The sequence below is a fragment of the Prosthecobacter sp. genome, from assembly GCF_034366625.1.
Classification (GTDB): Bacteria; Verrucomicrobiota; Verrucomicrobiia; order Verrucomicrobiales; family Verrucomicrobiaceae; genus Prosthecobacter.
In genome coordinates this window covers 1-111004 of the sequence record NZ_JAXMIH010000026.1, presented here as the reverse complement: position 1 = coordinate 111004, position 111004 = coordinate 1, and the positions used below count along the sequence as shown (strand labels likewise).

General features: G+C 60.3%; 90 protein-coding genes, 3 tRNA genes and 3 pseudogenes. 41 read left to right on the top strand and 55 right to left on the bottom strand.

Annotation, left to right across the window (positions count from 1 at the left end; translation table 11 throughout):
- Nucleotides 1–105: 105 nt before the first annotated feature.
- The 5 genes from U1A53_RS27130 to U1A53_RS25030 form a co-directional block, all read right to left on the bottom strand.
- Nucleotides 106–687: an FtsX-like permease family protein gene (locus U1A53_RS27130; protein ID WP_345786509.1), complete on the bottom strand. Its 582-nt coding sequence runs from the start codon at nucleotides 685–687 to the stop codon at nucleotides 106–108.
- Between the two features lie 370 nt (nucleotides 688–1057).
- Nucleotides 1058–1738, bottom strand: coding sequence for an ABC transporter ATP-binding protein (locus tag U1A53_RS25045; protein ID WP_322284626.1), 681 nt, complete (start codon nucleotides 1736–1738; stop codon nucleotides 1058–1060).
- A gap of 44 nt (nucleotides 1739–1782) precedes the next feature.
- Nucleotides 1783–2736, bottom strand: a complete 954-nt coding sequence (locus tag U1A53_RS25040) for a fatty acid desaturase (protein ID WP_322284625.1) — start codon at nucleotides 2734–2736, stop codon at nucleotides 1783–1785.
- Nucleotides 2737–2741: 5 nt separating this feature from the next.
- Nucleotides 2742–4097 (bottom strand): condensation domain-containing protein, encoded by a 1356-nt coding sequence (locus U1A53_RS25035; RefSeq protein WP_322284624.1) that lies wholly within the window; start codon nucleotides 4095–4097, stop codon nucleotides 2742–2744.
- Nucleotides 4070–11788, bottom strand: coding sequence for an SDR family NAD(P)-dependent oxidoreductase (locus U1A53_RS25030; RefSeq protein WP_322284623.1), 7719 nt, complete (start codon nucleotides 11786–11788; stop codon nucleotides 4070–4072). Before U1A53_RS25030 ends, U1A53_RS25035 begins: the two co-directional genes overlap by 28 nt.
- A 253-nt stretch (nucleotides 11789–12041) precedes the next feature.
- Between U1A53_RS25030 and asnB the strand changes: the two genes are divergently transcribed.
- The gene (asnB, locus tag U1A53_RS25025; protein WP_322284622.1) at nucleotides 12042–14024 is read left to right on the top strand and encodes an asparagine synthase (glutamine-hydrolyzing); all 1983 of its coding nucleotides are present in this window, start codon (nucleotides 12042–12044) and stop codon (nucleotides 14022–14024) included.
- 31 nt (nucleotides 14025–14055) lie between these two features.
- Here asnB and U1A53_RS25020 read toward each other — a convergent pair whose 3' ends face one another.
- From U1A53_RS25020 to U1A53_RS25005, 4 genes are all read right to left on the bottom strand, one after another.
- Nucleotides 14056–14874 (bottom strand): hypothetical protein, encoded by an 819-nt coding sequence (locus U1A53_RS25020; protein WP_322284621.1) that lies wholly within the window; start codon nucleotides 14872–14874, stop codon nucleotides 14056–14058.
- A gap of 4 nt (nucleotides 14875–14878) precedes the next feature.
- Nucleotides 14879–16396: an amidase gene (locus U1A53_RS25015; protein ID WP_322284620.1), complete on the bottom strand. Its 1518-nt coding sequence runs from the start codon at nucleotides 16394–16396 to the stop codon at nucleotides 14879–14881.
- A 526-nt stretch (nucleotides 16397–16922) separates the two neighbouring features.
- On the bottom strand, nucleotides 16923–17771 hold the full coding sequence (locus U1A53_RS25010) for a YihY/virulence factor BrkB family protein (RefSeq protein ID WP_322284619.1): 849 nt from the start codon (nucleotides 17769–17771) through the stop codon (nucleotides 16923–16925).
- A gap of 674 nt (nucleotides 17772–18445) precedes the next feature.
- Nucleotides 18446–18817, bottom strand: coding sequence for a response regulator transcription factor (locus U1A53_RS25005; protein ID WP_322284618.1), 372 nt, complete (start codon nucleotides 18815–18817; stop codon nucleotides 18446–18448).
- A gap of 126 nt (nucleotides 18818–18943) precedes the next feature.
- Between U1A53_RS25005 and U1A53_RS25000 the strand changes: the two genes are divergently transcribed.
- Nucleotides 18944–19195 (top strand): hypothetical protein, encoded by a 252-nt coding sequence (locus tag U1A53_RS25000; protein ID WP_322284617.1) that lies wholly within the window; start codon nucleotides 18944–18946, stop codon nucleotides 19193–19195.
- Between the two features lie 467 nt (nucleotides 19196–19662).
- Here the strand turns inward: U1A53_RS25000 and U1A53_RS24995 are convergent, their stop codons facing one another.
- The 16 genes from U1A53_RS24995 to U1A53_RS24920 all read right to left on the bottom strand — a co-directional run bounded on the left by U1A53_RS24995 (nucleotide 19663) and on the right by U1A53_RS24920 (nucleotide 33224).
- Nucleotides 19663–20439 (bottom strand): DUF932 domain-containing protein, encoded by a 777-nt coding sequence (locus tag U1A53_RS24995; protein ID WP_322284616.1) that lies wholly within the window; start codon nucleotides 20437–20439, stop codon nucleotides 19663–19665.
- Nucleotides 20440–20518: 79 nt separating this feature from the next.
- The gene (locus tag U1A53_RS24990) at nucleotides 20519–21952 is read right to left on the bottom strand and encodes a DNA polymerase III subunit beta (protein WP_322284615.1); all 1434 of its coding nucleotides are present in this window, start codon (nucleotides 21950–21952) and stop codon (nucleotides 20519–20521) included.
- Nucleotides 21953–22025: 73 nt separating this feature from the next.
- Nucleotides 22026–23093 carry a WGR domain-containing protein gene (locus U1A53_RS24985; protein WP_322284614.1) on the bottom strand — a complete coding sequence of 356 codons (1068 nt, stop codon included), beginning with the start codon at nucleotides 23091–23093 and terminating at the stop codon, nucleotides 22026–22028.
- Nucleotides 23094–23183: 90 nt separating this feature from the next.
- Nucleotides 23184–23699 carry a hypothetical protein gene (locus U1A53_RS24980; protein WP_322284612.1) on the bottom strand — a complete coding sequence of 172 codons (516 nt, stop codon included), beginning with the start codon at nucleotides 23697–23699 and terminating at the stop codon, nucleotides 23184–23186.
- A gap of 218 nt (nucleotides 23700–23917) precedes the next feature.
- Entirely contained in the window at nucleotides 23918–24736 is an 819-nt protein-coding gene (locus tag U1A53_RS24975; protein WP_322284611.1) for a PD-(D/E)XK nuclease family protein, read from the bottom strand.
- Nucleotides 24733–25251, bottom strand: coding sequence for a hypothetical protein (locus tag U1A53_RS24970; protein ID WP_322284610.1), 519 nt, complete (start codon nucleotides 25249–25251; stop codon nucleotides 24733–24735). The genes U1A53_RS24975 and U1A53_RS24970 overlap by 4 nt, the downstream gene beginning before the upstream one ends.
- Before the next feature lie 138 nt (nucleotides 25252–25389).
- Nucleotides 25390–25602 (bottom strand): hypothetical protein, encoded by a 213-nt coding sequence (locus tag U1A53_RS24965; RefSeq protein WP_322284609.1) that lies wholly within the window; start codon nucleotides 25600–25602, stop codon nucleotides 25390–25392.
- A gap of 226 nt (nucleotides 25603–25828) precedes the next feature.
- Nucleotides 25829–25914: transfer RNA gene (locus tag U1A53_RS24960), tRNA-Tyr, on the bottom strand.
- A 91-nt stretch (nucleotides 25915–26005) separates the two neighbouring features.
- A complete protein-coding gene (locus U1A53_RS24955; RefSeq protein WP_322284607.1) occupies nucleotides 26006–27070 on the bottom strand; it encodes a class I SAM-dependent methyltransferase in 1065 nt (354 codons plus the stop codon).
- Nucleotides 27071–27081: 11 nt separating this feature from the next.
- Nucleotides 27082–28248: an ABC transporter permease gene (locus U1A53_RS24950; protein ID WP_322284606.1), complete on the bottom strand. Its 1167-nt coding sequence runs from the start codon at nucleotides 28246–28248 to the stop codon at nucleotides 27082–27084.
- A complete protein-coding gene (locus U1A53_RS24945) occupies nucleotides 28245–28916 on the bottom strand; it encodes an ATP-binding cassette domain-containing protein (RefSeq protein ID WP_322284604.1) in 672 nt (223 codons plus the stop codon). The genes U1A53_RS24950 and U1A53_RS24945 overlap by 4 nt, the downstream gene beginning before the upstream one ends.
- 12 nt (nucleotides 28917–28928) lie before the next feature.
- The gene (locus U1A53_RS24940; protein WP_322284603.1) at nucleotides 28929–30170 is read right to left on the bottom strand and encodes a nucleoside transporter C-terminal domain-containing protein; all 1242 of its coding nucleotides are present in this window, start codon (nucleotides 30168–30170) and stop codon (nucleotides 28929–28931) included.
- 23 nt (nucleotides 30171–30193) lie between these two features.
- Nucleotides 30194–30622 carry a hypothetical protein gene (locus U1A53_RS24935; RefSeq protein WP_322284602.1) on the bottom strand — a complete coding sequence of 143 codons (429 nt, stop codon included), beginning with the start codon at nucleotides 30620–30622 and terminating at the stop codon, nucleotides 30194–30196.
- A 156-nt stretch (nucleotides 30623–30778) separates the two neighbouring features.
- Complete coding sequence (locus tag U1A53_RS24930) at nucleotides 30779–31234, bottom strand: hypothetical protein (RefSeq protein ID WP_322284601.1); 456 nt, start codon at nucleotides 31232–31234, stop codon at nucleotides 30779–30781.
- Nucleotides 31235–31415: 181 nt separating this feature from the next.
- Complete coding sequence (locus tag U1A53_RS24925) at nucleotides 31416–32555, bottom strand: alpha/beta hydrolase-fold protein (protein ID WP_322284600.1); 1140 nt, start codon at nucleotides 32553–32555, stop codon at nucleotides 31416–31418.
- A gap of 36 nt (nucleotides 32556–32591) precedes the next feature.
- Entirely contained in the window at nucleotides 32592–33224 is a 633-nt protein-coding gene (locus U1A53_RS24920) for a hypothetical protein (RefSeq protein WP_322284599.1), read from the bottom strand.
- Between the two features lie 188 nt (nucleotides 33225–33412).
- Between U1A53_RS24920 and U1A53_RS24915 the strand changes: the two genes are divergently transcribed.
- Genes U1A53_RS24915 through U1A53_RS24905 form a run of 3 tightly spaced genes read left to right on the top strand, consistent with a single transcriptional unit; the run spans nucleotide 33413 to nucleotide 34016 of the window.
- Nucleotides 33413–33667, top strand: a complete 255-nt coding sequence (locus tag U1A53_RS24915; RefSeq protein WP_322284598.1) for a DUF433 domain-containing protein — start codon at nucleotides 33413–33415, stop codon at nucleotides 33665–33667.
- Nucleotides 33664–33786, top strand: a complete 123-nt coding sequence (locus tag U1A53_RS24910; protein WP_322284597.1) for a hypothetical protein — start codon at nucleotides 33664–33666, stop codon at nucleotides 33784–33786. Before U1A53_RS24915 ends, U1A53_RS24910 begins: the two co-directional genes overlap by 4 nt.
- An 11-nt stretch (nucleotides 33787–33797) precedes the next feature.
- On the top strand, nucleotides 33798–34016 hold the full coding sequence (locus U1A53_RS24905) for a DUF5615 family PIN-like protein (RefSeq protein ID WP_322284596.1): 219 nt from the start codon (nucleotides 33798–33800) through the stop codon (nucleotides 34014–34016).
- 154 nt (nucleotides 34017–34170) lie between these two features.
- Here the strand turns inward: U1A53_RS24905 and U1A53_RS24900 are convergent, their stop codons facing one another.
- The 3 genes and pseudogenes from U1A53_RS24900 to U1A53_RS27120 form a co-directional block, all read right to left on the bottom strand.
- Nucleotides 34171–34623, bottom strand: a complete 453-nt coding sequence (locus tag U1A53_RS24900) for a response regulator (protein WP_322284595.1) — start codon at nucleotides 34621–34623, stop codon at nucleotides 34171–34173.
- Between the two features lie 6 nt (nucleotides 34624–34629).
- A pseudogene (locus U1A53_RS27125) lies at nucleotides 34630–35349 on the bottom strand (ATP-binding protein); the annotation flags it as partial.
- 36 nt (nucleotides 35350–35385) lie between these two features.
- Nucleotides 35386–35814: pseudogene (locus U1A53_RS27120) on the bottom strand (PAS domain S-box protein); the annotation flags it as partial.
- A gap of 852 nt (nucleotides 35815–36666) precedes the next feature.
- Between U1A53_RS27120 and U1A53_RS24890 the strand changes: the two are divergent.
- The 11 genes from U1A53_RS24890 (at nucleotide 36667) to U1A53_RS24840 (ending at nucleotide 47937) form a co-directional block, all read left to right on the top strand.
- Entirely contained in the window at nucleotides 36667–37584 is a 918-nt protein-coding gene (locus U1A53_RS24890; RefSeq protein WP_322284592.1) for a fibronectin type III domain-containing protein, read from the top strand.
- A 302-nt stretch (nucleotides 37585–37886) separates the two neighbouring features.
- Nucleotides 37887–38456 (top strand): elongation factor P, encoded by a 570-nt coding sequence (locus tag U1A53_RS24885; protein WP_322284591.1) that lies wholly within the window; start codon nucleotides 37887–37889, stop codon nucleotides 38454–38456.
- A gap of 160 nt (nucleotides 38457–38616) precedes the next feature.
- A complete protein-coding gene (locus U1A53_RS24880) occupies nucleotides 38617–43848 on the top strand; it encodes a right-handed parallel beta-helix repeat-containing protein (protein WP_322284590.1) in 5232 nt (1743 codons plus the stop codon).
- On the top strand, nucleotides 43845–43988 hold the full coding sequence (locus tag U1A53_RS24875; RefSeq protein WP_322284589.1) for a hypothetical protein: 144 nt from the start codon (nucleotides 43845–43847) through the stop codon (nucleotides 43986–43988). Before U1A53_RS24880 ends, U1A53_RS24875 begins: the two co-directional genes overlap by 4 nt.
- A 141-nt stretch (nucleotides 43989–44129) precedes the next feature.
- Nucleotides 44130–44588, top strand: a complete 459-nt coding sequence (locus tag U1A53_RS24870) for a hypothetical protein (RefSeq protein WP_322284588.1) — start codon at nucleotides 44130–44132, stop codon at nucleotides 44586–44588.
- A gap of 159 nt (nucleotides 44589–44747) precedes the next feature.
- Complete coding sequence (locus tag U1A53_RS24865; protein ID WP_322284587.1) at nucleotides 44748–45200, top strand: hypothetical protein; 453 nt, start codon at nucleotides 44748–44750, stop codon at nucleotides 45198–45200.
- A 38-nt stretch (nucleotides 45201–45238) separates the two neighbouring features.
- The gene (locus tag U1A53_RS24860) at nucleotides 45239–45652 is read left to right on the top strand and encodes a VOC family protein (RefSeq protein ID WP_345786510.1); all 414 of its coding nucleotides are present in this window, start codon (nucleotides 45239–45241) and stop codon (nucleotides 45650–45652) included.
- A 160-nt stretch (nucleotides 45653–45812) separates the two neighbouring features.
- Nucleotides 45813–46154, top strand: a complete 342-nt coding sequence (locus U1A53_RS24855; RefSeq protein ID WP_322284585.1) for a DUF2004 domain-containing protein — start codon at nucleotides 45813–45815, stop codon at nucleotides 46152–46154.
- An 87-nt stretch (nucleotides 46155–46241) separates the two neighbouring features.
- The gene (locus U1A53_RS24850) at nucleotides 46242–46928 is read left to right on the top strand and encodes an ankyrin repeat domain-containing protein (protein WP_322284584.1); all 687 of its coding nucleotides are present in this window, start codon (nucleotides 46242–46244) and stop codon (nucleotides 46926–46928) included.
- A 67-nt stretch (nucleotides 46929–46995) separates the two neighbouring features.
- Complete coding sequence (locus U1A53_RS24845) at nucleotides 46996–47316, top strand: hypothetical protein (RefSeq protein WP_322284583.1); 321 nt, start codon at nucleotides 46996–46998, stop codon at nucleotides 47314–47316.
- An 18-nt stretch (nucleotides 47317–47334) separates the two neighbouring features.
- Nucleotides 47335–47937, top strand: coding sequence for a hypothetical protein (locus U1A53_RS24840; protein ID WP_322284582.1), 603 nt, complete (start codon nucleotides 47335–47337; stop codon nucleotides 47935–47937).
- Between the two features lie 128 nt (nucleotides 47938–48065).
- Here the strand turns inward: U1A53_RS24840 and U1A53_RS24835 are convergent, their stop codons facing one another.
- The 4 genes from U1A53_RS24835 to U1A53_RS24820 form a co-directional block, all read right to left on the bottom strand.
- Complete coding sequence (locus tag U1A53_RS24835) at nucleotides 48066–49829, bottom strand: ABC transporter ATP-binding protein (protein WP_322284581.1); 1764 nt, start codon at nucleotides 49827–49829, stop codon at nucleotides 48066–48068.
- Between the two features lie 35 nt (nucleotides 49830–49864).
- Nucleotides 49865–51148, bottom strand: coding sequence for a class I SAM-dependent methyltransferase (locus U1A53_RS24830; protein WP_322284580.1), 1284 nt, complete (start codon nucleotides 51146–51148; stop codon nucleotides 49865–49867).
- A gap of 50 nt (nucleotides 51149–51198) precedes the next feature.
- The gene (locus U1A53_RS24825) at nucleotides 51199–52143 is read right to left on the bottom strand and encodes a GDP-L-fucose synthase (RefSeq protein ID WP_322284579.1); all 945 of its coding nucleotides are present in this window, start codon (nucleotides 52141–52143) and stop codon (nucleotides 51199–51201) included.
- Between the two features lie 73 nt (nucleotides 52144–52216).
- Nucleotides 52217–52291: transfer RNA gene (locus tag U1A53_RS24820), tRNA-Glu, on the bottom strand.
- A gap of 479 nt (nucleotides 52292–52770) precedes the next feature.
- Between U1A53_RS24820 and U1A53_RS24815 the strand changes: the two genes are divergently transcribed.
- The 4 genes from U1A53_RS24815 to U1A53_RS24800 all read left to right on the top strand — a co-directional run bounded on the left by U1A53_RS24815 (nucleotide 52771) and on the right by U1A53_RS24800 (nucleotide 57841).
- The gene (locus U1A53_RS24815) at nucleotides 52771–55629 is read left to right on the top strand and encodes a hypothetical protein (protein ID WP_322284578.1); all 2859 of its coding nucleotides are present in this window, start codon (nucleotides 52771–52773) and stop codon (nucleotides 55627–55629) included.
- A gap of 54 nt (nucleotides 55630–55683) precedes the next feature.
- Nucleotides 55684–56325, top strand: a complete 642-nt coding sequence (locus U1A53_RS24810) for a GTPase domain-containing protein (RefSeq protein ID WP_322284577.1) — start codon at nucleotides 55684–55686, stop codon at nucleotides 56323–56325.
- Between the two features lie 26 nt (nucleotides 56326–56351).
- Nucleotides 56352–56756, top strand: a complete 405-nt coding sequence (locus U1A53_RS24805; RefSeq protein WP_322284576.1) for a roadblock/LC7 domain-containing protein — start codon at nucleotides 56352–56354, stop codon at nucleotides 56754–56756.
- A gap of 134 nt (nucleotides 56757–56890) precedes the next feature.
- Nucleotides 56891–57841, top strand: coding sequence for an FAD:protein FMN transferase (locus U1A53_RS24800; protein WP_322284575.1), 951 nt, complete (start codon nucleotides 56891–56893; stop codon nucleotides 57839–57841).
- Nucleotides 57842–57925: 84 nt separating this feature from the next.
- On the opposite strand, the gene U1A53_RS24795 is transcribed toward U1A53_RS24800, so the two are convergent.
- The 5 genes from U1A53_RS24795 to U1A53_RS24775 form a co-directional block, all read right to left on the bottom strand.
- Nucleotides 57926–58546, bottom strand: a complete 621-nt coding sequence (locus tag U1A53_RS24795; protein WP_322284574.1) for an N-acetyltransferase — start codon at nucleotides 58544–58546, stop codon at nucleotides 57926–57928.
- The gene (locus tag U1A53_RS24790; protein WP_322284573.1) at nucleotides 58543–59418 is read right to left on the bottom strand and encodes a 3-keto-5-aminohexanoate cleavage protein; all 876 of its coding nucleotides are present in this window, start codon (nucleotides 59416–59418) and stop codon (nucleotides 58543–58545) included. Before U1A53_RS24790 ends, U1A53_RS24795 begins: the two co-directional genes overlap by 4 nt.
- A gap of 92 nt (nucleotides 59419–59510) precedes the next feature.
- A complete protein-coding gene (locus U1A53_RS24785) occupies nucleotides 59511–60707 on the bottom strand; it encodes a GNAT family N-acetyltransferase (RefSeq protein WP_322284572.1) in 1197 nt (398 codons plus the stop codon).
- A 38-nt stretch (nucleotides 60708–60745) separates the two neighbouring features.
- Nucleotides 60746–61912, bottom strand: coding sequence for a hypothetical protein (locus U1A53_RS24780; RefSeq protein WP_322284571.1), 1167 nt, complete (start codon nucleotides 61910–61912; stop codon nucleotides 60746–60748).
- Nucleotides 61913–61948: 36 nt separating this feature from the next.
- On the bottom strand, nucleotides 61949–62992 hold the full coding sequence (locus tag U1A53_RS24775) for a zinc-binding dehydrogenase (RefSeq protein WP_322284570.1): 1044 nt from the start codon (nucleotides 62990–62992) through the stop codon (nucleotides 61949–61951).
- A gap of 589 nt (nucleotides 62993–63581) precedes the next feature.
- Here U1A53_RS24775 and U1A53_RS24770 point away from each other — a divergent pair.
- The gene (locus tag U1A53_RS24770) at nucleotides 63582–64481 is read left to right on the top strand and encodes a sterol desaturase family protein (RefSeq protein WP_322284569.1); all 900 of its coding nucleotides are present in this window, start codon (nucleotides 63582–63584) and stop codon (nucleotides 64479–64481) included.
- A gap of 87 nt (nucleotides 64482–64568) precedes the next feature.
- Nucleotides 64569–64643 (top strand) — tRNA-Arg (locus U1A53_RS24765).
- Between the two features lie 154 nt (nucleotides 64644–64797).
- Here U1A53_RS24765 and U1A53_RS24760 read toward each other — a convergent pair.
- Entirely contained in the window at nucleotides 64798–66234 is a 1437-nt protein-coding gene (locus tag U1A53_RS24760; protein WP_322284568.1) for a UTP--glucose-1-phosphate uridylyltransferase, read from the bottom strand.
- A 226-nt stretch (nucleotides 66235–66460) separates the two neighbouring features.
- Between U1A53_RS24760 and U1A53_RS24755 the strand changes: the two genes are divergently transcribed.
- On the top strand, nucleotides 66461–67081 hold the full coding sequence (locus U1A53_RS24755; RefSeq protein ID WP_322284567.1) for an LON peptidase substrate-binding domain-containing protein: 621 nt from the start codon (nucleotides 66461–66463) through the stop codon (nucleotides 67079–67081).
- A 3-nt stretch (nucleotides 67082–67084) separates the two neighbouring features.
- On the opposite strand, the gene U1A53_RS24750 is transcribed toward U1A53_RS24755, so the two are convergent.
- Both U1A53_RS24750 and hisA read right to left on the bottom strand, forming a co-directional pair.
- On the bottom strand, nucleotides 67085–67888 hold the full coding sequence (locus tag U1A53_RS24750) for a fumarylacetoacetate hydrolase family protein (RefSeq protein ID WP_322284566.1): 804 nt from the start codon (nucleotides 67886–67888) through the stop codon (nucleotides 67085–67087).
- A gap of 3 nt (nucleotides 67889–67891) precedes the next feature.
- Entirely contained in the window at nucleotides 67892–68662 is a 771-nt protein-coding gene (gene hisA / locus U1A53_RS24745; protein WP_322284565.1) for a phosphoribosylformimino-5-aminoimidazole carboxamide ribotide isomerase, read from the bottom strand.
- 286 nt (nucleotides 68663–68948) lie between these two features.
- On the opposite strand from hisA, the gene leuA reads away from it, so the two are divergent.
- Nucleotides 68949–70616, top strand: a complete 1668-nt coding sequence (gene leuA / locus U1A53_RS24740) for a 2-isopropylmalate synthase (protein ID WP_322284564.1) — start codon at nucleotides 68949–68951, stop codon at nucleotides 70614–70616.
- An 18-nt stretch (nucleotides 70617–70634) separates the two neighbouring features.
- Nucleotides 70635–71228 carry an HAD family phosphatase gene (locus U1A53_RS24735; protein ID WP_322284563.1) on the top strand — a complete coding sequence of 198 codons (594 nt, stop codon included), beginning with the start codon at nucleotides 70635–70637 and terminating at the stop codon, nucleotides 71226–71228.
- 58 nt (nucleotides 71229–71286) lie between these two features.
- Here U1A53_RS24735 and rsmA read toward each other — a convergent pair whose 3' ends face one another.
- A complete protein-coding gene (gene rsmA / locus U1A53_RS24730; RefSeq protein WP_322284562.1) occupies nucleotides 71287–72633 on the bottom strand; it encodes a 16S rRNA (adenine(1518)-N(6)/adenine(1519)-N(6))-dimethyltransferase RsmA in 1347 nt (448 codons plus the stop codon).
- A 92-nt stretch (nucleotides 72634–72725) separates the two neighbouring features.
- On the opposite strand from rsmA, the gene panD reads away from it, so the two are divergent.
- The 8 genes from panD to U1A53_RS24690 all read left to right on the top strand — a co-directional run bounded on the left by panD (nucleotide 72726) and on the right by U1A53_RS24690 (nucleotide 83768).
- The gene (panD, locus tag U1A53_RS24725; protein ID WP_322284561.1) at nucleotides 72726–73076 is read left to right on the top strand and encodes an aspartate 1-decarboxylase; all 351 of its coding nucleotides are present in this window, start codon (nucleotides 72726–72728) and stop codon (nucleotides 73074–73076) included.
- A gap of 85 nt (nucleotides 73077–73161) precedes the next feature.
- Nucleotides 73162–76182: a PVC-type heme-binding CxxCH protein gene (locus U1A53_RS24720; RefSeq protein ID WP_322284560.1), complete on the top strand. Its 3021-nt coding sequence runs from the start codon at nucleotides 73162–73164 to the stop codon at nucleotides 76180–76182.
- 66 nt (nucleotides 76183–76248) lie between these two features.
- Entirely contained in the window at nucleotides 76249–77163 is a 915-nt protein-coding gene (locus U1A53_RS24715; protein ID WP_322284559.1) for a dihydrodipicolinate synthase family protein, read from the top strand.
- A gap of 84 nt (nucleotides 77164–77247) precedes the next feature.
- Entirely contained in the window at nucleotides 77248–78141 is an 894-nt protein-coding gene (locus tag U1A53_RS24710; RefSeq protein WP_322284558.1) for a sugar phosphate isomerase/epimerase family protein, read from the top strand.
- 44 nt (nucleotides 78142–78185) lie between these two features.
- Nucleotides 78186–78983, top strand: a complete 798-nt coding sequence (locus U1A53_RS24705; protein ID WP_322284557.1) for a PIG-L family deacetylase — start codon at nucleotides 78186–78188, stop codon at nucleotides 78981–78983.
- A gap of 34 nt (nucleotides 78984–79017) precedes the next feature.
- Nucleotides 79018–79452 carry an NYN domain-containing protein gene (locus tag U1A53_RS24700; RefSeq protein ID WP_322284556.1) on the top strand — a complete coding sequence of 145 codons (435 nt, stop codon included), beginning with the start codon at nucleotides 79018–79020 and terminating at the stop codon, nucleotides 79450–79452.
- A gap of 27 nt (nucleotides 79453–79479) precedes the next feature.
- Complete coding sequence (locus U1A53_RS24695; protein WP_322284555.1) at nucleotides 79480–80214, top strand: hypothetical protein; 735 nt, start codon at nucleotides 79480–79482, stop codon at nucleotides 80212–80214.
- Entirely contained in the window at nucleotides 80211–83768 is a 3558-nt protein-coding gene (locus U1A53_RS24690; RefSeq protein WP_322284554.1) for a hydantoinase B/oxoprolinase family protein, read from the top strand. The genes U1A53_RS24695 and U1A53_RS24690 overlap by 4 nt, the downstream gene beginning before the upstream one ends.
- Here the strand turns inward: U1A53_RS24690 and U1A53_RS24685 are convergent.
- From U1A53_RS24685 to U1A53_RS24665, 5 genes are all read right to left on the bottom strand, one after another.
- Nucleotides 83749–85200 (bottom strand): PPC domain-containing protein, encoded by a 1452-nt coding sequence (locus U1A53_RS24685; protein ID WP_322284553.1) that lies wholly within the window; start codon nucleotides 85198–85200, stop codon nucleotides 83749–83751. The genes U1A53_RS24690 and U1A53_RS24685 overlap by 20 nt on opposite strands.
- Nucleotides 85201–85232: 32 nt before the next feature.
- Complete coding sequence (locus tag U1A53_RS24680) at nucleotides 85233–86573, bottom strand: DUF1501 domain-containing protein (RefSeq protein ID WP_322284552.1); 1341 nt, start codon at nucleotides 86571–86573, stop codon at nucleotides 85233–85235.
- A 100-nt stretch (nucleotides 86574–86673) separates the two neighbouring features.
- Nucleotides 86674–87129 (bottom strand): SMI1/KNR4 family protein, encoded by a 456-nt coding sequence (locus tag U1A53_RS24675; protein ID WP_322284551.1) that lies wholly within the window; start codon nucleotides 87127–87129, stop codon nucleotides 86674–86676.
- Between the two features lie 11 nt (nucleotides 87130–87140).
- A complete protein-coding gene (locus tag U1A53_RS24670) occupies nucleotides 87141–90614 on the bottom strand; it encodes a DUF1553 domain-containing protein (protein ID WP_322284550.1) in 3474 nt (1157 codons plus the stop codon).
- A 69-nt stretch (nucleotides 90615–90683) separates the two neighbouring features.
- Nucleotides 90684–91652 carry a heparan-alpha-glucosaminide N-acetyltransferase domain-containing protein gene (locus tag U1A53_RS24665; protein WP_322284549.1) on the bottom strand — a complete coding sequence of 323 codons (969 nt, stop codon included), beginning with the start codon at nucleotides 91650–91652 and terminating at the stop codon, nucleotides 90684–90686.
- A gap of 79 nt (nucleotides 91653–91731) precedes the next feature.
- On the opposite strand from U1A53_RS24665, the gene U1A53_RS24660 reads away from it, so the two are divergent.
- The 7 genes from U1A53_RS24660 (at nucleotide 91732) to ruvB (ending at nucleotide 101871) form a co-directional block, all read left to right on the top strand.
- Nucleotides 91732–94293, top strand: coding sequence for a CehA/McbA family metallohydrolase (locus U1A53_RS24660; protein ID WP_322284548.1), 2562 nt, complete (start codon nucleotides 91732–91734; stop codon nucleotides 94291–94293).
- Between the two features lie 7 nt (nucleotides 94294–94300).
- Nucleotides 94301–94687, top strand: a complete 387-nt coding sequence (cdd, locus tag U1A53_RS24655) for a cytidine deaminase (RefSeq protein WP_322284547.1) — start codon at nucleotides 94301–94303, stop codon at nucleotides 94685–94687.
- A 10-nt stretch (nucleotides 94688–94697) separates the two neighbouring features.
- A complete protein-coding gene (locus U1A53_RS24650; RefSeq protein WP_322284546.1) occupies nucleotides 94698–95573 on the top strand; it encodes a D-hexose-6-phosphate mutarotase in 876 nt (291 codons plus the stop codon).
- Nucleotides 95574–95700: 127 nt separating this feature from the next.
- A complete protein-coding gene (locus tag U1A53_RS24645; RefSeq protein WP_322284545.1) occupies nucleotides 95701–96948 on the top strand; it encodes an AMP-binding protein in 1248 nt (415 codons plus the stop codon).
- Between the two features lie 9 nt (nucleotides 96949–96957).
- On the top strand, nucleotides 96958–97632 hold the full coding sequence (locus U1A53_RS24640; protein WP_322284544.1) for an ABC transporter ATP-binding protein: 675 nt from the start codon (nucleotides 96958–96960) through the stop codon (nucleotides 97630–97632).
- Complete coding sequence (locus U1A53_RS24635) at nucleotides 97629–100817, top strand: FtsX-like permease family protein (RefSeq protein WP_322284543.1); 3189 nt, start codon at nucleotides 97629–97631, stop codon at nucleotides 100815–100817. Before U1A53_RS24640 ends, U1A53_RS24635 begins: the two co-directional genes overlap by 4 nt.
- 49 nt (nucleotides 100818–100866) lie before the next feature.
- The gene (gene ruvB, locus U1A53_RS24630; protein ID WP_322284542.1) at nucleotides 100867–101871 is read left to right on the top strand and encodes a Holliday junction branch migration DNA helicase RuvB; all 1005 of its coding nucleotides are present in this window, start codon (nucleotides 100867–100869) and stop codon (nucleotides 101869–101871) included.
- 58 nt (nucleotides 101872–101929) lie between these two features.
- On the opposite strand, the gene U1A53_RS24625 is transcribed toward ruvB, so the two are convergent.
- Nucleotides 101930–102316 (bottom strand): hypothetical protein, encoded by a 387-nt coding sequence (locus U1A53_RS24625; RefSeq protein WP_322284541.1) that lies wholly within the window; start codon nucleotides 102314–102316, stop codon nucleotides 101930–101932.
- A gap of 121 nt (nucleotides 102317–102437) precedes the next feature.
- Between U1A53_RS24625 and U1A53_RS24620 the strand changes: the two genes are divergently transcribed.
- Nucleotides 102438–102926: a hypothetical protein gene (locus tag U1A53_RS24620; protein WP_322284540.1), complete on the top strand. Its 489-nt coding sequence runs from the start codon at nucleotides 102438–102440 to the stop codon at nucleotides 102924–102926.
- A gap of 42 nt (nucleotides 102927–102968) precedes the next feature.
- On the opposite strand, the gene U1A53_RS24615 is transcribed toward U1A53_RS24620, so the two are convergent.
- The 8 genes and pseudogenes from U1A53_RS24615 to livG all read right to left on the bottom strand — a co-directional run.
- The gene (locus tag U1A53_RS24615) at nucleotides 102969–103844 is read right to left on the bottom strand and encodes a hypothetical protein (RefSeq protein ID WP_322284539.1); all 876 of its coding nucleotides are present in this window, start codon (nucleotides 103842–103844) and stop codon (nucleotides 102969–102971) included.
- 14 nt (nucleotides 103845–103858) lie between these two features.
- Entirely contained in the window at nucleotides 103859–106774 is a 2916-nt protein-coding gene (locus U1A53_RS24610; protein WP_322284538.1) for a tetratricopeptide repeat protein, read from the bottom strand.
- A gap of 3 nt (nucleotides 106775–106777) precedes the next feature.
- A complete protein-coding gene (locus U1A53_RS24605) occupies nucleotides 106778–107215 on the bottom strand; it encodes a biopolymer transporter ExbD (RefSeq protein ID WP_322284537.1) in 438 nt (145 codons plus the stop codon).
- A gap of 21 nt (nucleotides 107216–107236) precedes the next feature.
- Entirely contained in the window at nucleotides 107237–107683 is a 447-nt protein-coding gene (locus U1A53_RS24600; protein ID WP_322284536.1) for a biopolymer transporter ExbD, read from the bottom strand.
- Between the two features lie 30 nt (nucleotides 107684–107713).
- Nucleotides 107714–108529: a MotA/TolQ/ExbB proton channel family protein gene (locus U1A53_RS24595; RefSeq protein ID WP_322284535.1), complete on the bottom strand. Its 816-nt coding sequence runs from the start codon at nucleotides 108527–108529 to the stop codon at nucleotides 107714–107716.
- Nucleotides 108530–108645: 116 nt separating this feature from the next.
- Nucleotides 108646–109995: an MFS transporter gene (locus U1A53_RS24590; RefSeq protein WP_322284534.1), complete on the bottom strand. Its 1350-nt coding sequence runs from the start codon at nucleotides 109993–109995 to the stop codon at nucleotides 108646–108648.
- A 74-nt stretch (nucleotides 109996–110069) separates the two neighbouring features.
- A complete protein-coding gene (locus tag U1A53_RS24585) occupies nucleotides 110070–110777 on the bottom strand; it encodes an ABC transporter ATP-binding protein (protein WP_322284533.1) in 708 nt (235 codons plus the stop codon).
- Nucleotides 110770–111004 (bottom strand): annotated as a pseudogene (gene livG, locus U1A53_RS24580) (high-affinity branched-chain amino acid ABC transporter ATP-binding protein LivG); the annotation flags it as partial. The pseudogene livG and the gene U1A53_RS24585, both read right to left, overlap by 8 nt.

The following is a 111004-nucleotide window of genomic DNA, read 5'->3' as shown; positions in this document are numbered from 1 at the left end:
TGGACGAAAGGAGCCGCGTGTGTGCAAAGACCGGCAGAACAAATACACTTTCATGACCAAACCTCGTCACCTCTACACCCTTCAAGATGACCTTGCCCATGCATCCTAAAATGTGCTTAATTCAGTGCCATTCAGGTCAGGTTCCAAAAGCCCACGAATGCCCGGCAGGGCGGATTCGCCCAGGATCATGAGCATGATGCGTGTGCGCTTCCAACCGATGGCGAGCAGGACACAGATCTCCTGCTTCCGTTCGAAGACCGTCATGAGCATGGTGTTCATGACGCCGAGAACGCCGACGATCACCGCCAGCAGCGAGGTGCTCCAGCTCATGGCGCGGACAAAACGATAAGCCTCACTGTTGGAGATGTGTTCACCCGCCGCCATCGCACGCGCTTCAGGAACGACATTGTTGATCTTCTCGCACAGGCGTTGCAGATCGTCCTGCTTGAGGCCGGGTGCCACGCGAACGTCGATGATGTTGATCTTGCCGGTGTTTCCCGTGATCTCCTGCATCAAGGGCAGGGAAAGAATCACCGAGCCGTTCTCCACCAGCGCTCCGCCATCGACGATGCCCACCACGGTCAGTTCCTTGACCTCGATTTGAATCGGGTCGCCCACTTTCTTCTTGAATGTTTCGGCGGCGGTGCGGCCCAGTACCACCGCAGGCTCCATCGCACCCTTTGGCAACCGGCCGGAAACGAGCTTGAGATGCTGCCATGAGAATCCGCCCCCACTCGCGGGCGGAGACCAGCATCATGGGTGAATCCTCGATGCTGGTGAAATCGACAAACAGGGAGCAGGTGGCTGTGACCTGCGGCAACGCGGTCGCGAACTGAAACATCGAACGGCTTGGGCGTGATGCCGCTGCCGAGAGTGCTGACCACGATGTCGATCTGGCGCGTTCTCATTCCCACGCCCCAGCTCGTTTCAAAACCCCGGGAAAGGCCCACGAGCGCCACAACAGCAGCGATGCCGATGGAGATGTCGAAGAGGGTCAAACCGCTGCGCACAGGACGCCGTAGCAGTCCACGCACGATGATGGTGGGAAAAGTCATGTTCAGACTGCGGTGAGTGGTGTTCCCTGATCATGCACAATCCGTCCGTTCTTCATCTGAATCATTCGTGATGCCTGCCGGGCTATGGTCAGGTCGTGAGTTACCAGCACCAAGGTCATGTTCTGTTCACGATGAATCCGGGTGATGAGTTCGAGGATGATCTCGGCGTTTTCACTGTCGAGGTTGCCGGTGGGTTCATCCGCGAGCAAAACAGAAGGACGATTGGCGAGGCTGCGGGCGATGGCGACGCGCTGACGCTCTCCTCCGGAGAGCTTGGCGGGGAAATGATCGAGGCGGTGCTCCAGACCGACGGATTTGAGCAAGCTAATGGCCCGGTCTTGACGCTCGGCAGCGGTCAAATTGGTTTCAAACATCGGCATCTGCACATTTTCCACGGCAGTAAATGTCGGCAGCAGATGAAAGGCTTGAAAAATAAAGCCGATCTCGCGGGCACGGTATGTCGATGGATCGGGCAGATCGGAAATCGAGTTTCCATGGTAGTGCAAAGTTCCCGCGCTGGGCCGATCGAGAGCGCCGAGCATCTGCAGCAGCGTCGTCTTGCCGCTGCCGCTCGCACCGATGACGGCTACGAATTCGCCTTTGGCGATGCAAAAATCCACACCGCGCAGGGCCTGTACGTGACCCTCATCGAACTCTTTGGTCAATCCTGTCGCCTCGAACACACAGTCATTCGCCACAGCAGGATCGACGGCAGAAAAAGGTGGCTTCATGGCGGGACTGGTGAGGCAAGCCATTGAGCACCGACACGTGGATCAGCAAGATTGCGCAGCAGATCCAGCAAGGCATGCCGGTAGCTCGGAAAGGGGCGTCGTTCCTCGGGCTTCACGGGCTGGAGTTCCGTAGTGAGCCTGGGCAGCTCCGCATGTGGCACCCCGGCATGCAGGTGGTGCAGACCATGATAAGGCTCATGCAGCAAAGTGAAGGACACCAGCCGTCCCAACCAGCCCTGCGCCACGATGCTGCGGGTGGAGCCGTTCACCGTGCTGCCGGTCAGCCCGACATGTTCGATGTATTTGCGCCAGCTTTGCAGGTTTCCGGCCAAAAAAGCAGGTGCCAGATACATCCACAGAAAATAGCGCCAGGCGTGCCAATGCGCGACTGCGGCGAGGATCACGGTCCACACAACAGCGATCAGCGCGAGTTCAGCCCATATTCGTCGGCGTACCTTTTTGCTCCGAATCGGCGACCCAGTGCGGAGGAAGATCCGCAAGAACAAGCACGGCAAAAACACCAGGCCAAAGGCAAGTTCGAGCACTGCGGCCAGAATTCTGGCCCAGCGTGACGTGTCAGGATGGATGAACGGCCAGAGTTCTTCGTCCCGCTCGGAGGCGAGGTGCATATGATGCAATTGATGCGCGGCACGGTAGAGGCTGAAACTCATGAAGCTGAAGACTCCAAGGAGGATGCCATCAATTTCATTGAGGCGACGGTTCCGTCGGAGCAGACCATGCGTGGCTTCATGAAAGCCAACCGCCGCCCCGTGCATGAGGTGACTGGCAAGCAACACCAGCGGCACCACCAGCCAAAGTGATGCGCCGTGGTTCAGTACCATCGCCAGCGCTGTTTCAATGACCAACAAGAGAACAACAACGATCTGGAAGGCCGATCGACTCACCCAATGAGGCTCGTGCGGCTCGATGAAGTTCGCGGTCGTTTGCATGGGATTCACAAAGTGGTCATGAGGGCGGCGGTCAAGATTTCGGGCGAGCGGCAAACGCCTGTCAGCACGGCCAGATACAGGCGGTTCAGGTTCTGAATATCGTCGAGAGGAAACAGATCACGCCGGAACAGCCATACCATCTCCAGTGAATCGCCCTCTTCGGTGATTTCGCATGCCAGATCGAAACGGCATGTGCCCGTCGAGCGCATGCGCAACTGAAGCGACACGCCATTGACCGAAATATCCGGCACAGGATGGTTTTGCAGGGCGAACCGCACCTGGAAAACAGGATTATGTCCCGGTGATGTAGCAATACCAAGCGCCCGCACGAGCTCGGCAAAGGGCATGGCATTGGCGAAGGATTCCACCGTTGCCTGCTGCACCTCCTGAAGACGCTCAGAGAACGAGCGCGTCCGGTCAATCTGACCGCGCAGCGGCACGATGCCGGCGCAATAGCCCATCGTTTCACGCACCGCCTGTTTGTTTCGGTTCGCCACCGGTGTGCCAACGAGGATGTCATCGGAGCCCGTCCACTTGGACAGGGTGATTTGAAACGCGGCCAGAAGCGTGCTGAAGAGTGTCGCGCCATTGCGTCGGGCCAGTTCCCGCACCGCGCGACCGACATCAGCTGGAATGTGCGCAACCCATCGTCTCCGCTCGCCCGATGCCACTTGTGGCCCGGTGGGCGGACTCCAGAGCGGCTTGGTTGCAGCCAGACGGGATTTCCAGAAGGTGGCACGCGGCTCCAATTCCGCAGGCTGCCAATAGGCGCGCTCGGTCGCGCCCCAGTCCGAGTAGGAGAGGGGCACAGGTGGCAGTGCGTCATGCAGCCCTCTAAGTCCCTGCACGTACGCGGCGAACAGATCCTGGACGAACACGCCCAAAGTCCAGCCGTCGGCAATGGCGTGATGAATCGCGACCACCAGCACATGGTCATCGGCGGCACGCCGGAGCACCTCAGCACGATAGAGCGGCCCGCCAACCAGATCGAAAGGCTTGCTGAAAATTTCCTGCGACAGTTCTTCCAGTGCTTCCGGTTGCTGTTGTGAAGGCGTGAGATCACGGAACGGCAGCAGCACCTTGCCGGTCTTCCGTATCAACTGCATAGGCTGGTCCTTGCCAGGAAGGAACGACAGGCGAAACACCTCCTGCCGGTCCACCACCTTCTGTAGCGCCGCCTCGCAACCCTGGGGTGTCAGCAGGCCCCGCACCTGAATAAAGGCGCAGATGTGGTTCGACACATCCCCTGCTGGCACGGGCGATGTCTCCCATAGCTCCCGCTGGGGCAATGTCAGCGGTTTGAGGCGGATTTCCCCGCTCTCAAGCCGTTGCTTCAGGCGTGTTCGGTTGTCTTGGGACATGCAGATGTTTCAGGCTCGTATTTCCAGCGTGGTTCCGCGTCATCCTGTGCTGCTACATCATCCAGTAAACGGTCAATTTCTGCGTCGGACAGCACTTCGAGGTCCACGTCTGTCGTGGCGGCTGACTCCTCGGGCAATACCACCGGTGCCGTAGGTTTGACGCTGGTTGCAGTAGTGCCGCCCATGTGTTCCGTGATCAATGTCACGATCTGGCCGATCGTGCGCGCCCGCATCAAGCTCGCTGGCGGCAAGGCCACGCCGATGGCACTCTCGATCGAGTTTTCGATCTCGACGGCCATCAGTGAATCAAGTCCCAGATCTGTGAGCGGTTGATCATCGCGCAGGCCCTCCGGTTTGACCCGCAGCACCGCCCCGACGACATCGCGCAGCGCTTGACCGACAATATCCGCACGCTCTTCCGGTGCCGCCGAGTCAATCTTGCGCCGCCAGTCGCTTTTAGTTCCGCTGGACTCCGATCCTTCGACGCCTGCGGCAAAAATACGTTCCAGCAGAGGACTGTCCTGGCTGCTACGGAAAGCCTGCCGCCATTTGGCCCAGTCCACCCGCAACGCCATCCCTTGAGTGACGCCAGCGGAGAGAAATACGTCCAGCAGGCCGGTCACTTCTCCCGGCGACAATGGCGTCGTGCCCTGACGCGCGAGGTATTCGGCAACCCGCTCATTGCGGGCCACGTAACCTTCGCCGCCAAGAGCACCCCAGTTGATGACGAGCGCCGGCAGGCCGACGGCCTGACGGTGATGCGCCAGAGCATCCATGAAGGCATTGGCGGCCGCATAGTTGGCCTGCGCCGGGTTGCCAAAGATGCTGGAGACTGACGAGAACATCACAAAGCAATCCAACTTCAGATGGCGTGTCCCTTCGTGCAGCAGCCAGGCGCCATAGGCCTTCGGTGCCATCACTCTGCGCATCCGCTCGCGCGTGAGGAGACCCATCGGTGCATCATCAATCACCATCGCCAGATGGAACACGCCTCGGAGTGCCTGCCCGGAAGATGAAATCTCAGTCAAGAGCCGTGTCACATCTGCAGGCGATCCGACATCCGCCCGCGATACCTGCACATCCACACCACGTCCGCTCAGCAGCGCCACAAACGCTTCGGCATCCGGTGTGGCGGCACCGCTACGGCTGGTGAGTACCAAGTGTCGCGCCCCAGCATCGACCAGCCATTCAGCCAGCACTTTGCCAAAGCCACCGAACGCTCCAGTGATCAGGTAACAGCCGTCTGCTGTAACTTCGAAGCCTGGCACCAGCGGCTCGGCACGGCGTGGGACGAAGGGATCGGCAAACGACACCACAACTTTGCCGGTGTGTTTGCCCTGGGCCATGAGCCGGAATGCAGCATCGATGCGGCACGCCGGGAACGAACGGAACGGCAGCGGTTGCAGGTCATCGTTGTCAACCAGCGTTGCTATCGTCTCCAATATCTGGTGTGTCTGCTCCTCATCGCCGCTGAAAATCGCATCCATCGCCACCACATGGAACGACGCGTTCTTTCGCAGCGGCCACAGCGGAATGCGCGAGTTTTGGTAGATGTCGCGTTTGCCGATCTCGATGAATCGGCCGAATTGCGCCAGACAGGCGAGTCCCATGGGAATGGCCTCAGCCGCAAGCGAGTTCAACACCACGTCCACGCCTTTGCCGTCCGTGATCTCCATCACAGCTTCCACAAAGTCGGCGCGGCGTGAATCAACGACATGCTTCACTCCCAGCGTCTTCAGCAACGCACGTTTGGCCGGGCTCCCAGCACTGGCGATGACCTCCGCTCCCAGGTAATGCGCGATCTGGATCGCCGCCATGCCCACACCGCCGGCGCCCGCATGGACGAGGATGCGCTCGTTCGCCTTGAGCTGCGCCACGGTTTTCAGCGCATGCCATGAAGTCATGAAGACCACCGGCAATGTCGCCGCCTCTTCAAACGACAGCCCTTCCGGAATGACGCGCACATCACCGCCGCGTGCGAGCGAATGAGTGGCGAGGCCGAACACGGCGAGACCAAACACCCGGTCTCCAGGAGCCACATGAGAGACCCCGCTCCCGACAGCCATGACCACGCCGGCGATCTCATCGCCAAAGATACGCGCGTCCGCCGTTTCCGCTGGATAGAGGGCCAGCGCCTTGAGCACATCACGAAAATTCATGCCCGCTGCCTTCACCTCAATCATCACTTCACCTGCACCGCAGGGCGGCAGCGCGAAGGGCGTGAGACGCAGCGCATCCAGCAGCCCGCGTTCACGGGATTCCAGCCGCAGCGGCACAGCATGATCGAGCAACTGCTCACGCGGTTCCAAACCACGACCGATGCGACGAACGTAGCGAGCATCCCCACGGAAGGCGATCTCGCGTTCGGCATCTTTTTGCTGCAGCTCGTTCCAAAGCAGCACGTCATCTGCGACCGATGCGGCGGGCGGCAGATCAATGCTGCGGCAGGTGAAGTTCGGATGCTCATTGGCAACGACGCGCATCAAGCCGATGGCAGCCCCTTGGGCCACCGCCACCACGTTCTGCCGTCCAACGGCCTGTGCGCCGCGCGTCACCAGATCAATGTGCCGTTTCGCCGCCGGGTTCAAAGCTTCGAGCGCCTGGGTCAGATGGAACAAACCATCCGTGCCCAGCAAGGCGGCGTCAGCGTTGGTTCCTGGCGCGGACTCGTTCAGATTCCACAGCAAGACGAACCTTTCCGGTGCTTCATCCACGCATGCCTCCAGGAGCTGCCGCCAGTCTTCGGGCGCTGCGGCACGCAACGTGTAAGTGTCCGCTCCCTCATCTACAAACCCGTTGCCACGCTTCGCCATGCGGCACCGCACGCCAGCGATACGAAGCTGCGCCACCAGCCGCTCACCGAGACCGGAGTCGTCGGCAAACACCATCCACGATTTTTCCGCGGACGTCTCTGTCACAGCAGGCGCGCTCGCAGCAGGTGCGGTCCACGCCTTCCGTGCGAGGAGGCCGATCAGACTTTCGCCGCCATTCGGACGGAGGAGGCCGGGGAGCGAGGCGGTCTCGCTGAAGCCGGCTTCCTGCAGCACTTTCTCCCACTGGTGCCGATGGAGCAAAGGATGGTCGGGCCGTAGATCGCGATCCGAAAAGCGCCACCAGCCGCTGGTCAGACCGAAGACCGCATTCAACCACAAATGGGGCGTGGCCACATCCACGAACAACAAAGTCCCGCCAGGTGCCAGGAGATCGTGGATGTTGTGCAAGGCGGCACGCACGTCGCTCACGGCATGCACGACATTGGCACCAAGAATGAGGTCGAACGTTCCGGCTTCGAACTCCTGCTCCGTGCCCGGCTTTTCGAGATCGAAGATCTTGTATTCGACTTCTGGAAAGGCCGCCAGTTTCTGTTTCGCGCCAGGAAAAAACGCCGCAGAGACGTCGGTGAAAACGTACATGTGCAATCCGCGCTCGATCAGCGGCAGCAACTGTGAAGCCAGACCGCCCGTGCCGGCGCCGATCTCGAGGATTCGAAGTCCGCGTCCCTCAGGAAGCTGGCGTGCGGCCGCCTCAACTGCGCTGGTGATGGCTGCAAGCCACGGGCTGGTGAAAAGACCGTCGCCGTAAAACTGATCCAGCAGTTCAGCGCCACCGCCGGTGAACAGCATTTTAACGGCATCTTTTTCGCCACGCAGAATGGGCCCGAGTTCTGCGCTCGCGACCTCACCAAGCAAAGCGTCCGGCAGATGTCCGGGATGCATGGCAACGGTGGCGCGAAACACTTCAGACACGGCATCCGCATCCAACATGAATAGCGGAGCCGGCCGAAAACCGTCCGCTTCCTTCACCAGCATGTTGCGTTGAACGAGGTCGGCTATCAATTGCGCAAACACCGGCCGCATCGGCCCTGCCACGCCGAGCGATTTTGCCGTGAAGAACCCAGTCGCTCCCATCTCACGCAAGGCGCGGGCCACCTGTGCCGCGGTCAGGTCATCTACAGCTGAGCTGGCGGCCTGGAGCGCATCACGTCCTCGCGCGTCCAACGCTTTATCCAGCGCATGCCGCGCTGCCTCATGCAGGCGTGCCAATGGCGGCGGAGCCTTCGGCACGGGCTTGGCGGCCGCCGGTGTTCGTTCCCAGGCGATGTGATAAACGAGGTCGCGACCTTTTCCGGTCCTGCCAGTCCGGCGTGCGCCCTCCACACTGATCGCCCGAAAGCCATCAATGCGGACACAGGGTTTGCCTGTCTCATCATACAAATCGATGTTTCCCTCGACCAGTTCGTCGTTGGCTTGTTTCACTCCGGCTCGTACGAGACTCGATGCACCGGGAGAACGCAGAAACAAGATCCTGGCGAAACGCACGGGCAGTCTCAGCCCCGCAGTTCGCCCCTCCACCGTCGCCGCACCGGCGGAAAAAATTTGGAGTGCTCCATCAAACAGCACGGGATGCAGCGGATATTCACCGGCACGATGCGCAATCGCGTCCGACAACGAGATGCTGCCCGCTGACTTGCCCGCTCCGGCTGACAATTCACGAATGGGACGAAACTCATCGCCGTAGCGCAGTCCCATGTCGCTCATGTGGCCATAGAAGTCGTCCACCGTCACGCTCTTCAAATCGGCAGACTGAGTGGTCTCCCACGATGAAACCGTGAAGGCCGATTCGGTGCGTTCACCGCGCATCGATCCCACCACATGCACGGACCACGACGAGGCGTTTTCGAGACGGCTCTGGATGCCAAAGGTACGCTCGTTAGGGTCATAGGACAGTTCCAGTAACAAGCCGGACGGCGGATCTGGCACGATGAGCGGCTTGCGGATTTCAAAATCTTCCACCACAAACGGCCGGCCTTCGAACAACTGCACGCCGGCTTCGAGCACCATCTCCACGAAGCCTGCCGCAGGGAAGACAATGAGGTTCTCAACACGATGATCCTTCAGGAAGGCCATGTGTCGGCCATCAAGCCGGGTGATCCACGTCGGCGTGGCCCGCGATGTCCGCACATCAAGCAAGCCACGCCCGCCTGGTGCCAGACGACCCTCGCGCAGTTCGGCGGACTCATGCCACCAGCGGCTCTTGTCCCAGGCATAGGCTGGCAGCGAGAGAATACGCCGAGAGGGCGTCATGGCGGCGAAATCGAGCACCACACCCGCCAGATGCAGGTCCATGGCCGTTTCCAGCAGCGACTCGTGTTCGCGTTCCCGGCGTGCCGAGGCCAGAATGGCGGCCTTGGTGCCATGCTCCGCATGGCATTCCTGAATCGAACGCACCAGTGCGGGATGAGCGCCGATTTCCAGCCACACATCCGCGCTCAAATCGGCCAAAGCCGTGATTGCGCACGCGAATTGCACCGGCTGTCGCACACCGAGCGACCAATGACCCGCATCGCATGCCTCGCCTTCCAACTGCTGACCTGTGACGGTGCTGAAAAACGGCACGGCTCCGACCTGCGGCTTGAGATCACCCAGCACATCTTTGAGTGCATCCGCGGCGGGCTGCATCATCGCATGATGGAAGGGATGGCTCACTTGCAGGAATCGCGCGAAGATTCCTTGCGACTCCAACTCAGCGGCGATGGCTTCCAGTGAAGTTTTCAAGCCTGACAGCGTCAGCGAACGCGGCCCATTGAATGCGGCGATGCTCACGGTGCGATCATGCCGGAGGATGGCCGCCTGCGCTTCTTCCGAGTTCAACCCAACCGCCAGCATGGTTCCGCCCGTCGGTGCGAAGTCATCCATGAACCGTCCGCGATGCACAATGACCTTCGCCGCCTCTTCCAGCGTGAGGATGCCCGCCACGCAGGCAGCGGCGATTTCGCCCACGCTGTGTCCCACGACAGCGGCGGGCTGCACGCCCCATGACTTCCACAGCGCCGCGAGCGCCATCTGCATGGCAAAGATAGCCGGCTGTGAGATCTCCGTGCGCTGCATTTGCGAGTCGGCTTCCGAACGCGCGAATTCTTCCAGGAGTGAAAACCGCGCCCAGGGCCGCATGGCGGCGTCACAGGCCTCGATCATCCGCCGGAACACCGGTTCATGCAGCATGAGTTCACGTCCCATGCCCCACCACTGCGGACCTTGGCCGCTCATGACGAAGACCACGCGTGCGGCTTGCTCGCGCCGTGGTGTGAAGGCCGTCCGCAGCTTTGGTCCCGGCTGTCCTGAGGAGAATGCATGGAGTTCCTGCACGGCCTCGGCCATCGAGTGCGTAGTTAACGCGAGACGATGCGAGTGGTGATTGCGCCGAGCTCCGAGCATGTAAGTGACGTCCGGCAGCAACGGCGAACTGCCATTCAACTTCGAATGATCATCCAGCCAGGTGCTCAACTGCCACGCGGCGGCCCGTAGCGCCTCCTCGGAACGCGCGGAGAGCACCAACGGCCATGCGCGGTCCATGGGCTCGGTCAGCAACGCCCGCTGCGGCGGCAGCGGTGGTTCTTTGAGGATGATATGTGCATTGGCACCGCCGAAACCAAAGGAATTGATGCCGACCAAGCGCCCCTCAGGCGTCTCGGAAAACGGTTCCAACGTGGTGGGAACCCGCAGTTTTAGCGCGTCGAAGTCAATGTGCGGATTGGGTGTCTCAAAATGAAGGCTGGCGGGAATCTGTTTGTGTTTGAGCACCAGGACAGCCTTCACCAAGCCGGCCACACCGGCGGCAGTTTCCAAATGACCGAGATTCGTCTTCGCTGAGCCAATGATGAGCGCTGTCTCCGTGGTGCGTTCGTTGCAGAGCGCGTCGGCCAGGGCATGGGCTTCAATCGGGTCACCCACCGCCGTGCCGGTGCCATGCGCCTCGACATAGCCGATTTGCAGCGGATCAATCCCGGCATTCACACACGCTTCGCGCACCAGCCGTGCCTGCGCTTCGCCACTGGGAAGCGAGATGCCGTTGGTGTGACCGTCCTGGTTCACGGCCGACCCCATGATCACCGCGTGGATCGGATCACCGTCAGCGATGGCATCGGAGAGTTTTTTCATGAGCACCATGCCTGCGCCTTCGCCGCGCACAAACCCATTGGCCGAAGCGTCGAACGCCTTACATTTGCCATCGGGCGACAACATCCCGGCTTGAGAGAATCCAATGAACCCATCCGGCGTGATCATCACCGTCACACCACCGGCCATCGCCGTTTTACAGTGCCCAGCCAGGATGTGCTCACAAGCCACATGCACCGCCGTCAGCGCGGATGAGCATGCGGTGTCCAGCGCGAGGCTCGGCCCCGTCAGATTGAGGCAGTAGGAAATGCGGTTGGCCGCGATGCTGTGTGCGCTGCCGGTGGGCGTGTGGGCGCTGATGCCCGCACGATCTGTGGCCGTGTGTTGCAGCCCTTGGTAATCATTGTGCGAGATGCCGACGAACACGCCGATGTCTGTCCCCTTGTCGAGATCCAAAACCAGGCCGGCATCCTCAATCGCCTCCCACGCTGTCTCGAGGAGCAGACGTTGCTGCGGATCAATGTAAGGTGCCTCGCGCGGCGAGATGCCAAAGAACTGCGGATCAAACTGGTCGATGTTGTCCAGAAAGCCACCGCGCTTGGCGATGGTCTTTCCAACCAGCCCCGGTTCCGTGTCGTAAAACCGCTCCACATTCCAGCGATCCGGCGGAACCTCCGACACCGCGTCACGACCCTCAACAAGCATTTTCCAAAATGCCTCCGCATCATTCACTCCTCCTGGAAAGCGGCAACCAATCCCAATGATCGCAATACCTTCGTTACGATTTGTGTCCATAATGTGTTTGTTTGCTACCGACGCTATTCGGAAATGCGGAGTGCCTTGGCCTTGACGGAGTGACAAACTCTCAAAATAAATGAGGTTCCCACCTCATTTAGGCATCGGGCGATGCTGAATTTCATAATGGAGTGGGGGTTTCCCTGATGCATTGCACGGCTGAGGTAAGGTTTGAACCGCGTCTTGGGATAAGGGACATGCTGTGGAGCAGTGATTCCTTGACGAGCCTGATCCGAATCCACAGTGTCGGCTCATGTGTGGCATCGCAGGCGTGATAGACTTGAGCGGTCGGCGCATGGTACCCGAAGGTATCATCCAGCGCATGGCCAGGGCCTTGGTTCATCGCGGCCCGGATGAAGAGGGATTTTTCAATCGCCCAGGCGTTGCCCTGGCATCACGGCGGCTCAGCATCGTCGGTCTCGCGGACGGCCAGCAGCCGATGACGAATGAAGATCAGAGCGCGTACGTGGTTTTCAATGGCGAGTTGTTTGATCACATTGAGAAACGCGCGGAACTGGCGGCACGCGGACATCGTCTGCACACTCACTGCGATACGGAAATCATTCCCCACCTGTGGGAAGATCATCAGGAAGGCATGTTCGCGCGCTTGCGCGGCCAGTTTGCCATCGCCTTGTATGACGTGCGCCGACAGCAATTGACGTTAGGGCGCGACCGCTTTGGCATCGCACCGCTGTACTGGACGCGACAAGGCGACTGGCTGCTCTTCGCCTCCGAAATCAAGGGCCTGCTCGCCTCCGGCATGGTCACGGCCAAAGCCGACCTGCATGGCCTGGATCAAATTTTTACCTTCGCCGCCATGCCGGGGCCGTTGACGTGTTTCGAAGACGTGCGCCTCCTGTCTCCCGGTCATTATCTGCAAATCACGCCTGGCGGAAACAGTACGGCACCGGTCATTGAGGATCACGCCTACTGGGAAATGGATTTCCCGGATCGTGGCGACGAAAACCTCGAAACAGATCCGCGCAAGCTGGTGGATGAGTTCGAGCAGTTGCTGCTCAACGCTGTGGACAAGCGTCTGCGTGCCGATGTGCCGGTGGGCGCCTATCTCTCTGGCGGTCTCGACTCCAGCATGATCGTGGCCATGGCCTGCAAGCTCAAAGGCCCGGCAATCAACACCTACACCATCCGCGTGGATGATCCCGCGCTCGATGAACTCAGCGCAGCCAATCTCTCCGCCAAGCACATCGGCACCAAGCCGCCCATCGTGCAGGAATTCCGCGCCAGCGACGCACTGGCGACTTACCCGGAGTTGATTCAGGCCGCCGAAGCACCGGTGATCGACACTTCCTGTGCTGCCTTGATGCAACTCGCCCGGCGCGTGCATGCCAACGGCCAGAAAGTGGTGCTCACCGGCGAAGGAGCCGACGAATGGCTGGCCGGCTATCCCTGGTATAAAATCGCCAAGATCCTCGGCATCCTCGACGTCATGCCCGGCATGCGGCTGAGTGACAAAGTGCGCCGGGCCTTTCTGCGTTTCAGCAAGGTGCCGCAATATCCGGCCGCATTCCGCCACAGCGTGGAAGAATGCGTCGGCGGTCCCAATGCGTGGATTGATTCCTACGGCGTGCTCGGCCTCGCCAAACTGCGCTTCTATGCCGAGCCGATGCGCGCGGTGCTGGCGCACGCACGTCCTTGGGCTGGACTCGGCATCAATCTCGAACGCGCCAGCCGCTGGCATCCGCTCAATCGCGGCCTCTGGGTCGGAGCAAGGGTCACGCTGGCCGGTCATCTGCTGCAAGCGAAGGGAGATCGTGTCGCCATGCACTCCTCCGTGGAGGTGCGCTATCCCTTCCTGGATGAAGACGTATTCGACTTCACCGCCAGACTCCATCCGCGCTGGAAACTGCGCGGCTTCCGCGACAAACACCTGCTGCGCCTCGTCGCCGAGCGCTGGCTGCCGCCGTCCATCGCCCGCCGTCACAAAGTCATCTTCCGCGCCCCGCTGGACAGTTTCCACATCGATCCCGAGCCGAAATATATCGGCGAGCTGTTGAGCGATGACTCCCTGCGCCGCACTGGCTACTTCGATGTCGCCGCCGTGCGCCATTGGCGCAAAGCCTACCGGCAAATGCGCCCCGGCTCCCTGCCTCGCCTCTCCGTGGAAATGGGCCTCGCCGCCATCGTCGCCACCCAGTTATGGCATCACACCTTCATCGATGGATCGCTGGCGGATATCCCCATGTCGAGCAGCATCGCCACCGCCGTAAAAGTGTGACACTCCCTCAAGCATTTTAGCTTCGGCTGGTTCAGCGAATCTTCGCCAGCGCCTCTTTGCCTTTCGCCTTCAATTCAGGGTCGTCATACTCCTTGTCCGGCATCGCCAGCCCTTTTTCGAGGAACAGGCGTGCCTCGACGTTTTTACCCATCTGTGCGTAGGTGCGCCCCAGTTCGATGTAATGGCGGAGCCGATGGGGATTGATCGCGATGGCACGCTCAAAACACACCACTGCTGCTTCATTGGTAGTGACTGGCAGCTTGCCGTAGATGAGTCCACCCAGCGCACGCTTGAGCGTGCCAATGCCGGCAAGCACCTGGTGCCAGCGGCCCAGCACATGCCAGGCGTTGTCATTGCGTGGATCGAGTTTGATCGCCTTGTCAGCAGCCTCCTTGATGTGTGGCGTGGCCTCCACCTGCGCCTTGCTGCCCTGATAGGGCAGCATCTTCCCGTACGTGATGGCGGGAGAAAGCTGCGCTTCGGAGCTGCGTGACGCGAGCGCCGCCGCACGCTGTCCATAGCCCAAGGCGGTGGCACCGAACTTGAGCCGGTCCTCAGTCGTCCTGGCCTCAGCCATCAGATAACGGTATTGCCGAGCGATGCGCAGCAGCAGGGGCACGTTCTTCGGCTCCAGTTGTGCCGCCCTTAGATAATAGTTGAGCGCACGATTGGCCTGAAATTTGAGATCGAAGACATCGCCCTTCTCCATGAGTTCCTCTGCGGGCGTCTTTGGCACAGCCTCCGCCGGTTTGATGATGGTTTCACCCCCAGACTGTGCCTGGCCGACAGTGGAGATGAGCAACATTATCAGGGCGATGCCCAAGGTGAGAGTGACAGAAGGAAAATTCATGATGTTAGTGCTTGGTTTCGAACAGACGGCCTGCATTTAACAGCTCCGCCTCGCTCAACGGTGGTCCGACCAATTGCAGGCTCGTCACGGGTACGGTCTTGCCTTGCGCCGGCAGCGGGACGGGCAGCGCTAGCGCGGGATTCCCCGCCAGATTGACGCCCACGGTGTTCTGCATGTTGAACACTCGCAGTTCAAACACGACAGTAGTGCCCCAGAAGGGAAACTTGGGCGGCAGATTCTGCAGCGTCGGCACGGCGATGAAATCCATCTTCTTGAAGGCTTCGAGCAGAGTTCGCTGCCACCCAGGCCGTCTCTTCAGCGCTTCTGTGTAATTGTTGGCCTTGTATTCAATTTCGCCCAGAGCGAACACCGCCTTGGTGATGAAGTTGACGCCTTTTTTGTCGCCGTATTGGCGGTCACTGATCCAGGCATCGGCGGCGGCCACGACTTTGCCGTCCTTCTGCGCCTGTTCCCATTGCGCTTTGAACGCCCGACTGAGCCGGTAAATCTTAAAGCCTTTGGCGACGAGGACCGCGTCTATGGCGGAGTCGATGGCGGGGTCGGTGCCGTCCAGATACAGCCGCCCAATTTTAATCTGCCGGGGCGAAGGTTTGGCCGCGGCGGCTCTTTCGTAACGAGCAGCGAATCCCCGCTGCAGCAAGTCCATGCCTTTCACCAGATGGGGGATGTCCTTGGCCATCGGTCCGACGGTGTCCAGATTTCTGGGTGAGATGGGAACCACGCCTTGGGTGGACACGAGACCATAGGTCGTCTTCAGGCCGTAAATGCCGCAGCACGCCGCCGGGACGCGGATCGAACCGGCGGTATCGGTACCAAGAGCCACATCCACCATACCGGTTTTAACCGCTACGGCCGAACCGCTGGACGAGCCTCCTGGAATCACTTCAGTCTTGCCGTTCCAACGATTTCTCGGCGTGCCAAAATGGCTGTTGTTGCCCGACACTGTCACCGCGAGTTCTGTGAGATTCGTTTTTCCCACAATCGGCACATGGCGCTCCCGCGCTAATGCCAGACACTTCGCATCGCGTGCCGCAGGCGGACTCGTGCTGGCGAGATAGGCGGAACCGGCAGTGGTGACCACGCCTTTTACATCGATGTTATCTTTGACTGCTAGACGCAATTGCCTGCTTTCTGTAGGCGGTGGCCAGTAAACGATGAAGGCATGAGCACGCGCCCGAGTCGCCAAGTGTTTTTCCCAGGAACAACTGTTCAGGAGAAGCAGCCACAATAGTCCTGACAGAACCCATTGGAAGGTGGCGCAGGATTGATTTTTCATGTCATTCATCAAGTGGCCCTCCATGTTTTGTCTCGAAACGGGGCGGTTTGCCCCGCTGGAAAGATTTTTTTTCTTTCTGCGCCAGCCATCAACTTTTGGGTGGATCTGCCGGATCACTTCTAGGCGGGCGAGGGTCTGCGCCACCATTGCAATAGAACATCTCCCCATTTTTGTCCGTCCAGTGATGGGCGCGATGCGGCTTGTCCAAAGCACAGCGTTTCTCACCCGGCTTTGGTGGTAAAGATGGGCCCGGGGCCGGGGGCGGTGGAACCGGCGGCGGGGCCGGACTTGGTGGCGGAATCGGCAGAATCGCCAAGGATGGTCTCGCCGACGGCATGGCGTCGAGGTAAATTCCACTGGTCAGAAAAAGTGAGGCAACAATGGCAGCGAGTAACGGTCTCATGGCATTTGCGGCTGATTTTTTGACATGTCTCGAATGGAACGGTGCGCAACGTCTGGCCCCACCGAATCTAGAAAATCATGGCTATGCCCTCACTTCGCGTGGGCGGCTGCCAACGGACGTATCAAGTTAGGCATCGCTGGCACCACATGCGTTTGATGGGCTGGCACCCATGCGATCACAAGTGATTCATGAACCGGCTGATTTGCGGGACGGACCATGTAATTAGGCGCATTTTGATGCACGCGTCTTGGCGGTTTCCGCCGAATCCGTCAGTCCAGTGATGCAACTAGCACCGTCTGCTGCAACACATGAGAGGGACCGGGTGGTCGGGAGCTGCCCGGTCCCAATCTACTTTGATCCCGGTGGATTTCTAGGAGGGGACAAGCGGTGGAAACCACGGCGAAGAGGTGGCTTCAGCCTGCCAAACTCCTCGGCCTGTGCAGCGCAAAGGCAGCCGCCATAAATGATAATGACGCCGGACAAATAGATCCACACCAGCAGCACGATCACCACTGCGACCGCGCCATAGACGGCGTTGTAATTGCTGAGTTCATACACATAACGCTCAAACAGATTGCGGCAAACCTGGAGGAGAATCGTCGTCAGAAGGGCGGCGAGAGCGACTTCGGAGAACTGCGTGCGGCGCCGGGGTGAAAATTTGAAAAACATGCTGAGGCCATAGAAGAGCACCATGGAAGGCACGAACAAAACGGCGATGTCAAACAGGCTGCTGAATGCCTCGGCTTGCAGAATGGCGGTGTGCCGGAGATGACTGATGCCCAGAGGTACCAGCACACCGATGAAGAGCGCGCTTGCCACCAGTCCCAGCATCATAAAACTATGCAGCGGGAGCCGCCACCACGGGTACTCAATGGTCCCCCAGGCTCGATTCACACCACGGACCATGGCGTGGAAGAAATGAGTAGAACTCCAGATGAGCCCTAACATTGCCAGGGCGCTGATGCCCCCACGGGCATCGACAATGCCATGAATCGCGACATCGACGACACCTCTGTCCGAAGTGTTGAGCGGCACATAATGCCCAAGGTTGTCGATGATATAACTGACCACGGTGGCATTATCCCAGAACTTGGAACCGAGGGTGACGAAGAGGAAGATAAGTGGGAACAGGGCAAAGAATGCATAATAGGCAAAGGCCGCCGCACGCTGCTCGCCGTCGATGTCGAAAAACTTCACTCCAGCCACCCAAAACATGTGCAAGACGCGTTTGACCCACTCGCCCAGGGGATGCCTCTCAAAGAAGGATATGGTCATGCAGTATTAGGGCAGACGGTTCTTAAAACGGAGGCTTGTCGGGAGTTGGCACACTCATAAATCATTTCACGGCGACTCGTCGATCCTCCAAGAGCGAAATCGCGATACCCGTCGCGAAAGCGGTCCAAAACACGGTCGTGGGATTCTGCATTTTCCGCCGCAGAGACTCCCAGCCTCCATGCGGTTGGTTCAAAAGAGTGAGCGCGGTTTCAGAGTCCTTCCCGGAGGGTTGTCGAATCGCGCCGCCTTCATTGATCATGGCATTGGCTGCCATATCTGTAGTTCCGCGATGGTGCGTAATGAAGTCTTGTCTCATGGCGTGATTGCACTTTTTGGTTATTCCAATGATTCGAATGGGATCAGCCTGGCGGTGGAACGAACATGTCTGGAGTGGGATCACGGTGATCATAGATCTCCGTCTCAATGCCATGCTCGTTCAAATGCTCACAGCAAAGCTCTACAGCTCTGCGACCATCAATGGACACGAGATCGAAAAGATCTGTGCGGTATATCAGAGTTCCAGTTGCCGCTTGCATCATCACAAGATCGCTGCCGGGCAGACAAACGGTCGTGTGATCAGGCGCAAAAGCGATGCTTCACTCGGCACGCATAAACCAATCGCCGTCTTGTTGAATGGTGCTCACCGCCTCAACGAGTTGTGCGAGCGAAGCTTCTTTCGCGATGAAGCCTTTGGCGCCGCAGGCGGCGGCTCGTTGGGGATAGCTGCTGTCCTCATGCGCAGACACCATCAGAACAGGCAGGCGCGGAAGGTGCTGAAGAACTTCGGCGATGAAGTCAAAGCCATTACCATCAGGCAGTCCTACGTCCATCACCAGAAAATCGGGAGCGTCCTGCTTGATTTTATCCCGAGCCTCGGCAAGAGAGGAGGCCATCCAGGCCATGGTGAGGTCAGGCGCGTCTTCCACCAGAGTCAAAAAAACGCCACGGATGATGGCGTGGTCGTCCACCACAGCGAGCCGCCGCGGCGCATTTTGAAGCGTTGAGGAAATGGAGGCCAACATGTTTAGGCAGCCTATCGGCGCACATTTGAAATTCCAGGCGGTTGAGGTGACATTCGCATTTTAGAGAGCCTCTTGAACACCTCTCTTTCCTTGATCGAGAATGTTCCGCTGATAGTTGCGGCAAGCTTTACTTCACAGTGTAGCGAGAAGCACCGAAAAAAAGGATTTCGCCACCAGCATAAAAAAGCGGGAGACCAGCCTCCTAGAGCGCGGCAAAAAATAAGCCATTTGGCAAGTGTGCCGACGGCGACAAAGAAGAAGTTCATGGCAAATCAAATCGCCTATGCCAAACCCCGTGGTTGTATGGAACTGGACACCATGTGACCACAGTATCGACTGGTTCTGATGGATGGCGCGCTCCGTAAGCAGGCCGAATTATACATGAAATTACAGCGTTCTTGGATTGCTCCAGGTTTCTCTTCAACGGTCAGGGAAATCCAACACACGAATGGAGTGGTGATAGCTAAAAAATAACCCGCATGTCAGCGTGGATTATTCTCCGATGCGTGATTTTCGTTTTTCATCCTGACATTAACGGCTATGCCGGGGTGAAGAGATGTGAATCCATGCTGCCTGTCCTGATTGAAACTTGTCGCGTCAACATGCCTGAGATCCGCATCTTTAAATTCACCCACCAAGGAGCGTCAGCGCAGGACAGTGAATTATCATGCTCCGAAAACTCCATCCGTCTTGGAAGAGGGCGTCCAAGTTGGCTCCACTGGTTGGTGCGCAGAAGTCTCGGAACTAAAGGGAAGGGGACTCAGATGAACTGAATCCCCCTTCCCTTTCTCTCACGCGGACAAGCCAACGTGAGTGTCCAGCAGTCCATGCAACGCCTCGGTACGCTTGGGCAGTTTGGCGAGGTTGCCGTCCTTCAAAGACTCGGTGAACGCGTTGAACAGGCTCCAGACGTTGCGTGATTCAAACGCGTCATGTCGTGGCGCGCGCCATTCGTGCAGGACGGGTGGGATCAATCGGTTGGAGCAGACGCCGACATCGGTGGCGCGGATGACGAGGTCGTGGGCTTCGATGTCGGTGATCTCGGCTTCTTTGTAGGCGGCGATGCGTTTGTCCTGATCATGCCATTTGGCAAGCAGGAGTCCGATGGAGCGGCTGACCAATTGAGGCAGATCCCGAACGATGTACCGGGTGTGTTTGCGCGCGAATTTGATCTCGCCGCTGAACGACAGGTTGTCGCAGACGAACACGCTGGCTCCGGCGACGATTCCCGTAGGGAATGTCTTGTCGTGGCTGTTGCGTAGCCCAAGCACCCAGCAGTAATCCTCGCTGGCTTTCTGGGCGTGCATTTCCATTAGGCCGAAATAACGCTGCCCCTCATGGGACAACGAATGGGCTTGCGTGCCGATGCGCAGGTTGGTGGTGGCGAGAGTTCTCTGCACCGTGGTGATGAGCTGGTGATGTGGGATGGTGCACCAACTGTCGGTGGAGCGTGGCGTGGAAACGGCGCGGACCTCATCGAGGTTCACGTGAGAGGCTCCGCAGTGCAGAATGAGATTCGGGGCGCGGCGTTGGATGAGCTGAGGTTGAGGATCGAGATTGGCAATCATGTTAATATGTTCCTTTCTTGAATGAAAATGCCCATGAGCCGGTGATGGCTCATGGGCTTGGAGGTTGATGGTTGGGGTTTTAGAGTTTGAGGCTTTGCAGGGTGCGCAGGGTGGTGCGCACCGAGTTGAATTCCTTGCTGCTGGTCTTGTGTTCGCGGTGGATGGACTTCAGCTTCAGGGACAGGTCACGCAGGAGATTGAACCCATCGGTGAACTTGTCCCGGATTTGCAGGGTCAGGTCGATGGCTTCTTCGAGGGCGGATTTACTGTCGTTGGATGTCGGTCCTTCAGAGTTTGGGGTAGTGATCATGGGTTTGCTTGCTTGGGTTGGTGTTGGGGGTGGAGGCCGGGATGACGGCAGACGAACTGGAGCGGGTGCGGGTTTTGCTTCCATCTGTGGAGGGGATGCCACAGCGCGTAGAGGCATCACGATCATTTGCCGCCCTTGGCTGTGGAACCGCAGGGGAGCGTCTTGTTCCATGAGGCTGATCGTGTTGAGACCGTAGTGCAGTGCTTTGATGAGCAGCTTGCGGTTGACGAAGATCGTGATCTCCGGACCTGCGGCTTGCACATCGGGCACCGGCACGCGCAACCAGGGTTCGGCATAGCTGTCCTTGCCGAGGAGCAGGAACTGTCCCTGCTTCCATTCCAGGCCGATGCAGAACAACCGCTCATCGTGACAGGGCATGCGCTGGATGAGCCTGATGAGAGTTTCCAGTTTGGCCGGGGCGATGGTGATGTGGGTTTTGACAGCGCTCGGATGGGGAACCGTCACGCGCCAGTCAGGGTAGTTGCCTTCGATCTGCTTGGTGATGAACCGCCAGCGTCGGCTGGAGAGCTGGACGTGTTTGTCATTGGCCTTGAGCTGCCATTCACCGTCCGCGTTGAACTCCTTCCAGCCGAGGAACTTGTGGTTCGGAATGATGAGGGAGCGCTTCAACGGCAGCGAGAACGAGTTCGCGCTGTACAGATGTTTGCCATCCGTGCCGATGATGTAGTTGGCCTTGGGATTGCTGATGTCGATGAATGTGCCGTTGAGCACGTAACGACTGCTGTCGATGCTGGCGCAGTCCATCGCTTCGAGGATCGACTCGCGAACACCGGCTGGCAGAGGGATGGCGTCCGCCTGGAGGCGCGGTGTGACGGGAAACTCTTCCGGTGCAACGAAGGCGAGCTTCGATTCACCGAACTCATTCCCCAGGGGGAAGCGGATGATGCTGGCGTCTGGGCTGGACTCGACCTCGATGGTCTCGCCCCTGCCGCAGTTTTTGACGACTTGAGCGAGTTGATCGTAAGGAAGCAGGATGGTGGCAGGCGGGCCTGCGGTGGGATGTTCAAGACGCATGGTGACGAACCGGTCGAGGTCGGTGCCGGTCAGGGCGATCCAACCATCGGCGGTGCGTTCGACTTTGAGGTGATGCAGCACTGGCAGCGAGGCTTTGGGGTTGATCACTTTGCTGAGGCCGGCGAGCGCGGCTTTCAGTTCCGCGATGGGGAGTGGGATGGGTTTCATGGAGATGGTGGGTTGAACGCGAACAGCCCATGCACCGGTGAGGGCGCATGGGCTGGCAGCGTGGGTGGGTGGGTTAAGCGGCTGCCTGCATCACCTCAGCTTTGTATTTGAGCTGGGCAGTGGTGCATTCAGCGGAACGGATGTCATCACGCGGTCCGAGATATACCGGCTGATAGATGGAGCCGGATTCCTTGAACGCGTAGAGGTAGCGGCATTCCACGACGGCTCCCGGTGAAGGGACATCGTGGTTGGGCGGGATGGTGACGTTGCCAGCGGGGCGGGCCTTTGCGTTCTCGAACAAGATCAATGACACGCTGCGCTTGTCGTTCGCCTTGGCGACGATGAACGAGGCGGTCTCGTAGAACTTGTATTTGAGCTGGGTGCCACCGGCGCTGGGACGGCCGGAGATGTAAGGAGCGTCGCTGTGCTTGAAGACAACACCCTCAGCATGGCGCTGTTTGAGCTCGTGGTAGCAACATTGCTTCTGCGCCGTGGTAAACTGGCTTGGGACCAGTTCGATGTGCGGGTGTTGGAATGAACCGAGCAGGTTCATCAAGTGCAGGTAGCGTTCGCCACAGCGTCGGCCCCGGATGTCATCGTCGTCGATGAACAGGAGGTCGAAGGCATGCAGCGTGTCGCCGATGGCTTCACCATCCATCAGAAAGTCCCCGGCACATGCCGAAGCCTCCTCAATGAGCGATGGTGGCAGCGCGACGGTGAGCCCCAGGCGGTTGATGCCCGTGACGGTGTCGCCCTGCTTGTGGATGAGCAGCCGCCGGCCATCCTTCTTCTCCTGCATCCAGCAGGCCGGGTCGTGAATGAGTTTTTCCAGCTCGTGTGACTCCACCGGGTTCAACAACTGCGGCAGAATGCCGGAGCGGATCTTGTCGGTGTGCTGGAGCGGAGCGGTGGTTTCGGCAGGGCAGTAGCCCTTGGCGGTCTTTTCCTTGATGAGCTTGTCGTAGATGCCTTTGGCGATCTGATATTCGACGGGCTGTTGAGTTTTGCTGCCGGTGCTGAGAGTGGCACCGCGACGACCATAGGCGAAGTGCACCATGAAGCCGCCATCCTTGGGCTTTATGCTGGCCTGATACACTTTGTCGGAGGGGCCTTCGCGGAAATAGAGGGTGATGCTTTCCATGGGTGTCCTTTCATGAAATAAGAAGAGCCGGACGACCTTGCGATCGTCCGGCTCTCCCGGGGTTGAGATGTTGGGTGGGAGCCTGCCGTGTCAGTAGTTGTTATAGGGATCACGGCGTTGCTGTTGCTGGCGCATGCGCATGACGAGGATTGAGCGACCTATGGAGACCAACCCGGCGATGAGGCCGATGACCAGCAACACCGAGAGCGGCACCAGCACGAGGTTGGAGGTCGTCTTGGTGATCAGATCGATCCATGAGTTGAACTGCTTCAAGGCCAGCGTGACCAGCGGCGCCACCAGCAAGGATGGCACCGCCAGCCCGAAGGCCAGCCGCAGGTTGAACTTGAACCACTCGCGCAGAGTTCCCTGCGGGGAGAGCCAGTATTCAAACCGGCGGCAGGTGAAACCAATCACCTCCACGGAGCGCTCAATGGCGCTCAAGTGCGGCAGGTCGTGATCAACCTCCGGTTCCGGCAGCGGTTCAGGCTGCCATCGACGGATGACGATCTGGCGCATCTGTTTCGCCCAGGTGGTGGTGGGCACCGTTGGGAGTTCCCGGTTGGGTGGTGGTTGGGATGGTTCGTCCCAGTCTTCGTGTGGCATCATAGTGTTGGCGTGTTTTGGCCCCGAGGGCCGTTCCGATGACAAACAACAACACGCAGCCTAGAGCGAGGGTGCCGGTGGCAACTTCCCAGCGGTTGGTGATGGCGTGTTGTTCCAATATTTGCTCTTCGAGCTTGGTGATCTTGGCGCGGTATTCCGGACCGAGATCCGGCGGTGGAGGTGGCGGATCTTTGAAGAACCAGCCTGCGTAAGCTGTCTGGTCAGTGCCAGCGGCGGCACTCGTTGAAGAACTCACAGCTCAGGCATTGCATCCCGGGCGACGGGACGAAATGCTGGCGCTGCAAGCCGTCGAGGTAGGCTTCCATTTGCTTGAACAGCCGGGTTTGCTGCGGCGGCCGCATCGGAGGCAGCGTGGTGATCACCACTTTGGGGTTCTTGAGTTTGACCAGATGATGCAGCTGCACGCCGGTTTCAATCGCGCCAGTGTTGTGGCGGTAAAGCTCGGAATAACTGCTGGTCTGAATCTCGTTGGAGTGGGCGGCCTTGTCCGGGTTGGGCGTGGATGACGCGGTCTTGTAGTCGATGATCTGGCGTTGCTGCACCAGATCGAGGACGCCGATCAAGCGTGGCAGGCCGTGAGACGTGAGATCAGCCTCAACCGGCACTTCCACGGCATCGGGCTTGAGATCGGCAGGCACGTGACTTTCCCGGAGGTAGGTGTCACAGAGGCGCCAGCCGGTGGTCTTGTCGGCCTCTTCTTCACCGGGTTCCCACTGCACGGGGCCTTCGGTGGTGTCCGCCCACGCTTTGAGGTAGGTCTGATGAACCGCCTTGAGCGAAAGCGGCTGCTGCAGCCAGCGTGCCTTGTTCCAGGTCTTCAACACGGTGTGAACCGCGCTGCCGAGATGGAGCGAGGGTGTCTTGGGTTTTGGCAGCCTGAGCACATAGCGGAAGTAGAACTTCAGCCGGCATTGCAGGAACAGGGACAGCCGTGAAGCTGAGATCTTTTCCTGCAACCCGGCGATGATGTCCTTCTCGCTGCGTGCTTCCGGAGGTGGAGCTTCAGCGAGCGTGTTCATGCGGCCTGAGAGGTGGTGGGTTGTGGACGCCAGCGGGTCTGGCGGGTGGCGGGTTTGCCGGCCTTGACCAGCAGGTCCTCGATGAGCTGGGAAGCCTGCATCTTGTTGAGCTGCTTCACGCCGGTGCCAAAGAGCTGCTGGGACAGATCCTCGGCCTCCTGTTTCTCGATCTGGTTCTCGTTGAGGATGCGCAGGATGAACCCGCGCTGCCCTTCAGTGCAGTTCCAGCGGTCGGCGGCAGGCTGTGGCGTGTAACCGCCGTGTGTGCCGTTGCCGTTGTGCTGTGGCTGCGCACGACCGTTGCCCGGGCTGTTGCCGTTGGAAGCGGGCATGAAGCCGGGGTGTTGGATTTCCTGGTCAACGGCGTGCTGCAGCAGGGCGTAAAGCTGCTGAACTTCCGCTTGGACCTGGCTGATGTCGGTGAGTTCGATCTCGACCGAGGCGCTGAAGCTGTGGCTGCTGTATTGTGGCAGGCCGAGTTTTTTGCTGTAGTTGGCGCTGAGTTTGATGGCCATGATGATGTCCTCCTTGGATGTGATGGGTGTTGGATTGCGATGAAGAAAGCCGCCACAACGCCCGCCAACAAGACACCCGGTCCCTCGTGAGAGAGGCCGGGTGTGATGCGAACAGGGTTGGATGACGACGTAGTGCGGCTAGCGCGTGATGCGAGCCTCCTGAGTGCGGCCCTGCGCCGGGACGCTCATCTGCGTGGTGGCGATGCTCCAGCTCTCCGTGTCACGCAGACAGGAGGTAAGGAGATCATTGACCAGCCGTGTCATGGGACGGCGGAGCCGCCGGCGTTCATGATACAAAGCGCAGACGATGACCCGGTCGATGCAGGGCGAATAATGGGTTCGCCGTGGCATGGTGGGTGAATGAGAGAGATATGATTTCGCCTCTCAAATCTTTATAACGCGAATGGGCGTGAAATTGCAGTCCAAATCGTTCCAGATGTTGAGAACCCAGATTGGGGAGTACGGCTGAAAACCACGAGGGGGGTTAGCACCAGAAATGGCAGAGAAATGGCAGTGGTGAAAATTTATTACTCACTCACGCCTCAATAAAATATTCATAACTCTTTGATTATGAAGATGGTGGGTAGGGCTGGGTTCGAACCAGCGTAGGCGTAAGCCAGCAGATTTACAGTCTGCCCCCTTTAACCGCTCGGGCACCTACCCATTCCTTCCTTGCAGAAGGGCCGCGATTATGAAGGTGAGCGCCCGCAATGCAACCGCTTTGTTCCTTCGTTTTGCATTCTCCGTTTCGGGCTCAGCGGCGGCGCTTGCCACGACGCTGAAAAGCGGGCTTCACGGTGGGGGTTTTCGCCTGCAAAACCTTGTAGGCTCCCGTCTCGATGATCTTCTCCACGCTGGCAAAGGTTTCGTTGAGCAGGTTCTCGTATGGAAGCTGCCGGTTGGCCACGAGCCAGAGTTCGCCTGCGGGGCGCAGCGCACCCGCCGCCGCAGCGATAAATTTCATGCCGATGAGCGGATCGACCTCCTTGCCCTCGTGAAAGGGCGGATTCATCACGATGAAGTCATACTGCGCACGGTCGAGGCCGGTGGTGACATCGTGCCAGTGCGGCTTCGCTTTCACACGGGTGGGAATGATGCCGAGATTGCGCCGGGCGCACTCGAAGCTGTCGGCATCGGCGTCGTAAATGTCTAGCGTGTCGATGTCGTGGCAGTGACGCAGCAGGTGATCGCTCAAAAAGCCCCAGCCGCTGCCGAGATCGGCCACGTTTCCGGCCAGAGTGAGCGGCAGATGCTTCGCGAGCAGCGCGGAGCCTTCGTCGATGCGGTCCCAACTGAACAAGCCGGGCCGTGACCAGAAGCGCCCATCGAGAATGCGACGCATGGCGGTTCCCTGGCGCCAGCGTTCGAGCAGGTCGGCTTTCCAGGGCTTTGTTTCGTCTTTGGTAGCCCAAAAGACGCGGCTGTGATGCTTGGAGAGCGATTCCGCTCCGCCTGCCACTTCGCGCAGGTGCTGCTCGCAGCGCTTGCTGCCGGCATCGTTGTGCTGCGCGGCCATCAGGAGGCCGCCGGGGGCCAGATGATCGTGCGCACGGGCCAGATCGGCGACCATGAGATCACGCTGCGGATCAGGCAAAACGAGCACCAGATCAAAGAGACCATGAGCTTCGCGTTCGACGCGATAGCCGGCGGCTTCGAGTTCCTTCGCACGCGGTTTCCATGTCTGCTGGCACACGAGGCGTCCGGCGAAATGCTCCAAGGCGGGATGCTCCTGCGCACGCAGGAAGAGCACACGGCCTTCGGTGCTGATGTCAGGGTTCACATCAAGGGCGTAAAAGAGGGCGTCGATAGCGTAGGACATGAAAAATGGAGTTAGAGTGCCCAGCGCAGCAGGTGCGGGGCGGCGAAGGAGGCGAGCAGCAGCAGCAGCAGGCCGATGAGAACGGCGGCCACGCCGACGAAGAGGATTTCGAGCACTTTGACAGTGACGAGGGAGAGGCGCGAGACGCCCACGTCTTCGAGGGTGGCGAATTCGCGCTGACGCAGGCGGAAGGAGAGGGCAAACACGAGCGCGGTCACAAACAACGCCGCCGTGGCGGTGAGCAGCAACGCGCTGGCGGCAAAACCTTCGAGACGCACGAGCTGCGCGAGCAGAGATTCCATTTCATCGCGCGGACGGATGAGCTGCTGGTCTTTGGAGCGGGCAAACTGACCGGCGAGCAGGGCTTCACTCTTCGCATCCTGCGGCAACAGGATCACGGCGCTGATCGGGTAGGTGGCGAGGTCGCCGTGGAAGTGGAAGGTGGCGATGTTGGTATCCGTGACTTCGTTGAACATGCGCACGGCGGCGTTGCCGACGATGTTGCCCTCCTCCTGCTTCAACACAACGGATTCGTCCTGCTTCAGATCGTCATGGCCATGCGAGCGGCCTTCGATGAGCCAGGTGGTCTTCAGATCGACAAACACGGCATCGTCATCGGGCGTGCCGTTCGGCGCGAGGACGCCGGTGACGCGCATCTTCAGAGGATAGACACCCGCCATGTCGAAGGCCTGCTCGGGCGTGGAAAAGACATGACCGCCGGGCTGGAGATGGCGCTGCTGCGCGAGGTTCGCACCGACGACGCAATCGCCCAGGCGGCTGAGTTGTTTGCCGGAGGCGAGAGGCAGGCTGCGAAACGTGAAGTATTCCAGTTCGGTGCCCACAACCGGCGCTCCCTGCGCCTGATAGCGGATGTGCAGCGGGATGGCGGTGGCGGAGTGGTTCTGACGCAGCTCGGCCAGCGCGCCGAACGGCAGCGGCAGGAGGTTTTCGCGTTTGAAATAGAGCGCCGTCATCAGCAGGTCGAGCGCACTGCCGCGCGTGCCGACGATCTGTGGCGTGGCGGCGGCACGCGCGCGAAGTTCCTGCTGCGCATGATCAATCAAGACCCGCAGACACAGCGGCAGCGCAAAGACGAGGCCCAGCGCTGCGGCGAGCAGCGCGCTTTGAAAGCGATGCCGCAGCACGTAGCGCGCCGCGAGATGGAAGGCGGCGCTCATGCGATGGCGAAGTCCTCCATGCGCACGGTTTGATCAAAGAGCGGCAGCAGATTCGGATCGTGCGTGACCATCACCAGGCACGCGCCGCGTTTGCGCGCGTCTTCGAGAAGCATATCGACGACGATGCGTCCACGCGCCGGATCGAGCGAGGCGGTGGGCTCGTCGGCAAAGACAAAGCGCGGCTCATGCACCAGCGCACGTGCCACGGCGACACGCTGGCGCTCACCTTGGGAAAGCTGGGAGACACGTTTGTCGAGGTATTGAGAAATTTGAAGACGGTCGGCGAGGTCGTGGGCCTTGGTGCGGACAGGAGTGTCCGCGCTCCCCTCGCGAAACTGGTGCGGCAGCAGAATGTTTTCGGTGACGGTGAGGTAGTCGAGCAACGCGAAGTCTTGGAACACGAGGCCAACGTGCTTCAATCGGAAGGCACGGCGTTGTTCGTGATTAAGCGAATCGATTTGCGCCGAACCTAAGCGGACTTGTCCCGAAGCGGGGGTGAGCAGGCCAGTGAGCAGACGCAGCAGGGTGGACTTCCCTGCCCCGCTCGGCCCGGCCAGCGCCAGCGCCTTGCCAGCGGCGAGTTCGAGGCGCGGCACATGCACGCGAAAGCCCTCGCCCGAGTAGGCAAAGTGGAGGTCGGTGACTTGAATGCCGCTGGTTTCGGTCATGCGGACACTTCTTTAGAGCAGCAATCCCGCGACACAAGCGGTGCAATAGCAGGCCAGCAGGCCGCCAAACATGGCTTTAAGGCCGATCTGGGCCAGTTCCGTCCGGCGTTGCGGCACCAGCGCGCCGATACCGCCGATCTGGATGGCGATGCTGGCGAAATTGGCGAAGCCGCACAGTGCATAGGTGGTGATCTCCGCGCTGCGGGGCGAGATGGCCGCCGTTTGCTGACTGAGATGCAGGTAGGCGAGGAATTCGTTCAGCACGACACGCTCGCCGAGCAGCGCGCCCACCTTGCCGCAATCCTGCCACGGCACGCCCATGAGCCAGGCACAGGGCGCATTGAGCCAGCCAAGCATGAGCTGCAGCGGCTGCGGCACGTTTTGACCGAAGGCACGCAAGCCGAGCGAGAGCAGGTAATTCGCCAGCGCCACCACGGCGACGAAGGCGATGAGCATGGCCATGACGTTGATGGCGAGCTTGATGCCGTCACTCGCGCCGTGGCAGAGGGCGTCGATGCCGTTGGCGGTTTCGCGTTCGATGGGCTTGTGCGCGCCATGGGCCGTTTCGCTCACCTCGGTTTCGGGCAGGAGGATCTTTGCCATCATCATCGCGGCGGGAGCGCTCATCACGGAGGCGGTGAGCAAATGTCCGGCGGAGATGCCGAAGGACACATAGGCCGCCAGCACGCCGCCAGCGATGGTCGCCATGCCGCCGACCATCAGGCACATCAGCTCGCTGCGCGTCATGCGGGCGAGGTAGGGCTTGATGACGAGCGGGGCTTCGGTCTGTCCCATGAAAATGTTCGCGGCGGCGGCCAGCGTTTCGCTGCCGCTGGTGTGCATGATGCGGCGCATCACCCAGGCCGCGCCTTTGACGACCAGTTGCAGCACACCGTAATGATACAGCAGCGAGGACAGCGCCGAGACGAGCACGATGCTGCCGGTGATCGTCAGCGCGAAGACAAAGGCGTGGTCCTTGTCGAACGCCGTCGTCATCTGCGTCCGGTCCGCCAGCGGTCCAAACACCAGGCCCACGCCTTCATTTCCGAAGCTGAGCAGCTTGCTGAAGGCCTTGTCGAGAAACACGAAGACCGCCTTGCCGCCGTCCGTCCGTAGAATCAGCGCGCCAAAGACCATCTGCAGCCCCAGCCCCGCCATCACCGTTCGCCACGGAAACAACCGCCGGTTCGACGACATGGCCCACGCCAGCGCCACGAACACCGCAAGGCCCAGAATGCAGATGAGACGTTCCATGGGTGCGCGTGAGAAGCTCAGGTTTAACGACGGTCCAGATCCCAGCCGCTGTGGCCCCACTGATAACCTTCTTCATAGCGGCGGGAGGAGGAAGTCCAGTTTTTGGGGAAGGCCTGCTTCACCTGCGGGTGGTGGTTCGATGGGTGATCGGCGAACTGAAACGGCACGCCCGGCGAGCTGCGAACCTCCTGTGGTGAGAGACCGGGCAGAGACCTCTGCGTCTCCCACTTCTTGCCATTGGGATAATAGAACTGCTGCGTGGGATGGTGGTAGTAAGCCTCGAAGCGCGGGTAGTAGGTATAGTTGACGACACCACCCGTCCGGGGTGCGAAGGCAGCCAAGCCGCCTGGATAGCCATAGCCTCGGACCGGCATGCCCCAGTGCGCGTCACACCCGGAGAGCGTGAACAGCAGCGAGGCACCAAGGCAGAGCAGGCGGAGATGACGTTCCATGCGTGCGAGGCTAGCGGTACAGTCTGCGCAGGCAACTTGGAATGCGGGTCTGGCACCGGCGCTCTTCCGACCGCCCCATGCGGTCACGCGATCACCAAAGCCAACGCGGCATGCCGACACATCATCGGCACGTCATCAACCAAGTGTCGCCCACGCTTATCGGTGGTCGTGATCGCGATCCCGGCCGCCGGCAGGAGGGCCTTGATGGCTTCCGCCTTGGGACGATTGATGTCCGCTGCTGGAGGGAGACCAGGTGCGGGGGTAGGACCGCGTGATTTGCGAGTGATGCTGCGGAGGGCGGCCGGGAAGATTTAGCGGCACGGAGGGGGAAGAACGCAACAAGCCGGGTGGAATGCCACCATGGGGCCGCGGACTTGCCACCCATGCGGAACCGTTGTGGTAATGGTATTGCTGCGTCGGCAGGTGGTAGTATGTCGAGTAACGCGGGTAGTAGGTGTAGTTGCTGAATCCGCCGTAAACGGAGGCATAGGAGCGGTTGTAGCCGTAGCCCGGCCCATCCAGATAATCCACGCAGCCAGTGAGCGTGAGAAGCAGGGTTGCCGCGAGGAGGAGTCTGACTTGGCCAGACGGAGGCGAGAAGGAAGTCTTCATGAAAGGATCATCCTCCGGGAGCTTCCCAAAGCAAGCATGCGCAGAGATGTCGCTCGGTTTTGACAAGGGAGCGTGCATGGAGAGCAAGAATGGATCAACCCGACGGGCTCAGGGCAGGCCTGTGAATGGCGGCAGTCAGCGCAGAAGTCGTTTGATCACGCATTTCGCGGCCAGTTCGCGACTACTTCGCGATGGAATACCCTTTCCAAAGCCACTCCAGCGCATGCGGCAGGATCTGCGGCCTCGCGGGGCCGATGCCGTGGCCGGCATTGAGGCAATAGACGTACTGATAGTGATAGCCCTTCTCCTTCAAGACCTTCGCCATGCGATGGTTCGCTTCCACCCAGTCGTGCATGCCGTCGCGCATGACGTTCGGGTTGAGCAGATCGCGATCTCCGACGGCCATCCAGATGCGCAGTGGCTTCACCGGACTTTCGGGGATGATCTTGCTGTGGAAGCCCCACGCGCCATCGGGCGTCTCGGGATTGAAGGGCCACTGCTGGTTCACAAAGGTGCCGGAGAAGGTGAGCACGCGGTGATATAAATCGGGGCGATACCAGGCCATCGCGAGCGCGGCGGAGCCACCCGAACTGTTGCCCATCGTGGCGCGGCCTTCGGGATCCTTGGTGAGTTTGATGCCCGCGTTCTTCTCCACCAGCGGCAGCACTTCGTTCTCGATGAATTCGGCATACAGGCCGGACATTGTGTCGTATTCGCGACCACGCTCATGGCCCTGCGCGTCGCCGCCGCCGCTGGAGATCATGATGGCGATCATCGCAGGCACGCGCTTCTGCGCGATGAGGTTGTCGAGGATGCGCGCGAGGTTCATGTCCGGCTTGCCCATGCCTGGACCATCGTGCGTGACGATGAACGGCGCCGCCGTGCCGGCCACATACTGCGCGGGCACGTAAACAGTGACGGTGCGCTTGTAGTCGATGGGATGCGTCTCGACGATCAGCGTCTTCGGGTTGTTCGGATCGACGGTGCCGAAAACATCGCGTGCGATGCCGGGATTGAAGAGCTTGCAGTCCTTCGAGTCGATCTGGAACTGCATCACCTTCCCCTGCGGCACGCCTTCGGCGACCTTTGTCTCTGGTGCCGCGACATAGTCCGGGCCGATGACGAAATCACCCTCGGCATCCACCGGTGGATTCACCCCCGGCTTGCCATCGAACCGCGTGAACTTGGGGGCTCCTGGCCCATCCAAGGGTCGCGTCGGCGGCTGCGGGCGGTCCGGCTTCTTTTCTTTTTGTTTATCGGCCGCGAAGACAGGAAGAGCGAGCGCGGCGAGGCTGAGAACGAGGAATGGGCGAAGATTCATGAGGAAGCAGAGCGAGAGTGTGTGCGTGACGCTGGTTTACTTCACCTCCACCACATCCGTCACATCGAGCTGGATGAACTGGCCGTTGAATGGCTTCGGCGCTGGGGCGATGTCGGGCACGACGAGCTTGGCGAAGTTGGTGATCATGTGGCCGTTCTGACCGTCGCCGTGCAGGGTGAGCGTGGCACCGCCCTCGATCTCGACGGTCGCGGTGTAGTCGATGGTGAAGATGCGGTGGCCCACTTTGTCATCGCGGTTGAAAAAGAAATGCGATGCCGGCGACGAAACGGTGAGCTGGTAGATGTTGTAGGTCTTGTTGTTCGGCACGCCGCCGATGTAAAAGCGCTCACCGACCTGCTGGCCGTCCTTGTACATCATCGGCTCCACCACGCCGCGCACGCGCAGCGTGACCTTGTAACGCTTGCCAGGTTCGCCGCCGAACTTCTTCACGTCGGTGAACTTGTCATTCGTCTTCGGATCGTCCGTCATCCGGGCCGAGATGCCGTCCGCGCCGGGCTTGGGATTTTCCGGCATGGGGTCTTTGCAGGGAAACTCATAACGGTAGCCGTCGATGGCGGCGGCGAGCTTCTTCAATTCATCAGCGGCGGGAGCATGGGCAGCGAACAAGACAGTGGTGACAAGACAGGTAATAAAGTGAAAGCGGTTCATGGCTGGTTGGAGGGTGGAAGGGGTGATCGAGGGGATTATTGGGCGAGTTTGCGAGTGTCGTCGAGTTCTTGTCGCATCAGGGGCGTTCCAATGCCCGGCCTGCGACTGACGATGGAGCATGCCTGTGGTGCAAAGCCGGGCCTGCAAGCGGTGGTTGAAGCAGACGCCGCAGCTCGTTATGATGAGGTATGACTCCCACCGCACACGACACAGCCACACTGCTCAAGCGGATCACCTTGGATCCCGGTGTCTGCCACGGCAAGCCAACGATTCGCGGCTTGCGCTATCCGGTGGAGTCGGTGCTCGAATACCTGGCAGGCGGCGACACGTTTGAAGAGGTGCTGGCGGAGTTTCCTGATCTGGAGCGCGAGGACTTGCAGGCCTGCATCCAGTTCGCCACCCAGTCCTTGAAGCTTCGCAGCCTGCACTTGGTGGCGGCATGAAGTTCCTCATTGATGCGCATCTGCCGCCCAGTCTGCGCGCCGTGTTTCATGCCGCAGGGCATGAGGCCATCCACACGCTGGACCTGCCTGATCAGACGCTTCGCGCGACGGCATCCTGAACGAGGTTTCAATGAACGAGCAGCGCGTGGTGGTCACCAAGGACACCGATTTCTACTACTCCCATCTGTTGCATGGCCGTCCTTGGAAACTGGTGCTGGTGCGCACCGGGAACATGGGATTGCGGGCCACCCGGCAGATGTTTGAAACCCACCTGCCAGCCATTGCCGCAGCCTTGCAAAACTCCACTTTGGTGGAGTTGGATCAGCAACGAGTGTCGGTGGTGGCATGATGCCAGCCCGGTTTATCATGCGCAGTCCCTCCAACCTCCCGCAACAAACTCGGGAAGGTCGATCCGACAGTCTGGTTGAACCGCCGCAAGCTTGGAGGAGCCAGGACCGTTCCTGATTTCACCCGGCGGCAGTTTCCGTGGCGTGGTCTTGGTATCACCGTGGACCCGGCGGCAGCGTGACTACGCAGAACCAGAAGTCCTGGATCGTCTGCACCACCTTCGTGAAGGTGGTGAAGTCCACTGGCTTGACGATGTAGCAGTTGGCGTGGTGGCCGTAGGCCTTGTGGACATCCTCGTCGGACTTCGAGGTGGTCAGGACGACCACCGGGATGTGCTTCAGTTTTTCATCGGTCTTGATCTCAGTGAGCACTTCCTGGCCGCCCATGCGGGGCATGTTCAAGTCGAGCAGGATCAGGTCCGGGCGGGGCGCGTCAGCATACTTGCCTTCATGGCGCAGGAACTCCATGGCTTCCACGCCGTCCTCCACCACATGCAGCGTGTTGAGCATCTTGGCACGAAGGAGTCCTTCCTTGGTGATGAGCACGTCGGTCGGATTGTCCTCGGCCATCAGGATGATGATCGGACGGGTGGGGGCGCTGGCTTTCATAGGGATTTAAGTTGGTTGCGGGATGGTGAAACAGAAAGTAGCGCCCTGGCCGAACTGCGACTCGACCCAGATGCGCCCGCCGTGGCGCTCGACGACCTTCTTGCAGATGGCGAGGCCGATGCCGGTGCCTTGATAGGCTTTGCGGGTGTGCAGGCGCTGGAAGACCTGGAAGATGCGCTCGAAATACTTCGGCTCCATGCCAATGCCGTTGTCGGCCACGGTGAACCACCACTCGCCGTCTTTGAGCACGGCGCCGAGGTGGATTCTGGCTGGTCGTTCCGCGCGAAACTTGAGGGCGTTGCCGATGAGGTTCTGGAACAACTGTGTCAACTGGGTGGCATCGCCGTTCACGATGGGCAGCGCATCATGGGTCACGACCGCGCCGCTCTCGCGGATGGCGACCATGAGGTTGGCCAGCGCCTCGTGCAGCACTGCCTCGCAGTCCGTGAGTTCAAATGCTGTGGCATGGGTGCTGATGCGCGAATACTCCAGCAGGTCGCTGATGAGGGTCTGCATCCGCTTGGTGCCATCGACCGCGTGCGTGATGAACTCCTGGGACCGCTCGTCGAGCTGGCCTTCGCAATGACTCTGGAGCAGTTGCACGCAACTGGCCACGGACCGCAACGGTTCCTGCAAGTCATGCGTGGCCACATAGGCGAACTGTTCCAGCTCCGCATTGGAGCGCGCCAGCTCCGCATTGATCAAGGCCAGTTCCTCGGCCCGCTTGCTCTTCTCCTCGACTTGAAAGGCGAGTTCCTTGTTCGCCGCCAGACGTGCCGTGATGTCGCGGATGTTGCACTGGATGAAGCGCGTGCCGTCCGCCACATAAGCGCTGCTGATGAACTCCACCTCGACCCGCCGCCCGTCCTTCGTCTCCAAGGGCAGGCCCTCGTAGTGCAGCCGGTCCTTCACCTGCAATTCGGCGAAGGCGATCTTGGAGGCGTCCTCACCCATGAAGGGGCCGATCTCCCACAGCTTGCGCCCCAGAAACTCCTCCTGCGAATAGCCCAGCAAGTCCTTCAAAAAGGGGTTCGCATCCACCACCTGACCGGTGTCGGCGTGCAGAATGAGGATGCCGTCCTGTGCGGTTTCAAACAAGCGCCGATAGCGGGCGTCCGACAGCCGCAGCGTCTCCACTGCACGCTCCTCTCCTGTGAGCGCGAGCCCGTTCAGACCTGTTCTTGCTGTCATTTCGTGTCCGGCCCCTCTCGCACGCGCTGGCTGCCAAGTCTTTTTTACTTTCGCCTGCCGCCCGCTCGTCTCAGCGCCGCCCCATCGGAACAACTAAAACTCCCGCAGGGATCCTCAAAGATCCTGCACCAAGCTCGGGAACGATGATTCGGTATTCTGTATAGACCTCATGAAGCGCGGCGGATCCGAAACCGTTCCTGATTTCATCCGCCCCAGGCTCGGGAGGCTCCATCGACGCTCCAGACTGATCCACCGGAGGCTCGGGGGAGGGCGTCGGACGCATGATTTCACCCGGTGGCGGCTGGGGAGGCTGAACTGCCTTGGACGGGGCATCCGGGGGAGGCTCCGGGGCGGTGAACGGACAAGGGCGGTGGCCGGAAGCAGGTTCATAGACTGCTCGCCGAGTGTCGGTGAGCAAGGCTTGAAGCTCAGTAACCTCAAATAGGCTTCGGATTTGGCTGGAGGAAGCTTCAGTTACTACTCGCCGAGTATCGGTGAGTGATACTTGAGACTTCCACACCTTGGACGGGAAGCTGGATTGAGGCAGCGGAGGCTCATCTTCCACTCACCGAGCATCGGTGAGTGAGACATGAAGCTCCCCAGCTCTGAGACGGAAGCCGTTTTGTGGAGAGGGAGCTTCGGGAACCGTCAGCGGGATCGCCAACTGAGGTGCAGGAGTCTCAAGCATCACTCACCGATGGTCGTCAAATAGTGCTTGAGGCTGGTTCTGACTAGTAGGAGAATGGATTTGCCTTCGGGGCGCTGGCTGTGGGCCGTGCGGCGAGGGCGGAGTTCGTCGGGCAGATGCCGGTGGGCTGTTGGGCGTTACGTTTTGATCCACCTGAGGCTGCCATGGCTGCGAACCCGACTCCTACCAACGATTCTGTGCTGCTGGCCCGCTGCCATGACTTGATCAAGGGCTGCGAGGCGCTGGAGGAGGAGATCGGCATCAAGCAGAACACGGCGGCGGCGATGCAGGCGGCCTGGGACGCGGCCAATGCCGCCCTGATGGAGGTGGGGCGGGTGAAAACGGAGCGCGGGCAGCGGCGCAAGGAACTGCGGAACCGTGATCGCGAAGGGGAGGTGGTGATCGGCCGCTGCCGCCTGCGGCTGACGGCGCTGTTTGGCACCGGCTTCAACACGCAGTGGGGCGCGGCGGGTTTTCCCGACAGGTCCACGATGGTGCCGGAGGTCTTCGCGAAACGCATGAGCCTGCTGTCGAGTCTGACGCGGTATTTCGAACTGAAGCCTGAGCACGAAAGCACGGACATGGGAGCCACGGCGGTGATCTGCGGGGCGACGTTTGAAGCGCTGTCGGACGCGCGGTCGGCGGTGAATTTCAACAAGTCCGCCCTGCGCACCGCCGTGCTGGCGAAGAACAAGGCGCTGAAGAAGCTGCGCCACAAGATGCGCGGGCTGATCTGGGAGCTGGGCATCCTGCTGACCGCCAGCGACCCGCGCTGGCTGCGCTTTCATTTGCAGATGCCCGCGCGGCTGTCGCTGCCGCCGCCGGTGGAGCAGGTGACGCTGGAAGCCACGGGCCAGGGCAAGGTTTTCGTGCAATGGCCCCCTGCCCCGCATGCCACACGCTACCGCGTGCAGATGCAGCGCATGGGCGCGGCGGAATTCACCGCCGCCGCCACGGTGCATGAGCCCGAAGCATGGTTGCAAGACCTGCCACCGGGTGAATTCATTGAGGTGCGCATCATCGCCGCCAACAAGGCGGGTGAAGCCGCGCCCAGTCCGGCTTCGGTGGTGGTGGTGCGGTAGCCGCCTTCCAACTCATACTCGTCCTCATACTCGTCCTCGATCGAGGACGATGACGCATGGAACGGAGCGCGAGTATGCTACTCGCCTGACTTTCCTGGCGTTCACGCTGGACCGCACAAGTGGCGAGCAGGCGCTGCCATACTCGCGCTCCGACGAAGATGACGCTTGAAGGCAGCGCAGGTATCGAGGACGAGTTCGAGCAGGAGGACGAGGACGATCCCACCGGCGAACCATCCCTTGCCCGGCCAGCCCCGAACCGGAGCTTGCAAAGCGCCTTAAACTCGCCATGAACTCGGGCTCCTATGCCAGCCACCCCCGTCATCAATCTCCGCAAAGGACACGCCGTCCGCCACAACAACGACGTCTGCGTCGTCACCGAGACCGAACTCAAGACGCCGCCGCGCATGGCTTCGTTTGTGCAGATGTCCGTCCGCAGCATCACCATCGGCAAGGTTTACAACCTGCGCATGACCTCCAACGAGTCGCTCGAGTCCGTGAACCTCGTGAAGGACAACCACGAGTTCAGCTACAAGGACGGCGACGGCTACCACTTCATCCACCCCGAAACGTTTGAAGACGTGCTCATCGGCGAAGACAAGCTCGACGCCAAGACCCGCGGCTATCTCATCGAAGGCCAGAAGTACCTCGTCGTGTTCGCCGATGACGTCGTCGCCGGCATCGAGCTGCCCGCCAGCATCATCATGACCGTCACCGACAGCCCAGCCGGGGTGAAGGGCGACTCCGCCAACAATGTGTACAAGGAAGCCATCACCGAGTCCGGCATGCGCGTCCAGGTCCCCCTCTTCGTCGGCCCCGGCGACAAGATCAGCGTCAAGACCGAAGACGCCACCTACCTCGGCCGCGCGAACTGAGTTCCGCTGACTGATTGATTCAAGGAGACGCCTGATCGTGAGAACGGTCAGGCGTTTTTGCTTGTCGGTGCGCAGGGTCATCGCATAGAACACCTGCCCGACAGAGGTGGTTTACCGTTTCATCATTCGCGTCCAACAACTTGTGCCTTCCGTTCATTTCATGACCAAGCTTCTTGCGCGGGCGCTGGCCCTGATTGCTTTCACGCTGTCGGCGCAGGGGGATCCTCTCTCTGGCACCAAGACCATTGGCCCGACCGGGGACTACAGTAGCATCGGCGCGGCCATCGTGGACATCCAGGTGCAGACGCTCTCTGGCGCGCTCGTGCTGGAACTTCAGGCGGCCTATGTGAGCACCGTCGAAACCTTCCCGCTGACCTTCACCAACCTCGGCACCACGGCGGTGAACACTCTCACCCTGCGCCCTCAAACCGGCGCGGCGAGCCTCTCGATCTCCAGTGCGGACACCACGGCGGCGACGGTGGATTTGAACGGTGCGCAGTTCCTCACCCTCGACGGGCGGCCCGGCGGCACAGGCACGGTCAAGCAACTGACCATCGCCAACACCAGCACGTCCGGCGTGGCGCTGCGTTTTGTCAACGAGGCCAGTGGGAATCTGATCTGCTACACCGTGCTCAAAGGTGTGAATACCAACGCCAGCAGCGGCGTGATCCGCTTCAGCACCACCACAGGCGCAAATGGCAATGATGACAACATCCTGGACCATTGCGAAGTCTGCGATGGTGCGAGCACCCCCGCCAACGGCATCTACTCGATCGGTACCATCAACTCCGCGGCGCAGAACAACAGCGGCAACCTCGTCTCCAACTGCAACATCTTCAATTTTTACTCCGGCAGCGTGGATGCGGCGGGTGTGCGACTCGAAGGCGGCAACACTGGCTGGACCTTCACCGGCAACAGCTTTTACCAGACTACCAGCCGCGTGGCAGTGGCGGCGAACATCCGTGCCATCTACGTCAACAGCACTTCCGGCAATAACTTTGCCGTGACGGGGAACTTTATCGGCGGCAGTGCGCCGAATGCAGGCGGTGCTCCGTGGACTACGACCGGCACCACGGCGTTGTATATGTTTCAGGGCATCCGGCTTTCTGCCGGCACCAGCACGCCGAGCAACGTGCAGGGGAATACCATCCAGAATATCGTGTGGACGAGTGCCTTTCCCGGAACCGGGCAGCCCGGCGCGTGGGAGGGGGTTTATCTGGGGACGGGTGCGGTGAACGTCGGCACGATCACGGGCAATACCATCGGCAGCGGCAGCGGCACAGGTTCGGTCTCCGTCACCACTTCGGGAACCGGAGCGACCACCTTCGGCATCAGAACGGCGAGCAGCGGTACAGTGACCATCGCCAACAACACCATCGGTGCCATCACGGTGAACGGCACGGACACCAGCATCACTGCCTCGCTCACCGGCATCTCGGCCTCCGTCGGGACGAACACCATCAGCAACAACACTGTGGGGAGCATCACCACGGCGAACAGCCTCAATGCAGCCACGTCGTCCACCTCCAGCACCAGCCAGCAAGTCACCGGCATTTTTGTCCTAGGACTCAGCACCAGCGCTAGCATCACGGGCAACACCCTGGCCAACCTCAACAACAACAGCAGTGCCGCCGGGCAGATTCGCGGCATCGTCACTTCCGCCGGGGTGAACACCATCACCGGCAACACCGTCCGCAACCTTACCACCACGAGTCAAAACGCGAATACCACCACCTTGCAATCGGTGTATGGCATCATTGACACCTCCACGGTTGCGGGCCAGACCGTTTCGCAAAACACGGTGCATTCGCTCGCCAACACGGCGGCTACGGCAGCGGTCAGCGTGACCGGGATTTACTTTGATGGTCCGACCAGCGGTGTGAACGTCATCGAGCGGAACCTGGTGCATAGCCTCGCGGTTTCATCCAACAGCGCATCGTCACAGTTGAATGGCATGCAGTTCGTCATCGGGGTCTTCACCGCGCAGAACAACATGGTGCGCGTGGGCCGCAAGGCGGACGGCACCAGCACGGCGGGCGCGGCCACCGTGCGCGGTCTCCATGACAACGGCGCGGATGCAGGCCGGAACTTCTACCACAACTCCGTCTATGTCGGCGGCACGCAAACGTCCGGAGCGGCCAGCACCCGCGCCTTTCAAGGCACCACTGGCGTGGGCAATGCCCGCACCTACCAAAACAACATTTTTGTCAACGCCCGCGGCAACAGCGGCGCGACCAGCAAGCACTACGCCGTGAGCTACGGCGGCTCGGGTGTGAACCCCGCCGGCTTGACGGCTGGCGGCAACATCTTTCGCGTCAGTGGCACCGGTGGCGTGCTCGGCTTCTACAGCAGCGACCGCAGCACCCTCGCCGCGTGGCAGGCCGCGACAGGGCAGGACGCCACTAGCGCGGTGGCGGATCCGCTCTTTTCCAATCCGACCGGCAACGCCAGCACGGTGGACTTGCATTTGCAGGCCAGCAATCCGGCAGAAGGCGGCGGCATCCCGCTCACCGACGCCCTGACCGCAGCGCCTGCCACTGTGACGGATGATTTCGACGGCCAGCCTCGCAATACGCTCACGCCTGCGGACATCGGTGCGGATGCCGGGAACTTCACCTCCACTGGAGACATCTTCGCGCCCGGCATCAGCTACCCGCAACTGACCGACACGCTCTCACTTACGAGTCGTGCTTTGACCGGCTTCGCCACCATCACGGATAACGTGGGCGTCTCAGGAGGAGCGAAATCGCCGCGCCTCTACTTCAAGAAATCCACCGATGCCGATGCCTTCAACGTGCCGAATAACTCGACAGGCAATGGCTGGAAATACGCCACCGCCGGCAATGCCACGAGCCCCTATGACTTCACGGTGGACTACTCGCTCCTGAACGGCAGCGGTGTGGCGAATGGCGATACGATTCAGTATTTCGTTGTTGCGCAGGACGAGGCGAACAATCTCATCTCCAGTCCGTCGGGCGCGGCGAGTTCCGCCAGTCCGCCCGTGCAAAACGTGAGCGCCAAACCCGGCAGCATGAACAGCTATCGGGTTGGTGACATCACCGCCCCCACCATCAGTTTCCCGTTGCTCTCGAACGGCTCCACCGCAAGTCGTGTGCTCACCGGTTGGGCGACGATCACGGATGCCGTGGGCATGGCCAGCGGCGCGAGTGCCCCGCGCCTCTACTTCAAGAAGAGCACGGATGCCGATGCCTTCGGCGTGACGAACGACGCCACTGGCAACGGCTGGAAGTACGTCGTCGCCAGCGGCAGTGGTCCCTACAGCTTTACGTTGGATTACTCGGTCATCAACGGAGGCAGCGTCGCCGTGGGCGACAGCATCCAATACTTCGTCGTCGCACAGGATGCCGCGAACAACCTAGGCTCCAGCCCCGCCGGTGCGACCGCCTCGGCAGATCCGCCCGTGCAGAACATCAGTGCGAAGCCCGGCACGGTGAGAAGCTTCAGCATCGCCCCTTCGATCAGCGGCACGGTGACGGTTGGCAGCGGCGGCACCTATCCCAGTCTCAGCGGCGCGGGCGGACTCTTCGCCGCGCTCAACGGCGCGCTGCTCACCGGTGACGTGGTCGTGAAGATCACCAGCGACCTGGCCGAGACCGGCGGCGTGACGTTGAACCCATGGCAAGAAGAAGGCGCAGGCAATTACACCTTCACCATCCAGCCGGACAGCGCGACGATGCAGACCATTTCCGGCAGCGCGGCGGCGGGTCTGATCACACTCAACGGCGCGGACCGCGTGAGCATCGACGGACGCTTCGGCGGCAGCGGCAGATACCTCACCTTCCGCAACACGAACCCCGGCGAAAGCGCGAGCACCCTTCTCTTCGTCAACGACGCCAGCAGCAATACTGTGCGCAACTGCGTGGTGGAAGGCGCGAGCCTCAATAGCGTCATTCTCTTCAGCAGCGGCACGGTGACGGGCAACGACAACAACCTCATCACTGGCTGCCAGGTGCGCGACCTGACCACCGCCGCCGGGGTGCCGTATGCCTTGATTGGCTCCCCTGGTGCCTTCGCGGCCGAGCCGAACTCGGGCAACACCATCGCGAACAACGAGCTGTTCAATTTCAACGCTGTCGCCATCTACGTCTCCGCGTCGGGCAACGACTCGTGGACGATCTCCGGCAACAACATCTACGAAGTGAACGCCGCAACCCTCAACAACTACGGCATCTTCATGCTAGGCGGCGGCACTAACGTCATCACGGGCAACTACATCCACGACCTGCTCACATCCAGCGGTTTGAGCGCCGGCATCTATTTCAGCCTCAACAGCACTACGACGATCGCGCGCAACCGCATCACCGCCCTCGACGTGAACGCGGCCACGACATTCGTCTTTGGCATCTTCGCTCAAAGCAGCACCGGCTCCCTCAACGTGGTCAACAACCAAATCACCCTCAGCCCCGCCACGTCCGGGAGCACGACGCTCTACGGCATGTTCGAAGACGGCTCGAGCGCGGTGAATGTTTACTACAACAGCATCGTTCTCGGCGGGACGGAAAGCGGCACGCGCAGTTCCTGGGCGAGCCTGCGCCGAACCGCCAGCACGCACACCGTGCGGGACAACATTTTCCTAAATTTCCGCACCGGCGGCAGCGCCAGTCATTTCGCCGCCGGCAGCGAAGGCGGCAGCGGCAGCTACACCGCGAGCCACAATCTCTATGCCGGCAGCGGCGCTGGAGGCTCGGCGGACTTCATGGACTTCAGCACCACGGGCGACACCGTCCCCATGAGCTTCGCGACGTGGCAAAGCTCCACTGGCGAAACGAACTCGCAGGCGGGCCTCGCGGGCAGCGGCAGCTTCACCGCCGCGCTCTTCGCCAACGCCGCCACTGGCGACCTGCACCTCGTCCCCGGCGGCAATCCCTTGGTCAATGCCACAGGCATCCCCATCGCAGGAGTGACCGACGACTATGATGGAAATCTCAGATCACTCACAACACCCAGCATCGGTGCGGATGAAGCAGTTGCAGCCGTCGGCATCGCGGGCTGGCGGCAACAGTTCTTCGGCGTCACGACCAACAGCGGCAATGCGGCAGACACGTTTGACTATGACCATGACGGTCTGCCCAACCTCATCGAGTGGGCCTGCAATCTGAGTCCTACCACCGCGAGCACGCTGCCTGCCAGCGCCGTGCGCAACGGTGCGGAGGTGGAGTTCACCTATACGCGCAGCGTCATCGCACTGAATGCGGGAACTGGTTTCGTCGTGGAGTGGAGCGACACGCTGGCCAATGACTGGCAGAGCACCGGGGTGAATGAGACGATCCTCTCTGACAACGGCACGGTGCAGCAAGTGAAGGCGACGCTGCCCGCCGGCAGTGCTGGCCGACGTTTTGTGCATCTGAAAGTGACGTCCCCGCCGGGGTGAAGGGCGACTCCGCCAACAATGTGTACAAGGAAGCCATCCCCGAATCCGGCCTCCGCGTGCAGGTCCCCCTCTTCGTCGGCCCCGGCGACAAGATCAGCGTGAAGACCGAAGACGCCACCTACCTCGGCCGCGCGAACTGAGTTCCGCCCCGACTGATTGATTCAACCAACGCCTGATCGTGAGAACGGTCAGGCGTTTTTGTTTGGGGATGTGCTATGAATCGAGCGGTTCACGCCCCCAGGAGAGAATTGATTTTCCCCGGTCGTTCACTGCCCACATCCATGACTGCAAAACGCCTCATCACCATTGGCTTCGTTCTGATGCTCGTGCTGTACTTGTTTGTGGACGTGCTTTCTGGGGGGCCAGCCACCGATTGGGAGCTTTTTGAGCGACGTTTGCCATCGATCATCGAGACTTCAGGATTGCGTGTGCTGGAGGAATCCACCAAAGGCCCTGAAGCGGTCCCTCTCCCGTTCATCCACCAATTACGATCCTCGCTTTCGTGGCCAAAGACTGGCCCGCACGTTACCACCGGGTTTCCTGAGTCTGTGTCCCATCTGGTTCTCGGACGCGATGACGGGCCGGTTCTCCACTGCCTTGTTCGATACCACGAGGGCAAAGTCGCCTGCATTGTCATTCGTTCGACCCTCGGGGCGAAGCAAGAGGGGCGCGCCTTGAGAGATGCCATCACAAAGGCTTTTCCCAATCTCAGCATCACCCTCGAAGATATCATCCCGTAGCGACAAGATCAGCGTCAAAACCGAAGACGGCACCTACCTCGGCCGTGCGAACTGAGTTCCGCTGCCCGATTGATTCAAGACAACGCCTGATCGTGAAAGCGGTCAGGCGTTTTTTGTTGGTGCTCGACAGAGGTGTTTCTCATTGAATAGTTAGGCCACATGAGAAAGCGCATCTCCATTCTCTTGGTTGTGCTGGCTGCCGCAGCAGTTCCCGCCTGGTATGCGTTCGCGCACGGCTATCGCTCCACGACGAGTTACACTTGCGTTCGTTGCCGCGCGATTCAGCACGTCGCAACATTCTTTGGCCGCGAGTCCGTGAGAGTCGAGGAGACAGACTATTCGCGCTGGTTCGCTCTGCGCCAGCCAATGCACGCTCATGAGTGGGGTTGGTGCGGCACAATCATTACCTGCTATCCCATTTCGTATGCACGCGGTTGCGGTCGTCAGCATCCCGTCTGGCAGATTCGTCCCGAATGGCAGCGGCAGTTTTTGGAGAGCGCGACAGCATCTCAAGTCGAGAGTTTCTATGCGGGCTTGGATTCTCCTGACCGTGCGATTCAGCAGCGCACTGTCGAGATGGTTTTCGACAGCGTGACAGGAGACACAAGGTGATGACATCCACGCTTCGAGCTGATTCCCCCATGTCACCGATCAAACAATCTCTGGGTTTGGTGTCACTGGTCGTGCGCGACTACGATGAGGCACTCGACTTCTTTATCGGCAAGCTGAGCTTCCTGCTGGTGGAAGATTCGCCCGTGCCGGAGCAAGCGAAGCGTTGGGTGGTCATCGCCCCGCCAGGTGCGATGGAGTCGCGGCTGCTGCTGGCACGGGCCTCCACTCCCGAGCAGGCGGCGCATATCGGTGCGCAAACGGGCGGCCGGGTCTTCCTGTTTCTCTACACGGACAACTTCTGGCGCGACTACGAGCGCTACCAGGCGCAAGGGATTGTCTTTGTGCGCGAGCCGAAGCACGAGCCGTATGGCACGGTCGCAGTGTTCCAAGATCTGTATGGCAACCTCTGGGATTTGCTGGAGCCCAGGAGTCGCACCGAGGCATTGGCATGAGGACAGTCCGGGTTGAGGGATCAGGTTCATCCTTCGCAGTCGTGCTACGGAGAATGGAATGATCCCTCTCCTGGTTCGAAGTTGAAGCTCATAGTGCTGAACAGGCGCTCGACAGATTGGCTTTCCATCCAATGGTTCAACCAATAATGTGAGCTTCATCATGTCCCCGAATACCTCCGAAATCGAAAAACGTCGAGAAACTGCGCTTGCCGCCATTAAGACTGCCTACGGCACCGAAGAAGATGAGTTCGGCGCAACCATGTTCGTGTCACATCACCTCGAAGAACTCGATGCTTCCTACTGGCTAAAGCATCTTCAAGCTGCCTCACCTGAACCCACGCGAGTGCTGGATATGCTTGTGCTTCGCTCACACTGGGGAGATGAAGACGAAAACGGAATCGACACCTTCGACTTTACGCTTCCTGACGAGATCACCAATTACGTCATCAGTGTCCGCTTCAGTGAAGATGGGAGCGTCAACGATATCTCGATGGAAAGTTGAATTGCCCCTCCACCAAAAACTTTTCGCCCCCTGAGCACGCGAACGTTAGGCGGGAAGATCAACCGCCACCCGGCTCATCCACGCTGAATGAATCCTCTGCTGACAGCCATCGTGGATGACGACCGCAAGGCCGTCCAAGCACTGCTCAAGGCGGATGGCGGGCTTGTCACACGCCTGATTCAGGAACCGAAGCTGCACCAGGCGAAGATCTTCCATTGGATCTACGTCGGCGACACGGCGCTGCATCTGGCCGCAGCGGGTTATCGCGTCGAGATCATTCGACTGTTGCTGAAAGCCGGTGCCAATCCCAACGCGGCGGCCAATCATCGCCGCAGCAGCCCGCTGCACTATGCGGCGAACGGTTTCATCACCGGTCCCGCGTGGGATGCCTACAGGCAGGTGGAGACGATCCGCTGCCTGCTCGATGCCGGGGCCGATCTGCACGCGCAGGACAAGAACGGCGCGACTCCGCTTCACCGCGCGGTCCGCACGCGCTCTGCGGCGGCGGTGCGGTGCCTTCTGCAAGCTGGCAGTGATCCGACGCGGGAGAACCTATCCGGCAACACGCCGTTTCACCTCGCCGTGCAAAACACCGGGCGTGGCGGATCGGGTGCGGCAGCGGCCATCGAAGCACAGCGGGAGATCATCAAGGCGTTCCTTGCCGCTGGCATCAGCTCCGAACTCAAGAACGGCAGCGGCAAGAGCGTGGTGGATGCAGCCAAGAGCGCGTGGATTCGAGCGGTGCTCGCCGCAGTTCCAAGGAACGATTTGTGAACACTCTTCCATGAGGTGCTGAACACGCCCTCGACAGATGGGTTTAGCGTCTAATAGTTCGGCCGCTATGCACACCATCCCTGTTCAAATCGTTCGATTGGTGGAAGAATATCAGCCCAACATTGTTGAGTGCGTCATGAGCGACGCCTCCGGTCGGCAGTGGTCGTTCGTCGACAAGCTTCCAATCTTCACTGCCGCAGATTTGGATGCACAGAGTAGTTATCCGCAGCCTGGCGTGATCGCTTGCGAGATTCTTCAAGAGTGGACTGATAAGGATGGCCGCAAGCGCTGCCTTATCGACATCAATCGTCCTTGGGGTATCGCAGCCAAGAATGGAGAGACTCAGTTTGAGGTATTCATTGACCACATCACCACACAAACGGCCTAGCCATCTATTAAATTCCTCATGAGTCGTCTGCTTCCAGTCACTGGTCTCTTGGCGGCATCGTTGGGGGGCGCGTGGCTAGTGCCTGCCATCGTGGTGTGGGTGGGCCGTGGCACCTTGGATCGGCAAGGCGGCGCGGTTGTGGTCATCGGGGTTGTTCTCATCCTGAGCGGGATTGTCGCCCTCTGGGGCAGGTTGCGCCGACTGCGCTTCGATTTGATCCCCGCGCCGGTGCGGGCGGCCATCATCGGCAACGGTTTGTTCCTGGCGTTTTGTGCGTTGGAACAGAGCGACGGCCTGGTTCGCGCGGGCGGCAGAGCTTTCTATTGGACGACGGTGCTCTTCCTGCCAGCGCTGGTGCTGTTTTACGGTCAGGTGCTGGCTCAACGCTGGGCATGGTGGGTGGCACGCGGCATGACGGCCCTGGCCACCTTGTGGTTCGTCGTTTATCTGCTGGTGATACCGTTCGTTCCGTTGCGGGGCAACGACGGTCCCATTCCGTGGTGGGGGCGGATCTATGCGGCCGGTGTGACGCTGGTGTTCGCCAGCGTCTCGGCCGGCGTTTTCCGCGCACTCGGGCGTGCCGAGGCCAGGGCCTTTTATGGCATGGCGCATGAGACCTAGCCATCGACAGGCGTCGTTCGCCTCGTTTTATCACTCCATGCTGATCGCTGCCTGCCTCCCTTTGTTTTTTGGGACTCGCCGAGAATCAGTCTGAAGGAGCGGGGCCATCTTGGCCCCGCCTTGAGGGATCAGGATGATCCCTCTCCTGGGGTGAAGGCGAGGGCGGTGAGTTCGCGGTAGTAGGCGGAGGATTGGAGGAGCTCGGCGTGGGTGCCGTGGGCGAGGATGCGGCCTTGATGGAGGACGTAGATGACATTGGCCTCGATGATGGTACTGAGGCGGTGGGCGATGATGAGGCTGGTGCGGTTGGCGCGGAGTTTGGCGAGCGCCTCTTGAATGAGATGCTCTGACTTCACATCGACGGACGAAGTGGCTTCATCGAGCAGCAGGATGGGGGCGTTTTTGAGGAAGGCACGGGCGAGAGCGAGGCGCTGACGCTCGCCGCCGCTCAAGAGGACACCACGTTCGCCGACCTCGGCGTCGAGGCCTTCGGGGAGGCGGCGAATGAAGTCTTCGGCGCAGGCATCGCTAAGCGCGACCCAGAGTTCGTCGTCGGTGGCGGCGGGTTTGCCGAGGAGGAGATTGTCGCGCACGGTTCCGGCGAAGAGGAATGATTCCTGCGTGACGTAGGCGAGCGATTGGCGCAGGGAACGCTTGCTGAGGTCGCTGAGCGGGATGCCATCGAGCGTGATGCTGCCGCTTTGCGGGTCGTAGAAGCGGGTGAGGAGCTGGAAGAGCGTGCTTTTGCCGGAACCGGTCGCGCCGACGATGGCGATGGTTTGATGACGCTGCGCGGCGAGCGTGATGTTGTGCAGCACGGGTTTGTCCTCGCGGTAGGCGAAGGAGACGGAGTGGAATCCGACTTCGCCACGGATGTTTTGAAGCGTCTGGCCGGAATCGAGGTCTTCCTCGGTTTCATCGTCGAGGATGGCGAAGACGCGCTTGGCGGCAGCGAGGCCGTTGAGGAGCGTTTGATTGACGCCGTGGAGGCGGGCAATGGGTTCGTAGAGGAAACCGACGAGCAGGATGAACTGCATCAACTCGCCAGTGGTCATGCTGCCCTGCACGCACCACCACGAACCGGCCATGAGGAGCAGCACGAGGCCGAGATTGCCCAGCAGAGTCATGGACGGCGCGTAGAAGGCCCAGGCGGCCATGAGACGTGTTTGCTTCTCTTTGAGGCGCTCGCTGGCGGCGAGGAATTTCCACTGCCGCATCTCCTCGGCGGTGAAGCTCTTGATCTGGCGGATGCCGGTGAGGGTGTCGTGCAGCGTGGCATTGAGCATGCTGGTCGCTTCACGCGCGGCGGTGGCGCGTGGTGAAACCCAGCGGGAGTATATCCAGCCACCGGCGGCGATGAGCGGCGTGGGCGCGAGAACAATCAAGGCGAGCTTCGTGTCCGCGATGAGCATGACAACGGCAGTGATGAGGATTTGCAGCACGGCGGTGAGGCCCTGCTCGATGCCTTCGAGGATGACGCGCTGGGTGGCGGGCACGTCGTCGGCGAGTTTGGTGAGGATGTCGCCGGTGCTTTGATGATCGAACCAGCGCAGCGGGAGAAGCTCGACCTTGCGATGAAGCTGGCCGCGCAGGTCGGTGATCATGCACTGCTCGAAGGTGCAGTTCACGCGGGTGCGGAAGTAGTAGAGGCCTTCGCGCACGGTGAAGGCGAAAATGGCGAGACCGCCGGCCTGCCAGATGAGATCTGTGCGCTTCTGCGGGATGATTTCATCCATGAACCAGCGCACGACGCCGGGAAAGACGAAGATGAGCGAGGTGCCGGCGACGGCGAGGGCGAATTGCAGCGCGGCGATGCGCCAGTGGCCGCGTGCGAACGTGAGCAAGCGACGCAGCGCGCTGCGGTTCGTCATTGGCTCGGGCTTGTCGTCCATGGGAGTGACCTAGACGCGCAAGCGCGGGATTCGATTCAACCGACGAGATGAACCTGCGGCATCGGGACGACGAATTTGCCACCGCGAGCGAGGAAGTCTTTTTCGCGCTTGAGGAACTCGGGCATGAAGTGCCAGGGGAGCACGAGGTAGTAGTCGGGCTTGGCAGCGCGGGATTCGTCTTCGGAGATGATCTTGATCTGCGTGCCGATGGTGTAGCTGCCCCATTTGATGGGATTGCGATCCGCGATGGCGGATACGAGATCGGACGTGACGTTGCAGAACTGCAGCGTGGTGCTGCCCTTGGTGGAAGCGCCGTAGCCGTGGACGACTTTGCCTTCGGCTTTGGCCTTCTTGAGGAAGGCGGTGAGATCGGTGCGGATGCGCTCGATATTCTCGCGGAAGACGGCGTAAGGCGCGTCGCTGTCGATGGCCATTTCAAACTCACGGATGCGGAGATCCTGGACGCGTACGGCGGCTTCAGCGGATGGTTTGACCTGGCCGGCGTTGGCGACGACAAGGCGGAAGCTGCCGCCGTTCACGTCGTTGAGATGCACGTCGATGACTTCGAGGCCGTGATCGCCAAAGAGGCGTTCCAGCACGGCGAGCGAGTAGTATTCCAAGTGCTCGTGGCAGATGGTGTCGAAGCTGTTGATGTCGAGCATCGCAGGCAGGTAGCTCTGCTCGAGAATCCAGATGCCGTCGGCGGCGAGCACATCGGCGATGTCCTGCACGAAGGCGTGCGGATTCTCCAGATCGTAGAACATGGAGATGCTGGTGACGACGCGCGCTTTTTCCGTGGCGTGAACGCTCTTGAAGGCACGGGAGGTGAAGAAGTCGTTCACAACCTCGAAGCCTTTGGCGCGGGCTTTGAGCGCCACGTCGGAAGGATCGATGCCGATGTGGCGAAGGCCCTGCGTTTGGTAGCTGGAGAGAAGCGTGCCGTCGTTGCAACCGATGTCGAGGACGATGTCCTTGGCCTTGAGTGTGACCGTCTGCTCCACGAGCTGGGTGATGCCGGTGAGGTTGTCGATCATCGACTGATTGATGCCGGACTCGTAGTAGTAGCGGTGGTAGAGCACCTTCGGCGGCACGGAGTGGCGCATCTGCACGAGGCCGCAGGCGTTTTCATCGACCGAGGGATCGCAGCGCACGAGATCGAGCGGGACTTTGCGTTTGATCAGCGCACTACCGTCGGCGCTGGCAAGGACTCCGCCGATGAACTGGTCGCCAAGGCTGACGACGGGCGTGAGGCTGCGTGAGCCACAGATGCGGCAGGTGTTGCGGGTGATGAGGACGGGGCGGAAGGCCTGAATTGCCATGCGGTCAATTGGCATTGATGCGCTGGCGTGTCCAGCCGGAGTTCGTGTCTTCAAGTCCGGGCGGTGGCGCGATTGTCGAGGAACCACTGGTATGTAGTGGCGACACCTTCACGAAAATCAGTCTTCGCCTGCCAGCCGAGCTTCTCCATGCGGCTAATGTCGAGCAGGCGGCGCGGATTGCCGTCCGGCTGAGTGGTGTCCCAGAGGATTTCACCCTGATAGCCGATGATGTCGCGGATGATCTCCGCCGCTTCGCGAATGCTGATCTCCCAGCCGCAGCCGATGTTGATGATGTCAGCGCTGCTGTAGTTTTCGAGCAGGAAGGCGCAGGCGGAGGCCAGATCATCGACGAAAAGAAATTCGCGCTTCGGATTGCCACTGCCCCACAGCGTGACCGTGGGCGTGTTGTGCAGTTTGGCCTCGTGAAAACGACGAATCAGCGAAGGCAGCACATGCGAGTGCTCGGGATCGAAGTTGTCGAAAGGGCCGTAGAGGTTGGCCGGCATGCCGCAGATGAAATCACGGCCATGTTGATGGCGGTAACCCTGGCAGAGCTTGATGCCGGCGATCTTCGCGACGCCGTAGGGCTCGTTGGTGCTTTCCATCGGCCCGGTGAGCAGGCTGTCCTCACGAATGGGCATCTCGACCACTTTGGGATAGATGCAGGTGCTGCCGAGGAAAAGGAGCTTCTTCGTGTCGTAACGATGTGCCGCAGAAAGGACGCTGTTTTGAATCTGCAGGTTGTTCAGGAGGAAATCGACCGGGTGCGTGTAGCTGGCCTTGATGCCGCCGACGGTTGCAGCGGCGAGGATGACCTGATCAGGCTTTTCGGCAGCGAAGAAAGCATCCGTGGCATGTTGATCCCGCAGATCGAGTTCAGCCCGTGTGCGTGTGATGATCTGCCACTCGGGTTTGTTCGCGTAATGGCGCATCAATGCGCGTCCGACGAGACCTTGATGACCTGTGATGAAAAGTTTGCCGCCTGTTTGAGACATGTGTTGATGCCTAGCGGATGTGTTTGCTGTGTCCAGCACAGCTTCATTTTCCTCGGTCACCACCTAGTAAAGGTGGCGACCCCTACGAGAATCGAACTCGTGTCGCATCCGTGAAAGGGATGTGTCCTAACCGCTAGACGAAGGGGTCTTTTTGCTCGGGTTGAGCGGGCGGGGATAGTGCGTTCAATGCGTGATTGCGCAAGAGAAAATTCAAGGCTCGCGAAATTCGTTCATGAAACCCTGTTGGCATGATTTCAGCAGCACACTTGAAGTGATCCCATCCTTGTCGCAACACACCAAATCAAAGACCGTCTTCCGAAGTTGATGAACAATCATTCAGGCCAAGAAAAACAGATGAAAAAATCTTGAACTGTAAGACAGCAGTACTTAAGCTCGGTTAATTAATGTTAACGCAAAAATGCCGGGGTATTTGTTTATAATAACTAGAATTTCAACGCAGACTTGCTACTTTGCTGAGTCGGGCTGCTCCATCCACCGATGAGTTTTTCGTTCCGAAGTTTGTTCCAGCGTGGTGCCGGTTCTGACGAACCGGGGCAAAGCGCACCGCAACACTTCGCGAGGGCTCATCCCGCCATGGCTGGCACGCTGCCTCCCAGTCACTCATCCATGCAAGCACCCTCCACCCTGCAGCCTCCAACCGGGGCATCCCCGTTTCAAATCGGCGGCAATCCACTTTTCAAAACGGCAGGCAACGAGCCGATTGCCGCACCGCCGATCAATTCGGCGATGGGCATGTCGCCTTTCAGCATCGCTGGAGCAACGCCCACGAATGCACCGCTCACCGTGGGGGATGTGATCAACCAGCTTCCTCCCGAAGTCGTGCGCGCAGGAGCCCTGCCTCTGGAACAACCCCTGTCCCTGCCACCGATGCTTCTGGAGAATGCCCTGCGCAGCGGCCAGGCGGCGCTGCCGGTGTTTGAGTTGTATCGCGTTTGTCCGGCGCTGTTTCAGGTGCCCATCTCTCCCCAGGATCCACGTCTCGTGCCGCTGCCCGCAGCCAAGCTTCCAGGACTGATTGCGCAGGCACGGGAAGGACAAGGAGCGGCTGAACCTGCTGCTCCTGTGCCATCTTCACCGTCGCCTTTTTCATTTGCCCAGCCTGCATCTCCCCCCGCACCTGCGGCATCGCCTTTCCAGATAGCGCCCCAGGCGGAACCTGGCGCAACGCACGCGCAGGCGTTCCCGATGAGTCCCTTCGCCGCTGCATCACCAGGCTTTGCGGCACCTGAACCTGCCCCGGCACCTTCGCCGTTCTCCATCAAACCAGCATCAGAAACACTGGCGGCCAGTCCCTTCGCGATCAAGCAGGACACTCCGCCTCCCAGTCCTTTCACCATGCAGGCTGACGCAGCGCCACAACCGGCTGGCTCGCCCTTTTCTCTGGGCCCGAACGCGGGCGGATCACCCTTCAGCATGCCGCAGCAGGCTGCATCCCCCTTCTCTGCCGCAGCCCCTGCTTCACCTGCCTCTGCTTCGCCGTTCGCCGCAATTCCGTCGGCCATTCCATCGCCGTTTACACCTGCGGCCACCAATCCTGCTCCGGCGGCACCGCCGGCATCCATCAGCAGTCTGTTCACCCCGCAATCACAGGAAAGGGCCTCCACCCCAGCCGCCATGCCTGCGGCAGTTCCTGCGATGCCGTTTGGATCGCCCTTTGCGGCTGCGATGAAGGAGGCCGAGCCCCAAGCCGCGCCTGCACAGGCACCTTCTGCGCAACCGTTTGCCCCCTCGGCGGCACCCGCGCCCATGTTTGGCAGCACCTCATCGGCCGCTGGCATGGCCAAGCTGGGATTCGCGGCGGTGTTGAACGGTTACAGCGTCGAAGAACTCGGTTTCAATCCGGTCATGGTCCCGGCATGGATCACCACCAGCGTGTCGGCCAGCACCCTGAATGAGCAGATTTCCTCCGGCAACGTCATCGTGGAACTCGGAGCGCTCATCGACGGCGTTTCCGACCTCGGCTTCCGCAACACGCTCGCCACCGCGAAGCGCGATTTCCAAGTCAGGCTGCCACAGAACGAAGTCTTCCATGCGCTCACCAGCATGGCCTCGGCCCCCGCTGCATCTTCGCCTTCGCCCTTTGGCGCTGCACCTCAGTCCGCGCCGGCAAACAACGCTTTCACCATTCAACCCGGCCCCCCCGCCGGACAGGTCAATCGAGTGGAAACATCGCCCCCAGCTTCCTTCGCCGCGTCAGCGATGCCAGCCTTCGCCCCCCAGCAGCCCCCTCCGAATCCTCTCTCTGCCTTTGCCACCCCGGCGGCAGAGCCTCCCGCACAGGCGTCCCCGACTTCATCGTTCACGCCGAAATTCGGTGCGGCGTTGAATCCCTTCGCGCAAAGCCAGCCGCCAGCAACCCCGGCACCCACCTCGGCCTTTGGTTCCGCTCAGCAACCCGCCCCAGCATCGCCGTTCACCTTCAATCCACCGGTAGCAGCCGAACCAGCACCACCCGCACGGCCCCAGGTGGCTCCAGTATCGCAGTCCTTGTTCCCTCCTGCCGCACCGGAGCCGACTCCTTCCCCTCCGTCACAGCCGCTCGCGGGAGCGTTTTTTCAACCTTTCGGAAACCAGCCCTCGCCCTTTGCCAGCCAGCCGGCTCCCCAACCGCCTTCAGCCCTGGCACCGACCACGAAGCCGTTCGATCCGTTTGCCGCCTCGGCATCGCCAACTGGATCGCTGGCATCCAAAGCACCGGCTGAATCGGGCTTCAACAGCGCCCAGTTGCTCGGTCAGTCTCCCGCACCCCAGCCGGCCGTCGCGTTCTCGCCAGCGCCCGAGATCAAACAGGCACCCAATCCTTTTGCCGCGCCTGCTTTCGCACCCTTCCAGCCGACGCCCTCCTTCGCACCAGCCTTGGATGAAATCCCCTCTTTGTCTGAACCGGTCAAAGCACCCGCGTCACGCGGCTTGTTCAGCACGCAGCCTGCCAGTGCGCCGTTGTTTGCCGAGCCAGCACCGCAGCCCAGACCTGAATCCAGACCCGCGCCCATGCCCAACCCGCCTGCGGCGGCTCCGGCTAAAATGGCTGCCGTGAAGCACTCCTTCCTCGGCCTCTCGCCGGTGGACACGCAGACCGATCAGCTTCTGCTCCGAGCGCTCCTCGGCACCGAGGAAAACCTCGCCGCGCCGCGTGTCGTCGAGTTGCTTGCCACCCAGCACGGTCTCAGCGCTTGCGTCTGCCTGCATGGCTCGCACGTCCTCAGCCATGCCGACACCTCGAAGCCTGACGCTTCCGAGTTCCAGCGCCAGGCTCCCGACATCGCCCGTCAGTTGCGCGGCCTTGCCCCGCTCATCGGCATCGAAGGAGCAGAAACCTTCACGCTCAATGCTGGCGGCCGCCTTTTGACCTTCTGCTTCCCCGGCAGCACCACCGTCGCCGTGCTGCACGATGTTGAACCCTCCAACGGTCTGCGGGACAAGATCACCCTCATCGCGCGCGAACTCGCCCGCCTGCTCGGCTAAAATCGGCTTTCCGTTTGGGGCGGCGTCATTCTAAAATTCGTCATTTTCTCTGCCATGCCCAGCATCAATCACGACGACCACACCATCAGCTTCAAGATCGTCTATTGTGGCACGCCGCTCAGCGGCAAGACCTCCAATCTCCAGCAAGTCCACGCCAAGCTCGACCCCACGGGCTGCAGTGACCTCGTCTCGCTCTCCACCGCGCAGGATCGCACGCTGTTCTTCGATTTCCTCGCCGTCGAGGCCGACGCCTTGCCCGGTTACAAGACCACCTTCCATCTCTACACGGTCCCAGGTCAGGTCACTTACAACGCCACGCTCCAGCTCGTGCTGCGGCAGGCTGATGGCGTCGTCTTCGTCGCCGACTCGCAAATGGACCGCCAGCGCGACAACTTGCAGTCCCTCCAAAGCCTCGAAGCCAACCTGCGCATGAACGGCAGCTCGCTCGACCGCCTCCCCATCGTCCTGCAATACAACAAGCGCGACCTGCCGAACGCTGCTCCGGTCGAATACCTCGAATACCTCTTCAACAACCGCCCCGTCCCCTTCCTCAGCTTCGAATCCGACGCCCGCACCGGCCGTAACGTGCTCGCCACGCTCAACGCCATCTCCCAGGCCGTGCTTCACCAGTTCCGCCTCCGCACCGCGTCCGAGGACGCTCCGGACGTAGTCCCCACTCACGCGTTGGCCGCTTGATCCCATCTTGACGCCTTGACCACCTCTTGACCTTTGACCTGTCATCGTTAGCAGCCCGGCCTGGAGTTCTTCAAGCCGCCCTCACCGACGATTCCGGCCGCTTGCTTGGCTGCGCAGGCGAACCCGAGCCTCCTACCACTGCGATTCTCGTTCTTGCTCACGCCACCCTCGCCGCCGCGTCCGAACTCGGACGCCGTTCCGGCAATGGCGACTGCCACGAAATCATCCAGCAGCACGATAGCGGCTGCATCTACCTCCACAGCCTGCCAGAAGGCCGCGTTCTTCTCGTTCGCTGCCAAAACATCGAGGCCATTCCCGCCGTGCGCAGCGCCTGCCAACACTTCGCAGCTCCGCTGGAATCAGCTCGCCCTCCCGCTTCTACCGCGTCCCTTGATCTCGCCTCCGCGCTCCACGCCGAACCGGCTTGGTGAATCGTGTTTCGACCTGCCGTTGTTCTGCGGTTCATCTTCTAAACCGCTGACAAGACGCTGATCAGACGCTAATGCCTGATTCAAATCAGCGTCTCGTCAGCGTTCAATCAGCAGTTCGCACTTCCGGCACCTCCATGTTTCGGCTCGTTTTTATCGTTCTCATCCTTGCTTGCCCACTCACTGCGCAAGAGCTGAAGCGCTACGACTTCTCCGCGCCGCTCATGGCCACCACCTTCCGCATCACCCTGCATGCGGAATCCAAAACGCAGGCCGAAACCGCCGCCGCTGCCGCCTTCAAGCGCATCGCCCACCTCAACACCGTCTTCTCCGACTATGAACCCAACAGCGAGCTCATGCAGCTCTGCAACGCCGGTCCCAACACGCCCTTCAAGGCCAGCCCCGCGCTCCTCGGGCTCCTCTCCCGCTCCCTCGATCTCGCTCGCCTCACCGACGGTGCCTTCGATCCCACCTGCGGCAATCTCTCCCAGCTCTGGCGGCGCACCAAACGCGTCAAAAAACTCCCGCCCACCGACCGCCTCGCCCAAGCCCTCGCCGCCACCGATTGGCGTGCCGTGCAGATCGATGCCAAGGCGCAAACCATCACGCTCACGAAGCCCGGCATGCTCCTCGACCTCGGCGGCATCGCCAAAGGTTACGCCGCCGATGAAGGACTCCGCATCCTGCGCGAACACGGCCTCACCCGCGCCCTCGTTTTGGCCGGTGGCGACATCGCCATCGGCGATCCCCCGCCCGGAGCAGACGCCTGGGACATCAAACTCCGCACCTTCACCAAACCTACGCCCGACGCCGAAGAGACCATGGCAACCGTCCGCCTCAAAAACTGCGGCGTCTCTACTTCCGGCGACCTGTATCAATTCATCGACATCGAAGGCACCCGCTACTCCCACATTCTATCCCCCAAGACCGGTCTCGCTCTCACCACCCGCATCGCCTGCTCCGTCATCGCCCCCGACTGCACCACCAGCGACGCACTGGCGACCGCCATGTGCGTGCTTGGCAAAGAACGCGGGGAAAAAGTCACCTCGCAAATGCAGGGCGTAACCATCCGGTTCGCGAAGCCCTGATGCGAGACGAAGGATTCGGCAAGTCTTGCTTCTTGAAAACTCCGGGCGTTCAGCCCCCCTGAATGTCCTCGTCACACAGATCACTCAACGCGCACGTTGCCAGACATGATGCCACCGCCAGAAGTGAACTTGATGGATGGCAACAAAAGGTCGAAAACCAGCCTTGCCGTGGGCGCGCAAAGCCGCCGCATTCATCGGGTGAGTGCCGCGAATGGCGCGTTCGCACCCCTCATTCCGTAATCGATTCAAAAGTTCAGAACTCAGCGCCGGAGCGATAGCCTGGCCACGAAACGCCGGATCGGTATAAGCGTCGTAGAGGTAAGCTTCGTTCGGCGCGAATTGCCGTTCATAGTGAAGGTACTTGGATTGGTAACTCCAAACGCTCCCGGAGCGAACCCACATCACCCCAGCCAGACGCCCCTCGACCCGTGCGAGCAAACAGCGGTGCCCTTGTCTCAGTCGATCTGCATAGAGCTCGCGGTCCGTCTTGGGTCGAAAGGCAAAGTAATCGGTCGAGTCCGAATCCGTGAGCCATTCGATCGTCATGGACGCCTTGGATTGGACGACGGGAATGGGGGCGGCAAGCGAACGCTCCAGCAACAAGACACGGCGATAACCGATTTCGCCAATAGCATGATGGATCAAACTCCACAGACCTTGATCACGGTACACCTGCCACCCGAGTTGTAGCAGATGCTTTCTCATGGCGCTGATTGAACTTGTTCGCGTTCACGCACGCGCAGTTGGTTGTAAAATCCGAGACCACCAAAGACAGCGGGAGTCATGATGGGACGCTCAAAAACAGCGGCCAGTTCATGAACCCGCCTCAGCAAAGAGCTGTTCGTTGCCAATTGCGTGCGATCCGCATCATGCCAGTAATTGTCCTCCAGACCGACGCGCACACCACCACCATCGAGGATGGCGAGCGTGTTGGCGCGCAATTGCGAGCTGCCAATGCCCGCGAGCGACCAAAACGCCCCCGATGGCAAGGCGTTGATCAGCAAGCCCACCTGCAGCAGATCATCCTGTGCCGTCGCGAGATTGCCCACGAGGAGGTTGAAGTAAAATGGCGGTTTAAAAGTACCCTTGCCGATGTGGTGCTTAACCGCGTTGATCATCCCGCCATCGAAACACTCCAGCTCAGGAATGACGCCAAACTGCGCCATTTTGTTCGCCAGCCGCAGGATCATGTCAGGAGTGTTCATACTGGCCTCACGGGCAAAATTCAGCGAACTCATGGTCAGCGAGGCCATGTCTGGAGACAGTTCAAGCACCTCCGAACGCTTTTCGAATTCAGGCGTGGAGCGCCCACTGGTGGAGGCACAAATGACAAGGTCGGGACAGTGCCGCCGGACTCCGTCGAAAATCTGCGCATAGATGCTCTTCCCATGCGCGGGGGAGCCGTCATCATGCCTGGCGTGAAGATGAGCCAAGGTGATGCCGATTTCATACGCCTCGTGCACTTGCTCGACGATCTCGGCTGGCGAAACCGGAACATGGGGTGTCATCTGCTTCGTCGGCACCATGCCTGTCGGCGTGAAATTGATGATGAGTGAGGGGTGCCGTGCTTTTGTCATGATCTGAATGCTGTGCTTGACGTGTATTTCAGTTCAAACTTCTCCCCCCGCAGGGCAACGCCAACTCTGGCACTGCATCCGTCCGCATCAAGTCAGATACCCCCGGCTTTGCCGGGGGTATCTGACTCCATGGCATTGAAGGCTTGGGTACCAGCTTGAGCGACTGATTGGATGTTGATCAAACGAACCTCAGGTGGGCAGTCGAAATCAGGCGGAGGATCACCAGGCAGCAGGATGCGGAAGCGGCGCAGGCCGCTAGCCCGAAGGGCGCGATACTCCCTCCTGAGGTTGTCCGCCGTCAGCGGCACATCGCTGGGAAACGCCCACAAGGCCGAGTAGCCGTCGTGGTCATGGTGCACGAGGGAGGTGTGGCTCAGAAACTCCGCCACCGGGCCAGCCAGCCGGTTCCAACTGAAGAGCCGGACGTGGTTTGCCGAGAGAAAACCGTCATGGTCCTGAAGGCCGCTGGACCACTTGCACTTGTAGCGAAACACCCCGTCATGCAACGAAGCAAGGGAACCGCCCATGGCGATTTGCGTGCAGCCGAACTGCCTCGCATGGCCGATGGAATGCACGTACAAAGCGGCCATGGCTCCCTGGCGCAGCAAGTCCAGCCGACCGTCAAGCAAACCCGTCACCCGCAGAGTGTAGGTCTTCCCTGTCACCACGACCAAATCTCCGGCCACACGCTCGCCGTTCAGAAGCAGCCATTGGATCTGGCCGCGCTTAAACGCCAGGCGCAACAGCCACCTCGGGGACAGTTTCGCCGTCGAACCATGCCGCCCGCAGATGTAGGGCCGGTAAAACTGATCGTAGAAGAGATCGAAATCCGCCTCGTCGCGGGAGATCACGCTTTGATACTTTTTCCGGTGCGTCCGCCGCCAGTCTCCAGCCGCGCTCCGATGCCGGCGCACATAGGCCTCCAGATCGTCCGGAACGTCCATCCACATCGAGACCATCGGGGGTGATGCGAGGTAATCTTTGCCAAGAAACAGCCAGGCTGAAATCCGGGCGACTCCAACCACCATCAAGTCGGCGGAAGGCTGCCACCGCTTTAGTTGTTTCTGCAGGAACCACACGGGAACCTTCGCCGCACAAACCATCTCAGGTTCCTCCGCGAAGAAACGCTCCCGGATGAACTCGGTCCACCGTTCGCGCCCGGCGGCCAGCAGCGTCACCGACCGGCCTGACACGCGCGCCTTGCCGCGCAGCAAGACCACCGGCACCCGCCAGCCCAGGACCGGCTGAACGAAACACATCAGCCATCGAAGCAGGGTGTTGAGTCTCATGACGACAAACGGGGGAGACGTTTCACCAGAATGCGCGCTCATGCGAAGGTCTGAAGCATTTCAGGCCCTCCATGGGCCATGGATTCAAGCGAGATCAAACGCACCTCAGGCGGGCACTCGAAATCAGGCGGCGGATCACCGGGCAGCAGGATGCGGAAGCGGCGCAGGCCGGCGGCGTTGAGGTCGCGATGGTGTTTGCGCAGGTTGTCCGCCGTCAGCGGCACATCGCTGGGAAACACCCACAAGGCCGAGTAGCCATCGTGGTCATGGTGAATCAGGGACGTGTGGCTCAGAAACTCCGCCACCGGACCGTCAAGCCGGTTCCAGCGCAGCAGCATGACAAAATTGGACGACAGGTGTCCACCATGAGCACAGAGACCCCCTGCCCATTTGCTTTTGTAGTGCAGCACTCCGTCATGCAGCGAGGGCCTGCTTCCCCCCATGAAAAGCCTCGTGCAGCCTGCTTGTCGGGCATGTTGGATCGAATGCACATAGATCGCAGCCAGCGCCCCTTGGCGTAGCAAATCGAGCCGTCCGTCCCGCAGCCCGATCGGTCCCATGGAACATTTTTTTCCCTGCACCATGGTGATGCCACCGGCCAGGCGTTGATCTTCCCGGATGACCCACATCAGCCCCCCATGTTTGAAAAGAAACCGGATCATCCAGCGCGAGGCAAGCGATTCACCCACATCATGCCGATGACTGATGTAGGGGACATAAAACCTGTCGTAGAATTCATCCAGATCCTCATTCGCGTGCGACAGCCTGTGCTCCAGATCGTTGTTCCGTACCCGTTGCATATCAGCCGCCGCATGACCGTGAGTGCGTCCAAACGCCTTCAAATCATCCGGAACCTGCATCCATGACGTGATCCAAAACGGCACCCTGAGGCAGCCGCGTTCGAGAAACAGGCCGGCAGAAACCCGGTCAATGCCCACGACTGTCAGATCGGCGGAAGACTGCCATTCGTTCAGCCGCTTCTGCAGGGACCACACGGGCACCCGCACCATGCGCACCACCTCGGGTTCTCCCGCAAAAAAATGCTGCTTGATGAACTGCGTCCATCGTTTGCTCCCTGCGGCAAGCAAGGTCACTTGCTTCCCCGATCCCCGGGCGGAACCGCGCAGCAAAGCTACCGGCACGCGCCAGCCATAAAATGGCTGTACCATGCAGATCAGCCAGCGAAGCAAGGTCTCGAGGATCATGAGTTCGAGTCAATGAAGACTTCTTCAGTCTCATGTTCAAGTGTACTCCAACAACGCCTTGATCACCTTCCGTTCTTTCACCGCCTGAAACGCATCGGCGATACGCTCCAGCGGGAAACGATGAGTGATGAAATCAGCGGCAGTGAGTTTGCCTTCGCGAATCCACTGGCAAATCGCGGTTTGCGATTCCTTTTCGTACCGCCGCGTGGGCCACTGGTGGACGAAGAGGTTGAAGTTAAAGTCAGCCTTCGATTTGTCGATGTGCAGGACGCCGTGGGTGAGAACACCGTAGATGCAATGCGATCCGCCACGGCGTAGCAGCGGCAGGCCCTGTTGCACGATGTCGGGATGGCCGACGGCATCAATGACGGCATCGAGTTTCTTGCCACGGATGCTGGCGAGTTCGCCGATCTCCACATCGCCGGGCGCAAAGGCCGCGTCGGCTCCGAAGACGAGTGCCTTGGCTTGCTTGTCGGCGTGGCGATCGACGATGCCGATCCAGCCGAGTCCGAACAAGCGGCCGAGCTTTACAAAGCTCAAACCTACCGGACCGGCACCGAAGATGAGCACGTCATCGCCGGGCTGGAGGTGAAAATCACGAAACGCGCCCAAGACCTCGCGCCAGGTGCAGAGCAGCACGGCCTGCTCGGGCGGAATGTCGGCATCGACGCTGGTTTGAATCTCGAAAACCTCGACCCAGCCGTGCGCCTCATCCTCCACGCCGTCGGCGACCATCGCATCGTGATCATTCGCCAGCGTGAACTCGCCAAAGCCGCCCCAGCCGGAATCGACGCCTTCCTGTTGCAGATCGAACACGAGTCCGCCGACCGCGCGATCCCCAACGCGGAAGTTTTTCACCTTGTCGCCGACCGCGACAACGATGCCGACGCTTTCATGGCCGAGGGCGAAGGGAAACTTGTCCTCCATGCCTGGAAACGTGCCGCCGAGAAGTTCGGAGTCGGTACGGTTGCACAGGCAGGCGCATTCCGTGCGCACCAGTGCCTGATACGGCCCCGGTTTCGGCTGCGGAGTGTCGAGGATGGCGAGTTCTCCAGGCGAGATGGCGATGACGGACTTCATGGACCGCGCATCGAACACGCGGCACGAACGAGCGCAAGCGGAGAACCAAGAACAAAAACTACCGCCACAGGGCGCTGATCAGCTCATTGAGCTTCGCGATCACATACTGCATCAGGCCATTGACTTCCCAAAAAGGGGGCATCAGCATTCACGCATGCTGCCCTATCACTCGACAATCTGCACAGGCGCTAATTACAAATCCGGGGTCTCTGTCATACCCCATGTCGGGATCGTTGGAAAAATAGGGGAGGCTAACCCGAAGGGCTTTTGGGATAAGAAATTCGATTCGACGGCGAAGCTGAAGAGGATTGAGAAGCAAACGAACGTGAAAAAGCTCGTAGCGTCCACCTACCGATGTCTGGGGGAATGTCATAGGCGCTTCACACGCAGTGAAGCTCTGAGCCGTCAGTTTCGTATCGTCACCGAAACAGGCTGTATATGCAGTGATTGTGAAAAGACGAGGCCCGAAAATCGGGGAACAACCGAAAAGTGAGCATCGCATGGGCTGTGCGTGAGGCGCAAGCGAGGAGATGCCATTCACCATATCCGCACTGGAAATCTGCCCGTTTCTTGCTTTGAAAAGGCTCCCATGTTTCGTACGCTCCTTGAATACCTGCTCTGGCCCCTGATCCTCATCGCCGCCCTGATTCCGACCGGGATCGGCATCGCGAACGGTCATGGCCCGCTGGCTTTCAACCTCACCTATTTCAGCCTCGCGGCGCTGCTGTTCGTGCTGGAGCGCGTTTATCCGCATGAGGAGCGCTGGCTTCACTCCGACGGTCAGGAAATACCGGATCTGGCGCACACGGCGTTCACGAAATCGTTCGTGCAGTTGCTCATTGTCTCGATGACCTGGCTCGGACTGGCCAGCGTGGTCGGTGGTGATCAAGGCACCGGCTTCTGGCCAAATCACTGGCCGATGTTCTTCCAAGTCGTGCTGGGGCTGGTCATCGCCGAGTTCGGCCTCTACTGGGCGCACCGCATCGCGCACGAATGGATGCCGCTCTGGTGGTTTCACGCGGTCCATCACAGCTCCAAAAAGCTCTGGTTCTTCAACACCGGTCGCTTCCACATCATCGACACGCTCAAGAGCATGATCTTCTCCGCCCCGCTCCTGGTCCTGGCCGGTGCGCCGAAGGATGTGGTGCTCTGGTTCGGCGCCATCACGGCCTACATCGGCTTCCTGACGCACGCCAATATCCAGATGCGCTTCGGCTGGCTGAACTACATCTTCAACACCCCTGCCCTGCATCGCTGGCACCACTCCATGGATCTGCGAGAGGGGAACAAAAACTACGGTGAGAACCTCATGCTGTGGGATCTCATCTTCGGCACCTATTTTGATGATGCCAGCCGCCGCCCGCCTGCTGAGATCGGCATCAACGCTGCCATGCCGAAGTCCTTCTGGGGTCAGATCGTCGAGCCGTTCCGCTGGAACAAGTTCCAGACCGGCGCCAAAGCCGGAACCGTGAAGCATGAGTTGCTTTGAGCCGGGCGTGGACACAGCGCATTACATCGGCCTGAAAACGACTTGCCGCTTTCCGCCGCCCATGCGATGCATCGCCCCCGAAAACACGCGCCCGTAGTTCAACGGATAGAATGGTGGTCTCCGAAGCCGCATATCCAGGTTCGATTCCTGGCGGGCGCACCAGCCGCAAATGCGGCTGTATTCAGTTGGTCAAAGACACTGGTCGGGCCGATGCCAGCGGCTCAACACAAGTCGCCGTGAGATGCTTCAAACTGCCAGGTCGGGCCCTGCTGCCCCACATCGCAGCATGTGTGAGCCACAGGCCTCCTTCGCGAAGTTAGTCCACGGTCATCTGCCCCTCATGCACACCGGCTTTCAGCTTCGCGGATGCATTCGTGTGGTTGTGAATCACGACGTCTCCTTTGAAGATGACGCCGGTGCCGCACTCGACCGGACCATGCATCAGCAGGCTGCGGCAGTGCAGCAGGCTGGGCGTGTGCGGGAAGTTCTGCTCCAGACCATCCACCAGTTTGCAGAGCTTTGCGTCGAGATGCAGATGCGGCGGCTGACCGTTGCGGCTGGGGTGCAGGCGCAGACAGAAGTCCTCAGTGAGTTCGTAGGCGTCGGAGCGCACGGCCAGCAGGTCGCTGGTGGTCTTCACCGGAGCGAAGCGCGTGCGAGAGACTTCGATGGCACCCGCTCCTTGGAAGCACTCAATGGCCGCGCCCATCGCGGTCTCCACCTGAATGACCGGAGGTGAACTGCCATCGCGTGGATCGACCGTTTTCTTGTTCATGATCGGCGGCAGCGGAATGAGCCCGTCATTGGCATCGAGCGCGGTCTTGAGTGCCTGGAGATCGATCCACAGGTTGTTCGTGTTGAAGTAGCGATGGCGATCGATGTTTTGGAAATGACTCTCGTCATCCTTCGGGCATTGCGCAGATTCACGCAGCAGGAAGCGCCCGTCCCGCAGACGCACCGCGAGATGCCCCCCCTTCTTGTCCGACTCGGTGCGGCGGGTGACCTCCATCGCAAACGGCATGCCGCTGTCCGCAAACCACGCGAGAATCGACGGATCGAGCGTGGCACCGAGGTTGTCCGAATTCGACACAAACGCATAGCGCACACCACCGCCGAGCAAGCGCTCCAGCCAGCCCGAACCAACAAGGCATGCATAGATGTCGCCATGACCAGGCGGGCACCATTCTTGATCTGGATTGGCCGGCCATGTGGCAGGTTCAAGGGAACCGGCAAGCACCTTGGGCACCTTGTTCTGCATGAGTTCCCACGTTTCACGGCCGCCCAATTGCGGGAAACGCGCCGCGAGATGCGCCGTTGTGTCTGCGGAGGTGCTGAAACTGTTCATCAGCATGAAAACCGGCACCGCGCCGCCCGTCTGCGCGCGCAGTCGAAGAATCTGTCGTGCAATCAAATCGAGGAACGTGTCTTCGCCACGCACCGGCAGCAGGGACTTTGCTTTCTCCAGACCCATGCCTGTTCCGAGACCACCATTGAGCTTGATGAGCACGGTTTGCTTGAGCAGTTCGGAAGCACGGCCCGCATCGGGTGCCATGAGTGCATCGGCACATGGCAGATCCTTTGCCGGAGCAATGGTGGCCTCGGGAATCATCCCGGTCTCACCGGCCAGCAGAGCCGCGTAGCTGCCGCGAAAGGCGCGGATGGCAGACTCGCTCAGCCCGGCTGCCTGCATTTTCTGACGAAAGGACGTAAAGGACGTTTCAATGCTCTCGGGAGTGCGGGTTGGATTACTCATGCGGCTTCAAGGCTAGAGGATCAGCGAGCGGAGGCAAATGGTGATTCATCCCCCACGAGCCAACCGTTGGTTCTTTCGAGGCAAGCATCGTTTCGTTGTGCCACTCTGGGCTCCTTCCCCTGCCTCATGCATCTCTTGGAATCCTCCACTTTGAGTGATTCCTCGCTCAAATCAGGAAACACCGAACCGTGTGGCGGGTTCAGTCGTATCCCGTCTCAGCCGATTCATGGACATTTCCTCGAAGACATTTTCAGCCAGACAATTCGTGCTGCCGCGCACGCTGCCCATGATCGTGCTCGACGGCTGCTATTTGTTTCCCGGCTGCCATCTGCCGCTGTTCATCTTCGAGGAACGCTACCGCCGCATGCTCGATCATGCGCTGCACACCGATCGCATGTTCTGCATCGGCGCTCCCTGTGGCGCGGACGATGTGCAGCCGGTGACCACGGCCGGACTCATCCGCGCTTCGGTTAAAAATGCCGACGGCACCTCGCAGGTCATGCTCTACGGCGTCACCCGTGTGCGCATCACCGGCTGGGATCAGATGCTGCCGTTCCGCATCGCCCGCGTGGAGTCGATCCTCACGAAAACGGCTCCATTGGAGACACTGCGGACCTTGAAATCAAAGGCGCTAGCCCTGTTACCCTATCCCACCGACGACAGTTGCGAGAACATGCAGTTGCTGCGTCAGTCCTTGGAGGAAATGGACGAAACAGAAACCGTCTGCGACATCATCGCCTTCCACTTCGTCCGCCGCAAAGCTGCCCTCCGCGCCTTGCTAGCAGAATGCTGCCCCCAGCGACGCTACGAGCGTCTGATTGCCGAGCTGGAGAAGGAGCAAGACTGACCTTCACGCCTCGTTGCACACCGGATTCGTCAGCGTGCCGATCTTTTCGATCTCCACGCTCACCACATCGCCATCCTTCATGAACACCGGCGGTGTGCGGGCCATGCCCACACCATGCGGCGTGCCAGTGAGGATCACGGTGCCTGGCATCAGCGTGGTGCTGCCGCTGAGAAACTCGATCAGCGTCGGCACATCGAAGATCATGTCGTTTGTGTTCCAGTCCTGCATCGTCTCGCCATTCAGCACGGTTTTGATCGCGAGGCTGTTTGGGTTCGGAATCTCATCCGCTGTCACCAGCACCGGCCCGAGCGGGCAAAAGGTGTCAAAGGTCTTCCCCCTGCACCACTGGCCGCCGCCGCCCTGCTTCTGCCAGTCGCGGGCGCTCACGTCATTCGCGCAGGTGTAGCCGAGCACATGCTTCAAAGCGTCCGCACGACTCACATTCTTCGCCGTCTTGCCAATCACGACCGCCAGCTCGCATTCATAGTCCACTCGGTCGCTTTTCAGATGCGTCGGCAGCAGGATCGGCTCGCCGGGATGCTGCACCACATTCGGCAGCTTCATGAACACCACCGGATGCTGCGGAATCGCCGCCTTCGTCTCCTCCGCGTGAAATTTGTAGTTCAACCCGATGCACACGATCGCGAAAGGCTGGATGGGCGCGAGCAGCTTCGCCACCTCCGCTTTTCGATCCGTCACGCGATGATCACCAAAGATGTCACCCTCAATGACGAGCGCCGTGCCATCGGCCTGTTGCGCGGCGTGCGCGATGTTTCCCTGAGAGTCGGAGTAGCGGATGATTTTCATGATTCAGGCAGTACGGCCGTTCCAGACCACCAATTCGTCGTATTTGGCTCCCGTGCCGCCAAACAAGTCCAACGCACTGCCCACCGTGCCGTCCACGCGGCCATGGCTCAGTTCGTCGATACGCTTCAAGTCATCGAGATGGCGAATCCCGCCCGCGTAGGTCATTGGAATCGGCGAATGCTCGCCGAGGAAGCTCACCAGCGCCTCATCAATACCCTCGCACTTGCCCTCGACATCCACCGCATGGATCAAAAACTCCGCGCAGTGCCCGGCGAGCCATTTCAGCGACGCCGGCGTCACATCCAGCGTTGTCAGCGTCTGCCAACGGTTCATCGCCACCGTCCAGCCCTTGGCCGTGGCTTTGCAACTCAGGTCGATCACCAATTTCTCACGTCCAGCAGCCTCGACCATTTTTTCGAGCCTCATTTCGCTGAACGTGCCATCCGTTTCAAAGAGATAGCTCGTCACGATCACATGACTGGCCCCGGCATCGAGATACTCCGCCGCGTTGCATGGCCGGATGCCCCCACCGATCTGCAAACCGCCCGGAAAAGCCGCCGCAGCCGACTTCGCGGCCTCCTCGTTGCCTTTGCCGAGCAGAATGACGTGCCCGCCGGTCAATCCATCACGCTTGTACAGCTCCGCATACCAAGCCGCGTCACGATCACTCACAAAATTCGTCTTCAAGCCCGCCCCATCATCCCGCAGCGACGAGCCCACGATTTGCTTCACGCGGCCATCGTGGAGGTCTATGCAGGGGCGGAATCGGGTCATGGAGCAAGTGGTCAAGGAGTGGTCAAAGGTCAAGGAGTGGTCAAGAGGTGATCCTCTCACCTTCTTGACCTCTTGACGGCGCAGCCTTGACCTCTTGATCTTCTCTGCTTTCTTCCGCCCGTCCATGACCACCACCGCCACGGCTCTGCCTCTCCTCTCCCTGCGACTTACGCAAGGGTAGGCGGCCCGCGTTCCCTCGTCATGCCATCCTTGCCGTCACGACACGGCAGCTTTTTCATTCAGGCACCTTTTCGGTCCTTCCCATCTTAGTTACCTTCATTTTCTCATGTTAAAAAATCCGTCCATCAAATACCAGCGCTTCGATCCTGTCTCCTTGCCGAACCGCCGCTGGCCGTCCCAAACCCTCTCCAAGGCTCCCATCTGGTGCAGCGTCGATCTGCGCGATGGCAACCAGGCTCTCGCCGTGCCGATGAATGTCTCCCAGAAGCTCGACATGTTCGACGCGCTGGTGAAATGCGGCTTCAAGGAGATCGAAGTCGGCTTTCCCTCCGCCTCAAACACCGAGTTCGCCTTCAACCGCCGCCTTATCGAGGAAAAACGCATCCCCGATGACGTGACGATCCAGTGTCTGGTCCAGGCGCGTGAGGATTTGATCGAAAAAACCGTCGAGTCACTCATCGGAGCCAAAAAGGTCGTCATCCACATGTACAACTCCACTTCGCCAGCGCAGCGGAAGTATGTGTTCGGCAAGTCGAAGGAGGAGATCATCGCCGTGGCCGTCAAAGGCGCGCAGATGATCAAGGACCGCCTGCACCGCCTCACCGCCGGAGGCACGCAGGTCACGCTGCAATACTCACCGGAGAGCTTCAGCGCCACCGAGGTCGAGTTCGCCAAGGAAATCAGCGAGGCCGTCATGGACGTGTGGCAGCCCACGCCGCAGCACAAGATGATCCTCAACTTGCCCGACACCGTCGAGGTCTGCATGCCGAACGTCTATGCCGACCAGATCGAGTGGATCTGCACGAACATTAAAAACCGCGACAGCCTCATCGTGAGCCTGCACACGCACAATGACCGCGGCACCGGCACCGCCGCCACGGAGTTGGGCTTGCTGGCCGGAGCCGACCGCGTGGAAGGCACGCTCTTTGGCAATGGCGAGCGCACCGGCAATCTCGACATCGTGCAGGTCGCCATGAACCTGTACATGCACGGCATCGCGCCTGAACTGGACTTCAGCGACATGAGCAGCCTCATCCGCATGTATGAGCGCACCACCGGCATGACCGTGCCGCCGCGCCAGCCCTATGCGGGCGAACTCGTCTTCACCGCCTTCAGCGGCAGTCATCAGGACGCCATCAAGAAGGGCCTCGCCGGTTATGAGCAGCACAACTCCATCTGGGACGTGCCTTACCTCACCATCGACCCGAACGACATTGGCCGCGAATACCGCGAGGTCATCCGTGTGAACTCCCAGAGCGGCAAAGGCGGCGTCGCGTATCTTCTCGAAAGCGAATTCGGCATCGAGCTGCCGAAGGACATGCAGCGCGAGTTCGGCCCCATCGCCAACGACATCGTCGATAAACTCGGCCGTGAGGTCAGCGGCGCCGAGTTGAAGGACATGTTCTGGAAAGAATACATCCAGCGCGAGACCCCCTTCGCCCTGCACCACTTCCACGCTGACGGCGTCGATGGCGTGTTCACCTGCCGCTGCAGTCTGGTCAAGAATGGCAAGGAAATCGGAATCACCGGCACTGGCAATGGCCCCATCGCCGCCTTCGCGGATGCGCTCATCAAAGACGCGGGAGCACCCAAGTTCGAAGTCACCACCTACCGCGAGCAAAGCCTCAGCAGCGGCACCGAAGCCGCCGCCCTCGCCTTCATCCAGATCAAAACTGGTGCTGGCAAAACGGTTTGGGGTGCAGGTGTCGATACCAACATCGAACTCGCGTCCATCAAAGCCGTGCTCAGTGCGGTGAACCGGGCTTCCAACTAACACGTCAACGATTCCTTCATGCCCCTCCAAATCCCCGATTACCCCTTCCAAGCCTACATCTTCGACTGCGATGGCACGCTCGTCGATTCGATGCCCCTGCACTACATCGCGTGGGTGGAGGCGCTGAAGCGGCATGACGCGCCGTTTGAGTTTACCGAGGAGGTGTTTTACGCGCATGCGGGCATCAAGGAGCAGGATGTGGTGAAGATCCTGAACGCCAAGCATGGCACAAACATCGACCCCGTTAGCGTGGATGAACTGAAGATGGAAATCTTCCGCGAACGCATCCCAGAGGTGCGGACGGTGCGGCCCGTGGCGGAGTTTGCGAATTCACTGCATGGCCGTTTTCCGATGGCGGTAGCCTCCGGCAGCGAGGAACCGACCGTGCGCGGCTGCTTGGAAGCCACGGGACTGATTCACCTCTTTGAGACCATCATCACGCCGAAACTGGTGAAGCAAGGCAAACCTGCGCCGGACATGTTCCTGCTGGCTGCGGAGCGCATGGGCATCGCGCCGCGTGAATGCCTCGTGCTTGAGGATGGAAACAGCGGTCTCGAAGCAGCCAAGGCCGCAGGCATGCAGGCGGTTTTCATTCCGCGCACGCTGCGGTGACACAACGTAGGCCGGACTTTCCAGTCCGGCACATACATCACGGGCTAGAAAGCCCGTGCTACTTTCGCAGCCAGGCCTTCCAGCAGGTCACAAAGCCCTTGGCGAAATCTTGCGGCCTCGCTTCGACCCAGGCGGTGATGTCCTCGGGCTTGAACCAGTCGCCGGTGGCGATTTCCTCGGGCAGGCAGCGAATGGGGCCGTCGTGTCTCGCCAGATGCAGTTCGACGAATTCATGATCCGTGTTATCCCCGGCTGGAATCGTGGCGGCGACTTCGGTGGCATCGACGTGGATGCCGATTTCCTCGCCCAGTTCTCGCACAGCCGCACTGGCGTAGCTTTCCCCGGCATCGAGATGGCCGGCAGCGCTGCTGTCCCACTTCAACGGCGACACATCCTTGAGATGCGAACGCTGCTGGAGGTAGAGATGCCCGCGTTTGTTGATGACGAAGATGTGAACGGCTCGATGCAGCAGTTTGCGAGCATGCACCTCGCCACGCGTGAGCTGTCCGGTGACTTCGTTGCGCTCGTTGACCACATCGAACATCTCGCTGGCCTTCTGCCCGGCGTCGGCTTCATGCCGTTGCTCATACCAGCGGGCGATGTGAATCCATTGCGTGAGCGACAACGCCTCCGCGCGCACGGTGGGCGAGGCGTTGAGCGATTCAATCAGCGCCTCCCAGCCGCCCGGAGCCTCGGGAAGCAGATTTTTCAATTGCTTGCGCCGCTGGGAGAAGCCCATGCGCACCAGGCGGTCGAACAGCACATGATCAAACACCGGCAGCGTGGCCGGATCACGCGGCGTGAGGCGGATGACGGCGGAATCGACCCTCGGCTTCGGCACAAACACCTCCGGCGGCACGATGCGCAGCAGTTCGACGTTCCAGTCCTTCTGCACCAACAAGCTGAGCGCCCCATAGGCATCGTCCTCACAGGTGGCGGCGAGACGGTCACACACTTCCTTTTGCAGCATGAAGACCGCGCAACCAACCGGTGACGGCGGCGTGAGCCAGTGCTTCAAGATCTCGCTGCCGACCGAATACGGCAGATTGCCCACGATGCGCAGCGGACCGTGCTTGAACCACGAACGCAGGTTGATGCGTGTGGCGTCGTTGTGGATCACTTCGACATCGCTGCGCCCCTCGAACTGGCCGTGCAGCTCCGGTGCGAGCTGAGAGTCCTTTTCAATGAGCACGAGATGCTTTGGCCTGCCGACGAGATGTTTGGTCAATGCCCCCATGCCGGGGCCGATCTCCACGACGAAATCCGCGCCATCCGGTTGCACCTGATCGGCGATCCAGCGGGCCACTTCCTCGTCCTGGAGGAAGTTCTGCCCCATGCTCTTGCGTGGGGTGAAGTGCTGCCTGGTGGGCGGGGATTCGGAGCGGCGTTGATCGCGGTATCTCATTGCCACATCATTCACCAATCCACCACTCCATCAATCCATTCATCCAGCAATCCCGCCACTTGACCCTCTGCATGAGCGGCGCACTCTGACACGTGCTCCGAACGCTCCTCAAATCCAAGCTCCACCGCGCCGCCGTCACCGATGCCAACATCAACTACGAAGGCAGCATCACGATTCCGACTGATCTCATGGAAAAAGCCGACCTGTGGGACGGCGAAAAAGTGCTGGTGACCTCGATCACCAACGGCGCGCGTCTCGAAACCTACGTCATCCCCGGCCCGCGTGGCTCCGGGCAGATCGTCATCAACGGTGCCGCCGCACATCTCATCAATACCGGCCACCGCGTCACCATCATGGCCTGGGGCGAGAGCGAGAACCCGATCATCCCCAAGCGCCTGCTGCTCAACGAACGCAACGAGGTGGTGAACGAGACGGTGCTGTGACCTTGGACGGCCCACCGTCACAAGAATACCACGATGGGAAACATTCGGCTGTTCAAGCGGAACCTGAATTCCGTATGATTCAGCCATGAAACACCTCGTTCTCGGTCTTTTCTCGCTGTCTTTCGCCCTTGGTTCTGCCCTTTTTGCGCAAGCCGATGGCATCAAGACAAAGACCACCTACGCCAAGGCCTATGGCGAGACGAAAAACGCCGTGACGGTGGATGCAGCGAAGGATCTTCCCCGCTATCCCGCCGTGGAGCCGAAGGACGCGATCTCGACCTGGCAGGTGAAGAAAGGCTTCAAGCTGCAACTTGCCGCGCATGAGCCGCAGGTGCGTGACCCCATCGCGATCTGCTTCGACGAGCACGGGCGCATGTTTGTGTGCGAGATGCATGACTACAGCGAGATGCGCGAGGTGACGCCGCACATGGGCCGGATTTCCATGCTCCAAGACAAGGACGGCGATGGCTACTACGAGACGAGCCAGATCTTTGCCGATGACATGCCGTGGCCCACGGGCCTGGTCTGGGCCAATGGCGGCTTGTATGTCGGCGCGACACCGGACATCTGGCGTTTTGAGGACAAGGACGGCGATGGCAAGGCGGAGAAGCGGGAGAAAGTCTTCACCGGCTTCGGCACCGGCTTGAAAATGCTCAATGTGCAGGGTCTGATGAACAGCTTCATGTGGGGGCAGGACAATCGCATCCACATCCTCGCCGGTGGTGGCAATCGTGGCGTGATCACCTGCCTGAAGCGGCCGGATTTGAAAGGCATCGAACTCGGCGGGAAGGACTTCTGGTTCAATCCGCTCACGCATGAGTTCGGCCTCGAAGGCGGCGGCGCTCAATACGGCATGAGCTTTGACAACTACGGTCGCAAGTTCGGCTGCTCGAACTCCGACCACCTCCAATACTGGGTTTACGACGACCAATACGCGAACCGCAATCCCTACTACCAGATGCCGCGTGCGAAGGAGAGCATCGCCGTCGATGGCGGCGCGGCGGAGGTCTTCCGCATCAGTCCGGATGAGCCCTGGCGCATCATCCGCACGCGCTGGCGCATCGCCGGTGTGGTGAAGGGTGCGGTGGAAGGCGGTGGACGCGTGAGCGGCTATTTCACCGGCGCGACAGGCACCACGATCTATCGCGGAGACGCCTACGGCCCCGAGTTCGTGAACAACAGCTTTAGCGGCGACGCTGGCGGCCAGCTCGTGCATCGCAAGATCATCAAACCGAGCGCGGACGGCATCAGTCTGATCGGTGAACGCCCCGCCGACGAGCACGGCTTCGAATTCGCCGCCTCCAAGGACACATGGGTGCGCGTGGTGAACTTCGCCAACGCCCCCGACGGCTGCCTGCACATTTGCGACATGTATCGCGAAGTGATTGAGCATCCCTGGAGCATCCCGGACGAGATCAAGAAGCACATCGACCTGAATAACGGCAATGATCGGGGCAGGATTTACCGCATCGTGCCGGAAGGATGGCAAAGAGCCAAGGGCGAAGAGCGAAGGGGCAATATCGCCAAAGCGAGCACGGAAGAACTCGTGAAACTCCTCAGCCACCCCAACGGCTGGCATCGCGACACCGCGCAGCGTTTGCTTTTCGAGCGTCAGGACAAAGCCGCCGTGCCGATGTTGGAAAAGGTGGTCGCGGGAGACAACGCCTTGGCAAAACTGCACGCCATGGGAACGCTGGACGGATTGAGTGCTTTGAAACCAGAGGTCGTGATCACGGCAGCCAAAGATCAGGACGCACAAGTGCGTGAGCGTGCCATCCACCACATCGCCAAGCTGGCCAATGGCGAAGCCTCACCGGAATGGGTGGCAGCGCTGGGGATCTTGATCGGAGATTCATCCGCCCGTGTCCGATTCCAGTCAGCGATGGCTGCTTCGACTCTGAAAACCGATTCGAATGATGCGTGGATGGCCAAACTCGCCAGTGCTGGATCGGGCGACAAGTGGATCAGCGCCGCCGTGCTGAGCAATGCGAACGCCAGCGTGTTCAACCTGCTGAGCAGCGATCTGGGCAAGCTCGATGCGGGCTTTGTCGAATCCCTGATTTTGATCGTGGCAGGCTCGGAAAAGAACCCACAAGTGCATACGGCTCTGATCCATGCCGTGGCCGGTGACCATCCCAAAGCGAACTGGGTGCAGGCTCTTGGCACAGGATTGCGCCGTGCAGGAACAACGATTGAGAAGGCAGATACAGAAGGCAGGCTGGCTGCCATCCTTGCCAAAGCGTCTGAGACGACTGCGGACGCGAAGGCGAAAGAATCAGCACGGCTGGAGGCCATCGAGTTGCTCGGCCTCTCGTCGTCCAAGGAAGCGACTGATGCTTTGACTCAGTGCCTCGTCAAAGGACAGCCGGAGACTGTGCAGGCGGCGGCGGTAAAAATCTTGGCGCAGAAGGCATCGGCAGAAGTGACGACGGCTATAATCACAAGCTGGGCAGGTTTTGACGCGAAGGCCAAGGAATCAGCACTGACCGCGCTCGTCGGGCGCGATGACCGCACGGTGGCGCTGTTGGAGGCGGTGCAGTCGGGGGCGATTGCGGCAGCGGATCTTTCGGCCTCTCAGGTGCAGTCGTTGGTGAAGCACAAAGACACGAAAATCGCCACACTGGCGAAAGCAGCGCTCAAAGCCGTCATTCCACCTTCTCGCGAGGAAGTGACCGCGAAGTTCAAGCCGACCATCGCGGCCAAGGGCGACGCGCAAAAGGGACAGGTTCAATACATGACGCGTTGTGTGGCGTGCCATAAGGCAGGCACACTCGGACTGGCGGTGGGGCCAGATTTGATTACGGTGAAGACGAAGGGCCGCGAGGCGCTGCTGACGGCGATTTTGGAGCCGCACAAGGAGGTCGCGTCGCAGTTCATCGCCTACACGGTGAACACCAAGGACGGTCAAACGCTGGCAGGCATCATCACGAATGACACAGCCTCCAGCATGACGCTCAAGATGATGGGCGGCATCGAAAAGACGCTGCAACGCGCCGAAATCAAAGGCAGCACCTCCATCGGGCAAAGCCTGATGCCCGAGGGACTGGAAACGGGCATGAATGTCGAGGACATGGCCGATCTGATCAGCTACATCGAGAGCCTCTGAACCACCTCCCGAAACAAAGGCTGTTTTCCTTTGCAGCAGGCACACTCTGCGCTCCTTTGACCGATCATGAAGACCACCCCCGTCACTTTTGAAGACCTCCAGTCCTCCGTCATCGCCGTGCCGCCGCTGTGCCGGAACAAGGATCTGTCCCTGGCAAAATCACAGAACAGCCGCCTCATCAAGCACATGTACAAAGGCGGCATCCGCACGCTGCTTTACGGAGGCAATGCCAATCTCTACAACATCGCCGTCAGCGAATACCACTCGCTGCTGAAGATGCTCGTGGACATCTCTCCCGAGGACATGTGGATCGTGCCCTCCGTCGGGCCAATGTATGGCACCGCGATGGATCAGGCCAAAATCCTCAGCGAGTTCGCCTTCCCCACCGCGATGCTGCTGCCGACGCTTTTCCCATCAAAGCCTGCTGGTGTCGCCACAGCCATCCGCCACTTCGTGGAGAAGTCCGGCGTCAAGGCCGTGCTCTACATCAAGGACGGCGCCTACATCACTCCCGAACTCGCCGCCGAGCTCGTCAATGACGGCCTCATCTCCTGGATCAAATATGCCATCGTGGAGGAAGATCCGAGCAAGGATGCATATCTCAAAAAGCTTATAAAGCTGGTGGATACCAAACTCATTGTCAGCGGCATCGGTGAGCAGCCTTCCATCATTCATCTGCGCGATTTCGGCGTCACCGGTTTCACCGCGGGTTGCGTGTGCGTTGCCCCCTCGCGCTCCACCGCCTTGCTGAAAGCCATTCTGAAAAAAGACTGGGTCACCGCCGAGGCCATCCGCGAGGAATTCGTGGCCCTCGAAGACCTGCGCAATGCCCACAGCCCGATCCTCGTGCTGCATCACGCCGTCGAACTCGCCGGTGTTGCTCAGACCGGTCCGGTGCTGCCACTGCTCACCGAACTTCCGGCCAGCCTGCTGCCAAAGATTGAGAAAGCCGCGAAGGCATTGCTCGCCAGGAACGGCTGAACCGTTCTTGACCTCTTGACGGTCACTTGACCAGCTCTTCTCATCTACCGTGAAACTCACGGCACGATTCTCCGTATCCACACCATGTCCTCACGCCGCCAATTCCTCCAATCCCTCTCCAGCACCGCCCTTCTTGCCGCCACGGGCACTGTGTCCGCGCAAGAAGCCGCCAAACCCGCCCGCAAGCTGCGCAAGGCCATCATGGGCGGCACGCTGGGCATCAAAGGCACGCTGATTGAGAAATACACCGCCGCCAAAACCGCTGGCTATGAAGGTGTGGAACCCGCTGGAGGCATGAATCAGCAGGAAGTGCTCGATGCTTTGGGCAAGTCGGGACTTCAAGCCGCCAGCGTGTGCTGCCACACGCATTGGAAGCAGACGCTCACGCACAACGACGAAAAGATCCGTGAAGAAGGCCTGCAAGGAGTGCTGCAAACCCTGCGCGATGCGAAGGCTTACGGCACGGATTCGATCCTCGTCGTTCCCGGCGTCTGCAATGAAGAGGTGCCGTATGACCTCGCCTGGGAGCGTTCCATCACAGAACTGAAGAAGGCCGTGCCGCTGGCGAAAGAACTAGGCGTCAAGATTTCCATCGAGAACGTGTGGAACAACTTCATCCTCAGCCCGCTCGAAGCTGTGAGCTATCTCGACGCCATTGGTGATCCCATCGTCGGCTGGCATTTCGACATCGGCAACGTGCTGCGCTACGGCTGGCCGGAGCAGTGGATCAAAGTGCTCGGCAAGCGTATCAACCGCATCCACGTCAAAGAGTACAGCACCAAGAAGATGAAGGATGAGGGCGTGTGGAAGGGCTTCGACTGCGATCTCACCGAAGGCGACAACAACTGGCCCGCCATCATGAAAGCCCTCGACGCCGTCGGCTACACCGGCTGGGCGATCAGTGAGCAACGCGGCGGCATCAATCCGAACGGCCTCAAGACGCTCACCGAGCGCATGGACAAAATCTTCGCGATGTAATCAAGCCATTCGGTATTCGTCATTCGGATTTCGTCATTCCCCTCATGCCTTCCGCACTCGCCCTCTTCGCCCATCCTGACGACATCGAGTTCGTCGCCGCCGGAACCCTGCTGCTGCTCAAAGAACGCGGCTGGGACATCCACTACATGAACATGTGCACCGGCAACGGCGGCTCAGTGCAGATGGACGGCCCCACCACCGTGCGCAAACGCCTCGACGAAGGCAAAGAGGCTGCGCGCATCCTCGGCGCCACGTTTTATCCGCCCATCAGTGACGACCTGGAGCTGACCTACGACGTGAAATATCTGCGCCAAGTCGCCGCCGTTGTGCGCATGGCGCATCCCAGCATCGTGCTCACCCATGCGCCTGCCGATTACATGGAGGATCACATGGCGGCGAGTCGTCTCGCCGTGACGGCAGCCTTCGCGCACTGCATCCCGAACTTCCAAACTGACCCGCATCTGCCGTCCTACTCGCATGACGTGACTGTCTATCACGCCATGCCGCACGGTTTGTGCGATCCGCTGCGCCAGAAACTCATGGCCGGAGCGTACGTCGATACGACCAGCGTCCACGCCACCAAGCGCGAATCGCTTGCCGCCCACGAAAGCCAGAAGCACTGGCTCGATGTCAGCCAGGGCATGGATTCCTACCTCATCAGCATGGACGAGGCCTCCCGTGCCGTTGGCCGCCTGTCTGGCCAGTTTGAATTCGCCGAAGGCTGGCGCAGACACCTGCATCTCGGCTTCAGCGCGAAGGAGATCGACCCGCTCAAGGACGCGCTCGGCGATCTCTGCCTGATCAACGAAGAATACGAGAAAGCACGGGCAACCCCGGCTTGAACAGCGTTCGGAAAGCGGCGAATCAGTGCGCCGCATGCCCGCCCCGCTCACCTATCTGCTCATCGACGGCCACAGCCTCATCCACGCCTGGCCCGAACTGTTGCGCGAGCACCGCGTCGCCTCCCGCCGCCATCTGGCACGCACCGAACTGCTCAAACGCCTGCGCAACCTTCAAGACATGAGCGGCATGCAGGTCGTCGTCGTGTTTGACGGTGCCAAACAGGGCACCAACGAGGAGCGCGAACCAGATGGCCTTCAAATCATTTACGCCGACCCTGGCACCACGGCAGACACCATCATCGAGCGTCTTGCCGCCAAATACGCCAAGGAGCGCCCGATGCGAGTCGCTTCAGCCGACGGCATGGTGCGTGAAACGATTCTGTCACTTGGAGCTGAGTGGATCAGTCCTGAAATTCTCCGCAGCCTGTGCGACAGCGCCGAAACCACCATGCGCGCACGCCTTGCCTGATTCCGATTCACGCTCTACCATCCGCCCATGAGACTGATCAAAACCTTCCTCTTCCTGACACTCGGTGCTTCCTCCTCGCTTGCACAAGCACCGGAGACCGCAGCGCCAGCCGCCGATCGCGCGAAGGTGTCCGACGAAGTGAGAAAACTGCTCACCGAAGCCCGTGACATGCGTGTCCAGCATCGCTACTCCGATGCCCTCGCCAAACTCGATGAGGCGGAAAAACTCGCCCCGTCCCTGGCCGACATCTACGCCCTGCGCGGCGACATTTACCTGGCCCCACGACGCCGTGATTTCGATCTCGCGCTGCCGCAGTTTGAAAAAGCGTCGGAACTCGAGCCGCAAAGTCCGCTGCCCAAATTCAACCTTGCCGAGTACTATTTCGTGAAACACGACTTCGACACAGCCTTGAAGTCCTTCTCAAAGCTCACCGTGGACTACCCGAAGCTGCCCATGGTCATCCGCCACCTCGTGCATTACAAACGCATGCTGTGTGAGCTGAAACTCGGCCATCGTCCCGCCGCCGAGCAGATCGTGGCGGACAACTTCACCTTCATGGACGACACGCCCGCCTACTATTTCAGCAAAGCCGCGCTCGCCTTTGATTTGAGCGACACCGCCAAGGCCAACGAATGGGTGCAACGCGGCGTAGCCGTTTTCAAAGGCCCAAACTGCGAACCTTACTACGACGCCTTCAAAGAACTGCGCTGGGTGCCGGACATGGATCTCAGCAAGCCGAAGGACCAGCCCAAGCAACCGTGAACTGGCGCATCGCAGCGGACACCGGCGGCACCTTCACCGACTGTCACGCCCTCGACCCGCAGGGGCGTGAATCACGCTGCAAAATCCTCTCCACCGGACATCTCAGGGCAGTTTTAGAAAGTAAGACGGACACTCTTGTCCGACTCACAGGACTCCCTCCCCTGCCCAGCCGCTTTCTGATCGGTTTCCAGATCAAAGCCGTCGGAGATTCCGTTCATCGAATCATCACGGACGACGATCCGCTCACTCTGGATGCATTAGAACAATCCTGGCAGCCCGGCACGCTCCTCGAACTCACCACCGGCGAGGAAGCTCCCGTCCTTGGCACAAGAATCCTCACGAACACACCACCAGGCCACGATTTCCCGCCTCTGAGCCTGCGCATCGCCACCACGCGTGCCACCAACGCGCTGCTGGAACGCAAAGGCGGCCGCATCGCTCTCTTCATCACTCGTGGCTTCGCCGATTTGCTGCACATCGGCGACCAACGCCGTGGCGATCTGTTCGCTCTCGCACACGAACCGCGCCCCATCTTCCATGAGATCGCCTGCGGAGTGCCGGAGCGCGTCAGCGTCTCCGGTGAAGTGATCGAAGCACTCGATGAAACCACAGTTCGCGCTGCCGCGCTCGATTGCATCGCCCAAGGCATCACCACCGCCGCCATTTCGCTGCTTCACGGCCACGCGCATCCGCAGCACGAGCTTCGTGTCGCCGAAATCCTGCGCGAATGCGGTTTCACCCATCTCACGCTCTCGCACCAGACCGCCGCCTTCGCCAAGTTACTGCCACGCACGCAAAGCACCGTGGCGGATGCGTATTTGCACGCGCCCGTGCAGTCGTTCTTGAACGGCATCCGCCGCGTCTCACCAGACATGCAGGTCATGACGAGCGCGGGTGGCCTCAAGACCGCAGACGACATCCGTCCCAAAGACATGCTCCTCAGCGGCCCTGCCGGCGGTGCCATTGGCGCGTCGAATGCGGCGCGCAGGCTCGGCATCACGAAGATCATCACCTTCGACATGGGTGGCACCAGCACCGATGTGGCGCGCATCGAGACACGGCCCGGCTATCGTTTCAGCCAGGAAGTCGCGGGCATGAAGTTGCTCGCCCCCTGCGTCGCCATCGAAACCGTCGCCGCAGGCGGCGGCTCCATCTGCCGCCTGACTCACCACGGTCTCGCCGTCGGCCCTGAGAGCGCCGGATCGAATCCCGGCCCGGCTTGCTACGGCAAAGGTGGCCCGCTGACCATCACGGATGTTAACTTGCTGCTCGGCCGCTTCGATCCCGCCAAGGCACCGATCCCGCTCGACATCGAAGCTGCAAAATATCGACTGAACGAACTCCACACGCAAACCGACGGTTCCTTGAGCGAAACTGAGCTGCTTCATGCGTTGCTTCGCCTCGCCATCGAGAACATGACCGATGCCATCCGCCGCATCTCCATCGGCGAAGGCTACGATCCTGCCGATCATGCTCTCCTCGCCTTCGGCGGCGCCGGTCCGCAGCATGCGTGCGCAGTCGCTGAGGCGCTCGGCATGCAGACGATTCTTGTGCCTGAACACGCAGGCATCTTGAGTGCGGTCGGTTTGCAGGAAGCGGTGCCGGAGCAAATCATCGAAAAAGAACACCGCATCCCGCTGGCCGAGTACCACCCGGATGAGTTGGATTCATCAGAGAACACCACGCAAATCGCCGAACTCCGACTCAAAGGCCAGGACACGCCACTGCAAGTCGAGTTCAAGAACCCGCACGACCTCCCGCATCTCTATCGCGCTGCCTATGAGCGCCTGTTCGGCTACCCACCGCCCGCGAATCGAGAAATCGAACTCGTCAGCATTCGTCTCATCATCAAGGAGGGGGAGACTCCCGTCCCCCCCATTCTGCGCCACAGCATTCCCCTCGCCCCCACGCCCGCGCTCATTCAAGATGCCTTCTCCACCATCGTGGTCACTCCAGGGTGGAGCGTCGAGCGCGTCGAAGGATTCGGCCATGTCCTGCGCGGCAATCAAATCCCCAAACCCGCCCCAACGCTCGAACGCGATCTCCTGAGGCATCGCTTCCACTCCATCGTCAGCGACATGGGCGCGCTGCTGCGCCGCACCGCCATTTCGACCAACATCCGCGAACGACTCGATTTTTCCTGCGCGTTGCTCGATCCGCAAGGAAGACTGCTTTCCAGCGCCCCGCACATCCCCGTGCATCTCGGCGCGCTCGGCGTGTGCGTTCGCGAAGTCGCCAAAGCTGTCTCAATGCAGCCGGGAGACACCATCATCACGAATCATCCGGCATTTGGCGGATCGCATCTGCCGGATGTCACTCTCATCACGCCGGTGTTCGATTCAAACAACCAGCTCATCGGTTACATCGCCAATCGGGCGCATCACGCCGAGATCGGCGGCATCACACCCGGCTCGATGCCGGCGAACGCGACTCGATTGATTCAAGAAGGCGTCGTCATCGCACCACGACATCTGATTCGCGGAGGCAAATCCTGTTTCGATGAGATCAGCGCCCTGCTGACCTCAGCACTGCATCCCACACGCAATCTGGCGGACAACCTCGCCGACCTGCATGCCCAGCTCGCGGCCAATCTGCATGGCGTGGAGCGTTTGAAGGCGCTGGCCGACGATTCGCTGGCCGAAGCGATGCAAGGCATCCTCGACCACTCCGCAGCCGTCATGCGCGGCCAGATCAAGCGCCTGCTTGATTCGATCTCCGCCGTCGAAAAACTCGACGATGGGGCCCAGATCGCTGTTTCAATGCGCAAGGCCGATGGGAAGCTCATTCTCGACTTCACCGGCACCTCCGACGTGCATCCGCGCAATCTCAATGCCACCACCGCCGTCGTGCGCAGCGCGGTGCTGTATGTGATGCGGTTGATGTTACAAGAGGATCTGCCGCTCAACGAAGGCCTGCTCGATCCTGTCGAGATCATCACGCCGACTTCTTTGCTCAATCCCACCTTCACCGGCGATGCCACCCAAGATCCAGCGGTGGTCGGCGGCAATGTCGAGGTCAGCCAGCGACTCGTGGACACACTCATCAAGGCGCTCGACCTCCAGTCATGCAGCCAGGGCACGATGAACAATTTTCTCTTCGGCGGCGGCCAGTTTGGCTACTACGAGACGATTGCCGGTGGTTCCGGCGCTGGTGATGGCTACGACGGCTCACACGCTCTGCACACGCACATGACGAACACGGGGATCACCGATCCTGAGATCATCGAGCAGCGCTATCCGGTGCGTTTGCGCCAGTTTGCGATTCGTCGCGGCTCCGGCGGTGCCGGTCAGTGGCGCGGTGGCGATGGTGTGATCCGCGAATTTGAATTCGAGAAGCCGCTTACGGTCAGTTTGCTCACCCAGCATCGCGTGGAGGCTCCGTTTGGCCTGCATGGCGGTTCTGCGGGGCGAACCGGCCGCCAAACGCTGCTCAGGCAGGGAACCCGCACCCTCCTCGACGGCTGCACGACGTTTGAAGCGCAGGCGGGAGACCATGTGATCATCGAAACGCCCGGCGGCGGCGGTTGGGGGATCGCTACGGCTTCTTCGCTGTGACCGTGAGCCATGGATGCGTGTCAGACGTGATGAGTAAATCGCCACGCGGCTCGGTGAAAGGAATCGCATAACTCGCCAGCACGGTCTGCACCGCATCCGGTGCGCTGGTGACGATCTCAACGGCAAACGGAGCCTGGCTGGCGGCAGCTTCTGGCGCAGCCTTGAGCGTGAGCTTCACCTCCCCGCCTTTCGCCGGAACATCGACGAGATCGGCGGTGACCCCAACGGGCAGTTGAGCCGCACGCGCCTGAATTTTTCCGGCGAATGTGCCGCCCGCCTTCACGTTGAGTTTCACCTCAACCGTTTTGCCGGCCTCCAGCATGTATGCATGCGTGTCGAGCGTGCCTGTGAGCGTTGGCACAAAAGGCTTCACCGTAAGTTCGTAGCCGTGATCCACGCTGCCTTGGTGAAAACGGTCAGCGACCACCAGTTTGAACTCGCCATCCTTCGGAGCCTTCCAGCGCAAGGCAGGATCGAGATTCTCACCATCATCGGCCTGCTGGAGAGATTTACCCTCCGCGTCCTCGATGCGCAGTGTCGCATCCAGCGGGCTGCGAATTGCCTGGGCGCGCACGTTGATCTGCAAATCATCACCTTTCTTCGCGGTTAAGGTGAAAACATCCTCCTCACGGGCCTTGGCGATGCAACCAGTGATGGTGGCTGGAATCGTGAGCGTCTTCGGTTCATTCACCAGCGGCGCCTTCTTTGGCTCATCGGTGACAGTGAGACGATAAACATGATTCGCGCTGCCTTTGAGCGCCACATCAGCCGCAGGCGGGTGGGCAAAGGCGAAGACCTGCACAAACAGGACTCCATCAGTCGCAGGTGTGTGCTCGATACGCGGATCGAGATTATGTGTGTCATGCCCGCCGGCGATTTCGACCCCACGTTCGTTCAGCAGTCGCAAAGCAGGGTCCATGGGCGAGCCCAAGGCATAGCCATGCAACTCCAGCCGGATGGCTTTCCCCTTCTGCACACGAAGCGCGTGCGTATCGACATCACCGGCTTTCTGCAGCACGCCGTTGATCATCACATTCATCTTGGCGTCGTCCGTTTTGAGGTCGGCGAGGGCGTCATTGGGCTCTTTTTCCAGCAACTCCTCGAACTTGCCGACTTCGATGATGCGTGGCGGCGTGGCACCAGCGTCCGTGTGAAGACGAATGAGACATGGCCCTGGCACGGCGTCCTTGGCGATGCTGATGAAAAACTTCTTCGGCTCATCACCGGCAAGCACCACAACCTTGGGATCACTCGACCAAGCCTGGGGCGAGTTTTTTTCCAAACCGGCGCCGGCCACCTTTACCTCGACACGCGCACCGATCTGGCCGCCGGCTGGAAAGATGTTCTCAAAGCCAGGAGGAGCCGCCAGCGAAGGAATGACGAAGGACGAATGCAGAATGACGAATGCCAGAATTCGGACGCCATTCGTCATTCGGCATTTTGCATTCGTCATTTCACCACGCATCACGCAAACAGCTCGCGGATCTGCCTGCCGCCATTGATGAGCTGCACGGGCCTTCCGGTGTTGGTGTGAAGAACTTGATGCGGATCAATGCCGAGCTTCGAGTAAAGTGTGACGGCGAAATCCTCCGGCGAGTAGATGTTGTCGCTGGCGTAGTAGCCCTTGGGATCGGTGGCACCAATGATGCCGCCGCGTGGGACTCCCGCGCCTGCGAAGAGGATGTTCATCGCGCCAGGCCAGTGGTCGCGACCGTTGTCCTTGTTGATCTTCGGTGTGCGGCCAAATTCTCCGAGAGCAACGACCAGCGTGCTTTCCAGCAGGCCACGGCGGTCGAGGTCTGTGATCAAGGCGGACATGCCTTGGTCAAATTTCTGCATGAACTCACCTTTGCAGGTCTTGAACAGGTCGCGGTGATGATCCCATCCGCCGTAGTTCACGGTGACAAACGGCACGCCCACCTCCACGAGGCGGCGTGCAAGCAGCATGCGCTGGCCCAAATCATTGCGGCCATAAAGATCACGCGTCTTGTCGTCTTCGCGTGAGATGTCAAAAGCCTCCTGCGCAGGCTTCGACGCGATCAAATCGACTGCCTGGCCGTAGAACGTGTCGAAACTCACGGCCGGATCTTCCGCCACGGCGTCGTTCAGACGCTTCATGCGGTCCAGTGAGTGACGCAGTTCACGACGGGCCAGTCCACGTGCATCAGAAATGTCCGTCGGCAGCACCACATCGCGCACCTTGAATCCCTTCGAGTTCGGATCACCTCCGGCGACGAACGGCGCATGCTCCGCGCCAAGGAAATTCGGGCCACCGCTGCGGGTGATGCTCGGCAGCGTCATGTACGCGGGCAGACCATTCTGCACACCGCGCTTGTAGCTCACCACGCTGCCAAAGGACGGATGGAAGGTCACAAAGGCTCCACAGCCGACTGGCACTGGAGTCGGTGCACCGGTCATCATGTAATGATTCCCGCCGCCGTGATTCGGATCCTTGTGCGTCACGCTGCGCAGCACGGTGAACTTGTCCGCCGCCTTCGCGAGATTCGGCACACACTCGGAGAAATGCACACCCGGCACGCTGGTGGGTATCGGTTTGAACTGACCGCGAATGTCGCTCGGCGCGTCCGGCTTCGGGTCAAACATCTCGTAGTGCGAAGGCCCGCCGTCCATCCACACCAGGATGCAGTTCACTGGCCGCGCAATCGACGGCTGCGGAGCCTGCGCCGCCATCGCCCGGGCGCGCAGCAAATCTGTAAAGCCCAAGCCACCGCCTGCGGCAGTGAGACCTAGCTTTAGAAAATCGCGTCGCATGTGGCCGGCGCAGTTATGGGTGAGGCGAGACATTCGTGGGGGAAAAGACCTGTAAATTACGGGCGTGAGCATGGGTTCTTGCGAGGCGCTGGAAGAATGCTCTCTCAATGATTGAACACGAATTCCGCCGAGTTCAGGAGATTTCATGTAGTGGCCTCAACGCTGCAACGAAAGTCCCGAAATTATCGCAGAGCAGATGCATCGCCTCCAAATCGTCTGGGGATTCAGCCAGTTCGTGGTCTTGCCAGTAAAGCTTGCCGTAGTTTTCTCCCGATACACATAGAGCTAGAGCGTCTCCACACAGCGACCTTCCAATGTCCAACAGACCTTTGGGTAAATCTGTTCCATGGATATTCATATTCCGCAGCTCGAAGGGTTTTTCTCCTCCGAGTGGAAACAATCGTTGAATAACAAAAGACGGCTCTGGTGGGTTATCAAAGACCTCATGGTCGGGACAGCCACCGTTCACATGAAGCATGAATTTTTTGTAGGAATCGGGAAATGCACAGCCGAGTTCGTCTTCGAGCAATTTGAGTTCTTTGGCATTCAAAGCAGGGCCTGAGTGTGTGAAGCCATACGCAAGGTTCATGAAAAAACACCTCAATGATTGAACACGAACTCCGCCGAGTTCAGCAGACTCCACAGCACGTCTTCGATGGCGGCCTGACGATTCGCGACACCAACGTCGATGGCCTTGCCTGCGATGGCTGATTCTTCCGCCGTGGGCAGACGAGCAAAGGAAGCGAGATACAACTCCTCGACAATCTGCTGCGGTGTCAGTGTGCTCTTGGAGAGACGCGTCACGCGGCCCTTGCTGCTGACGAGCATGTCCTGCAGCTTGTTGGAATTCATGAGGTGCAGGGCCTGAACGACGCTCGGTTTCGCATCGCGTTCGCATGGGCACTCCGAACTGGCGTTGGGACGGCCAAAGGCGTCCATGAACTGGCTTTCCAGCTTGTGATTCCAGGTCTGCTTCGCCAGCGCGTCGGGTGGCAGGCCGGAGAAGGTTTCCCTGACCTCGGTGACGGCACAGACGGCATCGAGCAGTGTTTCGGCGGGCAGGCGGCGGCGGTAGCTGCGGCTATAGTTTTTCAAATCGGCCACGTTCGTCTCGTTTGGCAGGCTGCTGAGACGATAGGTCTGCGACAGCATGATGGTGCGCATGAGGTGTTTCAAATTGTAGCCGTGCTTCACAAAATCCTGTGCCAACCATTCGAGCAGTGGACCGTTGGAGGGCGGATTCGAGGCGCGGAAGTCATCCACGGGATCGACGATGCCACGGCCCATGAAGCTGGACCAAGTGCGGTTCACCACGGCCCGCGCGAAGTAGGGGTTCTTGGGGTTCGTCATCCAATCGGACAGCACGGCGCGCGGGTCCTGCGTTTCGGCGATGGGGATTTCCTTGTCGGCAGGCGGCCGTGGTTTCAGCGAGGCCTTGGTGACGGGATGCTCAATGCTGGCATTGCCGGGAGCGAACCACATCTGCTCGGGCTCGCCGCTGATCGGCGCGGAGATGCCCTGGCCCTTGCGCTTCATCTGCGTGAAGAACGCGGCCATCTGGTAGTAGTCGGTCTGGTCCCACTTCTCGGTCGGGTGATGGTGGCACTTCGCGCACTCCAGGCGCACGCCGAGGAATATCTGGCCGATGAAGGTGGCGGCGTCGATGGGGTCGCGTTTGTCACGCCAGATGGCCACGGGACCGTTCTTGTGCGTGTTGCCCTCGGCGGTGAGGAGTTCGCGTGTGAAGCGGTCCCAGGGCTTGTTCTCGCGGAAGCTTTGCCTGATCCACTGATCCAGCAGATAGACCGGTTTCACGCCGACACGCGACGGATTCGGGCGAATGAGATCGCCCCACTTGATGGCCCAGTGATCGGCCCACTCGGGGCGTTCGAGCAGTTGGGCGACCCACTGCTCATACTTCGACGGATTCTTGTCGGCGAGGAAGGCGCGTGCTTCTTCGACGGTCGGCAGCATGCCGATGGCATCCAGCGTGCTGCGGCGCAGGAATTCCGCATCGCTGCACGTCTCGCTGGGCAGATGGCCGAGCTTTTGCAGGCGGGCATAGACGAGCTTGTCGATTTCGTTGCGCACGGTCAGCGTCGCATAGCGCTCTGGCGGGAACAGTTTTTCGGCAGGCACCGCCACGCGGGAGATCGCCACCTGGCCCATGTAACGCGCCACGATGACGGTCTCGCCGCTTTCCGTGCTCGTCTTGAGCTTTCCGGTTTCATCGACCGCTGCGATGGCTTTCTCGGACGAGATGTAATCCGTCAGCGCCGTCACATCGCGGGTGGAGCCGTCGCTGTACTTCGCCAGCACCTTCAAGACCTGCTCCTCGTTCTTGCGATAGGTCTTCTCGCCCGGCGTGACCTCGATGCCCGCCAGCGCAGGCTGGTTCGGCGTTTCATACGGCATGCCTTGCCGAATCCACTCCGCGACGGTTTTCGCCGACTCGGAATCCGGCTCAAAGCGCTGCCCACCCTCGTGCTGCACGCGCACCGTGGCTTTTTGCAGGATGAGACTGTCCTCAGGCAACGCGGGGAAGACACGGCGGCCGCGCGAATCGTTCACGAACTCCATGTAATCGGTCTTCGGGTCGAAGGCGAAGATCGACAGGCGAAAGCCTGCCTGTCCGCTCGCTTTCGCATGGCAGGAGCCGAGGTTGCAACCGGCCTTGGTGAGGATGGGCAGGATGTCCTTGGTGTAGGAGAGCGTGGGGGGCTTGGCGGCCGGAGGCGCGGTGGTGGCGGCGAGCTTCGACAGCGCCGCTTTCTCATCCAGCTTGATGACTTCGCCGCTGTGCATGGCGGCATAGATGTTTTTGCCGTCGGCAGTCATCACGGCGGTGTTGGGCACACCTTCGAAGCTGATCAGCTTTTTCTGTTTGCCAGAGGTGAAGGCCAGACGCACACCGTCATGGGTCTTCAACTCGGTCACGCCATGCACGCCGCCGCTTTCGGTGAGGTAGGTGAGGCTGGTGGCGTCCGGCGACCACATGAGCGCGTTCACGCCCGCTGATTTGTCACCCAGCAGCATCAGCATCTCCTTGCTGGCGATGTCCCAGACCTTGAGATCCTTGTCCGCGCTGCCGGTGGCGAGCCACTTGCCGTCGTTATTGAAGCCGAGCGCGGTGATGTGGCCGACATGGCCCTCGATCTTGGCGATCTCCTTGAACGTGGCCGCGTCCCACACCTTGGCGAGGTTGTCCGCGCCGCCGGTGGCGATCTGTTTGCCATCACGGCTGACGACAAGGCTCAAAATGTTGTCCACATGTGCGTCGATGCTCTGCGCGGGCTTCGCCTCGCCGAGTTTCCAGCGATGCAGCACGCCCTTCACACTGGTCGCACCATCCGCGAGCACCAGCGTGGCATTGTCAGGCAGGAAAGTCATGCCAGTGACGCGCCCTTCGAGCGGCGCGGTCAGCGTGTGCGTGACTTTCCAATCTGCCGGATTCCAAACGAGCACGCTGCGGTATCCACCCGCCGCCAGACGCGTGGCATCGCTGTTCCAGGCCAGCGATTGAATCACATCCTTGTGCCCTTCGAGCGTGGCGATAATGGGGGTGTCTTTGGCGGTCAAATCCCGTACCACAACGCGATTGCCAATGCCTGTTGCCAGCCACTTGCCATCCTTGCTCAAAGAGATCGCTGCCGAAGGCGCATGACCGGTGGGCAATGCGACCAGCTTGTCCGCCGGTGTCAGTTCACCGAATTTCTTCAGCGCCGTATCATCCCAGGCCGCGCCCGCGTTCACCCAGGCCTTCAGCAGGTTGATCTGCTTCTCCGGCATCTGCTTCTTCGGCGGCATGTGCGCATCCCCCGGATCGCTAAGCGCCGTGATCAGCGCACTGTGCGCAGCATCGCCCGCTTTGAGCGCGGAACCGTTTTCGCCGCCTTTCAGAGCCAGATCACGCGTTTCGAGCGACAGGCCGCCTTTCTGCTTCTCCGCATTGTGACAGCCCATGCACTGCGTCTTCAGCAATCCCATCGCTTGAGCAGGACTCACCTTCAATTCCTCCGCAGCGAGCGAGGAGCTGAGTAAAACAAACAAGAGGACATTTTGGCGGGCAATCATGAGCGTCGCAGACTACGGACGCTCACAAGAAGGTCTTGCCTGACACCTCGATTTGCCCCCCCTGCCCTGCTACTGCCGTGCTTTGCGCCGCTCATTCCACCAACCCAAAGCCAGCGAAGCAGCAAACAGCGCCACGAAGATCAAGAACACCACCCAAAGCGGCTGCGTCATGCCGATGAGTTGTTGCAGCGCTTGTTTGGGCAAGGGAACGGCATGAATCAGCATCAGGTGAACCACATAGAGCAGCAGCGATTCACGTCCGGCGAGTCGCAGCCAGCCGGTGGCGGCGCTGATTCGATCCGCCACACAGGCCACGAACACAGCGGCCATCATCACCCAGCCGAGACGCTCCAGGAAAAACTCCGGCGCACCGCCTGGCCAGGGCGAATACGGCTGCACGAAGGCCAGCAACGCACCCAGAACGAAGGTGAGCGCCGCGTTGCGGTTTTGAGCGCCGTTCCAGAGGCTCCGCGTCAAAAATCCCGCCAGTCCGAAGCCCACCCAGGGGAAGAGCGCGAACAGCGAACCCTGATTGCGATTGAAATACTGATCAATGAACAGCACGCCTGTGTGCCAGCTTTCGGCGGACGTTTGCAGACCAACAAAGAAGACGAGCAACACTGCCGCCACCGCATTCCGCCAGCGGCCGAAGCGCTCCGCAAACAGCATCAGCATGCCGCTGATGGCGAGGCAGTGCAGCACATCGACTTTGCAGGCATCACGCCATGATTCGGCCATGAGCAGAGTGTGCCACGGCACATGCATCGCATAACCGATGAGCAGCACTAGCAGCAGGCGTTTGAACGCAGGCCACGCAGGCTTTGATTTTCCAATTGTCACATGGGCGCGCACGAATCCTGCGATCCAGAAGAACGCGGGCGCAATCAGGCCGTGGTAGTAGTCCATCTCGTGAAACCACGCCGTTTTTTGCAGCGTCACATCGAGAAACGTGTGCGCTGAGTGCGTCCAGACCATGCCCAAAACCGCGAGGCCACGGAACAGATCGAGCCAGGCGAGGCGTTGAGGTGCGGTGGGCATGCGCGCGAGATTAACAATATTGGGCGCAATCACAAGATGACTCTCACGTCGTCGTTTGGTATGAACTCATTCGCCAACCATGAAGCCAACCGCCCTCCTGTTTCTCGTCCTCCTCACCAACAGCTTGAATGCTGCCGAAGTTTTCGAAGCCTCACTTGGTCGCGAGAAAGAGCTTCCAGGCGGCAAGGAGGCTGATGGTATTCTGGGCGACTTCGTTTTGCGCAGCGACAAGGTGGAGGCTGTCATCTCACATAACGCGCCGAACCGCCGCGCGAACATGAGCACGTTTTACGGCGAGGACGGCGTCACTCCTGGTTGTCTTTATGATTTGTCACTGCGTGGCGCAGCGAATGACCAGCTCGTCATTTACGCCCCGTGTGGCCACGGTCCGGTGAGCTATGTGAAGATCGCCAATGTCAAAGAGGACGGCAGCGCCGCCGTGGAATCCGTCACCACCGCCGCGAAGAACGGCGGCGTCTTCAAGCGGCACGAATATCGCGTCAAAGACGGTGTACAAGGCATCTTCATCACCACCGTGCTGCGCAACGAGACCGACAAACCGCAGAAGGTGAATACCAAGGCCGACTTCACGCGCTTCGACTCCACCGGCATGAGCAGTGACGGCATTTTCTGGACGGATGCGATCAATCCCGCGCACAAATGCGGCTACGCGGTCGGCACGCTGAATGTCACCGGCATCGAGAAGCGCGACGACACCATCGAGCTCGCTCCGAAACAGGAAGTCGTCATCTCGCGCTTCTTCGCCGTTGGCACGTCGCCCGCGCAGGCGGTGGGCGAAGTTCGTGCGGTCAAAGGTGTCAAACTTGGCAATGTGAGCGGGCAGATCGTCGATACGAATGGCAAAGGCGTCTCCACAGCCACGATTCTCGTGCCCGATGGCACGAAGACGATCTCTGGTTACGCCGACACCGAGGGCAAATTCAGTCTCAAGCTGCCGCAGGTTCAGACGGAGATCGTCATTGAAGATCTGGGGCGTCCGCAGGCCAAGATTTCTGTTCTTGTGGCTGAAGGCGCTACCACCGTGCCGAAAGTGTCGCTTATCTCCGCTGCACGCATCCGTTTCGACATCACCGACGAGTCTGGCAAACCCATCCCGTGCAAGGCTCACTTCGCGCCGCTCGATGAAAACGCCCCGAAACTCAATCTCGGTCCGAAACACCGCGCGCATGGCTGCGTGGATCAATACCACAGCGAGAACGGTCACTTCACGCAGCAGCTCCCGCCGGGCAAATACCGCGTCGTGGTCGTACGGGGGCCGGAATACTCACATCTCGAAAAAGAGGTGATCGTGGAACCGGCGAAGGAGTTCGTCTTTAAAGGCACGCTGAAGCGTCTCGTGGACACGAGGGGCTGGATCAGCGCCGACTTCCACAATCACAGCACCCCCAGTGGCGACAACGTGTGCGACACGGACGGACGCGTGATCAACATCGCCGTCGAGCATCTTGAATTCGCGCCGACCACGGAGCACAACCGCCTTTATGACTGGGAACCGACGATCAAGGCACTGGGACTCGAACCCTTCATCAAAACGGTCAAAGGCATGGAACTCACCGGTAGCCGCCAGCACTTCAATGCGTTCCCGTTTGAGCCTGATCCACTCAAACAGGATGGTGGCGCTCCCGTTTGGAATGATGATCCACGCATCACGGCGTTGACGCTGCGCCGCTGGCAAGGCGAGCGTGCGGACCGTTGGATTCAGTTCAACCACCCCGATTTGAGCAACATGTTCATCGACCGTGACAGCGATGGCATCGCCGATGGCGGTTTCGTCGGAGTCGGCGGCATGATCGACGGCTCCGAGAGCGAAAACGGTGTCGGCACCGACATCCTCGCTGATTCGCCTTTCCGCCTGAGCCGTCCGGCAGGAGCAGTTGCGATGAAAGTCTCCTCTGTACGCGAATTCATCTGGCGGCAGCTTTTGAATCAAGGTCTGCGCGTCACCGCCGTCGGTGTGGCGGATGCGCATTCGGTTTATGGCAACGGTGTTGGCTGCTGGCGCTGCTACCTGCCTTCAAGCACGGATGAACCCTCCAAGATCGACTGGGCAGAACTCGCCCCGCATGCCAAGGCGGGCCACATTGTGCTCAGCACCGGTCCTTTCCTCGAAGTGACGACACAGAACGGCAAGATCGCTGGTGATGACGACCGCTGCACCGGCGGCATCGACCTCAACGTCCGCGTGCAATGCACCGACTGGATGGACATCGACCGTGTGCAGGTGCTGGTGAACTCCAAGCCCGATCCCACGCTGAATTTCACCCGCGCGTCTCATCCGCAGATGTTCAAGGACGGCGTGGTGAAGTTTGCCGAGAAGATTCACATCCCGCTGCAAAGCGACGCGCATCTCATCGTCGTCGCCATCGACGAGGATGGCAATGAGGCCATCGGTTTCGGCACCAGCGACTACGCCAAGATGCGTCCCTGCGCCTACAACAACCCGATCTACGTCGATGCCGACGGCAACGGTTTCAAACCGAACTACGACACGCTCGGCTTTGACATCCCCGCCGGACGCCAGACGGCGGACAAAGCGCGTGCACAACTCGTGAAGGCAGGTTTGATGCAGGAAGAACCGAAGCCTGTTGCTCCTGCAACTCCCGTTGTTCCGAAGCCTTGATTCACCCATGTCCGCCTCTCACGATCTCCTTGAACGCGCCAAAGCCGTTGCTGAAAAAGCGTATGCGCCGTATTCGCAGTTTCAGGTCGGCTGTGCGCTGCTGACAACGAAGGGGAACATCTTCACCGGCTGCAATGTGGAGAATGCCAGCTATGGACTGACGATCTGTGCGGAGCGGAACACGATTTTTCATGCCGTGGCCGAGGAAGGGCCGGGGATGAGGATTGCATCGCTGGCGGTCATCGCCCTCGGCCAGGAATTTCCGCCGTGCGGTGCGTGCCGGCAGGTGATCGCGGAGTTTGCCGCCCCGGAAACGACGATTTGGTTCCTGCGCGATGGAAAACCGCTGGCGATGACGATGGCGGAGTTGCTGCCAGCGGGGTTCAGGATATGAGTCCGTCCGCATGACTCTCCCCCCTTCCGTTTCGCTCATTGAAGAACCCGCCGGTTACCCGATCCTCGTCGTCGAACATCCTGCCGCCACAGGTCGCATCGCCTTGAATGGTGCGCATGTGACGGATTGGATTCCCGAAGGGCATGATCCCGTGCTTTACATGAGCGCTGAGGCGCTGCTGGAACCCGGCAAGCCGATTCGCGGTGGTATTCCGGTCTGCTGGCCTTGGTTTGGCCCGCACCCGACGGATGCAACCAAACCGGCGCATGGCTTTGTGCGCACCCTGATGTGGGAGGTCGATGTGGCGCGTGAGACAGCCACGGAAGTGGAGCTTGTGCTCAAGCTGCAAGATTCCGCCGCCACGAAGGCGCTCTGGCCGCATGCGTTCTCCGCACGGCTGCATGTTCACATGGGCGCCTCACTTCAAGTCACGCTGCAAGTGACGAACACCGGCAGCACCGCCTGGGACATGACCGGAGCACTGCACACTTACCTCAATGTCGAGGACGTGCGCAAAATCAGCATTCACGGTCTGCATGGCACTCAGTATGTGGAAGGCCGTCTCTCTCCCGATAAACGCCCGCAGCACAGCACGATCATCATCGACCAGGAGGTGGATCGTCTTTATGCCTCCGATGCCACGGTCATCGTGCATGATCCGGTCTGGGGCCGCGAACTCGTCATCGAAAAAGCCGGCAGCCTCGCCACTGTGGTGTGGAACCCCTGGATCGAGAAGTCGAAGCGCCTCACTGATCTGCCCGACGAGGCGTATCCTGAATTTCTCTGCATCGAGGCCGCCAACGCCGGCGAGGATGTGGTCAGCGTGAAGCCGGGACACGAGCATCTGCTGATGCAGCGCATCGACGTGCGGAAACTTCATGCTTGAAGATGAGAGACTGGCGGTGCCGACCGCCACAAAGCGGCGGTGACACGCAGGTTTCTTGACCTTGCCCCATGCCTCGCCATCTCTTGCAAGCGTGTCGGACGGCCCACCATTGATCGACCGAGTTCGTTTGCGCTCCAACCAGTGGCGCAAACTGAGGTCGATTGTGCTCAATCTGGCCACGACGGATAGCTTTTACGGCAAAAAAATCCGCGAGTGGGAGCTGAAAGTGAGCCGCATGACCCGCATCGAGGATTTCATCGCGCAGGTGCCTTTCACGACAAAGGCGGACATTCAGGCGGATCGTCTCGCAAATCCCCCCTTTGGCACGAATCTGACGCGAGCAATCCATCAATACACGCGTTTCTGCCAGACCAGCGGCACCAGCACGGGCGAGCCGATGGCCTGGGTGGACACGCCGGAAAGCTGGGAAGCGATGCTGAAATGCTGGCAGCGTGTGTTCGAGGCCGCCGGACTGGTGAAAGGACGCGACCGCATTTTCTTCGCGTTCTCGTTCGGACCGTTTCTCGGTTTCTGGACGGCGTATGAAGCGGCGGCGAAGGATTTTCTCGTCATTCCGGCGGGCGGGTTGTCCAGTCAGGCAAGATTGGAGACAATGGCACGCTATGGCGCGACAGTGCTGTGCTGCACCCCGACGTATGCGCTGCGTCTTGGGGAAATGATCGGCGAACCCTCGGGTGTGGAGCGCATGAGCCTGCGCATCAACAAGATCATCGTGGCCGGAGAGACTGGCGGCAGCGTACCCGAGGTGCGGCAGCGGCTGGAAAAGCTCTGGGACGCGCGTGTGTTTGATCATCACGGCATGACCGAGGTCGGCCCGGTGAGCTATGAGGCCGAGGACATGCCGCGGCAGCTCATCGTGATAGAGGAGGCTTACCTGTCAGAGATCGTTGATCCGATCACAGGCAAGGAAGTGGAGGATGGCGAGTGCGGGGAATTGATTCTTTCCACGCTGGACCGCACGGCCTGCCCGCTGCTGCGCTACCGCACCGGCGATTGGGTGAAGAAGAAAACTCACCGAGGCCGGTTGATTCTCGACGGCGGCATCCTGAGCCGTGTGGATGACATGGTCGTGGTGCGCGGTGTGAACATCTACCCCAGCGCCATCGAGGCCGTGGTGCGGCAGTTTCCCGAAGTGATCGAGTTCATGGTGGAGCAGCGCAAGGTGGAGGCGATGGATGAGATCGAACTGCTCGTCGAAGTGGACGGCAATGTCGCCAAGCCGATGCTCAAACGCATCGAAGCAAAACTGCGCGACACGTTTTCTCTACGCATTCCTGTGCAACTCGCCGAGCCGAACAGTCTCCCACGCCACGAATTCAAGGCGAGGCGCTGGCGGCTCGTCGAAGCAGCCTGAACCCACCTCATGCCACTCATCCAACTCACCAACGTTTCCAAATCCTACACCGATCCCGGCAGTGGAGCGCGTGTGCCGGTGCTGCGCGGCATCACACTCGGCATATCAGCGGGTGAATCGCTCGCCATTGTCGGCCCCTCTGGCTGTGGCAAAAGCACGCTGCTGAACATCCTTGGCACACTCGACACACCGGACGAGGGGGAGATCACCTTCGATGGTGAATCGTTGGGCCAAAGCACGGCGAAGCAACTGGCGGCCGTACGCAGCCAGAAAATCGGCTTCATCTTCCAGCTTCATCATCTCATGCCGCAGTGCTCGGTGGTGGAAAACGTGCTGCTGCCAACGCTGGCGCTGAAGTCACCGCCAGCGGATGCCTTGCAGCGTGCGGAAGCACTGCTCGAACAGGTCGGGCTCAAAGATCGCATGAATTGGAAACCGGCGCAGTTGTCCGGCGGCGAACGCCAGCGCGTGGCATTCGTTCGCGCTTTGATCAACCAGCCAAGCATCATCCTTGCCGATGAGCCCACCGGTGCCCTCGACGAGGCCAATGCTGCCGCTTTGACCGACCTGCTGCTGAAGTTGCAGAAAAGCAGCGGCGTCACGCTCGTGATGGTCACACATCACCGGGCACAGGCGGAGCGCATGGAGCGGGTGATGACGATTCACGAAGGTGCCCTGTCATGAAGCTGAAGGATTACGTGCTGCAGTCGGCACGCCACTACTGGCGTGGCCATCTGGGCCTGTTGTTCGGCACATTTCTGGCCGCCACGATTCTGACCGGCTCGCTGCTGGTCGGTGATTCGGTACGCGCGAGCCTGCGCCGCGTGGCAGCGTTGCGGCTGGGACAAATTGAAGGCGGTGTGCTTGGAGGTGACCGCTGGTTCACGGAGAGTCTGGCCCGCAAAACGAAAACCGTGCCCATGATCATCGCCACCGGCTCAGCCAGCGCCACAAACGGCAAGGTGCGTGTGAACGGCGCGCAGGTGCTCGGTGTGGACGAGGGCTTCTGGAAGCTCAGCACGAGCGGCACAGTCATCGCCTTCGACAAAACAAGCGTGGCCGTCAACGAAGCTCTGGCACGCAAGCTCGGTGTGAAGGTGGGCGACACCGTGCTCGTGCGCTTGGAGCGTCCCAGCGCCATTTCCCGTGATGCACCGCTCTCCGGCAGCACGAACGAGGATGTCTCGCTGCGGCGCACGGTGGCGGCCATTGTGAGAGCCGAAGATTTCGGAGCGTTTCAGCTCACGGCCTCGCAGATTCCACCGGACTCGGTGTTTGTGAATCTGGCGGACCTGCAAAACCAACTGGAGATGGACGGACGCGTGAACGCCCTGCTCAGCCCGCAGTTCACCGCACTGCGCGCGCAGTTTGAGGAGCAGCGCACGCTCGCAGACTTCGCCCTTCAGCTCAAACGCGTGGCCGGTGAGACGAAAGAGTGGGAAATCAGCACCAGCCGCGTGTTTCTGGACCGCAGCGTGGCGGACAAGCTGTTTGAGTTCAAGGGCACGCGGGGAGTTCTGACCTACCTCGTCAACGGCATCACCTCGGCCAAAGGCGGCACACCCTATTCGATGATCACGGGTGTCGGACGCGGCAAGGATGATGAGATCACCATCACCCAATGGCTCGCGGACGATCAGAAACTCGCGGTGGGCGATGAACTGGAAGTAAAATACTTCGTGGTCGGTCTGGGGCGCGAATTGAAACAGCAGTCGGCGAAATTCAGGGTGGCAGGCATACTGCCGATGGATCATCCGCTGGTCACAAAGGCATGGACGCCCGACTTTCCCGGCGTTTCCGACGTGGACAACTGCCGCGACTGGGAACCAGGCATCCCGATGGACATGAAGGCCATCCGCGACAAGGACGAGGACTACTGGGACGAATTCAAAGGTACACCCAAGGGGTTCATCACGCTCGCGGCCGCTCAGAAGCTCTGGGCAAACCGTTTCGGCAATCTCACCGCCATCCGCATGCCTGATGAGGGCCAGACCGCGGAGGCCAAGGCCAATGTGCTCGCCTTGCGGCTGAACTTGTCCGACATCGGCCTCACACCACGAAACTTCAAGGGCGAGGCCGGTGCCGCAGCTCAAGGCAGCGTGGATTTCGGCGGGCTGTTCATCGGCCTGAGTTTGTTTTTGATCGTGGCGGCGCTCGTGTTCGCCGCGCTGCTGTTTTTGTTCACGCTGGAGCGGCGAGCCTCACAGATCGGCCTGCTGATGGCCGTGGGCTGGACGCGCGGCATGGTGCGGCGCGTGTGGTTGATGGAGGCGGGCGTGATCGGCATCGCGGGTGTTCTGCTCGGCGTGATTGGCGGCATGGGCTACACGCAGTCGGCATTGCACGGCCTCTCAGCCGTGTGGTCTGGCGCCACCCAGGGTTTGCCGTTGGTGTTCAGCGCTTCGTTCGGGACGATTTTCAACGCGGCATTGGGAACACTCGTGGTGGTGGTGCTCACCTTGTGGTGGGCCAGCCGGAAGCTCTTCAAGGTTAAGACGCGCGACCTGCTGGCGGGATCGTGGAGCGAGGACTCATCCCCTGCCCTCAAGAAACCGAAGACGAAGAGCGGGCTGATCCTGACAGGCATCGCGCTACTAATGATGACCGCGGCCTTTTTCATGAAGAACCCGGAAGCGGTGGCCGGCATGTTTTTTGGCTCCGGCATGCTGCTCATGATTGCAGGTTTGATTTATCTGCGCAGCTGGATGCGGCGTGACAGCGGTGTGCTCGCACGCTCGCTCTGGCAGATCGGCTCGCGCAACATCTCGCGCCGTCCTTCCCGCAGCCTCGCGGTGATCGGCATGATGGCAGGCGGCATCTTCCTCGTGGTGGCCGTGAACGCCTTCCGCATGAGCGCGGGCGATGAAACACTGCGCAGCTCCGGCACGGGCGGCTTTGCGCTCATCGGTGAGTCGTCGCTGCCCGTTTACGAGGATCTGAATGTGAAGACCGGCTGGGAAGCCTTTGGCCTGGATGAAAAAATCATGCCGCAGGCCCGCGTGGTGCCGTTTCGCGTGCGCGAAGGCGATGATGCGAGCTGTTTGAACCTGAACCGCGCACAGAAGCCGCTGCTGGTGGGCGTTGATCCGGCAAAGATGGCCGGTTCGTTCGCCTTCGCCTCGGGTTCGTGGGAAAATCTGGCCGATTCATCCTTCGTCCCCGCCATCGCTGATCAAGCAACGGCCATGTGGGGACTCGGCAAAGGCGTGGGCGACACGCTCGACTATCAGGATTCGAGCGGGAACACGTTCCAGGTCAAAATCGTCGGCCTCCTCGCCGGCTCGGTGTTGCAAGGCAAGATGATCATCAGCGAGCAGGCGTTCCTGGCCAAGTATCCTGATGCTGCGGGCTACCGCTTCTTCCTGGTCGATGCAAAGCCGGAACAGGCCGCCGAAATCGCCGCGCATCTCACACGGCAGCTTGAGCAGCGTGGTCTGGCGCTGGAACCTGCGAAGCAAAGGCTGGAGGTGTTCCTGAGCGTGCAGAACACCTACATTGGCATCTTCACGGTGCTGGGTGGTTTGGGTGTGTTGCTCGGCACGGCAGGCATCGGCGTGCTCATTGCCCGTCATGTGCTGGAACGACGCGGCGAGCTCGGACTCATGCAGGCGCTTGGATTTCAGGCGGGATCACTGCGCACGATGATTTTGGGCGAACACAGCGTGTTGCTGGTACTCGGCGTGCTGCTCGGCGTCATCACCGCCTCCCTCGCAGTGATTCCACAGTTGATTGGCAGCGGTGGCGAACTGCCGGTGGCCTTTCTGGGCAAACTGATCGCCGCCGTGCTCGTTTTCGGCCTCGTGGTGTGTGTGGTCGCGGTTTCGACCGCCGTGCGTGGGCGGCTCACCGAGGCGATCCGGCGCGAGTAAGGCGTCCAGCGCCTTGCACTCCGCCCGGCGCACGCTCCTATGTGCGGCAGTGAACCCCGCGCTCAACGAACCTGACTCACCCTTCGATCTCGCCCTCCGTCCGGCGGATTTTTCGGAGTTCCACGGCCAGACCAAGGTCAAAGAGCAGCTTCTCGTCATGGTTGAGGCCGCGAAGATGCGCGGCGAATCTTTGGATCACGTTTTACTGTGCGGACCGCCCGGTTTGGGCAAGACCACGCTCGCCAATCTCATCGCCAACGCCGTCGGCACCAAGCTGCACACCACCAGCGGCCCGCAGATCGAACGCGCGGGCGATCTCGCCGGCATCCTAACGAATTTGCAGGAGCGGGACATCCTCTTCATCGACGAAATTCACCGCCTGCATCCCAGCATCGAGGAATACCTGTATCCGGCCATCGAGGACTTCCGTCTCGACATCATCATCGACCAGGGACCGAAAGCGCGCACCATCCGCATCGACCTGCCGCCCTTCACGCTTGTGGGAGCCACCACCCGCGCCGGCATGCTCACCGCACCGATGCGTTCACGTTTCGGCATCCCGAACCGCCTCGATTACTACACGCCCGATGAGATCCAGCACATCCTCATGCGCTCCGCCCGCCTGCTCAATGTGCCTATCGAACCCGAAGGCGCGCACGAAATCGCCCGCCGCTCACGTGGCACGCCGCGCATCGCCAATCACCTGCTGCGCTGGGTGCGCGACTTCGCGCAGGTGAAGGCGCAGAACATCGTCACCGAGGATGTGGCACGTCAGGCGCTCACCATGCGCGACATCGACGAATCCGGTCTCGATGAAATGGACACGCGCATCCTCGAAGCCATCATCGGCAAATTCGACGGCGGCCCAGTCGGCATGGGCAGCGTCGCCGTCGCCGTCGGCGAAGACGCCAGCACCCTCGAAGACGTGCATGAGCCGTATCTCGTCATGCAAGGCTACCTCAAACGCACCCCACGTGGTCGCGTCGCCATGCCCGCCGCCTACCGCAAACTCGGCCTTATTCCGCCGACCACGGGACAGGTGGAGTTGTTTTGAATTGATCTCAAATTGTCCTCACACTCTGGATCTCAACACCCCTGCCCTGCGGTCGTTGTCATTTGTGCGTGGTGGCAGATGCGTTTTTGGCGTGAAAGGCACGCACAGCGTTGTTGTATGCTTCGACCTCGGCGACGAATGTCGCTGTGACGTCGCATCCGGCAAGAATCTGGACGCGATAGCCCGTGGCGTCGTCCACGAGAGGTTTGCCGACTGACCACGGCTTGCCGAAGTAGAGAACACGGAGTGTGCCTGCCTTGATGTCCTTGGTTGCGGTGGCGGTGCCACGCTCCTTGGCTGCGGCGATCGCTGCCGGACTGTTATCCGTGACAATGCCCGTACTGGAGATCGGAGAGTCGTCAGCAACTAAGATGGAATTAGAGCCGAGAGAAGCTATAAAAATGGAGAGTAGAATAGTGCTTCTCACCGTCAGTTTTGTTGTCATCTGGTGCAAGGCTACGCAAAAGGGCTCCTCACACGCAAGAACTTTGTGATTCTGCCCAAGCTGCCTCATCCCCGTGCTTGCTGTTTCGTCATTCGTCATTCAGCATTCGTCATTCCTCAACATGTGGCGCGAACTGACAACTCTGTGGCAAAGCATCTGCGATCCCGAGTATCTGCATCTGCTGCTGGAGCCGCTGCCACTGTACGGGCTGGGGATCGGACTGACGTTCCTGATCGTTTCCTTCCTGTTTGGAGAGGCGAAGAGCCGCCTGCTGGCGCTGGGCATCATCTGCGTGTCCTGCGCCAGTGTGTGGCCCTACATCGACCTGCGCGACAAAGCGACGCCGCGCATCCTGGCCACACGGTCACCGGATTTCGCACCACTGATCCAGGAGCAGACGCAGCGCCGCAAGGACTGGGCCTGGCCGTATTATGCGATGACGTTGTTCAGCGCCATCGCGCTGCTGGCAGCGCGATCACCAAAGGGCCGACCGGTGCTGTTTCTGGTCGTCATCTTCGGCGCCCTGCTGTTCTGGTTCAGCATCTGGCTGCACAAGAAGGAGTGCGAGGTCTATCACCGCAACATCGTGCGGTTTGTGCCGGTTCGGTGAGCCACTGAGACGGTCAGGAGTGTCCGCGCGCCCTTCACACGGCTACTTCAAATACTTCTCAAACTCCTTGGGCAGCGCGCCCGGGCCACCGAGATCGCGACAGACGAGGGCGAGGGACTTCGCCTGCTTGGTGAGCTTGTCATCCTTCGGCGCGGCGGCGAGTTTGGCTTCGGTGATGAGCAACGCGGCAACGGCGGAACGCCGCAGCAGGGTGGTGTCGGAGCCGAGATCGAGCGTGAGGGCGCGATGGTAGTCCATCAGCGCCAGATCGGGCTGCTTCTGGCCACGTTCGTTCCAAACGGCACGCAGATAGCACAAACCGGCGAGGCGTGAGGAGCGCAGCCGCTTGAAAGGGGCCTGAGGCAGCTTGAGCGGGTTTGCGTCCTCGAATTTTCTGATGAAGACGCCGAGCGTCTGCCAGTCCTCCTTGCCCAGCCAGGTCCAGCCCTCGAGGTCCACGAAATCCTCCATGTAATGCGGGCCGAAGTTCAAAGGATTGGCAAGCTGCTTGTCCATCACCTTCGCCAGATCGGCGTGGCGTCCGAGTTTTTGCAGGCTGCGGAACTGATACAACCGGGCGAGCGAGCCGTAACCGTCCTGCAACGGCACGATCTTGGCCAGTTCCTCACCCAGCAGCGCAAACTGCTTCTCAGCCTCGGCAAAATTGCCCGCCGCATAGGTTTGCAGCGCGGTGGACCAGCCTTTCGGCTCGTCGATGGACATGTCGCGGATGTTCGCCAGCGGCAGTTTGTAGCTGCTGCCACCATTTGGCGCGGTGCTGATGATGATGCCGTCTTTTTCGGCGGCGATGAGGAATGCCGCGGTCGGCTCGCCGCTGACGTTGGTGATTTGAACGGACAGCGGCTCGGCACGAAGACCGCAGGCCGTGAGCAGGAGGAGGAGAACAGGCTTCTTCATGGCGTCATGTCAGTTCATTCACGCACGCCCCACAGGCCCTCGTCGGGATGCTCGGGGACGTTGAGCTTCTTGCGCAGCGTTTTGTAGTACTCTTTGGCCTTGATGACGAACGGCCCGGCAACCTCATGGCTGGTGAGTTTGTACATGCGCGAAACGGTGTCCTTGATGAGACGGAAGGCCTTGTCGTCGTTGCCCTTCTTCATTTGAATCTCGGCGGCACGCAGGCGCGCCTCGGCGGAATACTGCACCACGTTTTCCAGCGGCGGACCGACGAAGGGCGTGTAGGCCTCCAGCGCCTTGTCGGTGTCGTTCAGGTTCTCGTAGCACTGGCCCAGACGGTAGAACACCTCGGCCCGTGTGCGGGTGAAGCGGGTGTCCTTCGTCATTGCCACCAGTGTGTCCGCAGCCTGCTGCCACTGCTTGCGGTTGTAATAAATGCGCGACTTGTCGATCATCGCCTCCTCGACGTATTCTGGCTTGTCTTTGAGTTCGCGGATGACCTGATCAAATGCGGCCACGGCCTCCTGGAAGCTGCCGGCCTCGCCCGCCTTCGCCAAAACACGCGCCTTGCCCATGAGGGCGAGCGGATAGTGCTCCGACTGGCCACGGTCCATGACCGCCTTGAACCACTCCAGCGCCTCCTTGTCCTTGCCACGATCCACCATGTCGCGCCCGACCTTGACGAGGATGTAGGAGGCCAGCTCGCTCTTGTCGAACTTCTGCAGTTCCTCGTAGGCCACCTGGATCTGGGCGGCACGCTTGGGGAATTTGTCCTTGTAGCTGTCGTTCTCCAGCAGGTCGATCCGCGCCATGTTCAGCCAGGCACGCAGCGTGTTGTTGATCCTGGCACCGTCCTTCGGCACAAAGTTCGTCAGCCGCTCCAGCAACTGCTCAGGCCCGACGATGTCGAGGTAGTTCTGTGTGTAAGAGCCGATCGCCTCCTCGATCCCAGTGCCCGTGTCGCCACTGCCGAGCCGCACAATCACTTTTTCCAGCGCATCCAGCGCCTCCTTGCCGCGCTTGACCTCCTTCAGGGGCTCCATCGATCCCACGATGACTTCGGCGTCATAAAAGCCGCCACTGTACTTCGTGATGTAATCGTCGTAATATTTGATGACATCCTTCGGCTTGTTAAGCGCGTTCGCCACACGCACGAGCTGGACAAGCACACGGCCCACGATGGCCTTGTGCGAATCTCCCTGCGCTGCCTCACCGAGTTCGCGTGCTTTCAAATAAGCCGCCTCGGCTTTGTCATTCGCGTTGAGCATCAGATGCGAGTCGCCACGCATCGCCAGCGCACGATCGAGATCCGGCAGGCTGGGACGACGTTTTTCGAGATCGGCGACGGTGTCGAGGCACTTCTGGTATTCGCCAAGCTGGAAGTGCACGGTGGCGCGATCCAGCAGCGCGAAGCCGATGTACTCCGATTCCGGGAAGTCTTTGTTGAATGCATCGAGCTTCGGGCCTGCTTCGGCCCACTTCTTCAGACGCACAAGGCTGGAGGCTTCAAAGTAGCGCGCGGCCTCCTTGAACTTGCTCTGCGGGAAGCGTTCCGCGTGCGATGCCAGTTCCTTCTGCGCCTCCTCGGTGCGGCCCAGATTGAACAACGAGGCACCGATCACGAAATCGGTGAGATCACGATCCTTGGAATCAGGCGCGAGCGGTTTGCGGATGTTTCCGGCCAGTTCGATGGCCTGATCATACTGCTTGGAGAAGAACACGTTCTCCAGCAGCAGCGTGTTCACATTGCCGGCGAACTCATGCTGCGGGAATTCCTTACGAAACTGTTCGCCGAGAGCCTTGGACAGATCCTGCTGCTCGGTGGCCAGCGCGGTGCGCATCGAGCCAAACAACATCATCGGACGATGAGGGCTTTTCGGCACGCTAGTGACGCCATACGTGTAGATGGCGTAACCGGCGGGAAAATTGCCCAGGCGCTCGTAACAGCCGGCCAGGGTGAGCAGCGCGATCCAGTCGATGCTGTCATCGGCCTGCACGAGTTCGGTGTATTTTTCGATCTCTTTCTTCAAGAGATCCGGTACCCGGCCGCGATAGCGCAGCGCGCGTTCTTGCAGATCGAACAAGATGTCACTGCTGCTGGCCATGAGGCCGAGGAGACGGATGGCGAGCGTCTGCTGATCGTTGTCCGAAGCCGCTCGGGCCACTCCGAGCAGACGGGCGTTGAAGTCAAAGCGCGCCATGTCGAAAGGCGAGAGCTTCAATTTGACCCCGTTCGCGTCCATGAAGGCATGTGCGGCCTTTTCCGTCTCCGCATGGTTCGCCGCATCCTTCGCGGTCCAACTGTCCAGCAGCGAAAGGAACGCACGAAACACACCTTCCGCCTTCGGTGTCACACCACCCGCGCCGCTGATGAGCTGATCGAGCAGGGCTTTGGCCTTGTCCGGCATGCCCGCCTTGGAGTAGCAGGAGGCCACCTGCACGCGAAACGCCCCGTCATCATAAGTCCCGGCGGGTGCGGGCTGGCGGGCGAAGGCTTCGTAGTCCTTGATCGCCTCGGCATACTTGCCTTGCGCCTGCTTGATGATGCCCATTTCCAGCAGCGACAGCTCCCACACCGGATTCAGCTTGTCCTTCGGCGTGTCCTTGGCGTTCTTTCCCTGCGTGTAGCAGGCCTCGTAGGCTTTGAGAGCGTCATCGAGTCGCTTCAGATTCTTCAAACAGAAGCCGTAGCGGTAATGCATCACACCAAAGGCCGGGCCGAAGTCGGTGTAGCCGCTGGGGCCGTATTCCTTCATGATGCGCTCCAGCGGCACCAGCGCACCCTCCCAGTTGCTCTCTTCCATCAGGCTGCCGGCTTTTTCAAACAACGTCTGGATGTTCAAGTCGTCGTCCTGGGCGGATGCCTGCGGACAAAACACCGTCACAACGGCCAGAACCGCGAACAGCGAACGGAGAACAGCAAACTTCATAGGCTACTTCCCTTTCTCGAATCCAGAGAGTGTGATCGTGGTGATGCCGACCTTCGCCAGCGCGTTCATGAGGTCGATGAAGCGCTGCTGTTTGGCCTCGTCATCGGAACTGACGATGACCAGCGGCTTCTTGTTCGTGGCGTCGGTGAGCTGCTTGTAGCGGTCCAGCTCGGACTCCATCTGGCCATCGTCCGCCATGACCTGATCAGCAATGGTGACCTGGCCTGCGGCGGTGAGGCGGATTTTGAGCGGGTCAATCTGGATGCTGCTGGCCTTGCCGCTGTCGGTGGGCATTTCCATGCTCAGGTCGGACTCACGCGGCTCCAGCGTCGAAGTGACGAGGAAATAGATCAGCAGCAGGAAGCTCACGTCGATCAGGGAGGAGATGTCCAGCGAAGGATCCTCCACCTGATCTGCTACGAAGCGTTTCTTCTTTGCCATGCGCGTATGAAATGGGAGATGCTAGCCTTTTTTCGCCGCCGGGAAGGCGCTGAAGATGATAGTGTTGACCCCGGCGTCGCCCGAAGCCTTCACGACTTGCTTGGAAAATTTCACGATGCTGCGCTTGTCGCCGCGCAGCAGAACTTTCGGCGTCACGCCGGCATCAATCTTCTCCTTGCGCTGCGTCACATACTCGGTGACGGCGGCCATGTCCGACAGCGGTTCCTTGTTGTCCTTGCCGAAGGTGCCGTTGTCATAGACGTGGACGACGATGCGCCCGGCGGCCTCCTCCGGCGGGCGGGCGTTCCCGGCCACCGGCAGCTCGACACGCGGGTCGATCTGGTTGGTCAGCATGCGAGAGCTGACCATGAAGAACAGGATGAGCTGGAACACCATGTCGATCATCGACGAGGAGTCCATTTTACACTCCTCCTCAAGGCCTTTGATGCTGGTCAGCTTTTTTTTCATCGCGTGGAACTCGCCGGTCGTGCGGGTTGATCAGAGAGCGATGCCTTCGGGGATTTTGGCCGCTTTCGACTCGCCATGAGCCGAGTTTACGCAAGCGTCGAGCAGTTCGTTGGCCACCGCGACTGATTCGCCCACCATGTCATTAAGGCGGTTCTTAAAGAAGTAAAACAGGGCGAGGCTGGGAATGGCGACGAACAGGCCGGCGAAGGTCGTCAGCAGCGCCACCGAAATATCGCCCGCCAGCTTGGAAGGCTCAGCACCACCGGTTTGTGCGAGGATTTCAAACGCACCCACCATGCCGACCACCGTGCCGAACAGCCCCAGCATGGGCGAAATCTGCGCCAGCACTGAGAAATTGCCGATCCACTTTTGATACGGCCGCATTTCACTGCCCGCAAAGTCTGCCATCGCGCTCTCCACCTCCTCACGGCCCAGGGTCTCGCCCTTGGTCGCGTCGAAATGTGGCAGCGCCACGGTCATCATGCGTCCAAGGAAGGTCGGGCTTTGCGCCGCCACTTCGATGGCGCTGCGCACGCGGCACTGGTGCATCAGGTCGAGGAGCTGCGTCTTGAGGATCGCGGGCGTGAACTTCGCCTTCGTCATCGTCATCGTGCACAGCACGGTATAAGTCAGCGCCAGCACCGAGCACAGGCCCAGCGGTGTCATCCACACACCGCCATCCCCAATCCACTTCTGCCACCACGTTTTTGGCGGCGGTGTATCGGCTGCGGCGTCCGTGGCCTGGGCCAGCAGATCGGGCGTCAGCACGAAGGCCAGCGCAAGCGCGATCAAAACGAAGGCGAGGCCGCGATGGCGTTTAATCAGGGTGGATGTGAAGTGGCTCATGGCGTGGGTCGATAAAACTGAATTTACGAGCGCTATTTCAACGGTTCGCGCTCCAAGGCGCAAGGGCGAAATGCCCATGAAGGCAAAAACTTTGGGCCGGGAGCAGCCCTGCGGCTCTAATCAGAAGCAAGCTTCGTGGAGACCGGCTCCTTCTTCCCCAGCCCGAAGCTGAAGATGATCGCCGCCGCCGCCAGCATGGAGCAGCACAGGTAATACAGGCCGCCCACGAACGATCCTGTGACCTTTTCAACAGTTCCCAGCACGTAAGGGCCAAGGAAACCACCGAGATTGCCGATGGAGTTGATGAGGCCGATGCTCCCCGCTGCCGCAGACTCGGTGAGGAACAGGCTGGGCAGCGCCCAGAAGGCGGGCATGTAGCTCTTGAACCCGGCAAAGGCGAGCATCAGGCACACCATGGTCAGCACCAGATTCCCCTGCGTGTGCGGCATGATCCCCAGCGCGGCAGAACCCATGACAATGGGCAGCACGGCATGCCAGCGACGTTCTTTGAAGCGATCCGAGCTCCAGCCCATGAAAAGCTGCCCGACCATGGCAACGGCAGGCGGCAACATGATGAGCCAGGTGAGCTGGTTCATGTCCATGGCATACCAGGACTTCAAAATGCTCGGCATGAAGAACTCGATGCCATAGCTGCCGGTGACGGTGCAGAAATACACCAGTGCGAGCAGCAGCACCTTCGGGTGCTTCAGCGCCTGGATCACGGTCATGCGTTTGCCTTTGCGTGTCTCGGCCCGTTCACGCTCCAACTCGGACTCCAGGGCTTCGCCTTCCTCGGCGGTCAGCCATTTCGCCTGCTTCGGCCGGTCCACGAGCCAGAAGTACACAAAGAAGCCCAGCACCACGGCAGGTATGGCCCAGAACACATACACCCACTGCCAGCCCACCATGCCGAGCACTGGTGGCTGATCGCCGTGGCCGATGGCGAGCAGCCAGTTGGAAATTTTCGGACTGATGATCTGAGCCATGGGTGTGGCGACGAGGAAGGTCGCCAGCGCACGCGCACGATCACGACTGGGGAACCAGTGCGTCAAATACACCACCACACCGGGGAAGAAACCGGCCTCGGCGAGTCCCAGCAGGAAGCGCACCGTGTAGAACTGCCAGGGCGTCGTCACCGCCGCTGTGAGACCCGCCATCACGCCCCAGGTGATCATGATGCGGCAGATCCACTTCCGCGCGCTCCAGCGCTCCACCATCAACGTGCCCGGAATCTCCAGCAGGAAGTAGCCGAGGAAGAAAATGCCCGCGCCAAAGCCGATGACCGCGTTGTCAAAGCCAGGCAGGTCACGCGTCATCGTCAGCTTCGCCACCGCCACGTTCTGCCGGTCCACATAGGCGATCATGTAGCTCACAAACAGCAGCGGCAGCAGCCGTCGGTAAGCTTTGGACCGTGCACGGTTCAGCGCAGCTTCATGCTCGGCGGTGCCAGAAGTGGAGAAAATCATGAGTGAAGCAGGACGCTTTAAAGAACGCGGTCTATCGGCGCAAGATCATCATCCGGCAGAATGCACGGGAACGGTCAGTCGCCGAGATAGGCCTCGCGCACCTGCGGGTTCTCCTGCAAAGCCTCAGCGGTGTCCTGCAGCAGCACTTGCCCGGTTTCCAGCACGTAGCCGTAACTCGAGATTTTCAGCGCCAGGTTCGCATTCTGCTCCACTAGCAGAATGGTCAGGCCGCGTTCTTTGTTGATGGCGACGATCTGCTCAAAGATCGCGCGCACCAGCATGGGCGCGATGCCAAGCGACGGTTCATCGAGCATCAAACATTTGGGCTTGCTCATCAAAGCGCGGGCGATGGCGAGCATCTGCTGCTCTCCGCCGGAAAGCGTGCCCGCCTGCTGGCTGATGCGCTCTTTAAGACGTGGAAACACCGTGAATACATATTCGATGTCGGCGGCGATGCCCGCCTTGTCGTTGCGCAGGTAAGCGCCCATGCGGAGATTTTCCTCCACCGTGAGATTCGCAAAGACCATGCGCCCCTCCGGCACATGGCAGAGACCACGAGCGACAATACCGTGAGCAGGCAGATTGGTGATGTCCTCCCCCGCATAGCGCACCGTGCCGCCAGAGGACTTCACGAGGCCGGAGATCGCACGCAACGTGGTGGACTTGCCCGCACCGTTCGCGCCAATGAGCGTGACAATGCTCTTTTCCGGCACCTTCAGTGAAATGCCATGCAGAGCTTTGATGGATCCATAGGAAACCTCCAGATTATCGATCTCAAGCATCGTCGTCGTCCTCCTCCGTGCCCAAATAGGCCGCGATGACCTTGGGGTTCTTCTGAATCTCATCGGGCGTGCCTTCGGCGATCTTTTTGCCGTATTCGAGCACGGCAATCTTCTCGCAGATGCCCATGACCACCTTCATGTCGTGCTCCACGAGCATGATGGCGATCTTGAACTTGTCTTTGATGAACTGGATGAGCTTCATCAGCTCCTCCTTCTCCGTCGGGTTC

What these genes read in the sequence shown, in the direction of transcription:
- U1A53_RS24870 (WP_322284588.1), top strand. Translation starts at nt 44,130, where the DNA reads ATGACTGCAAAACGCCTCATCACCATTGGCTTCGTTCTGATGCTCGTG.
- U1A53_RS24665 (WP_322284549.1), bottom strand. Translation starts at nt 91,652, where the DNA reads ATGCCCACCGCACCTCAACGCCTCGCCTGGCTCGATCTGTTCCGTGGC.
- U1A53_RS24610 (WP_322284538.1), bottom strand. Translation starts at nt 106,774, where the DNA reads ATGAAGTTTGCTGTTCTCCGTTCGCTGTTCGCGGTTCTGGCCGTTGTG.
- U1A53_RS24620 (WP_322284540.1), top strand. Translation starts at nt 102,438, where the DNA reads ATGTGGCGCGAACTGACAACTCTGTGGCAAAGCATCTGCGATCCCGAG.
- U1A53_RS24715 (WP_322284559.1), top strand. Translation starts at nt 76,249, where the DNA reads ATGAAGACCACCCCCGTCACTTTTGAAGACCTCCAGTCCTCCGTCATC.
- U1A53_RS24780 (WP_322284571.1), bottom strand. Translation starts at nt 61,912, where the DNA reads ATGATCCTCGAGACCTTGCTTCGCTGGCTGATCTGCATGGTACAGCCA.
- U1A53_RS24890 (WP_322284592.1), top strand. Translation starts at nt 36,667, where the DNA reads ATGGCTGCGAACCCGACTCCTACCAACGATTCTGTGCTGCTGGCCCGC.
- U1A53_RS24595 (WP_322284535.1), bottom strand. Translation starts at nt 108,529, where the DNA reads ATGAGCCACTTCACATCCACCCTGATTAAACGCCATCGCGGCCTCGCC.
- U1A53_RS25030 (WP_322284623.1), bottom strand. Translation starts at nt 11,788, where the DNA reads ATGGACACAAATCGTAACGAAGGTATTGCGATCATTGGGATTGGTTGC.
- U1A53_RS24735 (WP_322284563.1), top strand. Translation starts at nt 70,635, where the DNA reads ATGCCCCTCCAAATCCCCGATTACCCCTTCCAAGCCTACATCTTCGAC.
- U1A53_RS24710 (WP_322284558.1), top strand. Translation starts at nt 77,248, where the DNA reads ATGTCCTCACGCCGCCAATTCCTCCAATCCCTCTCCAGCACCGCCCTT.
- U1A53_RS24675 (WP_322284551.1), bottom strand. Translation starts at nt 87,129, where the DNA reads ATGAACCTTGCGTATGGCTTCACACACTCAGGCCCTGCTTTGAATGCC.
- U1A53_RS24770 (WP_322284569.1), top strand. Translation starts at nt 63,582, where the DNA reads ATGTTTCGTACGCTCCTTGAATACCTGCTCTGGCCCCTGATCCTCATC.
- U1A53_RS24695 (WP_322284555.1), top strand. Translation starts at nt 79,480, where the DNA reads ATGAGACTGATCAAAACCTTCCTCTTCCTGACACTCGGTGCTTCCTCC.
- U1A53_RS24790 (WP_322284573.1), bottom strand. Translation starts at nt 59,418, where the DNA reads ATGACAAAAGCACGGCACCCCTCACTCATCATCAATTTCACGCCGACA.
- U1A53_RS24965 (WP_322284609.1), bottom strand. Translation starts at nt 25,602, where the DNA reads ATGCCACGGCGAACCCATTATTCGCCCTGCATCGACCGGGTCATCGTC.
- U1A53_RS24845 (WP_322284583.1), top strand. Translation starts at nt 46,996, where the DNA reads ATGCACACCATCCCTGTTCAAATCGTTCGATTGGTGGAAGAATATCAG.
- U1A53_RS25040 (WP_322284625.1), bottom strand. Translation starts at nt 2,736, where the DNA reads ATGCAAACGACCGCGAACTTCATCGAGCCGCACGAGCCTCATTGGGTG.
- U1A53_RS24980 (WP_322284612.1), bottom strand. Translation starts at nt 23,699, where the DNA reads ATGATGCCACACGAAGACTGGGACGAACCATCCCAACCACCACCCAAC.
- U1A53_RS24685 (WP_322284553.1), bottom strand. Translation starts at nt 85,200, where the DNA reads ATGACGAATGGCGTCCGAATTCTGGCATTCGTCATTCTGCATTCGTCC.
- U1A53_RS24955 (WP_322284607.1), bottom strand. Translation starts at nt 27,070, where the DNA reads ATGTCCTACGCTATCGACGCCCTCTTTTACGCCCTTGATGTGAACCCT.
- U1A53_RS24950 (WP_322284606.1), bottom strand. Translation starts at nt 28,248, where the DNA reads ATGAGCGCCGCCTTCCATCTCGCGGCGCGCTACGTGCTGCGGCATCGC.
- U1A53_RS24605 (WP_322284537.1), bottom strand. Translation starts at nt 107,215, where the DNA reads ATGGCAAAGAAGAAACGCTTCGTAGCAGATCAGGTGGAGGATCCTTCG.
- U1A53_RS24775 (WP_322284570.1), bottom strand. Translation starts at nt 62,992, where the DNA reads ATGAAGTCCGTCATCGCCATCTCGCCTGGAGAACTCGCCATCCTCGAC.
- U1A53_RS24880 (WP_322284590.1), top strand. Translation starts at nt 38,617, where the DNA reads ATGACCAAGCTTCTTGCGCGGGCGCTGGCCCTGATTGCTTTCACGCTG.
- U1A53_RS24850 (WP_322284584.1), top strand. Translation starts at nt 46,242, where the DNA reads ATGAATCCTCTGCTGACAGCCATCGTGGATGACGACCGCAAGGCCGTC.
- U1A53_RS24615 (WP_322284539.1), bottom strand. Translation starts at nt 103,844, where the DNA reads ATGAAGAAGCCTGTTCTCCTCCTCCTGCTCACGGCCTGCGGTCTTCGT.
- U1A53_RS24830 (WP_322284580.1), bottom strand. Translation starts at nt 51,148, where the DNA reads ATGGCAATTCAGGCCTTCCGCCCCGTCCTCATCACCCGCAACACCTGC.
- U1A53_RS24900 (WP_322284595.1), bottom strand. Translation starts at nt 34,623, where the DNA reads ATGAAAGCCAGCGCCCCCACCCGTCCGATCATCATCCTGATGGCCGAG.
- asnB (WP_322284622.1), top strand. Translation starts at nt 12,042, where the DNA reads ATGTGTGGCATCGCAGGCGTGATAGACTTGAGCGGTCGGCGCATGGTA.
- U1A53_RS24585 (WP_322284533.1), bottom strand. Translation starts at nt 110,777, where the DNA reads ATGCTTGAGATCGATAATCTGGAGGTTTCCTATGGATCCATCAAAGCT.
- U1A53_RS24975 (WP_322284611.1), bottom strand. Translation starts at nt 24,736, where the DNA reads ATGAACACGCTCGCTGAAGCTCCACCTCCGGAAGCACGCAGCGAGAAG.
- U1A53_RS24800 (WP_322284575.1), top strand. Translation starts at nt 56,891, where the DNA reads ATGTTTCGGCTCGTTTTTATCGTTCTCATCCTTGCTTGCCCACTCACT.
- U1A53_RS24825 (WP_322284579.1), bottom strand. Translation starts at nt 52,143, where the DNA reads ATGTCTCAAACAGGCGGCAAACTTTTCATCACAGGTCATCAAGGTCTC.
- U1A53_RS24600 (WP_322284536.1), bottom strand. Translation starts at nt 107,683, where the DNA reads ATGAAAAAAAAGCTGACCAGCATCAAAGGCCTTGAGGAGGAGTGTAAA.
- U1A53_RS25020 (WP_322284621.1), bottom strand. Translation starts at nt 14,874, where the DNA reads ATGAATTTTCCTTCTGTCACTCTCACCTTGGGCATCGCCCTGATAATG.
- U1A53_RS24930 (WP_322284601.1), bottom strand. Translation starts at nt 31,234, where the DNA reads ATGAAGACTTCCTTCTCGCCTCCGTCTGGCCAAGTCAGACTCCTCCTC.
- U1A53_RS24985 (WP_322284614.1), bottom strand. Translation starts at nt 23,093, where the DNA reads ATGGAAAGCATCACCCTCTATTTCCGCGAAGGCCCCTCCGACAAAGTG.
- U1A53_RS24815 (WP_322284578.1), top strand. Translation starts at nt 52,771, where the DNA reads ATGCAAGCACCCTCCACCCTGCAGCCTCCAACCGGGGCATCCCCGTTT.
- U1A53_RS24755 (WP_322284567.1), top strand. Translation starts at nt 66,461, where the DNA reads ATGGACATTTCCTCGAAGACATTTTCAGCCAGACAATTCGTGCTGCCG.
- rsmA (WP_322284562.1), bottom strand. Translation starts at nt 72,633, where the DNA reads ATGAGATACCGCGATCAACGCCGCTCCGAATCCCCGCCCACCAGGCAG.
- U1A53_RS24835 (WP_322284581.1), bottom strand. Translation starts at nt 49,829, where the DNA reads ATGGACGACAAGCCCGAGCCAATGACGAACCGCAGCGCGCTGCGTCGC.
- U1A53_RS24760 (WP_322284568.1), bottom strand. Translation starts at nt 66,234, where the DNA reads ATGAGTAATCCAACCCGCACTCCCGAGAGCATTGAAACGTCCTTTACG.
- U1A53_RS24905 (WP_322284596.1), top strand. Translation starts at nt 33,798, where the DNA reads ATGAACGAGCAGCGCGTGGTGGTCACCAAGGACACCGATTTCTACTAC.
- U1A53_RS24590 (WP_322284534.1), bottom strand. Translation starts at nt 109,995, where the DNA reads ATGATTTTCTCCACTTCTGGCACCGCCGAGCATGAAGCTGCGCTGAAC.
- U1A53_RS24795 (WP_322284574.1), bottom strand. Translation starts at nt 58,546, where the DNA reads ATGAGAAAGCATCTGCTACAACTCGGGTGGCAGGTGTACCGTGATCAA.
- U1A53_RS24670 (WP_322284550.1), bottom strand. Translation starts at nt 90,614, where the DNA reads ATGATTGCCCGCCAAAATGTCCTCTTGTTTGTTTTACTCAGCTCCTCG.
- U1A53_RS24865 (WP_322284587.1), top strand. Translation starts at nt 44,748, where the DNA reads ATGAGAAAGCGCATCTCCATTCTCTTGGTTGTGCTGGCTGCCGCAGCA.
- cdd (WP_322284547.1), top strand. Translation starts at nt 94,301, where the DNA reads ATGTCCGCCTCTCACGATCTCCTTGAACGCGCCAAAGCCGTTGCTGAA.
- U1A53_RS24990 (WP_322284615.1), bottom strand. Translation starts at nt 21,952, where the DNA reads ATGAAACCCATCCCACTCCCCATCGCGGAACTGAAAGCCGCGCTCGCC.
- U1A53_RS25035 (WP_322284624.1), bottom strand. Translation starts at nt 4,097, where the DNA reads ATGTCCCAAGACAACCGAACACGCCTGAAGCAACGGCTTGAGAGCGGG.
- U1A53_RS24785 (WP_322284572.1), bottom strand. Translation starts at nt 60,707, where the DNA reads ATGAGACTCAACACCCTGCTTCGATGGCTGATGTGTTTCGTTCAGCCG.
- leuA (WP_322284564.1), top strand. Translation starts at nt 68,949, where the DNA reads ATGTTAAAAAATCCGTCCATCAAATACCAGCGCTTCGATCCTGTCTCC.
- U1A53_RS24705 (WP_322284557.1), top strand. Translation starts at nt 78,186, where the DNA reads ATGCCTTCCGCACTCGCCCTCTTCGCCCATCCTGACGACATCGAGTTC.
- U1A53_RS24915 (WP_322284598.1), top strand. Translation starts at nt 33,413, where the DNA reads ATGACTCCCACCGCACACGACACAGCCACACTGCTCAAGCGGATCACC.
- U1A53_RS24840 (WP_322284582.1), top strand. Translation starts at nt 47,335, where the DNA reads ATGAGTCGTCTGCTTCCAGTCACTGGTCTCTTGGCGGCATCGTTGGGG.
- U1A53_RS24885 (WP_322284591.1), top strand. Translation starts at nt 37,887, where the DNA reads ATGCCAGCCACCCCCGTCATCAATCTCCGCAAAGGACACGCCGTCCGC.
- U1A53_RS24750 (WP_322284566.1), bottom strand. Translation starts at nt 67,888, where the DNA reads ATGAAAATCATCCGCTACTCCGACTCTCAGGGAAACATCGCGCACGCC.
- U1A53_RS24660 (WP_322284548.1), top strand. Translation starts at nt 91,732, where the DNA reads ATGAAGCCAACCGCCCTCCTGTTTCTCGTCCTCCTCACCAACAGCTTG.
- U1A53_RS24995 (WP_322284616.1), bottom strand. Translation starts at nt 20,439, where the DNA reads ATGATTGCCAATCTCGATCCTCAACCTCAGCTCATCCAACGCCGCGCC.
- U1A53_RS24855 (WP_322284585.1), top strand. Translation starts at nt 45,813, where the DNA reads ATGTCCCCGAATACCTCCGAAATCGAAAAACGTCGAGAAACTGCGCTT.
- U1A53_RS24720 (WP_322284560.1), top strand. Translation starts at nt 73,162, where the DNA reads ATGAAACACCTCGTTCTCGGTCTTTTCTCGCTGTCTTTCGCCCTTGGT.
- U1A53_RS24945 (WP_322284604.1), bottom strand. Translation starts at nt 28,916, where the DNA reads ATGACCGAAACCAGCGGCATTCAAGTCACCGACCTCCACTTTGCCTAC.
- U1A53_RS24935 (WP_322284602.1), bottom strand. Translation starts at nt 30,622, where the DNA reads ATGGAACGTCATCTCCGCCTGCTCTGCCTTGGTGCCTCGCTGCTGTTC.
- U1A53_RS24910 (WP_322284597.1), top strand. Translation starts at nt 33,664, where the DNA reads ATGAAGTTCCTCATTGATGCGCATCTGCCGCCCAGTCTGCGCGCCGTG.
- U1A53_RS24640 (WP_322284544.1), top strand. Translation starts at nt 96,958, where the DNA reads ATGCCACTCATCCAACTCACCAACGTTTCCAAATCCTACACCGATCCC.
- U1A53_RS24970 (WP_322284610.1), bottom strand. Translation starts at nt 25,251, where the DNA reads ATGGCCATCAAACTCAGCGCCAACTACAGCAAAAAACTCGGCCTGCCA.
- U1A53_RS24810 (WP_322284577.1), top strand. Translation starts at nt 55,684, where the DNA reads ATGCCCAGCATCAATCACGACGACCACACCATCAGCTTCAAGATCGTC.
- U1A53_RS24625 (WP_322284541.1), bottom strand. Translation starts at nt 102,316, where the DNA reads ATGACAACAAAACTGACGGTGAGAAGCACTATTCTACTCTCCATTTTT.
- hisA (WP_322284565.1), bottom strand. Translation starts at nt 68,662, where the DNA reads ATGACCCGATTCCGCCCCTGCATAGACCTCCACGATGGCCGCGTGAAG.
- U1A53_RS24920 (WP_322284599.1), bottom strand. Translation starts at nt 33,224, where the DNA reads ATGAACCGCTTTCACTTTATTACCTGTCTTGTCACCACTGTCTTGTTC.
- U1A53_RS24680 (WP_322284552.1), bottom strand. Translation starts at nt 86,573, where the DNA reads ATGTCTCGCCTCACCCATAACTGCGCCGGCCACATGCGACGCGATTTT.
- U1A53_RS24925 (WP_322284600.1), bottom strand. Translation starts at nt 32,555, where the DNA reads ATGAATCTTCGCCCATTCCTCGTTCTCAGCCTCGCCGCGCTCGCTCTT.
- U1A53_RS24650 (WP_322284546.1), top strand. Translation starts at nt 94,698, where the DNA reads ATGACTCTCCCCCCTTCCGTTTCGCTCATTGAAGAACCCGCCGGTTAC.
- U1A53_RS24700 (WP_322284556.1), top strand. Translation starts at nt 79,018, where the DNA reads ATGCCCGCCCCGCTCACCTATCTGCTCATCGACGGCCACAGCCTCATC.
- U1A53_RS24940 (WP_322284603.1), bottom strand. Translation starts at nt 30,170, where the DNA reads ATGGAACGTCTCATCTGCATTCTGGGCCTTGCGGTGTTCGTGGCGCTG.
- U1A53_RS24635 (WP_322284543.1), top strand. Translation starts at nt 97,629, where the DNA reads ATGAAGCTGAAGGATTACGTGCTGCAGTCGGCACGCCACTACTGGCGT.